This is a genomic window from Micromonospora sp. NPDC000089 (assembly GCF_042899365.1).
Taxonomy (GTDB): Bacteria; Actinomycetota; Actinomycetes; order Mycobacteriales; family Micromonosporaceae; genus Micromonospora.
Map to the genome: position 1 here is coordinate 89,258 of NZ_JBIAZT010000011.1, position 110,426 is coordinate 199,683.

A 110,426-nucleotide genomic window follows, 5' to 3' on the forward strand; every position below is an offset into this window, starting at 1 on the left:
GGGGGGGGGGGGGCCGCGCGGGGGGGGGGGGCCCCCGGGGCCCCCCCCCCCCCCCGGCCCCGGGGGGGCCCGGGGGGCCCCACCCGTCGCCGCCGACGACCGGCCGCGGCGGCGTCAGCCGGCCGTACCGGCGGGTCAGGGGACCGTCTTCTCCACCGCCGCCCGGCCCTGCTCGGCCAGGTCGCGGCGGGCGCGTTCGAGGTTCTCCGGGGTCAGGTCCTGACCGCGGGCCATCACCAGGTCCTCCGGCTCCCAGGGCTGCTCCGCCCCGGTGCGGATGTTGTCCCCGCCGGCCCCGGTGCCCGTGCCGGTGGCCCCGGTGCCGGCCGCGTACGGGTCACCGAGCAGGTCGTCGGTCGACCCGACGCCGTCCGGAGAGCCGTCCGGCTCGGCGAAGGCAGGGTTGTCCCGGTCGGGGCCGCCGCCGCCGGCCAGCTGCGGCACGGTGCTCTCGTCGTCCACCGCGGCGGCCACCTCCGGGGTCTCCTCCAGCGGGCGGTTCGGGTCACGATCCGTCATGGTGCTCCTCCTGTCCCAGACGCGTTCCCTCGTCTCGCGTACCCCGTCCGGGCAGGGCCATGCCGGCGGAGCCTCAGACCTCCCGGGCCTCCTCGGTGGTCGGCGGCTCGACCGGGCGCAGCCACTGCCAGAGCAGCATGAGCAGACCGAAGGCGAGCATCACCAGGCCGGCCCAGAGGTTGATCCGCACCCCCTGCGCCTTGTCGATCTGCGCCGACGAGTCGAACAGCCCGGCCAGCCCGACGATCACTCCGTACGCCACGAACAGCCCACCGATCACCCGGCGGATGTCGAACAGCCTGGCCGCGGCGGACCGCTTCCGCTCGCTCTCGGTCTCCTCCACCGCCGGGTCGTGCGCCCGCTCGTTCTCGTGGTCCATGCGTCAGCCTTCCTCTCGTGACGGGCCGGGCTCAGAAGACCGGGATGTAGAAGAGCACGGCCAGCACCACCGCGATCGCGCCGAGCAGCACCGGCGAGCGCCACCAGACCTGGTCGCCGGCGAGCACGTCGCCCTTCAGGTCGACCCCGCCCATGCCGTAGACCAGCCCCTCCAGCTGCTCGTTGCGCTTGGGCCGGGTCAGCGGGGTGACGATCGCGGCCACCACGGCGACCGTGACGAACGCGATGCCGGCGCCCCAGAAGCTCTCCTCCAGGTCGGAGTTGAAGTCGAACCACCCGAAGAACTTGTAACCCACGTAGGTCAGCACAGCGGCCAGCGTGCCGCTCGCCAGCGACCAGAAGCCGGCCAGCGGGCTCATCCGCTTCCAGAACATGCCGATGATGAAGGTGGCGAAGAGCGGGGCGTTGAACAGCGAGAAGAGCGCCTGGATGTAGTTCATGATGTTGCTGAACCCGGCCGCGATGAACGCGGTGCCGATGCCGATCACCACGCCGCCGACCGTGGCGAGCCGGCCGATCCGCAGGTAGTAGTCGTCGGGGCGCTCCCTGCGGACGTACGCCTGCCAGATGTCGTACGTGAAGACGGTGTTGAAGCCGCTGACGTTGGCGGCCATGCCGGCCATGAACGAGGCGACCAGGCCGGTCACCGCGATGCCGAGCACCCCGTTGGGCAGCAGGTCGCGCATCAGCAGCGGGATCGCGTTGTTGTAGACCAGGTCGCCGTCCTCGGCGCCCAGCCCCTTCACCGTGACCAGGGCGATCAGGCCGGGGATCACGGTCACCACCGGGATGACCAGCTTCGGGTACGCGGCGATGATCGGCGTCCGGCGGGCGGCGCTCATGTTCTTCGCCGACAGCGCCCGCTGCACCTCGGCGAAGTTCGTCGTCCAGTAGCCGAAGGAGAGCACGAAGCCGAGGCCGAAGACGATGCCGAACCATTGCGCGCCGAGCGGGTTGTCGGTGCTGCCGGTGCCCTGCCAGGCGTGCAGGCCGGCCTCGCCGAGCTTGGTGTCCCGCACCGCGTCCATCAGGCCGGACCAGCCGCCCACCTTGACCAGGCCGATCACGGTGATCGGGACCAGGCCGGCGATGATCACGAAGAACTGCAGCACCTCGTTGTAGATCGCGCCGGACAGGCCGCCGATGGTGATGTACGCCAGCACGATGGCCGCGCCGACCACGATCGCCAGCCAGAGCGGCCAGCCCAGCAGCGCCTGCATGATCAGCGCCAGCGCGTAGAGGTTGACGCCGGCGATCAGCACCTGGGCGACGGCGAAGCTGATCGCGTTGAACAGGTGGGTCGGGCGGTTGAAGCGCAGCCGCAGGTACTCCGGGACGCTGCGCACCCGGGAGCCGTAGTAGAAGGGCATCATCACGATGCCGAGGAAGACCATCGCCGGCACGGCGCCGATCCAGTAGTAGTGGACCGTCATGACGCCGTACTGGGCGCCGTTGGCGGCCATGCCGATGATCTCCAGCGCGCCGAGGTTGGCCGAGACGAACGCCAGGCCGGTCACCCAGGCGGGCAGCGACCGCCCGGACAGGAAGAAGTCGACGCTGGTGCGGATCGCCCGGCGGGCGGCGAAGCCGACCCCCAGCACGGTCAGGAAGTAGAGCGCGAGGATCCCGTAGTCCAGCGCGTTCATGTTGAGCCGAAGGCCGCCGCCGTCCATACCCGTCCACCCCTCGTCGCGCGTACGTGCGGCGCGTTATTCCCCCGGAAGCGGGCTTTCATGCCCGTCCGTCCGGTCGGGTTCCGGACGCACGGAAACGCCCCGGCCGCGCGGTGCGGCCGGGGCGTCCCGTCGATGTCTCAGCGACCCAGCACCCGGTCCAGGAAGTCCCGGTACTGCCGGACGGCGACCCGCAGCTGCTCGGTGTCCGCCTCGCCGGCGCCCTGCCAGCCGCCCAGCTTCTCCTTCTGCGCGGCCAGCGCCTCGGAGAGCGCCGAGATGGCCTCCTCGACCAGCGACTGGGCCTCGCCCACGGCGGCCCGGGGGTCGTCCACGAAGTGCAGCTGCACGTCGCGCCAGCGGTCCCGGAAGGCCTGCGCCGCGTCGTCCTCGAAGAGGGTCGCCGCGTCCCGGGGCACCGCCGCGCCGGTCGGCCGAGCCGCCGCCGCCACCCCGGCCGCCACGCCGGTCGCGCCGACGCCCGCCGCGGCGGCGGACGTGCCGCCCTCCGGGGCCTCGGCGTCCGGGTCGACCATGGCCGGCGTGGCGCTGCCGTAGCCGGCCGCGCCGGCCGCCGGAGCGTCGTCGTCGCCCCGCAGCGCCCCGGGCGCCACGCCGTCGACGTCGTCCTCGGGCGAGTGGCCCTCGGCCGTCCACCGGTCCCGGTCGTGGATCCGGTCCGCCGCCGTCGGGTCGGCCCGCTCGTCGTCGAACGGCTCGGTCCGCCCCGGCGCGCCGTCGCCGGGCAGCGCGGTGTCCTCGCCGCGGGCGTCCCGCTCGTCCTCCGGCCGCCCGCCGGCCAGCGCCGACGCGGCGACCGCGTCGCCCACCGAGGTCGCCCCGAACGCGGTCGGCAGCGGGGCCGGCTCGTGGAACTCGGTCCGGCCGTCCCCGTCCGGGTCGGCCGCCAGGTCCCGGTCGGCAGCCTCGTCCCGGTCGGCCACGCCGTCCCGGTCGAGGTCGGCCGCGCCGGCCACCCCGTCGTGGTGGTGCCCGGCGCGGTCGTCGACCCCGTCCCGGTCGGCGTCGTCGGCGTCGAACGGGCGGGTGTCGTCGAGGTCGCCCTCGCGGTCGGTCACCACCGGGTCGGCGAAGGCGCCCCGGTCGTCGAGCGCGCCCTCGGGCAGGTCGGCCCGGCCGTCCGGGTCGGCGTCGGGTCGGTCGGTGTGGTCGGGGTGGTCGGCGTCGTCCCGGTCGGTCGGCGGGGGTACCGCCACCGGCGTGGAGCGGACGACCTCGGGGTGGTCGGTGTCGACCTGCTGGTCTTCGTGGCGCACGGCTGTCTCCTCAGCGGCTGGTGGCGTCGTGGGGGGTGTCCGGGTGGCGCGGCTCCGGCGGGCGGCTTCCGACCGGCTCCTCGCCGAGCAGGTCGGCGAAGAGGGCCCGGTAGTGGACGACGGCCTGGCGGAGCTCCTCGGTGCTGGCCTCGCCCCGCTCGTTGCGCACCCGGATCTCGTGCGCGTCGCGGTAGTGGGTCAGCGTGCGGGCGTGCTCGACGGAGAGATGGGCGATCTGGTCGGAGAAGTCACCGGTCGGGTAGCCCCGCTCGGCGATCAGCCGGCTGACCAGTTCGTCCGCGTCGCCGACCGTCTCGGCGGGAGAGTCGACGAAACGCACCTGGAGCTCCTCCCAGGCCGCGGCGTACCGGGCCCGGGCCTCCGGGGCGAGGGGGGTGAGTTCGAGCTCGGCGTGCCGGCGTTCCCGGTCGCGCAGCTCACGCTCGGCGGCCGAGCGGCTGTCCTGCTCGGCGACGACCCGGTCGTACTCCGGGCCGAAGCGTTGCCGGAGCGACCGGCGCCGGCCGGCCACCACGGCCGCGGCGATCGCCGCGGCCAGCACGAGTACGACGAGAACCAGAATGACTACCTGCGTGGGCGACATGGCTCCTCCTTCGCCACCGGTATTCCCTCCGGTCGGTGATCGCCAATCCCGATCGCGGCCACTTTCCTGACCGATACCGCTGGCCCGGCCCGCTGGTTCCGCCGGCCGTCGGGCGGTAGACCTGATCCGTTCCAGAAAGCCGCCCGCACCCCGCCGGGCCCCGGGCCCCGCCCGGCCACCGCCGGCCACCGGGCCGCGGGCCGCCGCGGGCCGCCGCCCGCCTGCTCCTCCGCCGGTACGCGGGCAGCCTTCCCACCCCCCGCCGGGCGAGCGGACCGGGGCGGCCAGGACGGCGCCGGAGATCGACGCCCGGTCCACAGTGCCGGGTGCCGGAACGGATAGTGCTCCGGGCGGGGATTACGTATCCTGCCCGAGGTGCCCGCGCCGGTGCCCGGGCGCCGTCGCCCGGACGCAGCCCGGCCGGTGCCGGCGCCCCCGCTGACACCCCTTCCGGGCGAGGACTCATGGATACCCGCGACTGGCCGATCCGGGCCAAGCTGACCGCCCTGGTCGTCACCCCGGTGGCCGCCCTGCTGGCCCTGTGGATCTTCGCCACCACGTTGACCTTCGGCCCGGCGCTCGACCTGCTGTCGACGCGTACCCTCCTCTACGACCTCGGCCGGCCCGGCGAGCAGGTGGTGGCCGAGCTCCAGCGGGAGCGGCGGGTGTCGGTCGTGCAGCTGTCCGTCCGGCAGGCGCTGCCCGACCTGGCCGCGCAGCGCGCCCGCACCGACCGGGCGGTCGCCGAGCTGCGCCGCCTGGTCGGCGGCGAACGGCTGCGGGACGCCGCCGACGACCGGCTGACCGGGCGGCTCGACGCGCTGACCGCGGCCCTCGACGCGCTGCCGGCCGGCCGCGGCTTCATCGACCGCCGGCAGGTCGACCGGGTCGGCGCGATCGGTCTCTACAGTGGCATGATCTCCGCCGCCTTCCAGACCTTCTCGGCGGCGGCCACCCTGCCCGACCAGCAGCTCAACCGGGAGGCGCTCGCGCTCACCGCGCTCGGCCGGGCCCGGGAGCTGCTCGGCCAGACCGACGCGCTGCTGGCCGGGGCGCTCGCCGACGGTCGGTACGGCGACGGCGAGTACCAGCGGCTGGTGCAGACCATCGGCAACGAACGCCTGGTGGCCGAGCTGGCCGTGGCCGACCTGCCCGCCCGCGACCGCACCGCCTACCAGCGGCTGACCGAGGGGGAGGACTTCGTCCGGCTGCGTGGCATGCAGGAGTCGCTGCTGCGGGCCGCGCCGTCCGCCCGTCCGCCGGTCGACGCCCGCGCCTGGCAGGCCAGTCACGAGGCCGTGCAGCAGCGGCTGCGCGACTTCGAGCTGTCCGAGGCCGACGGGCTGGCCGGCCGGTCGGTGCCGGTGGCGGTCGGCATCCTGGTCCGGCTGGGCGTCGCCGGCGTGCTGGGCCTGGCGGCGGTGGTCGTCTCGGTCCTGGTCGCGGTGCGGGTAGGCCGGACGCTGGCCCGTCGGCTCTCCGCCGTCCGCACCTCGGCGCTCGAGATGGCCGAGCACCGACTGCCCGACGTGGTGGCCCGGCTGCGCCGGGGCGAGCAGGTCGACGTCGCCCGGGAGGCCCCGCCGCTGGACCACGGCGGCGACGAGATCGGCGAGGTCGGGCACGCCTTCAACGAGGTCCGCAAGACCGCCGTGCAGGCGGCGGTCGACGAGGTCACCCTCCGGCGCGGCCTCAACGAGGTGTTCCTCAACCTGGCCCGGCGCAGCCAGGGCCTGGTCCACCGGCAGCTGGCCGTGCTGGACCGGATGGAGCGCCGCACCGAGGACCCGGACGAGCTGGCCGAGCTGTTCCGGGTCGACCACCTGGCCACCCGGCTGCGGCGGCACGCCGAGGACCTGGTGATCCTGGCCGGCGCGGCGCCCGGCCGGGGTTGGCGCCGGCCGGTGGCGATGCTGGACGTGGTGCGCGGCGCGGTCTCCGAGGTGGAGGCGTACGAGCGGGTGGACGTGGGCGCGGTCGTGCCGGCCGGTGTCCTCGGCCGGGCCGTCGCGGACGTCATCCACCTCCTCGCCGAGCTGCTGGAGAACGCCGCCGCCTTCTCCCCGCCGCGCACCCGGGTGGAGGTGACCGGGGAGTCCGGGCCGCAGGGGTACCTGCTGCGGATCGTCGACCACGGCCTGGGCATGTCGCCGCGGGTGCTCGAGGCGGCCAACGCGCGGCTGGCCACGCCCCCGGAGTTCGACCCGGCGGACAGTGCCCGGCTCGGCCTTTTCGTGGTCGCCCGGCTCGCCGCCCGGCACGGCGTCGGGGTGACCCTGCGCGCCGGCGACGGCGGCGGAACGACCGCCGAGGTGCGGGTGCCGGCCGAGCTGGTCACCGCGGAGCCGCCGGCCGGCCCGCCGGTCACCGAGCCGGCCGTTGCCGGGGTCACCCGGCTGCCCGCCGCGCCCCGGGCCCGCGCCACCCGGCCGGCCAACCGGCCCGACCAGGGCGTCCTGCCGTTCGCGCCGGCCCGGTCCTCGGCCGTGGAGGCGGACCCGGACGGCGACGGCCTGCCCCGCCGGGTCCGTCGGCGCGGCACGCCCGGCCGGCCCCGGCCGCAGGTCGCCGCCGGCCCCCCGGCCGCCCGCTCGCCCGAGGAGGTACGCCGGCAGATGTCCGCGCTGCAGGCCGGCACCGCCCGCGGCCGGCGGGAGGGCGCGACCGTGAGCGCGCTGCCTCCGGCCGACGCCCCGGCCGGCACCGGCCGGGTGGAGCCGCCGCCCGCCGACGAGCCGCGCCCGGCACCCCCGGCCGGCGAGCCGGTGGCCGGCGGGCCTTCCGCCCCCGACCCGGGCGCACCGGAGCGGGCCGCCGCCCAGCGGAGCGCCGGCGCCGAGCCGGGCACCGCTTCCGACCCCGCGACCGTGACGGAGAGGGACGCCTAGTGGTGGACACGACGAGGCAGCGCACCGATCTCGGCTGGTTGCTCGACGACCTGGTGGAGCGGGTGCCGGCCGCCCGGGAGGCGGTGGTGCTCTCCGCCGACGGGCTGCTGCTCGGCGCCTCGGCCCAGCTGGACCGGGACGACGCCGAGCACCTCTGCGCCCTGGCGTCCGGCTTCGCCAGCCTGGCCCGGGGGGCCAGCCGGCACCTCGGGGCCGGCGGGGTGCGGCAGACCGTGGTGGAGCTGGAGTCCGCGTACCTGTTCGTCACGGCGGCCGGCCGGGGCGCCTGCCTGGCCGTGGTCGCCGAGGCCGACGCGGACATCGGCCTGGTCGCGTACGAGATGGCGATGCTGGTGGTGCGGGTGGGCGAGAGCCTGACCGCACCGGCCCGGGCGGCCGGGGAGCCGGAGTGACCCGGGCCGAGCCGCCGGGCACCCGGCACGAGTGGTTGGACGCGGCCGCCGGGCCGGTGGTCCGGCCGTACACCCTCACCGGCGGCCGGGTCCGCCCGGTCGGGGACGGATTCGACCTGGTCGCCTTCGTGCGGGCGACCCCCGGCGCCGACCCGTACGGCGAGCCGGGCCTGCAGCCGGAGCACCGGCGCCTGGTCGAGCTGGCCGGGCGACCGGTCGCGGTGGTGGACCTCGCCGCCGACCTGGACCTCGCGCTGGGCGTGGTCCGGGTCCTGCTCGGTGACCTGCTCGCCCGGGGCCTGGTCTCGGTGCAGGAGCCGCCGGCGGCCGCCGGCATTCCCGACAACGACATCCTCAAGGCGGTGGTCAGTGGACTACGTGCGCTCTGAGCGGGGGACGGTAGCCACCCGTGCGCCGCTGGCCCTCAAGATCCTCGTCGCCGGTGGATTCGGCGCGGGCAAGACGACGCTGGTGAGCGCGCTCAGCGAGGTCCGGCCGCTGCAGACCGAGGAGGTGCTGACCGATGCCGGCGTGGGCACCGACGACCTCTCCGGGGTGGAGGGGAAGACCACCACCACGGTGGCCATGGACTTCGGCCGGATCACCATCAACGAGGACCTGCAGCTCTACCTCTTCGGCACCCCCGGTCAGGACCGGTTCTGGTTCCTCTGGGACGAGCTGGCCTTCGGCGCGCTCGGCGCGGTGGTGCTCGCCGACACCCGGCGGCTGGCCGACTGCTTCCCCTCGATCGACTACTTCGAGCAGCGCGGGCTGCCCTTCGTGGTCGGGGTGAACTGCTTCGACGACGCCCGCCGGTTCGGCCCGGAGGCCGTCCGGCAGGCCCTCGACCTGGACCCGGACGTGCCGGTGGTGCTCTGCGACGCGCGGGACCGGCAGTCCGGGAAGCTGGTGCTGATCTCGCTGGTCGAGCACGTGGCCCGGCACCGGGGCGAGCCGGTCCCGGTGGGCTGAGGCCGGCGCCCGAGCCGGGCCGAGCGCTCTGCCGGCCGTTCTCCCGGCGGGCCGAGCGCTCCCCGGCGGGTGGTCGCCTGGCGGCGGGAAATCCGGGAAAACAGGCCTAACCGCGCCCTCCAGCGGGAAGCCTCAGACGGGATCAGAACAGTATTCGGCGAAGGGTGGCGCGGTGACCGGCACGATGGTCCACATCGGCGGCTACACGGCGGAGGGCGGCGGCCGCGGCGACGGCATCGTCGCCGCCCGCCGCGACCCCGCTTCCGGGGAGCTGACCCCGCTCGGCACGGTCGCGGTCACCGCGAACCCGTCGTTCCTCGTCCGGCACCCCACCCTGCCGGTGCTGTACGCGGTCAACGAGCTCCCCGAGGGGCTGGTGAGCGCCTTCGCCGTCGGCGCCGAGGGCGAGCTGGCGCCGCTGGGCGTGCGACCCACCGGCGGCGCCGAGCCGGCCCACCTGGCGGTCGCGCCGGACGGCCGGCACCTCTTCGTCGCCAACTACGGCGGCGGCAGCGTGGCGGTCTTCCCGCTGGACGAGCGGGGCGCACCCGGCGAGCGCAGCGACCTGGTGGTGCACCAGGGCCACGGGCCGGACCCGCAACGTCAGGAGAAGGCGCACGCCCACATGGTGTCGCCGGATCCGGGCCGCGGGCCGTTGCTCGCCGTCGACCTGGGCACCGACTCGATCTACCGGTACGACGTGGACGCCGCCTCGGGCCGGCTGGTGCCCCGGGCGCCCCGGGTGCGTACCGCCCCGGGAACCGGGCCGCGGCACCTGGCCCGGCACCCGGACGGGCGGCGCTTCTGGGTCGCCGGTGAGCTGGACGGGACGGTCACCGCGTACGACCTGACCGCGGACGGCGGACTGCACCAGCGGGGCCGGGTGAACGCCAGCGGCCGGGCCGGGCACGTCCAGCCCTCGGAGATCACCGTGGGCCCGGACGGCCGGTTCCTCTACGTCGGCAACCGTGGCGTGGGCACGGTCTCGGTCTTCGCGCTCGACGGTGAGCTGCCCCGGCTGGTCCACGAGGTGGACACCGGTGGCGAGTGGCCCCGGCACTTCGTGCTCGGCGACGGGTTCCTCCACGTCGCCGACGAGCGGGCGGACATGGTGCGGACGTTCCGGGTGGAGCCGTCCTCGGGGGTGCCGGAGCCCGTGGGGGAGCCGGTGCCGGTGCCCAGCCCGACGTGTGTGCTGACCTGACCGAGCCGGTCAGAACTGGACGCCGGGGGACCGGGTGACACTGACTGACTACTCACCGTGCGAAAATGGTGGTCAACTGTTTCTCCTGCGTAACTTTCGTCCGAACGGTTGTGGCACCGGCCGGACCGGATACGCAAGATGGTCACCGTGTCTGGCCGCCATCGCATGCGTTCGAGTATCCGGGGAGCAGGAGCCGCCGCGGCGGCGACCGCTCTGGTCGTCGTGGTCGCCGGAAGCTGGTTCGGTTACCAACAGCTCGCTGGTCCGTCCTGCTCCGGTCAGGTCGCGCTCTCCGTGGCGGCGGCCCCGGAGCTCGCCCCGGCCGTCCAGGCCGCCGCGGCGCAGTGGGTCGACGACGGGGCCGCGGTCGGTGGCACCTGCATCGCGGTGAACGTCACGGCGTCCGAGCCGGTGGACGTGGCGGCGGCGGTCGCCAGCAAGCACGGCGCGATCCTGGCCGGCGTCGGTCAGGCCAGCGGCACGGCCGTCACCCCGGACGTCTGGATCCCGGACTCCTCCACCTGGCTGCTGCGGCTCAAGAGTGGCGGCGCCACCGCGTTCGCCCCGGCCAACGGCGCCTCGGTGGCCCGCAGCCCGGTGGTGGTGGCGATGCCGGAGCCGGTGGCGTCCCGGCTCGGCTGGCCGGACCGGAAGCTCAGCTGGACCGACATGCTGGCCGCGGTGAACAACGCGGACAAGCCGCTGCGCGCGGGCATCGTCGAGCCGACCCAGGACGCGGCCGGGCTGTCCGGTCTGCTCTCCCTGGCCGCCGCGGCGAGCGGCGCCGGCGGGGACGCGCAGAAGGCGACCACCGGGGCGCTGCGGGCGCTGGCCACCGGCCGCTCCGCGCTGCGGCAGGACCTGCTCGCCCGGTTCCCGCGCTCCAACGACCCCACGGCGATCGCCGCCGGCCTGGGCGCCGCGGCGCTGTCCGAGGAGGACGTGATCGCGTACAACGCGACCAAGCCGCCGATCCCGCTGGCCGCGCTCTACCTGGAGCCGTCCCCGATGCCGCTGGACTACCCGTACGCGGTGCTGCCGGGCATCGAGCCGGCCAAGGCTTCGGCGGCCAAGGTGCTCTTCGAGCTGCTCACCACCCAGAGCTTCCGGGACCGGCTGGCCGCGCGGTCGCTGCGCGCGCCGGACGGCAACTGGGGCGCCGGTTTCCAGGCGCCGCAGGGCGCGCCCAGCCCGGCCGGTGGCGGCGCGACCGTCCCGCCGGCCGGCGGCACCGCCGCGGGTGGCCTGGACCCGGTGGCGATAAGCCGTTCGCTCTCCGGCTGGTCGATCGCCACCCAGTCCGGCCGGATGCTCTGCGTCATCGACGTCTCCGGCTCGATGAAGGAGCAGGTCCCGGCGGCCAACGGCGCGAGCCGGGAGCAGGTCACCGTCGAGGCGGCCCGTCGGGGGCTGGGGCTGTTCGACGACTCCTGGTCGATCGGCCTGTGGACGTTCTCCACCGAGCTGTCCGGCGCCCGGGACTGGCGGCAGCTGGTGCCGATAGGAGCACTGTCGGCCAACCGGGGCAAGCTGGAGCAGGGCCTCGCGAGCATCCGCCCGTCCGAGGGCGACACCGGCCTGTACGACACCATCCTCGACGCGTACAAGCGGGTGCAGGACGGCTGGCAGCCGGGGCGGGTCAACTCGGTGGTGCTGTTCACCGACGGCAAGAACGACGACAAGAACGGCATCTCTCAGGCCGCGCTCCTCGCCCAGCTGAGGAAGCTGGCCGACCCGGAGCGTCCGGTGCAGGTGATCATCATCGGCATCGGCAGCGGGGTGTCCAAGGCCGAGCTGAAGTCGATCACCGACGTGACCGGCGGCGCTCCGTTCGTCACCGAGGATCCGACGAAGATCGGTGACATCTTCCTGAACGCGATCGCGCTGCGCCCGAACGCGCCGCGCTGACCCGCGGCGGCCTCGCCGACCGCCGTACCGGCCGACCCGGTACGGCGGTGGGGCGCCGGTCGGAACGGTCGACGACTGACGGTAATACGTCGGTAGCAATCGGTCGCCATCATTGTCTGGCAGGATGTCGGGAGTGCTCCGGCGCCGGTCCCAGGATCGGGTCGCCGGATCGGCAACGGTTCGCGCGAAGTGGGGAGGCTGGGTGAGCTCGGCGACGCTGTCCACCCCGTCCCGGTCACCGGCCGCCGACGGTGGGCGCCGGCCGTCCGCGCTCAGCCGGGCCGACCAGCGGGCCTACCTGCGTACCCTGGTGGTGCTGGACACCGCGGTCCTCTCCCTCGCCGTCCTCGCCGGCTACGCGGCCCGCTTCGGCGGCGCGGTGCCGGTCGGCTCCCGCATCCCGTACGTCGTCGTGGCGCCGGCCCTGGTGCTCATCTGGCTGGTGTCCCTGAAGGCGATGCGCTGCTACGACGACCGGGTCCTCGGCTACGGCGCCGACGAGTACCGCCGGGTCAGCGCCGCCAGCCTCCGGCTGGCCGGCGGCACCGCGATCGCCGGCTACATCGCCGACGTCGGGGTGTCCCGCGGCTTCCTGGCCATCTCCTTCGCGGTCGGCACGGTCGCCCTCGAGGTGACCCGGTTCGCCGCCCGCAAGCGGCTGCACCGGGCCCGCTGCCGGGGGGCCGGCTGGTCCCGCCGGGTGCTGGTGGTCGGCGACACCGCGCACGTGCTGGAGCTGGTGCACACCCTGCGCCGGGAGCCGTACGCCGGCTACCAGGTGGTCGGCGCCTGCATCCCCGACGCGCTGATCGCCCCGGTGCCGCAGCGGCTCAGCGACGTGCCGGTGGTCGGCTCGCTGCGCGGGGTGCCCGAGGCGGCCGCCGCGATCGGCGCGGACACGGTCGCCGTCACCGCGTCCGGGGAGCTGACCGCGGCGCGGCTGCGCCGGTTGGGCTGGCAGCTGGAGGGCACCGGGGTCGACCTGGTGGTCGCCCCCGCGCTGACCGACGTGGCCGGGCCGCGGATCCACACCCGGCCGGTGGCCGGCCTGCCGCTCATCCACGTCGAGGCGCCGGAGTTCCGGGGCGCCCGCAAGCTGGTCAAGGAGCTGGTGGACCGGACGACCGCCGCGCTCGCGCTGGCGCTGCTGCTGCCGGTGCTGGCGGTGGTCGCGCTGGCGATCCGGCTGGACAGCCCCGGGCCGGTGCTGTTCCGCCAGGTACGGGTGGGGCAGGGCGGGCGCGAGTTCGGGGTGCTGAAGTTCCGCACCATGGTGGTCAACGCCGACGACCTGCTCGCCGAGCTGGCCGCCAGCAACGAGACCGATGGCCTGATGTTCAAGATGCGGGCCGACCCGCGGGTCACCCGGGTCGGCCGGCTGCTGCGCCGCTGGTCGCTGGACGAGCTGCCGCAGCTGGGCAACGTGCTGGTCGGCGAGATGAGCCTGGTCGGCCCCCGCCCGCCGCTGCCGTCCGAGGTGGCCCGCTACGACGGCGACGTGGCCCGCCGCCTGCTGGTGAAGCCGGGCATGACCGGCCTCTGGCAGGTCAGCGGGCGCTCGGACCTGAGCTGGGAGGACGGCATCCGGCTCGACCTCTACTACGTGGAGAACTGGTCGCTCGCCGCCGACCTGACCATCCTGTGGAAGACCTTCGGCGCGGTGCTGCGCAGTCGCGGGGCGTACTGACCGGCGCCGCTCAGCGCTGCGGGCCGGGAGCGCTCAGCGCTGCGGGCCGGTCCAGTCGAAGCAGACCACCACCGCGTCGTCGATCAGGTCGCCGGCCACGAACGCCCGCAGGTCGCCGATCAGTGAGCGGACGGCGTCCAGCGGCTGCATCGGGCCGGTCCGGCGCAGGAACCGGTCCAGCGCGGTCTCGCCGTACCGCACCTCGCCACCGGTCGCGTCGATCACGCCGTCGCTCACCACGAAGAGCCGGTCGCCCCGGCGCAGGGCGAACCGCTGCTCCCGGTAGTCGGTGGCCTCGAACATGCCGAGCGGGAACTGCTTGTCGAGCCGCTGCTCCTCGACCTCACCGTCGCGCAGCAGCACCAGGCGGGGGGAGCCGGCGTCGACCGCGGTCAGCTCGCCCGAGGCCAGGTCGAGCTCGAGCAGCAGGACCGACAGGTGCTGGGTCCCCCGGTGCACGGCGTAGATCGCCTGGTCGGCCAGGGCCGCCTGATCGGCCAGCGGCAGCCCGGCCCGGCGGGCGTTGCGCAGCGCGTGGGTGGCCAGCGCGGTGAGCATGGCGGCGGCCACCCCCTCGCCGTTGCCGTTGATCGTGGACAACCACAGCCGATCCCCGTCGTCGGACCAGTCGAAGCTGTCACCGCGCACCGCGTACGCCGGTTCCAGCTGCCCGGCCAGACTGAACGACGGCCGGATCCGGCTGCGGCCGGGCAGCATCTCCCACTGCATCTCGGCGGCGAGGGTGAGCCGCCGGCTGCGCCGGGCGGCCCGGTAGACGTCGGTGCCGGGGGTGACCGCGTCCAGTTCGTGCCCGAGCGCGTCGGCGACGCCGGCCAGCTCCCCGACCACCGCCGGGTCGGCCGGCGCCGGGCCGACCCGCAGCACGCCGCGCCGCTCGCCGCGCATGCCGACCGGCAGCCAGAGGACGCCGCCGGCCACCACCGGCTCCTGGTGGTCGAAGCAGCGCCAGGCCGGATGGCCCGGCCCGGTGAGCGGTTCCCCGCCGCCCAGCGGGAGCAGCTCGGACATCCGGTAGTCGACCTGAAACAGCTCCACGTCGGTGAGCGCGTAGCCGCGGGCCAGCTCGGCGCCGAGCCGGTCGAGCAGCTGATCGGCCGGGGCGTCGATCAGGGCCCGCCGGGCGCGGTCCGCCGCTGCACTCATCGTCACTCCTTCAGACGAGGCTGATGACCTGGTGGTACGGGTATCCTCAGCCCCACCATGGCCGAACAGAACGGTCCCCAGGGACCTCAGACGAGTATGGCCGCCGAGCTCGACGCCGCGGCGAGCGCCCTGCTGTCGATCTGGGAGGCGGCGCGGGAGAACACCACCAGCCGGCTCTCCGGCGCCCAGCTGCGTGCCGTGATGGTGGTCGAGCGGTACGACGGCATCAACCTGCGCCGGCTCGCCACCCTGCTGGACATGCTGCTCTCCTCCGCCAGCCGGCTCTGCGACCGGCTGGTCGCCGCCGGCATGCTGGAACGGGAGCCGGGCCGGCTGGACCGGCGGGAGATCTCCCTGCACCTGACTCCCGAGGCCCGGCGGTTGCTGACCGAGCTGCGGCAGGACCGCCAGGCGCGGCTGGCCGACGTGCTCGCCGGGATGAGCCCGGACGGCCGCGCGGCGCTGCTGCGGGGGATCGACGAGTTCGACCGGGTGGCCCGCCGGCGGGAGGACGCGGCGCGACCGCGGGCGGAGTGGCCGGCGGGCGTGCTGCCGTCGGCGCGGGGCGCCGCCCGGGACGACCCGTCGGTGGCCCGCTCGGCCTGACCGCCCCACCCGGGCACCGGTTTCACCCCGGCGGGTCGGCCAGGGCAGCCCGGGTCAGCCGCAGGTAGTCGCCGGAGTGCGGGTGCTCGGCCAGCGCGTCGGCGCAGCTGGCCAGCACCGCGTCCAGCACCGGCCGGCCACCACGGGCGGTGAACACCTCCGCCTGCCACCCGGCGTACTCCACCAGCAGGCTCGGGTCGCCGACCCGGATCGCCGCGGCCAGCGCGTCGACCAGGTGCGCGACCGCGCCGGCAAGCTCCTCGGCCCGGTCCTCGGGCGGGTCGACGTCCCGCAGCGCCAGCCGGACGATCTCGGGCCGGCGGCGCAGCACGGCCACGTACTCGTCGGCGTCCGCCCGGGGCGGCGGGCCGGTGTGCGCCGCGGCGTGCAGCGGGCCGTCGAGCAGCCGGGCGGCGTCCCGGGCGGACGCGCCCCAGGCCGCGGCCCCGACCGCCGGCGCCCAGCGGCCGTCCACCCCGAAGCCCGGGCCGCCGGCGACCACCGGCACCCCGGCGGCCCGGCAGGCCTCGATCATCCGCCCGGCGCGGACCAGCCGGCCGGGCTGCACGCAACTGAGCAGCACCGCGTCCGGCCCGGTCTGGTGCAGGTAGGAGACCAGGTGCCGGGCGGGCACGCTGGCGCCCAGGAAGACCACCCGCCACCCCTCGGCGCGGACCACCTCGGTGACGATCCGGGCGGCCAGCGCGTGCCACTCACCCTCGACGCAGGCCACCACCACCTGCCCGCGATCGGCCGGGCGGGTGATCCGTCCGGCCACCGCCCCGGTCACCAGCTCGCCGACGTGCGTGGCGGCGTGCTCCTGGGCGACGCTCCAGCGGCCGGTCAGCCAGCGCTCCCCGACCTCCCGTTGGGCGACCGCGACCAGGTCGACCAGCACGTCGGCGACCGAGCAGCCGGCGTCCAGCAGGCCCAGCGCGAGCCGGATCGCGGCGTCGGCGTCGGCCCGGTCCAGGTGCCCGAGGTACGCCTGAACGGTGGCCGGGTCGATCCGTGGCACGGTGGCGGTGGGCCGCGGCTCGTCCCCGGTCATGCCCGATCCGCCGAGAGCACGAGCATCGCGATGTCGTCGTGCCCCTGCCCGTCCAGCCACTCGTCCACCAGCTGCAGCAGCCGGTCGACCACCGCGCTCGGCGGCAGCCCGGCCACCGAGGCGAGCGCCCGGTGCAGCCGGGCCTCGCCGAACATCTCCGCCGCCGCCGGGCCGCCGCGCGCCTCGGTCACCCCGTCGGTGTACGCCACCAGCAGCTCACCCGGCCCGAGCCGGAGCTCCGCCTCGACGAAGCGGGCGTCGGTGAACGCCCCCACCGGCATCCCGCCGACCGGCACCGGCTCGATGCCGCCGTCCGGGCGGACCAGCAGCGGGGACGGGTGGCCACCGCCGGCGATCCGGACGTGCGCCCCGCCGTCCGGGTGCGGGGACACCGCGCCCAGCAGCAGGGTGGTGAACTGGCTGCGCCGCGCGGCGTCGGGCGCGTCGAACAGCGCCCGGTTCAGCAGCCGGATCAGCTCCAGCGGGCGCTGCTCGACCAGCCGGAGGGTCTGCAACGACTGGCGGACCCGCCCGGTCAGCACGGCCGCGCCGACGCCCTTGCCGCAGACGTCGCCGAGGGCGAACAGGCCACCCGAGTTGGTCGGGAAGACCTCGTAGAAGTCCCCGCCGATGCGCAGGCTGTCGCCGGCCGCGCGGTAGCCGCCGGCCAGCGTGACGTCCGGCAGCGGCGGGAGCTCGGGCGGCAGCAGGCTCTGCTGGAGCACCCGGGCCAGGTGGGCCTGCTCGCCGTAGAGCTCGGCGGTGGCCACGGCGGCGCCGGCCCGGGCGGCGAACTCCCGGGCCAGCTCGATGTCGCGCTGGTCGAAGCCGGCCCGCTCGGCCCGCCGGACGAGGACCAGCGCCCCCGCCGGGCCGCCGGCGCTCACCATCGGGCTGACCAGCACGGTGCCGGGGCGACCGAAGTCGGCCGCCAGCACGGCGCCCAGATCGGCGAGCTCCGCGTCGAGCCAGGGCGTCGGGTCGGTGGGGTCGCCGTCGAGCGCCTCCGCCAGCCCGGGTACGGCGCCGGTCAGGTCCCAGGAGGCGGTGCCGGTGAGCGGGGCGGGGTCGCCGTCGGCGTACCGGATCCAGTGCGGCAGGTCCGGGGCGGGCGGGGGCGGCAGGTGCACGACCAGCGCGGCGTCGGCAAGGTACGGCACCGGCAGGGTGGCGGTCGTGCGCAGCGTCTGCTCGCGGTGCAGGGACAGCCCCAGCCGGCTGCCCGCCTGGGCCAGGAAGGCGGTGCGGGAGCGCTCGGCCAGCAGCGCGTCGGTGCGGGTCCGCTCCTCGGTGACGTCCCGGACGTACCAGGCGCAGCGGCCGGCGGCGAGCCGGCGTCGGACGCCCCGCAGCCGGCGGCCGTGGTGTTCGGCGTCGAAGGTGTCGGCGCCCTCGGCGACCGCGCGGGACAGCGCCGGCACGGCCCCGCCGGACAGCTCGGTGCCCGGGGTCAGCTCGGGGAGCAGCTCCCCGGCCATGGCGTTGACCAGGGTCACCACCCCGCGGTGGTCGGCGGTCACCACGGCCTCGGCCAACCCGTCCAGCAGCTCGCGGGCGAGCCGTGAGTCGGCGGGCAGCGCGGGCGCGACGGCCGGGCGGCGGGACAGCCGTCCGGCGCCGCTGACCGGGCCGGCCTGCCCGCCCCGGCGGGTGGAGGTCACCGCCGGTCGCCGGGTGTGGCGGCCTGTCGACCTGTGGGCATGCTGGTGGCGCACTCCTCGGCTGGGGATCATTGCCTCGGGGAAAGCGTACCGACGCCGACCGACGATCGCCCAGGGAGGAAGTCGGGGGTCACCTCGCCCGGGCCAGCCAACCGGACGGTCGGGCGATGATCCGGCGGACCACCGCGCCGGCGCCGCCGACCGCGGCCGACGCGGGGCCGAGCGCCGCGGCGCGCACCTCCACGGGCGACCAGGCGGCGGTGAGCACTCGGTCGGCGAGCTCCGCGAGCACCGGCGGGCGCAGCCAGTCGGCGAGGGTGGCGTAGCTGCCGCCGAGGACCACGGTGTCCAGATCGAGCAGGTTGACCACGCCGGCGACCGCCACCCCGAGCGCGGTGCCGGCGGAGCGCAGCGCGGCGAGCGTCGCGGGGTCGCCCGCCACGGCCAGGTCGGCCAGCCGCCGGGCCGCGGTGTCCGCCGGCAGGTTCGCGCCGGCCAGCCCGGCCGCCGCCAGGATGGCCTCCTGCCCGGCGTACGTCTCCAGGCAGCCGCGCGCGCCGCAGCGGCAGGTCGGCCCGGCCGGATCCACCGGTACGTGACCGAGCTCGCCGCTCCAGCCCCGGGCACCCCGGAACAGCACCCCGTCGAGCACGATCCCGGCGCCGACCCCGATCTCGCCCGAGACGTGCAGGAAGCTGCGCGGCCGGGTGGGGCCGGCGTGCAGCTCGCCGAGGGCGGCCAGGTTCGCCTCGTTCTCCACCACCAGCGCGGGCACCCCGTCGACCGCGGTGGTGGGCAGCGGGCGACCGGCCAGCAGCGCGGGCACGTCCACGTCCCGCCAGCCGAGGTTGGGCGCGAGCCGGACCAGCCCGCGGGCGTCGACCAGGCCCGGCACCGCCAGGGTGGCGCCGGCCAGGGTGAGGCCGTCCCGGGCCGCCGCGGCGCCGGCCCGGTCGGCCAGGGCGGCCAGCCGGGCGAGCGCGTCGGCGGGGGAGACCGGGCGCAGGTCGGCCCGGGCCACCTCGTGGTGCCTCACCGCGCCGGCCAGGTCGACCACGTAGGCGGCGAGGTAGTCGACGTTGACCTCCAGGCCGAGCCCGGCCGGGCCGTCGGGGGAGAGCAGCAGGCCCCGGGCGGGCCGTCCCGCGCCGGCCCGGGGCGCCGGTTCGGCCTCGGTCACCAGCCGGCCGCCGAGCAGGTCGTCCACGACGGCCGAGACGGTGGCCCGGGTGAGGCCGGTCTGCGCGGCGAGGTCGGCCCGGGAGGGAGCCCTTTGGGCGTCGGCGATCCGGCCCAGCACCACGGCGAGGTTGAGCTCGCGCAGGCTGCCCTGCCGGACCGCGCCGGCGGCCTGGGTGTCGGTCACCTCTTGACACTGCCATACCACCGCCATTTAATTCAATCACTGAACTAATTGCGGACGACACCACCTCCGGAGGTTCGCCATGGCGCCCCGTCCCACCCCCGCCGACAAGTTCTCCTTCGGTCTCTGGACGGTGGGCTGGCAGGCCCGCGACCCGTTCGGCGACGCCACCCGACCCGAGCTGGACGCGGTCGAGGCGGTGCACCGGCTCGCCGAGCTCGGCGCGTACGGGATCACCTTCCACGACGACGACCTGATCCCCTTCGGCGCGGACGCGGCCACCCGGGACGCCCGGCTGACCCGGTTCCGCAAGGCCCTCGACGAGACCGGGCTGGTCGTCCCGATGGTCACCACCAACCTGTTCACCCACCCGGTGTTCAAGGACGGCGGCTTCACCAGCAACGACCGCGACGTCCGGCGGTACGCGCTGCGCAAGGTGCTGCGCAACGTCGACCTCGCCGCAGAGCTGGGCGCGCGCACCTTCGTCATCTGGGGCGGCCGGGAGGGCTCCGAGTACGACCTGGCCAAGGACGTCCAGGCGGCGCTGGAGCGCTACCGGGAGGCCGTGGACCTGCTCTGCCAGTACGTCGTCGATCAGGGGTACGACCTGCGCTTCGCGCTGGAGCCCAAGCCGAACGAGCCGCGCGGCGACATCCTGCTGCCCACGGTCGGGCACGCGCTGGCCTTCATCTCCACCCTGGCCCGGCCCGAGCTGGTCGGCCTCAACCCGGAGGTCGGCCACGAGCAGATGGCCGGTCTCAACTACGCCCACGGCATCGCCCAGGCGCTCTGGCAGGGCAAGCTGTTCCACCTCGACCTCAACGGCCAGCGGGGCATCAAGTACGACCAGGACCTGGTCTTCGGCCACGGTGACCTGATGAACGCGTTCGCCCTGGTCGACCTGCTGGAGCACGGCGGCCCGAACGGCGGCCCGGCGTACGACGGGCCGCGGCACTTCGACTACAAGCCCTCCCGCACCGAGGACATCGCCGGGGTGTGGGCGTCGGCCGAGGCGAACATGGCCACGTACCTGCTGCTCAAGGAGCGGGCCGCGGCGTTCCGGGCCGACCCGGAGGTGGCCGAGGCGCTAGCCGCGAGCAAGGTCGGCGAGCTGGCCACGCCCACCCTGAACCCGGGGGAGGGGCACCCCGAGCTGCTCGCCGACGAGTCCGCGTTCGAGCGGTTCGACCCCGAGGCGGCCGGCGAGCGGGGCTACGGCTTCGTCCGGCTCAACCAGCTCGCCGTCGAGCACCTGCTCGGCGCGCGCTGAGGCGGGGCGCCATGCCGCTGGTCGCCGGGGTGGACTCGTCCACCCAGTCGTGCAAGGTCGTGATCCGGGACGCGCGCACCGGCGCGCTGGTCCGGCAGGGCCGGGCACCGCACCCGGACGGCACCGAGGTGCACCCGGACGCCTGGTGGGACGCCCTGCGTTCGGCGGTCCAGGCGGCCGGCGGGTTGGCCGACGTGGCGGCGGTGTCGGTCGCCGGCCAGCAGCACGGGATGGTCTGCCTGGACGACGAGGGCGCCGTGGTCCGCCCGGCGCTGCTGTGGAACGACACCCGGTCCGCGGGCGCCGCCGCCGAGCTGATCGAGGAGGCCGGCGGCGGCGAGGCCGGCCGGCGGTTCTGGTCGGCCGCGGTCGGGCTGGTGCCGGTGGCCAGCTTCACCGCGACCAAGCTGCGCTGGCTGGCTCGCAACGAGCCGGCGAACGCCGCCCGGGTGGCCGCGGTCTGCCTGCCGCACGACTGGCTGACCTGGCGGCTGGCCGGCGCGCCCGGCCTGGCCGCGCTGCGCACCGACCGCAGCGACGCCAGCGGCACCGGCTACTGGTCGCCGCACACCGACCAGTACCGCCCTGACCTGCTGGAACGGGCGTTCGGCCGGGTGCCGCGGGTGCCCACCGTGCTCGGCCCGGCCGAGCCGGCCGGCGCACTCGACCCCCGCGCGCTGACCGGGGCTGGCGACGCCGGACCCGGCCCCGCGCCGGACGACGCCGGGCCCGGCGTCCCGGCGGGCGGTGGCGGCGTGTTGCTCGGGCCCGGTGCCGGGGACAATGCCGCGGCCGCGTTGGGGGTGGGCGCCGGCCCCGGTGACGTGGTGGTCTCGCTCGGCACCTCCGGCACCGTGTTCGCGGTGGCGGACGCGCCGGCCGCCGACCCGGGTGGCGCGGTCGCCGGTTTCGCCGACGCGAGCGGCCGGTTCCTGCCGCTGGTCTGCACCCTGAACGCGGCCCGGGTGCTGGACGCCGCGGCGGCGCTGCTCGGCGTGGACCTGGACCGGCTCTCCGAGCTGGCGCTCGCCGCCCCGCCCGGTGCGGACGGGCTGGTGATGGTCCCCTACCTGGAGGGGGAGCGCACCCCGGACCGGCCACTGGCCACCGGCGCGCTGCACGGGCTGACGCTCGGCACCTCGACCCCGGCGCACCTGGCCCGGGCCGCCGTGGAGGGGATGCTCTGCGCGCTCGCCGACGGGCTGGACGCGCTCGTCGCGCAGGGGGCCGAGGTGCGGCGGGTGATCCTGGTCGGCGGTGGGGCCCGGTCGGCCGCGGTGCGTCGGATCGCGCCGCAGGTCTTCGGCCGCCCGGTGGTCGTGCCGCCGACGGGGGAGTACGTCGCCGACGGCGCCGCCCGCCAGGCCGCCTGGGTCGCCCTGGGCGGCGCGACGCCGCCGGACTGGGCGGTCACCGACACCGAGGAGTACGCCGCGGAGCCCGTCCCCGCGATCCGGGACCGGTACGCCGCCGCCCGCGACCACACCGTCGACCGACTCCGGTAGCCGGTGGTGCGGGCGGCCGGTCCCGCCGAGGGGTGGGCCGGTCACCGCCGCGTCACGGGCGCCTGATTGGCTGCCGGCATGACCAGCACCCGGACCTTCCGGCGCGGGAACGCGGCGCACCGGTTCTACAGCGTCGTGGTCTTCGTCGTGCTCGCCTCGCTGGACAACGTGGCGATCGGCCTGGTCCCACCGCTGTACGGGCCGATCTCCGGTGCGCTGGGCGTGTCCCAGCGGTTGCTGGGCCTGGTCACCGCGGTCAGCTTCCTGGTCAGCGCGGTGGCCGCGGTGGCCTGGGCGTACGTCGGCGACCGGACCGACCGCAAGCCGCTGCTGATGGTCGGCACGCTGATCTGGGCGGCGGGCACCGGCGGCAGCGCGCTGGCCGACGGGTATGCGACGTTCCTGGCCGCGCAGCTGGTCGCCGCGATCGGGCTCGGCGCGGTCGGGTCGGTGGGCTTCTCGGTGGTCACCGACCTGATCTCGCCCCGCCGCCGGGGTCTGGTGATGAGCTTCTGGGGGCTGTCCCAGGGGGTGGGCACGCTCGCCGGCACGCTGACCGGTGGCATCCTCGGCGCCACCGACTGGCGGCGGCCGTTCCTGCTGCTCAGCGTGGTCGGGCTGGCCGCGACGGTGGCCTACCTGTTCACGTACGACATCCCGCGCGGGCGCAGCGAGCCGGAGCTGGCCCGGGCGCTGGACGCCGGCGCCGAGTACGACTACCGGATCAGCCGCGCGGACCTGCCCCGGATCCTGGCCCGGCGGACCAATTTGTGGCTGATCCTGCAGGGGCTCACCGCGCAGGCGGCGTTCGGCTCGCTGGTCTGGCTGCCGGTGCTCTTCTCCGAGCGGGCCCGGGCGCAGGGCTACTCGCCGGCCACCGCCGTGGTGGTGGGCAGCGTCTTCGCCACCCTGTTCCAGCTCGGCGGGGTGCTGTCCATCGTGGGCGGGCTGGCCGGCGACGCGCTGCAGCGGCGTACCCCGCGGGGGCGGGCGCTGGTAGCGGCGGTGGGCATCCTCGCGGCCGTGCCGTTCTACCTGGTGCTGTTCCTGGTCCCGGTGCGGATCACGGTGCCGGACGGTGCCGGGTCGGCGGCGGTGATCCGGGCCGTGCTGGCCAGCGTGCTGACCGAGCCGACGGTCGGGCTGAGCCTGCTCGCCGCCGTCGTCGCGCTGGCGTTGACCTCGGCGAACTCGCCGAACTGGTTCGCCCTGCTCGCCGACGTCAACCCACCCGAGCACCGGGGCACCGTGTACAGCCTGGGCAACCTGGTCAACGGGGTGGGCCGGGCCACCGGGAACGGGCTGGTCGGGGTGGCCTTCCACGGGTTGCGGGCGGCCTTCCCGCCGCCGCTGAACTTCGCGGTGGGGCTGGCCGCGTTCCAGCTCTTCTTCATCCCGACCGGGCTGATGTACTGGTTGGCGTCGCGCACCTCACCGGGCGACATCGAGGCGGTGCACGACCTGCTGCACGCCCGCGCCGACCGCCTCTGACCCGGGCCGGTCGGTGGCGAGCGTCGACTCGGGGAGCCGGGTGGCCCGTTGGCGTGGTGCCTCCGGCCGGCGGCGCGCGGGGTGGGCGGGTCCCGGCGGAATCGCGGCCGAGTCCGGCCCAACTGGTGCGCGTCCTTTGGACCTGATGACGTAAACGACTCGGACACCGCCTTGGCAACAGCTGACGACGATGCTCGGGGCGCCGGCGGCCACCGGCGGGACGGGCTACGAGCTGATTCGTTTACGACATCAGCTCCAAAGGCAGTCCGCGAGGTGGTCCGCTTTGCGTGCCCGGGGCACGGTGGGGTCGTCGCAGAGCAGTCGACGGACCGGGCCGGCCCTGCGGCGACGCAGCAGGGCCGGCCCGGTGTCCGTCGTCGGTCAGCCGCGGACCCAGACCGTCACGTCGGTCGGCACCCGGCCGTCGGCGTCCAGCGGGGCGCTGCTGTGCACCACCTCGCCCGTCGGCGCCGGCACCGCCGCTGTGCCGAAGTTGGTCAGCACGGTCAGCCCGGCGTTGCGGAACGCCAGCACCTCGTCGCCGGTGGAGAGCCACTCCAGGGTGCCCCGGCCCAGGCCGTGCTCGCGGCGCAGGCCGAGCGCGGTCCGGTACATCTCGTACGTCGAGCCGGCCACCCCGCGCTGGCGGTCGAGGGCGTACTCGGCCCACAGCGGCGGCTGCGGCAGCCAGCTGGCGTCGGTCGGGCCGAAGCCGTACGACGGGGCGTCGGCCTCCCACGGGATGGGGACCCGGCAGCCGTCCCGGCCGCGCTCGGTGTGCCCGCTGCGCTCCCAGGTCGGGTCCTGCCGGGCCTCGTCCGGCAGCGAGGTGTGCTCCGGCAGGCCCAGCTCCTCGCCCTGGAAGAGGTAGGCGGAGCCGGGCAGCGCCAGCATCAGCAGGGTGGCGGCCCGGGCCCGGCGCAGGCCGAGCGCGGCGTCCGGCTGCGGGTCGCCGATGCCGATGCCGTTCGGTCGAGGGGTGCCGATCGGCAGCCCCAGCCGGGAGGCGTGCCGCACCACGTCGTGGTTGGACAGCACCCAGGTGGTCGGCGCGCCGACCGCGTCGGTGGCCTCCAGCGAGCGGGTGACCACCGCGTACTGGGCCGGGGCGGTCCACGAGGCGAGCAGGTACTCGAAGTTGAACGCCTGGTGCATCTCGTCGGGCCGGACGTACCGGGCCAGCCGCTCGGCCGGCTCCACCCAGGCCTCGGCGACCAGGATCCGCTGGCCGCCGTACTCCTCGAGCACCCGGCGCCAATCCCGGTAGATCTCGTGCACGCCCTCCTGGTCCCACATCGGCGGGCGGGGTTTGTCCACCTCGTTGCCGGAGAGGATCTCCTGCGGCTCCTGCCAGTTGGCCAGGTCGGCCTGCTTGATCAGGCCGTGCGCCACGTCCACCCGGAAGCCGTCCACGCCGCGGTCCAGCCAGAACCGCAGCACGTCCAGGAACTCCGCGCGGACCTCGGGGTTGTCCCAGTTCAGGTCGGGCTGGCCGGTGTCGAACAGGTGCAGGTACCACTGGCCGTCGGGCACCCGGGTCCAGGCCGGGCCGCCGAAGACGCTCTGCCAGTCGTTCGGCGGCTCGGCGCCGTCCGGGCCGAGACCGTCGCGGAAGACGTACCGGTTGCGCTCCGTGCTGCCGGGGGCCGCGGCGAGCGCCGCGACGAACCAGGCGTGCGCCGACGAGGTGTGGTTCGGCACCAGGTCGACGATCACCTTCAGCCCGCGGTCGTGGGCGTCGGCGATCAGCTTGTCGGCGTCCTCCAGCCGACCGAACAGCGGGTCGACGTCGCGGTAGTCGGCCACGTCGTACCCGGCGTCGGCCTGCGGCGACGGGTAGAACGGCGACAGCCACACCGCGTCGACGCCCAGCTCGGCGAGGTGGCCCAACCGGGCGGTGATGCCGGGCAGGTCGCCGATGCCGTCGCCGTCGGAGTCGGCGAAGGAGCGCGGATAGATCTGGTAGATGACGGCCTCGGTCCACCACCGGGTCGGCACGCCCCCGGCCTGGTCCTGCTGCGTCGCGTCGGTGTTCAGCGTCTTCTCCCTGTGTCGAGCCGGTGCGGGCGGTCGAGTCCGTTCAGTGTGCCCGGGGCGGCGCGGTCGATTCACGCACCACCAGTCGAGTGGGCAGGATCACCGGGTCGTCGGGCGGGTCGCCGTCGCTCCCGCCGCGCGGCCCGGGCACCCCCCGGGGGTACGCTCCGGCGCCGCGCCCGCCCGCGCCCGCCGGCGCGGTCGGCGGCCAGGCCGCGAGCGGGTCGAGCAGCAGCCGGGCGGCGAGTCGCCCCTGCTCGGCGGCCGGCTGGGCGATGGTGCTCAGCCCGAGCACGCCGGCCAGGTCGTGGTCGTCCACGCCGATGACGCTGACGTCCTGCGGCACCCGCAGGCCGGCGTCGCGCAGCGCGGTCATCGCCCCCATCGCCATCTCGTCGCAGGCGGCGAAGATCGCGGTCGGCGGCTCACCCCGGGCCAGCAGCTCCGCGGTGGCCCGGGTGCCGCCGTCGATGCTGAACTGCGACTCCACGTCCAGGCTGGGGTCCAGCCGCAGGCCGGCCGAGCGCAGCGCGTCCTGGTAGCCGCGCCGACGGTCCAGGTGGGTGGTGAAGGCCAGCTCGTCGTCCGGGTCACCCGAGATGTGGGCGATCCGCCGGTGACCCAGGTCGAGCAGGTGCCGGGTGGCCGTGCGAGCGGCCGCCACGTCGTCGATCCGGACGCACGGCCAGCCGGGCACCACCGTGCCCGAGCTGATCGTGATGCCGGGCAGGTCCAGGGTGGCCAGCGCGGTCAGGTCGGCCGGCCGCAGCGGGGTGGCGACCAGCATGATCCCGTCCACCCGCTTGTGCAGGTTCGCGGTGCGCAGCACCCGCTGCCGGACCTGCTCGCGGCCGCCGAGGTTGTACAGCAGCAGGTCGTACCCGGACTGGTGGAGGAAGTCCTCGACCGCCTCGACGACGGTGCCGAAGAACCACCGGGTGATCCGCGGGACCACCACGGCCACCGTGCCGGTCCGCCCGCCGGCCAGCCGGGACGCGCTCGGCGAGACCGCGTACTCCAGTTGCTCGGCGGCGGCGAGCACCCGGCGGCGCGTCGCGGCCGAGACGGTCGGCAGCCCGCGCAGCGCGCGGGAGACCGTGGCGGTGGACACCCCGGCGAGCCGGGCCACGTCGTCGATCCTGGTCACGCCCACCCCCGCTCCGGCGCCGGCGGTACGCCGCCGCCCGGGTGGACCCGGGCGGCGGCGGCACGCGGGTCAGCCCTTGACGCTGCCGGCGAGGAGACCCCGCACGAAGAAGCGCTGCAGGGAGAGGAACACGATAAGCGGTACGACGATCGACACGAACGCCCCGGAGGTCAGTCGCTGCCAGTCGCTGCCCCGGGTGCCGGCCAGCTCGGCCAGCCGGACGGTGAGCGGGGCGGTCTCGTTGCCGCCCCCGGCGAAGATCAGCGCGACCAGCAGGTCGTTCCAGACCCAGAGGAACTGGAAGATGCCGAACGCGGCGAGCGCCGGGGTGATCAGCGGCAGCACGATGGTGCGGAAGATCCGCGGGTGGGTGGCGCCGTCGACCCGGGCCGCCTCCATCAGGTCCCCGGGCAGCTGCGAGATGAAGTTGTGCAGCAGGAACACCGCGAAGGGCAGCGCGAAGCAGGTGTGCGCGAACCACACCTGGGCGAACTTCTGCTCGTCGACCAGGTCCCAGGCGGGCAGCACCTGGATCCCGGCGATGCTGACGCCGGTGGAGAAGAACTTCAGCAGCGGCACCAGGGCCATCTGCAGCGGGACGATCTGCAGCGCGAAGATCGCGATGTAGAGCCAGTCCCGGCCGCGGAAGTTCATCCAGGCCAGCGCGTACGCGGCGAGCGAGGCGAAGGCCAGCGGGAACAGCACCGAGGGGATGGTGATCGCCAGCGAGTTGATGAAGTAGCTGGCCAGCTGCCCCGACGAGGCGGACTGCCCGAAGAGCACGTCCTGGTAGTTCTCCAGGGTGAACTGCGGGTTGGTGAAGAACGTCCACCAGCCGGTCGTCTTGATCTGCTCCGCGGGGCGGATCGAGGAGATCAGCAGGCCGAAGGTGGGTACGGTCCAGAGCACCGCGATGAGGATCGAGACCAGCGTCGCGGTACGGCTGTTCAGCCGCCGGCGTACCCGGCCGGCGGTCGTGGTGGTCCGCCCGGTGGCCTGGGTGCCGGTCGGGACGGTGGGGGTGGCGGTGCTCATCTCAGCCCTCCCGCTGCTGACGCAGGTTGCGGATCTGGTAGATCACGATCGGGATGACCAGCACGAAGAGGAAGACCGCCAGCGCGGAGCCCTGCCCGTTCTGGCCGTACCGGAACGCCTGGTTGTACATCTCGTTGGCGATCACGCTGGTGTCGTAGTTGCCGTTGGTGGCGGTGCGGACGATGTCGAAGACCTTGAGGGTGGCGATCGACAGCGTCACCACGACCACGATCAGCGCCGGTCGGATGCTGGGCAGGGTGATCTGCCGGAACATCTGCCACGGGGTCACCCCGTCGAGCCGGGCGGCCTCGACGATGTCGGCCGGGATGGCCTTGATGGCGGCGGAGAGCACCACCATCGCGAAGCCGGCCTGGATCCACACCATGATCACGATGAGCAGCAGGGTGTTCAGCGGGGATTCCAGCAGCCACTGCTTGGGCTCGCCGCCCAGGCTGACCACGATCTGGTTGAGCAGGCCGATCTGGTCCTGCCCGTCGCCGCGGTAGGCGTAGACGAACTTCCAGATGATGCTGGCGCCGACGAACGAGATCGCCATCGGCAGGAAGATCAGTGACTTGGCGATCGCCTCGAACCGGGCCTTGTCCACCAGGACGGCGTAGAGCAGGCCGAACGAGGTGGCCACCAGCGGGACCAGCAGCACCCAGACCAGCGTGTTGACCAGCACCCGGACGATCGAGTCCTCGGAGAACATCCAGCCGTAGTTGCGCAGCCCGACCCAGTGCGTGCTGTTGCCGTCCATCAGGGACAGCAGCGTGGTGCGGATCGCGGGGACGACCAGGCCGACGAGGAGCAGCAGCACCGCGGGCAGCAGGAAGAAGAACGCGAACACGCCGTCGCGCGACTTGCGGCGCCGGGGCAGCGGGGCCCCGGTGTCCACGGCGGCCACCAGTTGGGCCTCACGGCGGCGGGCGAACCAGGCCGGCACCACGTCGAGGAGGAGGAGCAGACCGCCCACCACCGCGACGAAGGCGATCAGCCCGTACATCAGCATGAGGAACTTGGGCTGTTCCTCGGCGAAGTCGAACTCCATCGACCCTCCTCAAGGGTTCGTTCGTCCTCGGCGGTGTCCGGCCCGCGCCGGCGGGCCGGACACCGCCTCAGCTCACTTCCAGCTACCCTCGATGCCGTTCAGGACGGTCGTGGTGTCCTTGCCGTTGATCCAGTCGACCATGCCCTTCCAGAAGGTGCCCGCGCCGACCGCGGCCGGCATCAGGTCGGAACCGTCGAACCGGAACACGGTCTTCGGGTCCTGCAGGATCTTCACGGAGAGCTGGTCCACCGGGTTCGGCACGTTGGCGATCTCGAGCTTCTTGTTCGCCGACACCCAGTCGCCGATCTTCGCGCGGCTGTTGGCGTACTCGCCGGAGGCCAGGTAGGTCTGCACCGCCTGGACCTCGGGACGGTCGGCGAAGGCCGCGACGAACTCGCCGCCGCCCAGCACCGGCTTGCCCTTGGTCGCGTCGATGGCCGGGAAGTAGAACGCGAAGACGTCGCCGTCCTCGGCCACCTTGGTGCCCTTCGGCCACTGGTTGGCGTAGAAGGACGCCTGGCGGTGCAGGGCGCACTTGCCGTTGAGGATCGGCGTGCCGGCCTCCTGGAAGGAGGTGGTGGCGATGCTCTTCACGCCGCCGAAGCCACCGTTGACGTACTTCTCGTTCTTCAGGATGGTGCCGGCCCGGTTGACCGCGTCGGCGACCTTCGGGTCGTTGAACGGGATGCCGTGGGTGGTCCACTGGTCGTAGACGTCGGGGCCCGCCGTACGCAGCAGCACGTCCTCGATCCAGTCGGTGGCCGGCCAGCCGGTGGCGTCACCGGACTCGATGCCGGCGCACCAGGGCTTGGTGCCGCTGGCCGCGATCTGGTCGGAGAGCTTGATCAGCTCGTCCCAGGTGGTGGGGACCTTCCAGCCCTTCTCCGTGAAGGTCTTGGGCGAGTACCACACGAACGACTTCACGTTCGAGCCCAGCGGGGCGCCGTAGAACTGGCCGTTGACGGTGCTGTACTTCAGCCAGTCGGGCGAGTAGTTCTGATCGGCCATGGCCTTGGTGTCGGCGCCGGCCGGCTTGAGCTTGCCCGAGTCGACGAACCGCTTGAGCAGGCCCGGCTGCGGGATGAAGGCCAGGTCGGGGGCGTTGCCGCCGTCCACCTTGACGCCGAGCTGGGCCTCGAACTCGCCGGAGCCCTCGTGGTCGATCTTGATGCCCGTGCAGTCCTCGAACTGCTTCCAGGACTGCGCGAGGCGGTCGGCCTCGATGTCCCGGATGGACGAGTAGATGGTGACCTTCTTGCCGTCGTGGCCCTGGTACTTCTCGTATGCCGCGCACTCGGGCTTGCTCGCGCTGTCGCTCTTCTTGTCGTTGCCGGTGCCGCAGGCGGTGGCGCCGAGCGCCAGCCCCAGGACGCCGGCGATCGCGAGAGCCTGGCGTGATCTGGCAAACGCCATGCCGATCTCCTTCCTTGCCGGCGCGTCAACGGGTGGGGGCCCGGCGCCGGTCCGATGGTCGTGAGGACATGTAAGCGCTTGCATGTGCCCGGGTCCACCCCTGGGCGGACACGGCCCGGTAACAATCCCGAAACCCGCTCACCGGCCGTGGGCGCGCTCCCACGCTCCGCAGGTCGAACGGCTGCCGACCGGGCGTCGAACGGCGGGCGATCCGCCGCCGAACGGTGGGTCGACCCGCTTCCGGTCGACCGGAATCTCTGCCAGGCTGGGCAGTCGGATCGATCGACATCGCATCGGAGGAAGCAAATGCGTTCCAGGTGGTGGAGGCTGGCCGGCGCCGCCCTGCTCACGGCGGGGGCGCTGGTGGTGCCGGCGACCCCGGCACTGGCGGCGCCGGCGTTCAAGGTGCCGTTCCCGTGCGGCCAGTCCTGGTCCGGGCAGACCCGCGCCGACCACAGCCCGCCGTACGCGATCGACCTGAACCGCACCGACGACCTCGGCGACCCGGTGGTGGCCAGCGCGCCGGGCACCGTCGACCGGGTCACCGACCTCGGCGGCACCAGCTACGGCAGGTACGTCCGGATCGACCACGGCGGCGGCTGGACCACCTACTACGCGCACCTCGACGGCTTCAACGTCAGCGTCGGGCAGAGCGTCGGCTACGGCCAGGTGATCGGCCGGGTGGGCAGCACCGGCGGCTCCACCGGGCCGCACCTGCACTACGAGCAGCGCCTGAACGGCAACGACGTCCAGGCCCGGTTCAACGGCACGCTCGCCCTCTACTGGGGGACCAGGACGTACACCAGCGACAACGGGTGCTCCGGCGCCACCGGCTCGGGGACGGTGAACACCGCCGGGGCCGACCTGACCGTCCGCTCCGGCCCGGGCACCGGGTACGCAGCGGTCGGCTCGGTGGCCGACGGCGCCCGGGTCACCATCTACTGCCAGACCAGCGGCACCACGGTCACCGGCACCTACGGCACCAGCTCGATCTGGGACCGGATCGGCACCGGGCGCTACGTCGCCGACGCGTACGTGCTCACCGGCCACGACGGCTATCTGCCGAACGTGCCGCGCTGCTGAACCGGGGTCGGGGCCCGCCCGCCGGGCCCCGACCCGGGCCGTCAGCTGTTCAGCTGCCAGATCGAGAAGTTCAGCGCGGCGGCGAAGGTGACCCAGGCCCAGTAGGGCAGCATCAGCAGCGTCGCCGGGCGGGAGATCCGCCGGAACAGCGCCACGGTCACCCCGATGGCGAGCCACATCAGCAGGATCTCGGCGAACGCCAGACCGTACCGGCCGGCGCCGAAGAAGAGCGGGGTCCAGATCGCGTTCAACACCAGCTGCGCGCACCAGGCCCAGACGGCGGGGCCGAAGCCCACCCGCCGCCAGACCAGCCAGCCGGCGACCGCGATCAGCGCGTAGAGCAGCGTCCAGACCGGGCCGAACAGCCACGACGGGGGCGCCCAGCCGGGCTGGCGCAGGTCGGCGTACTCGTCGGCGGTGCCGCTGACGCCCAGCCCGCCGAGCGCCGCGGCGGCCGCCACGGCCGCGCCGAAGCCGAGCAGCGCCCACCAGGTACGCGCGCCGCGGGTGCGCCGGGCGCTCCGAGTCGTCTCCATGGTCGAGAGGTTTCCACCGGCGCGGACCGGCAAACCGGTCGGCGGAACGCAGAGCGCCGGGGTCGTCGCATCCGGGGGTCTCCTGTCTGGGAGGACGGAGATCCCGGCTTCGACGACCCCGGCGGGTCCGGTGATCGAACTGGTGTCGGTTAACTGAAGATGCTGACACCACCCGGGCCGACCAACAGGCCGACCACGATGAGGACGATGCCCCACAGGATCTGCCGGCGGAACAGCGCGAGGATGCCGGCGACCACGAGTACGACTGCGAGAATCCAGAGAATCAGCTCCATGGCGGCTGAATACCCGGGTGTCCGATCCCGAAAACCTGCTTCTCAGTCGATTTGATCACCGAGGTGGAAGACGCTGTAGGCCTGCTTGATCACGGGGTGGGCGACGTTGCGGACGCGTACCCCGCCCGGGGTCGTGCCCCGCTCGCTGCCGGCGTGCGCGTGCCCGTGCAGGGCGAGCGCGGTGGGCGCCGAGTCGATCGCCTGACCCAGTTGGTACGACCCGAGGAACGGATAGATCTCCAGCGGCTCGCCGGCCAGCGTGTCGGGCACCGGGGAGTAGTGGGTGAGCGCCACCAACAGGTCGCAGTCGAGCCCGCGCAGCGCCTCGCCCAGCGCGTCCGCGCTGGCCCGGGTGGTGCCGACGAACGCCTTCATCTCCGGCTCGCCGAAGTCGCTGGCGCAGCGGCCGGCGAAGCCACCGCCGAAGCCCTTCACCCCGGCCACGCCGAGCCGGCCGCCGGCGCACTCCAGCACCGTGCCGGTGCCCTCCAGCACGGTGATCCCCGCGTCCTTGAGCACCTTGACCACCTGCGGCACCTGGTCGCACTGGTGGTCGTGGTTGCCCAGCACGGTGATCACCGGCACGCCGAGCCCGCCGAACTCCTGCGCCACGCAGCGCGCCTCGGCCTCGGTGCCGTGCCGGGTCAGGTCGCCGGCGAGCAGCAGCACGTCGGCGCAGTCGGGCAGCTCCTCCAGGGCCGGCCGGAACCGGCCGACCACGTCCTCGTCCAGGTGCACGTCGCCGACGGCGGCGATCCGGATCATCGGGCCCTCCTCACGGCAGCTCCTCCACCTGGGTCGGCGCCTGCGCCCTGATCACCCCGATGTCGCTGGTCACCGGGGTGTCGGGGAAGCGTTCGGCGACCCGACGCAGGATCTCCTCCCGCCGGTGCGGGCTCTCCACCTCGCCGTAGAGGACCAGGCCGCGCTCCTTGCGGACCACCGTGATGCCCTGCTCGGCGACCTCCGGGTCCTCGGCGAGCATCCGGTGGATCTCCGCCTCGACGTACTCGTCGGGCGGGCCGGCGGCGCTCTGCTCCGTCACGGTCTCTCCTCTCCCTCGGGGGTGCGCGCGTACGGCACCGGCATGCCGGCGTACGGGACCACGTCGAGCCGGTCCAGCAGCACCAGGAACGCCTCCGCGTACGGCGAGTGCTCCGTCTCCTTCCGTACCCGTTCCCAGTCGATCTGTTCCCGCAGCGAGCGGGCCAGCGGCAGGCCGCGGGCGAAGTCGCAGTAGTGCTGGGAGAAGCTCAGCAGCTTGTGCACCATCAGCCGGGTGGCGGACAGCACCGGCAACTGGATCGCGTCAACCGAGCGGACCACCGTGTCGTCGAACGTCTCGTGGGTCACCGGGGTCTCGATCGGGCGGTGGATGAGGTCCACCATGCGGCCCTCGTCGTAGACCTTGACCAGCCAGTCCTCCGGCGGCCGCTCGGCGGTGAAGCCCTCGGCCACCAGCGCCTCGAGGGTCCGCTCAACGTCCTCCTCGCGGAGCAGGAAGTCCACGTCGTGCTCGCTGGAGTGGCCGCCGTGCGCGTACACGGCGAAGCTGCCGCCGAGCGCGAAGGGGATGTCGTTCTGCTTGAGCACCGCGGCCACCCGTTTGAGGGTGTGCAGCAGGCTCTCGTCCCCGCGCTCGGCCATCTGGTTCTCCCGTCGGTGAAAGGCGGACAGGCGGTGGGAAATGACGTTGCGTACCCGGCCGGTCCGTGACCCACACCTCGGCCGGCCGGCCGCTTCCCCCAGTCGAGCACGAACGCGGACGAACCGGCCGGGTACCCGGGCGCGGGTCGGATAATCTGTGCAGGGTGGCCAGAGCGGAGCGGGCGACCGGTGACAGGGCCCGACTGCGCCGGGTGGCACTGATCGGCATCGACGGATCGGGCAAGACCACCCAGGCGCACCGGCTCGCCGGGGCGCTCACCGCCGCCGGCCGGCCGGCCACCTACCACCGCAACGCCGGCGGTCGGCGCTGGCTCGGTCGACTGGCCCACCGGCTCGGTCGCCCGGACGCGCAGCGCCTGCTCGGCCGGGACGGCCTGCTGGTGCTGGAGTCGGCGCTGCGCTGGCTGGCCATCGCCGCGGCCCTGCTGAGCTGCCTGGTCACCGGGCGTACCGCGGTGATGGACCGCTACGCCGCCTGCCAGTACGCCAGCATTCGGGCGCACGGCGGGCAGCGCTGGGAGCGGCTGGCCCGGGCCGGCTACCGGATCTTCCCGCGCCCGCAGGTCACCTTCCTGCTCAGCCTGGACCCGGCCGAGGCGTACCGGCGGATCGAGCGGCGCGGCGACGACCACGAGACGATGGGCTGGCTGACCGCCGCCGACGCGGCGTACCGGTCGCTGCCGGAGTATCCGAGCTTCGTGCTGGTCGACGCCGCCGCCGCGCCGGACGAGGTGGCCCGCCTTATCGAGGCCCACCTGGCCGGCTGGCTGCCGGCCACCGCCACCGGGCCGTCCGACGAACCCACGGATCCCCGGCCGTCCACCGACCCCGGCCCGTCCGCCGCGTCCGCGGCCCACACCGGCCCCGGCCCGTCCGCCGCGTCCGCGGCCCACACCGGCCCCGGCCCGTCCGACGGGCCGGCGTCCCCCACCGGCTCCCGGCCGGCGCTTCAGGCCCTGCCGTAGACCGGCACGGCGGCGCCGCTGGTCGGTGCCGACTCGTCCGAGGCGAGGAAGCGCACCACCGGGGCGATCTCCGCGGGGTCGACCCAGCGGTCATGGTCCGCCCCGGGCTGCGCGGCCCGGTTCGCCGGGGTGTCGATCACGCTGGGCAGCACCGTGTTGCAGCGCACCCCGACGCCGCGGTACTCGACCGCGACCGCGTTGGCGAAGGCGAGCACCGCGGCCTTGGCCGTGGCGTAGCCGGCCGAGCCCGGGAAGGGCGCCAGCGCCGCCCGGGCCGACACGCAGACCACCGCGCCGCCGCCGGCCGCGATCAGCCGCGGCAGGGCCGCCTGGGTGACCAGGTAGGTGGGCCGCAGGTTGATCGCCAGCATCCGCTCGAACTCCTCGACCGGGGTCTCGTGCACCTTGCCGCCGCTGGCGTACCCGCCGACCAGGTTGACCACGGCGCGCAGCGGCGCCGCCGGGTCGCCGGCGGCCAGCTCGACCGCGCGGGCCACCCCGGCCGGGTCCATCAGGTCCGCGGTCAGCCGGACCTCGTCCCGACCCGCCGGCCGCGCCCCGGGCCCGCTCTCCCGCCCGGGTACGACCACCCGCCACCCCGCCTGCGTGAAGGCGGCGGTGACCGCCCCGCCGAGCCCGCCGGTGCCGCCGGTTACCAGCACGGTCCGTTCCGCCATGCGGCCCACCGTATCCCGCCCGATCCGAGCTGGCCGGACGAGGCGCGCCGACCCATGCGGTGGCAGTCTGTGCCGGGGGCGCGCGGCGGCGGGGGATACTTCTGTCGGATGGGCGTGGTCATGGTTGACGCTCGGGACTCGTGAAAGTAAGTTTCATCCGTGGCGAAGAGTCCGAAGATTTCTGCGAGTCACGAGGCTGGTGGACTGATCGTCCACATCAGTGGCCTGCTGCCGTCGCTGTCGCCCGCCGAGCAGCGGGTGGCCCGGCTGGTCGTGGCCGACCCGGCCGACGCCGCCCGCCGGACGATCACCGACCTCGCCACCGCCGCCGAGACCTCCGAGGCCACCGTCATCCGGTTCTGCCGCTCGGTCGGCATGACCGGCTACCCCCAGCTGCGGATCCGGCTGGCCGCCGAGGCGGGCCGCCGGGTGGAGCCGCCGGACGCCCGGGTGGTGGGCGGCGACATCCCGCCCGGCGCCGACCTGGCGCAGATCATCGCCACCATCGCGTTCAACGACGCCCGCGCCGTCGAGGAGACCGCCGAGCAGCTCGACCCGGCGGTCTGCGAGCAGGTGGTGGAGGCCCTGGTCGCGGCCGGCCGGATCGACGTCTACGGCGCCGGCGCCAGCGGCTTCGTCGCCTCCGACTTCCAGCAGAAGCTGCACCGCATCGGCCGGATCGCGTTCTACTTCCCGGACGTGCACACCGCGCTCACCTCGGCCGCGCTGCTCGGCCGGGGCGACGTCGCGGTCGGCATCTCGCACACCGGCACCACCTCCGACGTGATCGAGGTGCTCGAGCGGGCCCGGTCCCGGGGCGCGGCGACCGTGGCGCTGACCAACTTCCCGCGCTCGCCGATCACCGAGGTGGCCGACTTCGTGCTCACCACGGCGGCCCGCGAGACGACGTACCGGTCCGGCGCGATGGCCAGCCGGCTGGCCCAGCTCACCGTGATCGACTGCCTCTTCGTCGGGGTGGCGGCCCGCAACCGGGCCCGCGCCCGCCGCGCGCTGGAGGCGACCGCCGAGGCCGTGCAGAGCCGCCGGGTCGGTCCCGGCCGGAGGCGGGGATGACCGGCGGCCGGGCCGGGTCGGAGGAAGCGGTGCGGCAGCGGGCCGCCGGGGAGCCGGCGGAGACCGGGCCCGACCAGCGGCCGACCGTACGGGTGGGGGCGCCAACCGAGCGGCGCAACCCGCACAGCGTTGACCTCGACCTGATGTCGACCCGGGACGTGCTCGGCGTGATCAACGACGCCGACCGGCGGGTGCCGGCCGCGGTCGCCGCCGTGCTCGACGAGATCGCGGCCACCGTCGACCTGGCCGTGACGGCGCTGCGCGGCGGCCACCGGGTGCACTACTTCGGGGCCGGCACCTCCGGCCGGCTGGGCGTGCTGGACGCCGCCGAGCTGGCGCCCACGTTCAACTCCCCGCGGGACTGGTTCTGCGCCCACCTCGCCGGCGGCCCGGACGCGGTGTGGCGCGCCGTCGAGGACGCCGAGGACGACGAGCGCGCCGGCGCCGCCGAGGCCACCGACTGCGTACGCCCCGGCGACCTGGTGGTCGGGCTGGCCGCCAGCGGGCGCACCCCGTACGTCCTGGGGGCACTCGCCGCGGCCCGGGCCCGGGGCGCCTCGACGGCGCTGCTGTGCGCGAACCCGGAGGCACCGGCCGCGGCGGCGGTCGACGTGTTCATCGGGGTGGACACCGGACCCGAGGTGGTCACCGGGTCGACCCGGATGAAGGCGGGCACCGCGCAGAAGCTGGTGCTGAACACCTTCTCCACGGCCGTGATGGTGCGGCTCGGCCGGGTCTACTCCAACCTGATGATCGACATGGTGGCCACCAACGCCAAGCTCCGCGGCCGGATGATCTCGATCCTGGTGGAGGCGACCGGCTGCTCCGAGGAGGTCGCCCGGCGGGCCCTGCACGAGGCCGACGGTGACCTCAAGCCGGCGCTGGTCTCACTGGTCTCCGGCGCCGGGGTCGGCGACGCCCGGGCCGCCCTGCTGCGCTCGGCGCACCAGGTGCGCGGCGCGCTCGCCCTGCTCGCCTCCTGACCCACCCGGCGAGGGTGACGGGAAACACCCCGGGGACGGGACGTCGACCACGCTCGCGGATTGTTGTCGAGGGCGTGGGGTAATCAAATCCCCATGGATGAACCGACCGGCCCGAGGGTGCGTATCCGACAGTGAGCGGGATCGCAGCCAGGCGGTGACGAGGGTCGCTGTGTTCTTGGGGCACGCAGTGGTGCGATGCCCCCGGAGCGGACGACGAATCCTCGCTTCACCAGCTCGTTCGACATTCCGGACGGCGAGGCGCCGACCGGGGTGCTGACAGCAAACATGGACCGGGCGTACAGCTGATACTCAGGCATTCGTGACACTTTCGACTCACCACATGGAATCCCCGACACGTCTCAACTGTTGTGCAGATGTCAGCACCGACGGGGCCGGGCGGAAGTGACCGGGGAGGGCTGATGGACGTGGGGATGGCAAGGAACCGGGCAACCGGCGCGAGCGAGGGGACCGTGGACGTGGACAAGAACATCGGCATGCGTACCGACGAGGTCGCCGAGGAGCGTGACCTGGTCGGCGTCTACCTGCACGAGATCTCCCGGACGCCGCTGCTGGACGCCGCCAAGGAGGTCGACCTCTCCAAGGCGATCGAGGCCGGCCTCTACGCCGAGCACCTGCTCGGCGAGGACAAGGTGCCCGCCGGCGTCGACCGGGAGGACCTGGATCGCCTGGTCGTCGAGGGCGAGCGGGCCAAGGACCTGTTCATCCGGGCGAACCTGCGGCTGGTGGTCTCCATCGCCCGCCGCTACGTGCGCTCCGGGATGCCCATGCTGGACCTGATCCAGGAGGGCAACACCGGGCTGGTCCGCGCCGTGGAGAAGTTCGACTACGAGCGCGGCTACAAGTTCTCCACCTACGCGACCTGGTGGATCCGCCAGGCCATCAGCCGGGCGATCGCCCAGCAGGAGCGGACGGTCCGACTCCCCGTCCACCTGGTCGAGGACGTCAACCGGATGCGCAACGTGGCCCGGCAGCTCACCCGTGAGCTGGGCGGTGACCCGGAGCCGGAGCAGATCGCGGCCTCCCTCGGGGTGACCGTCGAGCGGGTCAACGAGCTGGTCCGCTGGTCGCAGGACACCGTCTCGCTGGACACCCCGGTGGGCGACGACGGCGACACCAACCTCGGCGACCTGGTCGCCGACAGCGACGCCCCCTCGCCGGAGGACATCGTCCTCACCGGCCTGGAGCGGCAGCGCATCGAGGGCCTGCTCAACCACCTCGACGACCGGTCGGCCGGCATCATGCGGGCCCGGTACGGCCTCGAGGACGGGCGGGAGCACTCGCTGACCGAGGTCGCGTCGCGCTTCTCGCTCTCCCGCGAGCGGATCCGCCAGCTGGAGATCCAGGCCCTCGGCCGGCTCCGCGAGCTGGCCCGGGCGGAGGGGCTGCAGGCGGCCTGACCTGGTAGTAATGACGGCGAACGGCCGGCGTCCGATAGGGGGACGCCGGCCGTTCGCTGCTGTGTGGGTAGCTCAGCCTGCGTGGGTCAGCCGACCCGGCCGTAGCCCGCGATCGGCATCATGTTCATGCCGCGCTTGCTGACGTTGCGACCGGCGCTTGGCGCGTCGATCACCTGCCCGCCGCCGACGTACATGGCGACGTGCCCCAGGCCGGAGTAGAACACCAGGTCACCCGGGCGCAGCGCGCTGCGGCTGACCCGGGACGTGGCGTTCCACTGCATGGCCGCGTTGTGCGGCAGCGACTTCCCGGCCGCCCGCCAGGCCGCCAGGGTCAGCCCCGAGCAGTCGTACCCGTTCGGGCCCTCGGCGCCCCAGACGTACGGCGTGCCGATCGCCCCGTACGCGTACCGCACGGCCGTGCCGGCGCTGCCGGAGATGGCCGGCGCGTCGTTCGCGCCGGAGGAGGACTTGGCGGGCGAGGAGGTGGACCTGGCCGGCCGGGGCGCGGGCGCCTCGGTGGCCCGGCCGTACGCCTCCTTACGCATGGCGTACAGCGTCGCCAGATCCTTCTCGATCCTGGTCTTCGTGGCCACGATGGCCTTGGACTGGGCGTTCTGCCGGGCGATCGTGGCGTCCAGCCGGGCCTTCTCGTCCAGCAGCTTGCGCTGGTTCGTGGTGAACCCGGCGATCCGCTCCTGCCGCTGCCGGGTCAGCTGGTCGATGGTGCTCAGCTTCTCGGCCAGCGAGCCGGAACTCGGCTGCAGCAGGGCCTGGGCCCTGCTCAGGTCGCCCGCGCCGGTCTTGTACGCGGTGGCGGCCAGCTCGCCGACGTCGGCGCGGCTCTGCGCCGTCTGTTCCTCCAGCGGCCCGATCCTGGCGTGCAGGGCGGCCGCGGTGCGTTGGTTGTCCTTGATCTCCTCGTTGAGCTTGTTGTAGGACTCGACGACCTTCTCGAGCTCGGTCGAGGACTTCTCGATCCGCGCGGTCAGCTCACCGACGGAGGGCTCTGCCCGAGCCACCGCCGACGGGGCGATCAGCAGGGCGGACAGCCCCGCGATCACGAGCGTGCGCAGCAGCATCCGTGAGGACGACAAGAGCGGAAGGCTCCTCTCCCACCGGTCACCGGAGGATGCTGACGCCTCCGGCGACACCGGCCCGGGGCCGTCCGGGTGGACGGCGACCGACCGTGCCGGCTCGGACAACCTAACCTGTTACGGCCGGCAACCGCAGTGGAAGCAGGTGCGAATGTTGGCAAAGGGGCGCGAATTGCCCCTGTGCGCCGTGACTCCCGGTGAACCCGATGGTGCGGCTGTCGTCGGCGTGTCGAGGCGGATTGACCCCTAGGCGGGCTTCGATGGCTTTCGTCGTTCCGGGCGGATACCGGGGTGGATCGCGGAAGTACCGACCGACATGTCGGGAATGGTGGTCGGTTGTCGGCGAGCGGGCGCGTCGGCGGGTGGGAAACGGCGGGAAAAGCCCCCCGGGTGGGCTGGCCGGCCGGCCGCAGAATGGGGGATTCCCGCCCGTCCGGGCACCCGGACGGGACGCCGCCGGCCCCGGGGAGGACGCCGTGCAGACCCGCCACCCGCCACGCGACACCCGCCAGACCACCCTGCTCTACGCCCGGCCGGGGATCGTGGTGACCACCGAACGGTTCAACGTCGGCCGGAACACCTTCCCGGTCGCCGAGCTGACCCAGCTGCGCACCGAGCGTGGCCCGCATGACCGGTCCGCACTTCGCGCGGTGACGGTCGCCGCCGTGGCGATCGGCGGAACCGGCGTGCTGCTCGGCTTCACCGGCGGCCTGCAGCGGCTCACCGCCGGGGCGTACCTGGCGCTCGGGGTGGTCTCGCTGCTGCCGGTGCTGCTGGTGCTCGCCGGCGACCGGTGGCGGCCGCCCGCGTACGAGCTGTGGGGCCGGTCCGGCGGCACGGAGGTGCTGCTGTTCAGCAGCGACGACCCGGACCACTTCGGCGAGGTCGCCGAGGCGCTCACCCGGGCCCGGCAGCTGGCCCGCGAGCGCGCGGGGGAGCGGCTGGCCGGCGCCGGGCCCTGGCGGCCGCGGCGCTGACCGACCGCGAGCCGGCCGGCTAGGGGGGCGCGGGCCGTCAGATGCGGACCGGCTCCTTGGCGGGCTCCGCCCGGCCGGCCAGCTCGTGGGTGACCTTGCGCTCGGCGACGAACGACACGAACGGGATGGTGCCGGCCAGCATCACCAGCAGCATCCGCTTCAGCGGCCAGTTCACCCGGCGACCGAGGTCGAACGTGGCGGCCAGGTAGAGCATGTAGAGCCAGCCGTGCGCGGTGCCCACCACGGCCACCACCGCCGGCTCGTCGAACGCGTACTTCAGCGGCATGCCGACCAGCACCAGCACGGCCAGCGCCACACCCACGATCCAGGCGATCGCGCGGTACCGCTTGAGGGCTCCGCCCACCGTCGTCCGTCCTTCCCGCACCGGCCTCAGCCGGGGTAGTCACCGGGCCGGGCGCCCGGATTGGCGTTCAACCAGTTCAGATAGTCGTTGTAGGCGGCCAGGTCGGCGTCGTCCGGCGCCTCGGCCGCGGCCGGCACCCGGGCCACCCGCACCGGCCGGCGTACCGTCGCGGTCCGCTCCTCGTTCCCGACCGTGGCCGGCTCGGCCGCCCGCCGGTCCGCCGCCGGCGGGCGCAGCGCGTGCCGCACCTCACGCCACCAGACGAACACCACGAAGCCCGCGAAGATCGGCCACTCCACCGCGTACGCCCAACTGAGCGTGTTGCCCGAGGCGGCCCGGCTGATCTGCCACCAGCCCAGCCCCAGAAAGGCCACCACCAGCACGACCATGGCCACGTGGCGGGCGAGCCACCCCGGGGTCCAGAGCCGTTTCATGGCCACCAGCGTACCGGGACCGGCGGGCGTCTCCGACGGCGTGTCGTAGCAGCCCGCCCGCCGGTGGGTTTGGTGGCATCCCGGCTGGGCATCCGTCTAGGCGCCAGCCCGAACGAGCCCAGGGAGGCGACATGACCGAATCCGTACGCCAGAGCGGTGACGCCAGCCCGGAGCAGCGAATGCCCGAGTGGGACGGCGATCACCTGCACGACACCCCCGCGCCCGGCGCGGACGCCGACGAGGAGCTGGTCGGCGTGGACCCGACCGAGCTGACCGACGAGGACGTCATCCGGGAGCTGCGCAGCCTGCACCGCACCCGGCTGGACACCCTGCGCCACGCGGCCGACTCCGCGCTCGCCAACCACCTGCGGCGCACCGCCGAGCTGGAGACCGAGTACCTCGCCCGGCACCCGGGGCGCGAGGTCGACCCGAGCCGGCTGCGGGACGCCTGATGGGCGTGCACGCCGAGCGCGGCATGTCCGCGCCCCCCGAGGTGGTGTTCAGCACGGCCACCGACCCGGACCGGGTGTCCGCCTGGCTGCCGGACGCGCTGCGCCGCGACGGCGACCGGCCGGCCGAGGTCGACGGCGACGGGATGCGGGCCCGCTGGCGCAGCGACGGCGGCTCCGCCGAGCTGCGGGTCGAGGCCGAGGACACCGGCGGCTCCCGGGTGCACCTGGAGCTGCCCGACGGCGACCCCGGCCTGGCCGACGAGTCGTTGGCCAACCTCTCCCGCGAGGTGGCCGAGAACCTCACCGCCGGGTGAGTCGAGCACGCCAATGACGAGAACTCAAGGAGTACGGGTGACCGAGGGTCGGCTGAAGAACAAGGTGGCGCGCCTGCGCCAGTCGTACGCGCCGCACGAGCACCGACCACTGGACGGTTACCTGAAGGCGATGGGCACGTACGCGGCGGTCGCCGGCTCGTTGGCGGGTGTGATCAAGGCGTCCGGGCGGCCGGTGCCGGAGCGCCCCGCGACGGCCGACGTGGTGCTGCTGTCGATCGCCACGCACAAGCTGAGCCGGCTGCTGTCCAAGGACGCGGTCACCAGCCCGCTGCGCGCGCCGTTCACCCGCTACGACCACCCGATCGGCAGCGGCGAGGTGATGGAGCAGGTCCGGGACTCCGGCAGCCCGACCCGGCACGCCATCGGCGAGCTGCTCAGCTGCCCGTTCTGCCTGGCCGTCTGGGTGGCCACCGGGCTGACCGGCGGCCTGGTGCTGGCGCCCCGGCTGACCCGGCTGGTGGCCACCGCGCTGACCGCGGTGGCCGCGTCCGACTTCCTCCAGATGGGGTACGCCGTGGCGCAGCAGGCGGCCGAGGGCGGCCACCACGACGACGAGTGACCCGTACGCGGAAGGGGGCCGGCGAGATCGCCGGCCCCCTTCCGTCGTGCCGTGCCCCGGTCAGGTCGGGGTGGTGCCGTGGTCCTCGCCCGCCCAGCCGCGGGACGCCTCGGGCTCCCGCTCGTCCTCGTCCTCGCCGGTGACGATGTCCCGGTCGACCGCGGTGCGGTCGTGCTCGTTGGCGAAGTCCGGCTCGGGGAGGGTGTCCACCCCCTCCGGCGGCTGGCCGAGCGCCGGCAGCTTCTCGTGCTCCTCGTGGTGGCTCATGTGCGCGCCGTCCTCTCGTCGGTCCGCCGATGGGCCGGTCAGGCCACCGACCCGCCCAGCAGGTCCGCCACCTCGTCCACCGCGTACTCGCCCTCGGGGAGCGCGGCGATCCGGGTGAGCAGCTCCGCCGGGAGCTCGGCGGCGACCGCCCGGCGGTAGATGTCGGCCTGGGTGATCCGCTCCTGGCCGTGGTAGAGGTCGTCGAGCAGCTCGTCGAGCTGCCGGGTGTCCGGCTGGTCGGTCACGGGTGCGTCGTCGGTCACCCCGGTCAGCTACCCCCGCCCGAAACGGTCAAACCCACCTCAGGCGGGGGCGGGCAGGGTGGCCCGGCGGGCTCGGACGGCCTGGGCGAGCCCGTCCAGCACCTCGGCCGTGGTGTCCCAGTCGATGCAGGCGTCGGTGACCGAGCGGCCGTAGGTCAGCTCCCGGGTCGGGTCCAGGTCCTGCCGGCCGTCGAGCAGGAAGCTCTCCAGCATGATGCCGACGATGCCGGCCTGACCGGCGGCCAGCTGGGCGGCCACGTCCGCGGCCACCCTCGGCTGGTTACGGTGGTCCTTGCCGCTGTTGGCGTGGCTGGCGTCCACCACCAGCCGCTCCGGCAGCCCGGCTGCGCGCAGCAGCTCCAGCGCGCCGGCGACCGAGGCGGCGTCGTAGTTCGGCCGGCCGTTGCCGCCGCGCAGCACCAGGTGCCCGTCCGCGTTGCCCCGGGTGTGCATGATCGCCGGGGTGCCGGAGACGTCGATGCCGGGGAAGACGTGCGGCACGCCGGCCGCCCGGATCGCGTCCACCGCGGTGGCGATGCTGCCGTCCGGGCGGTTCTTCATGCCGATCGGCATGGACAGGCCGGAGGCGAGCTGCCGGTGCACCTGGCTCTCCACCGTCCGGGCGCCGATCGCGCCCCAGGCGACCGTGTCGGCGATGTACTGCGGGGTGATCGGGTCGAGGAACTCGCAGCCCACCGGCAGCCCCAGCCGCAGCACGTCGAGCAGCAGCGTGCGGGCGGTGCGCAGGCCGGTGTTCACGTCGCCGGAGCCGTCCAGCGCCGGGTCCATGATCAGGCCCTTCCAGCCCACCGTCGAGCGCGGCTTCTCGAAGTAGACCCGCATCACCACCAGCAGGTCGTCGGCGTGCCGGTCGGCGGCCGCGCGCAGCTTGTGGGCGTACTCCAGCGCGGCGGCCGGGTCGTGCACCGAGCACGGGCCGACCACCACCAGCAGGCGGTCGTCGCGGCGGTCCAGCACCCGCGCGGCGGCGCGCCGGCCGGCCAGCACGGTCGAGGTGAGCGCGGCGTCCAGCGGCAGCTCGTGCAGGAGCAGGGCCGGGGTGGTCAACGGCACGACGCGGTCGATCCGCTGGTCGATGACCGCGCCGGTCTCCGGGGTCGTCACGGTGGGCTTTCCTTCCGCCGACCGTGCCCCGGGGCCGGTGCCCAGGTCGAGCCGGCTGCTCGAATGCAAAAGGCAGGAGCGTCAGCTCCTGCCCGGCCGGCTCGTAACGCGGTGACGTCAGCTCATGGTGAGGTCACCGGCTGCGCAGCCGGCTGCCTAAACCATCGATACGAACGCGTCACGCCGGCAAGCGTACCCGACCGGACGGGGAAGGCTCACCCGGTCGTCCGGAAAGCCTCGTTCCGTGTTCACCTCCGTCGATGGAATCGCCGGTAACTTCGGCGGCACCGATCGCACCTGGAGGTCATCCATGGACCGTCGTACCGTCCTGCGCGCCACCGTCGCCGGTGGGGCCGCCGCCTTCGCCGGCAGCCTCTGGTCAGGCGCCGCCCTGGCCGCCCCGGCCCAGCCCGGCACCGGCCCGTACGGCCCGCTCGGCGCCGCCGACGCCAACGGCATCCAACTCCCCGCCGGCTTCACCAGCCGGGTGATCGCCCGCTCCCGGCAGGCGGTCGCCGGCACGTCGTACGGCTGGCACGACGCGCCCGACGGCGGCGCCTGCTTCGCCGCCGGCACCGGCTGGATCTACGTCTCGAACTCCGAGATCACCCCGGGCGGCGGGGCGTCGGCGGTCCGGTTCAACGCCGACGGGAGCATCGCCTCGGCGTACCGGATCCTCTCCGGCACCAACCAGAACTGCGCCGGCGGCGCCACCCCGTGGGGCACCTGGCTCTCCTGCGAGGAGGTCAGCCGGGGGTACGTCTACGAGACGTACCCGACCGGCGGCACGGCGGTCCGCCGGCCGGCGCTGGGCCGGTTCAAGCACGAGGCCGCCGCGGCCGACCCGGACCGCAAGGTGATCTACCTGACCGAGGACGAGACCAGCGGCTGCTTCTACCGGTTCCGGCCGACCGTCTGGGGCGACCTGTCCGCCGGCACCCTGGAGGTGCTGGTCGCCGGCACCGCCACCAGCGGCCCGGTGAGCTGGGCCCGGGTGCCGGACGTGGACGGCTCGCCGACCTACACCCGGCAGCAGGTCTCCGGGGCGAAGAAGTTCAACGGCGGCGAGGGCGCCTGGTACGCGAACGGCACCTGCTGGTTCACCACCAAGGGCGACAACCGGGTCTGGGCGTACGACGCGGTCAACCAGCGGATCGACCTGGCGTACGACGACTCGCTGGTGGTGGGCGGCGCGGCGCCGCTGACCGGGGTGGACAACATCACCGGCTCCCGCTACGGCGACCTGTTCGTGGCCGAGGACGGCGGCAACATGGAGATCAACATGATCACCCCGGACGAGATCGTCACGCCGTTCCTGCGGATCACCGGGCAGTCCGCGTCCGAGATCACCGGCCCGGCGTTCTCCCCGGACGGCAGCCGGCTGTACTTCTCGTCCCAGCGGGGCACCTCCGGCTCGTCCTCCGGCGGGATCACCTACGAGGTGCGCGGCCCGTTCCGCTGAGCCCCGCACGGGGTAAGTGACCCGGTATGACCGACGCACAGAGCGACCAGGAACGGGTGGAGTCCCGGGCCCACCTGCTGCCCGAGGAGGCGGCGGTGGGCAGTGACGACCCGCAGGCCCAGGCCGACGCGATCCTCGCCGAGTCCGACGAGCGGGAGGCCGACCGCAACGCCGCCCCCGACACCGTGCTGGAGCACCGCACCTCAGCGGAGACGGTGGTCTCCGTGGAGCCCCCCGACTGACCGGCGACCACGCCCCCGCCCGACCGGAACCGGTGCGGGTCCACTCGTCCGTCGGGCGAACGGACCCGCACCGGCCCGCCCGGCGGCGCGGGCCCTTCCCGCCCGCTAGATCGGATAGCGTCGGGGCATGCCCGACAGCGGTTACCCCTGGCCCATCGAGACCACCCGACTGGACAACGGCCTGCGCGTGGTGGTCAGCGAGGACCGCACCGCCCCGGCGGTCGCGGTCAACCTCTGGTACGACGTGGGCTCCCGGCACGAACCCGCCGGGCAGACCGGCTTCGCGCACCTCTTCGAGCACCTGATGTTCGAGGGCTCGGTGAACGTGGCGAAGACCGAGCACATGAGGCTGATCCAGGGCGCCGGCGGCTCGCTGAACGCCACCACCAACCCGGACCGGACGAACTACTTCGAGACGGTCCCGGCCGAGCACCTGGAGCTGGCGCTCTGGCTGGAGGCCGACCGGATGGGCGGCCTGGTGCCGGCGCTGACCCAGGAGACGCTGGACAACCAGCGCGACGTGGTCAAGAACGAGCGCCGCCAGCGCTACGAGAACGTCCCGTACGGCGACGCCTGGCTGCGGCTGCTGCCGATGCTCTATCCGCCCGGCCACCCGTACCATCACGCCACGATCGGCTCGATGGCCGACCTGAACGCCGCCGACCTGGCCACCTTCCAGGGCTTCCACCGCCGGTACTACGCGCCGAACAACGCGGTGCTCACCGTGGCCGGCGACGCCTCGGCCGCCGAGGTCTTCGCGCTGGCGCAGCGGTACTTCGGCGGCCTGCCGCCGCGCGACGACATCCCGGCCGCGCCGGCCGGCCTGATCGTCCCGGCCACCGGGCCCGTCGTCGAGACGGTACGCGCCGAGGTGCCCGCCCCCCGGGTGTTCGTCACGCACCGCACCCACCCCTTCGGCACCCCCGGGTACGACGTCGCGACGGTGCTCGCCGCCGTGCTGGGCAGCGGTCGGGGCAGCCGGCTCTACCAGCGCCTCGCCGACGGCGAGCGGATCGCCCAGCCGGACCTGGTCGGGGCGTACGGGGTGGACCTGGCGCACGCCCCGGCGCCGTTGATCGCCACCGCCACCGCCCGCCCCGGCGTGACCGGCGAACGACTCGCCGCCGGGGTCGCCGAGGTGCTCGACGAGCTGGCCACCGTGCCGGTGACCGCGACCGAGCTGGAACGCGCCAAGGCGCTGCTGAGCACCGGGTGGTGGCGTCAGATGTCCACCGTCGACGGCCGCGCCGACACCCTCGGCCGGTACGCCACCCAGTTCGGCGACCCGGCGAAGGCCGGCGAGCGGCTGCCCGCCTGGCTGGCGGTCACCGCCGAGCAGATCGCCGAGCTGGCCGCCGAGGTGCTGGGCGCCGACGACCGGGCCACCCTGATCTACCTGCCGGAGGAGACCTCATGACGCTCATCACCGAACGTCCCGGCCCGGGCGCCGCCCGCCCGTACCGGTTCCCGACGGTGGTCCGGCGGGACGTGGCCGGCGGCCGGGTGGTCGCCGCGCACCTGCCCGGGCAGAACCTCGCCGTCGCCCTGCTGCTGCTGGAGGCCGGCGCCGGCCGGGAGCCGGTCGGCAAGGAGGGGCTCGGCGCGGTGCTGGCCAAGGCCCTGGAGGAGGGCACCGCGCACCGGGACGCCACCGCGTTCGCGCTGGCGATCGAGGGGCTCGGCACCGAGCTGGTGGCCGGGCTGGACTGGGACTCCTTCCAGGTCAGCGTGCAGGTGCCGGTGGACCGGCTGGCCGCCGCGGTGGAGCTGCTCGCCGAGGCCGTCCGGACGCCCAAGCTCGACCCGGAGGACGTGCGCCGGGTCCGCGACGACGAGGCGACCGCGCTGCGGATGGACTGGGCCAACCCCGGCCCGCGCGCCGACGCGGTGCTGCGCGCCGAGCTGTTCGGCGCCGACAACCGCTGGGGCCGGCCGATGTACGGCGACCCGGGCTCGGTGGCCGGGCTGGACGTCGAGGACGTCACCGTTTTCCACTCCGAGTGGTTCATCCGCCCCGGCACGCTGATCGTCGCCGGGGACCTGGACCGGATCGACCTGGACGCGCTCGGCGCGGCGGCGTTCGCCGGCACCGGCGGCGGCCCGGTCGAGCGGGGCGGTCCGATCGAGGTGCCGATGCCCGCCGGGCGGCGGATCATCCTGGTGGACCGGCCCGGCTCGGTGCAGTCCACGCTGCGGCTGGGCCACCCGTCGCCGCACCGCGCCCACCCCGACCACGTGCCGATGACGCTGGCCGGCACGGTGCTCGGCGGGGCGTTCACCTCCCGGCTCAACCACCTGATCCGCGAGGTGCGCGGCTACACGTACGGCATCCGCGGCGACTTCGCCTCGTCCCGCCGGTTCGGCCGGTTCGCGGTCAGCTCCGGTGTGCAGACCGCGGTGACCGCACCGGCCCTGGTCGAGGCGGTCGGCGAGATCACCCGTACCCAGGTCGACGGGGTGACCGCCGACGAGCTGGCGGTGGCCAGCTCCTGGCGGGCCGGCCAGCTCTCGGTCGAGCTGCAGAGCCCGCGGGCCATCGCGTCCGCGCTGACCACTCTGGTGGTGCACGACCTGCCGGACGACTACCACGCCCGGCTGCGGGAGGCGCTGCTCGGCGCCGACGTGGCGGAGGTCTCCGCCGCCGCGGCCCGGCACCTGCACCCCGAGGCGCTGACCCTGGTGGTCGAGGGCGACGCGGCGGTGATCCGCGACGAGCTGACCGCGACCGGGCTCGGCGAGGTGACCGACGCCACGCGGTGAACGCCGGTGACCGGCCCGGGTGGTGGGAAAGGTGCTCCGCCCGGGCCGGTGGCGTTCGGTAGCCTCGCGGTCATGAGGATCGGCATTGTGGGAGCCACCGGCCAGGTCGGTGGCGTGGTGCGGCAGGTGCTGGCGGAGCGCGAGTTCCCGGTGGAGCAGCTGAGGTTGTTCGCCTCCGCGCGCTCGGCGGGGCGGGCCCTGCCCTGGCGGGACGGCGAGGTGACGGTCGAGGACGCGGCCACCGCCGACTACGCGGGCCTGGACGTGGTGATCTTCTCCGCCGGCAAGGGCACCGCGAAGGAGCTCGCCCCACGGGTGGCCGCCGCCGGCGCCGTGGTGATCGACAACTCGTCGGCGTACCGGATGGACCCGCAGGTGCCGCTGGTCGTCGCCGAGGTCAACCCGCACGCGATCACCGACCGCCCGAAGGGCATCATCGCCAACCCCAACTGCACCACCATGGCCGCGATGCCGGTGCTGCGTCCGCTGCACGCCGAGGCGCAGCTGGTCGGGCTGGTCGTCTCGACGTACCAGGCGGTCTCCGGCGCCGGCCTGGCCGGCGTGGCCGAGCTGGACGAGCAGGTCCGCAAGGTCGCCGAGGACGCGAGCGCGCTGACCTTCGACGGCTCGGCCGTGCAGTTCCCCGCGCCACGCAACTTCGCCCGGCCGATCGCGTTCAACGTGCTCCCGCTGGCCGGCTCGATCGTCGACGACGGCTCCGACGAGACCGACGAGGAGCAGAAGCTGCGCAACGAGAGCCGCAAGATCCTGGAGATCCCGGGTCTGAAGGTCTCCGGCACCTGCGTCCGGGTGCCCGTCTTCACCGGCCACTCGCTCCAGATCAACGCCCGCTTCGCCCGGCCGATCACCCCGCAGCGCGCCCGCGAGCTGCTCGACGGGGCGCCCGGCGTGGCGCTGTCCGAGGTGCCGACCCCGCTGGAGGCCGCCGGTGCCGACCCGACGTACGTCGGTCGGATCCGCGCCGACGAGACCGTTGAGCACGGGCTGTCGTTCTTCTGCGCCAACGACAACCTGCGCAAGGGGGCGGCGCTCAACGCCGTGCAGCTGGCCGAGCTGGTGGCGGCCGAGCGCCGCTGAACCGCGCGGCGGCGATGCCCCGGACCTGGCGTGCGAGCGTCCCCGGCGGGTCGACTCCGCGGCGCGTCGTCCCGGCCGCGGCGTCGCGGAGAGTAGCGCCACGGTCACCGGTGCGGTGGGATGGAGTCACCGGGACTGACCAGTTGGAGGACGACATGCCCGATGACGACACCACCCAGGCCCTGACCGACCTGATCGCCGACCGCAGCCTCGGCGTGCTGGTCACCATCAAACGGGACGGTCGTCCCCAGTTGTCCAACGTGATCTATTCCTTCGACCGGGAGCGCGGGCTGATCCGGGTCGCGGTGCCCAACGGCCGGGCCAAGACGGCCAACCTGCGCCGCGACCCCCGGGCCAGCTTCCACGTCAGCAGCGACGACGGCGGGGCGTACGCGGTGGCGGAGGCGCGGGCGGAGCTGACCCCGACCGCGCAGCGCCCGGACGATCCGACGGTGGAGGAGCTCGTCGGGCTGTACCGGGAGGCCCAGGGCGAGCACCCCGACTGGGATGCATTCCGGGCCGCGATAGTCGCCGAGGGTCCGCTGGTGCTGCGGCTGCACGTCGAGCGGGTCTACGGCGTACCACCGCGTGGCTGAGCGTGCGGGGTCCGCGCCGTCGACTACACCGCCGGGTGGTGCGGCGTTACCTGCTCGGGGGCGGCGGGTAGACCGGGCGTGCCGACACCGAGAGGGGAGCACCATGACAACGGTCGGAGAGTTCATGACGACCCGGTTGGTGACGATGGACGGCAACGACACGCTCACCGCGGCGGCGCAGGAGATGCGCGACAGCGCGATCGGCGACGTGGTGGTGACCGACGCCGACAACGTGGTCGGCATCGTGACGGACCGGGACATCGCGGTCCGGGGCGTCGCCGAGGACATGGATCCGAACACCACCCGGCTCAACCAGATCACCAGCAAGGACGTGATCACGGTCAGCCAGTACGACGACGCGGTCGCCGCGGCCGACCTGATGCGCACGTACGCCGTACGCCGGCTGCCGGTGATCGACGACGGCCGGTTGGTGGGTCTGGTGTCGATGGGCGACCTCGCGGTGGAGCGCGAGCCGCAGTCGGTGCTCGCGGACATCAGCGCCGACGAACCCAACAACTGACGTCCGCCGCGGACCTGACGCCGGCTCCCGCGCTCGCGGGGGCCGGCGTCGCCGTCCCCGGGGCGGCCCCGCGCCGCCCGGTCGCACCGCCGCCACCCGCCGGGCTCACCCGATCCGGGCGAGGTTGACGCCGTACCGGACGGGCACCCCCGTCCGGTACGCCGCCAGGCCGCGGATTCGACAGGGGGAGAGGACCCGATGGTGGACGCGACCACGAGATTCTTCGAGGACCTCGACCGGCGGGGCTACGAGCCGCTGCTCGACAAGACGTCCGGGACGTTGCGGTTCGACCTGCACGAGGGGGCGCAGACCACCCACTGGCTGCTGCAGATCGACCGGGGGCGGCTGCACGTCAGCCAGGAGGACCGGGAGGCGGACACCGTCGTGGGTACCAGCCCGGCGCTGTTCGAGGACCTCGCCGCCGGGCGGGAGCACGGCCTCGCGGCGCTGCTGCGCGGAGACATGACCGTGATGGGTGACGCCCGGCTGGTGGTTCAGGTGGAGCGGGTCTTTCCGGGCTCTCCCGACGACCAGGGGCCGCGCCGTTACTACCGCCGGGAGGTGGCCTGATGGGCCAGAGCAACACGATCCGGATCCTCGACGGCAACACCTTCGTCGTCTCCGAGGACACCGGCGACATCGAGGCGACGCCGAGCGAGCCGACCGGGCTGTTCTCCATCGACACCCGGTTCCTGTCCCGGTGGGTGCTCACCGTCAACGGCGAGCGCCTCAACGCGCTGTCCTACGACGATTTGCAGTACTACGAGGCGCGGTTCTTCCTGGTGCCCGGGATGGCCACGCACTACATCGACGCGAAGTTGTCGATCATCCGGGAGCGAGCGGTGGGTGGGAGCTTCCGGGAGCAGGTGACCGTGCTCAACCACGACGAGCGCCCGGTCGACCTGGAGATCCGAATGGACGCGGGCTCGGATTTCGCCGACCTGTTCCAGGTCAAGGACGAGATCCTCAACAAGAAGGGCGAGATCTACACCGAGGTCGAGTCCGACCGGCTGCGGCTGGGCTACCGGCGCGGCAACTTCAAGCGGGAGACGGTGATCTCGGCGTCCCTGCCCGCCCGGTACGACAAGAACGGGTTCGCGTTCACCGTGCACCTGGAGCCGAACGAGCAGTGGAGCACCGACATCCACGTGGAGACCCAGGCGGTCGGCCCGGGCGGCCGCGACCTGCGGATGGGCCTGCGGGCGCACGGCACCGAACGGCTCGCGCTCGCGCACGACCTGAAGGAGTGGGTCGCCCAGGCTCCCAAGGTCAACAGCGAGTTCGGCCGGGTGGCCGCGACCTACCGCCGCAGCATGGTGGACCTCGCCGCGCTGCGCTTCTCGCCGCTGTCGCTCGGCGGCCAGACCCTGCCGGCGGCCGGGCTGCCCTGGTTCATGACCATGTTCGGCCGGGACAGCATCCTGACCTGCCTGCAGGCGCTGCCGTTCGCGCCCGGACTGTCGAAGACCACGCTGCGCATCCTGGCCGCCCTGCAGGGCAGCCGGTTCGACGACTTCCGGGACGAGGACCCGGGCCGGATCCTGCACGAGATTCGGTACGGCGAGACGGCCGCGTTCGAGGAGCAGCCGCACTCGCCGTACTACGGATCGGTGGACGCCACCCCGCTGTTCGTGGTGCTGCTCGACGAGTACGAGAAGTGGAGCGGCGACGTCGCGCTGGTGATGGAGCTGGAGCGGGAGTGCCGGGCCGCGTTGAAGTGGATCGACGACTACGCGGACCTGGTCGGCAACGGCTACATCTGGTACGAGCGGCGCAACACCGAAACCGGCCTGGAGAACCAGTGCTGGAAGGACTCCTGGGACTCCATCTCGTACGCCGACGGCACCCTGCCGCCGTTCCCCCGGGCCACCTGCGAGGTGCAGGGGTACGCGTACGACGCGAAGGTGCGGGCCGCCCGCCTGGCCCGGGAGTTCTGGGGCGACCCGACGTACGCCGATCAGTTGGAGCGGGAGGCCGCGCAGCTCAAGGAGCGGTTCAACCGGGACTGGTGGGTGGCGGACGGCGAGTACTACGCGCTCGCCCTCGACCCGGACGGCCGGCAGTGCGACGTGCTCAGCTCCAACATCGGCCACCTGTTGTGGAGCGGCATCGTGGACCCGGACCGGGCCGAGAAGATCGCCCGGCACCTTATCGGGCCGCGGCTGTTCACCGGCTGGGGAGTGCGCACCCTGGCCGAGGGGGAGGTCCGCTACAACCCGATCGGCTACCACAACGGCACGATCTGGCCGTTCGACAACTCGTTCATCGCCTGGGGGCTGCGCCGGTACGGCTTCGCCGACGAGGCCGCCACCATCGCCTCCGGCATCCTGGACGCCGCGACCTACTTCGACGGCCGACTACCGGAGGCGTTCGGCGGCTATCCCCGGGAGCTGACCAAGTTCCCGGTGGAGTACCCGACCGCGTGCAGCCCGCAGGCCTGGTCGACCGGCGCCCCGCTGCTGCTGCTGCGCACCATGCTCGGCTTGGAGCCGCACGAGGGGCACCTGGCGGTCGAGCCGGTGCTGCCGGTGGGGATGGGCCGGATCGAGGTGCTCGACATCCCGGGCCGCTGGGGCCGGGTGGACGCCTTCGCCCGGGGCCGGCTGGACCTGAACAAGCTGGCCGACTGACGACCGGGCCGGCCGCCTCAGGGGCGGTGCGGGAGCAGGCAGAACTCGTTGCCCTCCGGGTCGGCCAGGACGGTCCAGCCGGGCAGCTCGCGGACCACGGTGGCGCCGGCCTCCAGCACGGCGGCGCGCTCCTCGGCGTCGCCCACCAGGTCCAGGTGGATCCGGCCGGGGGCCGGCAGGTCATGCGCCGGGGTGATCCACAGGTCGGGGCGGTGCCGGTGCGGGTCGCGCAGCAGCACCGCCTCGCCGGCCACGAGCGCCCGGTCGGCCAGCTTCGCCTCGTCCTCCGGCGCCACCGGCAGGCCGGTGACCACGCTCCAGAACGGCGCCAGCAGGTACGGGTCCCGGCAGTGGATCACCACGGCGTGCAGCTCCGGCATGCCCTGACGGTAACCGCCGCCCGACCCGCGGGACGGTCGATCAGCCGCCCGATCGCCGGGACGGTGACCCCCGCGTACCCGGGCGGAGCCGGCCCGGCGCGCGGCGGTGGCCGCCGCCCGCTCGCCCTACGGGCCCGTAACCTACGCGGGGTAAAGTCGGCGGATGCCGGAACTCGTGTACCCGCCCGTGATCACCGCCGCCAAGACCATGTTCCGGGTCCTCGACCTGCGGCTGACCGTCGAGGGCAGCCACCACGTCCCCCGTACGGGCGGCGCGGTGCTGGCCAGCAACCACGTCAGCTACCTCGACTTCATCTTCTGCGGCTACGGCGCGCACGAGTCCCGTCGGCTGGTCCGGTTCATGGCGAAGGACTCGGTCTTCCGGCACAGCGTCTCCGGCCCGCTGATGCGCGGCATGAAGCACATCCCGGTGAACCGGGCCGCCGGCGCCGGCTCCTACAGCGCCGCGGTGGGCGCCCTCCGGCGCGGCGAGGTGGTCGGCGTCTTCCCCGAGGCCACGATCAGCCGGTCGTTCACGGTCAAGGAGCTCAAGAGCGGCGCCGCCCGGATGGCCCAGGAGGCCGCGGTGCCGCTGCTGCCGGTGGCGATCTGGGGCACCCAGCGGCTCTGGACCAAGGGCCGGCCGAAGACCCTGACTCGCCGGCACACCCCGATCACCATCCTCATCGGCGAGCCGATCGACCCGGCCGCCTTCCCGGACACCACGGCGATGACCGCCGAGCTGAAGACCCGGCTGACCGCGCTGGTCGACCGGGCGCAGCAGGAGTACCCGGACAAGCCGGCCGGCCCGGATGACTCCTGGTGGCTGCCGGCCCACCTGGGCGGCACCGCGCCGACTCTGCAGGAGGCGGCCGAGCTGGACCGCCGCCCCCGCCGGCCCGCCACCCCCTGACCGACGGTGGTGCTTACGGAACTCGCCGGCTCAGCCGCCGACCACGTCCCGGGCGGCGGCCTCGGCGGTGCGGTAGTAGTCCTCCCGGGAGAGGAACTCCACCGGCAGTGAACCGGGCAGCGTGACCCGGGCCTCGCCGGTCAGCGGCGCTCCGGTCGCCCGCCGGACCAGCACCTCCCGCTCCGACGGGGCGAGCTCCACCAGCTCCGGACGGTCCAGCCGGAACCGGGCCACCGACCGGCGGACCAGCCGGGCCAGCTCGGTCAGCGTCGAGGCCGGCCCGCCGAGGGCCAGGGTCGGCTGCTGAATGGTGCGCAGCGCGTCGCAGACGATCAGCAGCTCCGCGTCGGGCTCCCGGTGCGGGCCGCCGACCGTGTCCGGCGCCAGCGCCCGGGACAGCTCCAGCCGGGACGGCCACTGCCAGCGGATCTGGCCGCTGACCAGGCGGGAGAGCCGGGCCGGGCGCCGGTGCCGGGCGCCCGGCCCGGTGACCAGGGTGAGCTCCGCGCCGGGGCACGCGTAGGTGAGCCGCCGGTCGGTGACGGTCACCGCCGCGGGCTCGGGCAGCGCCCAGTGCCGGCGGGCCCCGGTGGGGCTCAGCAGGCAACCGGCCAGCGCCGTGCGGAACCGGCCGAGCACCTGCTCCTCCGGCTCGGGGACCAGCTCGTGGCGCTGGTCCAGCAGCGGGCGGCCCTCGTCCTCCGGGTCGTCGAACCGGTGCGGGGCGATGAAGAACGGGGACGTGTCCTGCCGCATCGGCGCGACCTCCCGGGCCCGGCGGTTACCTGCACGACAAGCCTCGTGCAGTGGCCCCGATCATGTCATGACACCCGTTAGGGGGTCGTCCCTTCGGCGGCCGCCTGCGACCGGTAGATGCCGATCTCCTCCGGGCGGACGAGCCCGTCCTCGATCGCCCGCGCCAGCAGCGCCGCCTTCGTCGCCGCCGGGCGCCCGGCCCGGGTGTACTTGATCCGGGCCCGGTCCACGTACTGCTTCACGGTGTGTTCGCTGATCCGCATCCGGCGGGCCACCGACGCCTTGGACATCGACTGGAACCACAGCAGCAGCGCCTCCCGTTCCTTGTCCGACAGCGCCGGCCGGCCCGGCCGCGGGTCGCCCACCATCGCCCCGGCCAGCGCCGGCGGCACGTACGGCCGGTCGCTGGCCGCCGCCAGCACGGTGGCCACGCAGTGCTCCCGGCCCTCGTGCTTGGCCAGGAACGCCGCCGCCCCGGCGTCCAGCGCGGCCAGCATCGTGGCCGGGTCGGTGTGCTCGGAGTAGACCACCACCCGCCGCCCGCCGGCGCTCAGCTCGGCGAGCTTGTCCAGCACCATCCGGCCGTGCAGCCGCAGGTCCAGCAGGATCACGTCGGCGTGCGGCGCGGCGCGCAGCACCGCGTCCGGATCGTCGCCGGTGGCCAGCACCCGCAGTCGGGGCTCGGTGGCCAGCCAGGCGCGGACCCCGTCCACCACCACCGGATGGTCGTCCACGATGGACACGCCGACGGGACGGTGCCCGCTCACGTCCTGCGCCACCGGGTCTGCGTCCATCTGATCTCCCCGTCCCGTTCGTGCACGTGTTCCACCGGACCGTCCGACCCGCCGCCGGCCGGGGCGTCGGGCGAAGGCGGGTCGTCGGGCTCCGGGGTGACCAGGCTGACCGCCACCTCGTCCGGGCCGGCCAGCACGGTCAGCCGGGCCCAGCCCACCGCGTCGACCAGGGCCGCGGTGAGCGGGTCGGCGAGCCGCCGCCGGATCTGCGCCGGCAGTGGCGGGGGAGTGCCGATCGCGACCAGCTCGATCGGCAGGCCGTCGCGTTCGGCCAGGTCGACCGCGGCGCGCAGCTCGTGCAGCAGCGGGTCCGGCACGTCGTCCGACTCGGCGATCAGCCGGCGCAGCCGGGCCGCGGCCAGCGCGCAGCGCCGCTGCACCGCCGGATCCGCCGGGTCGGCCCGCCCGTCGGCCAGCTCCGCCAGCACCTCCTCGGCGGCGGATCCGACCACGGCCAGCCGGTCTCTGCGCTCCCGCCGGGCCCGCTCGGCCGCGTCCCGTTCCGCGGCCACCGCCCCGGCGGCCGCCGCGGTGGCGGCCCGCTGCCGGGCCAGCGCCGCGATCACCGCGGCGCCGGTGAACACCGCCACCGGCAGCGACGAGACGCCGTAGGCGTACATCGCGTACCGGGTCAGGTCGGCCGGCGCGGTGGCGCCGTGACCGACCAGCGCGGCCAGGGCGATCGACGAGTGGACGCCGAGCAGGGCGACCAGCCAGCCGATCCGCCGCCCCCAGAGCACCACCACGAAGAACCAGCCCAGCCCGCCCCACACCCAGTTCGCCGCGGTGAACAGCCGGCCGTGCCCGGCCGCCGCGAAGACCGCCGCGTCCACCAGCAGCAGCACGGCGACCAGCGGGCCGACCGGGGGCCGGGTGCCGCGCAGCAGTCGGGCCCCGGCGTACCCGCCGACGCCGGTCGCGATCAGCCAGCCGGCGCCGACCACCACCGCCGGCGCGGCCAGCGCGGCGCGCGCGCCGAGCCACGCGGGCAGGCTGATGCCGACGTGCCAGGTCAGCGCGATGGCGACGGCCGCGATCCGGGCGCCCCGGTCGGAGACCCGGGCCACGTCGACGGGCGCGCCGGGTGGCGCACCGTCCACGGTGGCGTCCCCCGCCCCGGGCCCGACGACCGGCGCGGCGGCCCGAAGGTCAGCCGTCATGCGGCCATTCCATCCGGACCCGGGTGCCTCGGGAAGGGGCGGAAGTCACCACCGCCCGGCCGCCGATCTCGGCGAGCCGGCCCCGCACGGACTCGCGCAGCCCGTACCGGTGGATCGGGACCGTGGCCGGGTCGAAGCCGGGACCGTCGTCGACCACCTCGACCACGACGGCGCCCGCCTCGCCGGTGAGGCGCACCGTGACGGTCGACCCGGGCGCGTGCCGGGCCACGTTGGACAGCGCCTCGGCGGTGGCGTCGACCACCGCCGCGGCCACCCCGGCCGGTGCCGCGCAGGGCGCCAGGTCCGCGGTGACCGGCAGCCGCGGGTACGCCTCGAGCAGCGCGCGCAGCCGTTCGTCGAGCGCGACCGGGCCGGCCGGCGCCGCCGACCGCGCATCGGCCAGCCCGACGAGGGTACGCAGATCCGCCCCGGCCCGGCGCCGCAGCTCCGGCGACCCCTCGGGGACGGCGCCCAGCCCCACCATGGTGAGCGTCGCCAGCACGGTGTCGTGCAGGTCGCGGTTCTGCCGGCGCTCCGCCTCCCGGGCGGCCCGGGCGACCAACGCCTCCCGGCGCAGCCGCTGGTAGTCGGCGAAGGACCGGTCGGCGCGGGCGATCCAGCGGCGCATCACGACCGTCATCATCGCGGCGAGCGCGGTCTGCCCGAGCAGGGTCGCCGCGTGCGCGGTCGCCTCGGCGGGCTGACCCGCCGCGCGGGCCCCGACGACGTAACCGGCGGTCACCGCCAGCCCGGCCGGCACCGACCACCGGGCCGGCGCGGTCGCCTGGGCGTTGATCACCGTGGTGCTGGCCAGCACCGCCACCCAGCTGCCTTCGCCCGGCAGCACCTCCGGCGCGACCAGCCAGGGGATGAGCAGGCAGGTGCCGGTGGTGAGCGCGACGTCCCCGGCGACCAGCGCGCCGCCGATTCCGCCGCCGCGCAGCGCCCGCACCGCGTACCAGCCCGACCAGGCGGTGAGGGTGGCGACCGCCGTCAACAGCAGCGCGGTACGCACCGGCGGGGTGCGGACGGCCAGGGCGGTCACCGCGCCGACCAGCCCGCAGGTCAGCCGCAGCAGCGCCGGCAGGGTGGTGAAGATGGTATGGAACGCGCCGCCGGCGGGGCGGTCCAGCGGCGCCGGCGGCGAGGTCGGGGCGGATACGGCCGACATCGGGGGAGGAGTGTCCTTCAGGGCAACGGAACCGCACGGCGGTGCATCGACGCCGGAGAATAGCACGACGGTGGCCGGCCGGTCACCGTCGGTGCGCGGGACGTCGCTGAGCGGTCCGGCGCACCGGATGCCGACCGATCAGGCATACGCCACGGCGAGCAGGTGGGAGCTGGCCCCGAGCACCGCGGGGTCGGTCTCGAAGGCCCGCGCGCAGCCGACGGACTCCCGGAACATCGCGCTCTCCTCATCGACGCCCACCGCGTTCAGCACCGGCCACATCGGCCCCTCGATGCCGTACACCACCGGCTCGGCCAGCCCCGCCGCGGTGAACTCGTCCGCCAGCTCCTCCGGGCGGTGGAAGTAGGCGGTGGTGAAGCCGTTCACCGAGTCGTTCAGCCCGGTGCGCAGGGACGCCATCAGCGCCGGACGGGTCAGGTCGTCCACCCGGCCCTTGCCGATCAGGTCGATCAGCGGGGCGTGCCGGCTGATCGCCGCGGCGAGCACCGGGCCGCCCGGGCGGGTGACCCGCCGCGCCTCGCGCAGCGCGGCGACCCGGTCGGCGCGGGCGGTCAGGTGGTAGAGCGGCCCGAGCAGCACCGCGGCGTCCACGCTGGCGTCGGCGAACGGCAGCCACCGGGCGTCCCCGACGCTCGCGCTGACCACCGGGTGGTCGCGGCGGGCCGCGGCGGCGTGCGCCGGCACCAGATCCACCAGGTGCACCGGATGGCCTGCGTCGGCCAGCCACCCGGCGTACGCGCCGGGGCCACCGCCGAGGTCGAGCACCGAGGCCGGCGGCGGGGGAAGCAGCCGGGACAGCAGTTCCCGGGTACGGATCGCCTCCAGCCGCCCCTGCGGCGACCGCTCCAACCGGCCGGCCTCGTCGTACACCTCGGTGTAGTAGCGCCGGACGTCCGGCTCGGGGCGGGTGCTCGTCATCCGTCGATCATGACGGGACGGGCGTCGTGCGGCCATCGATATCCCGTCTGGCTCCCGCCGTGCTCCGCGGCTGTGGGGGCTGGATGGGCTCCGCGATCGTGTGCTGGATCCGCTCCGCGGATGTGTGGCTGGATCCGCTCCGCGACCGTGTGGGCTGGATCCGCTCCGCAGATGTGACATCCGGGGAGGTGGCGGCGCTGAGGGACACGGAAGACGGGGACCGGTTGCTTCGCTCCTCGACGCCGGGCGGAACCTCCCCCACTCCGGCCCGGTGTCGCACCGGCCGCGTCGCCCGGACGGCCTTCACCCCCGCGGCCGTCCGGGCGGCGCGAGCCACGTCAGCGGGACCGCCGGGACAGCCAGTCGAGCGCGTCCTCGGCGCCGGCCAGCACCGAGATGTGCCCGTCCTCCGGGCTGAGCCGCAGCTGCGCGGTGGGGCAGCGGTCGGCGAGCCAGCGGCTGTGGGTGGCGGGGACCATCCGGTCCCGTCCACCGTGCAGCAGCAGCACCGGGGCGGTCACCCGGGCCGGGTCGAACCCCCACGGCCCGACGTACGCCAGGTCGTCGTCGACGTGACCGCCCGGCCCGCCACGCACCGCGGCGCCCACCACGTCCCCGAACCAGGCCCACGGCCCGGTCAACGCGGCCAGGTCGGCGGGGATGAAACCCGGCTCGCCCTCGGCGCCGGACGCCTCGTACCGCTCCTTGGCCTCGCGGCCGGCGACGGCGGCCCGCAGCGAGGCCTCCGCGGAGGGGGCCATGCCGTCGAACCAGTCCAGCCCGGCCGCACCGTACGGCGCCAGCCCGGCCCCGGCCACCACGGCCGACACCCGGTCGGCCAGCAGCGCGGCGCAGGCCAGGGCGTGCGGCGCGCCCCCGGAGTGACCCATCGTGGCGAAGCGGTCGATGCCCAGCGCGTCGGCGACCCGGGCGGCGTACCCGGCTGCCGAGGCGACGTCGCGACCCGGGCGACGGGTGGAACCGCCGTAACCCGGCCGGTCGTAGGAGAACCAGCGCACGCCGAGCCGGTCCGCGGCCGCGAAGAGCGGGGCCGGCGGGGCTCCGACGTTCGGCGTGCCGTGGTGCCAGAGGACGGGAAGGCGGTCATCGCCGCCGGTGTCGTAGGCGTGCAGCCTGCCACCGTCGGGCAGGTCGAGATCGAGCTCGGTGACCATGGTCCGAGCCTAGGCCGCGTCGGCCGGCGCGGTGGCCCAGCCGGCCTCGTTCCCGCCGGTCTCCCGGCTGATGCCGGAGCCGGTCTCCGGCCACTCGCCGAACGACTCCTCGTGCAGGTGGGCGAAGAGGTAGCACATCTCCTCGCACTCGGCGTCGGGCACCGCCAAAGCCGGGTCGGCCGCCACCGCCTCGTGGTACTCCCGGCCGAGGGCGACGATCCAGCCGCGGGCGTAGAGGAAACCGTCGTCCGAACCGTCGGTGACCTCCTGCACGTCGGCGCGGTCGAGGTCGAACAGCTTGCGCTCCAGCACCCGGTCGAGGTCGGTCAGCTCGCGGGCGGACAGCCCGGCGCAGAGCTCGCGCAGCTCGGCCAGGAACGGATCCAGCCAGGCGTCGACCTCGTACTCCTCGCCGTCGTCCAGCTCCGGGTCGCGGGACCGCAGCGCCCGCCGCAACGCGGTCGCCGCCGGAGGCAGGCGCGCCCAGGCGGCCTCGACCAACTCCCAGAACCGGGCCTCGTCCTCAACCGTCGGCACCCGGGCCGTCCCGCTCGTCGCGCTCATGTCGGCGAAGCTAACCGCCGGGTACGACACGATCGGCCGGTGCGGGTTACCGTCCGGCCGTGACCGAGATCCCGCTGACCGGCGGCCACATCGCCGGCGAGGTCGTCCGGATCGGGGACGCCGTGCACCGCCGCGGCGTCGGAGACCCGGGGTACGTCGCCCGGTGTGCTGTCCTTTCTGGAGGCGGCCGGCTACCCGTACGCGCCGCGTCACCTCGGCGTCGACGAGCGCGGCCGGCAGGTGTTGAGCTACGTGCCCGGGGAGACCACCGACCATCCGAGCCAGCGGGCCGCCGGGGCGTACGCGGCGGGTGGCCGGATGCTGCGCGCCCTGCACGACGCGACCGCGCACTCGGCGCTGGCCGAGGGACGGGAGTGCGTGATCCACGGCGACCCGGGCCCGTTCAACACGATCTTCCGGGACGGCCTGCCGGTCGCGTTCATCGACTGGGACTCGTGCCGGCCGGGGGAGCGGCTCGACGACCTCGGCTACCTGGCCTGGACGTGGTGCGTGCAGGCGGTCGGCCGGGTGCCCGTCCCGCAGCAGGCGTGGCACCTGCGGGAGCTGCGCGACGGGTACGGCGACGTGGACGGCGACACGCTGATCCGGGCGGTGCTGCGCCGGCAGGGCGAGCTGATCCGGACGGAGGAGGCGAACCGGATCGACCCCCGGCAGAACGCCGAGCGGCGGCGACACGCCGAGTGGGCGGTCGCCTGGGCCACGGCGGACCGGGAACTGGTCTTACGACACGAGCGCCTGCTGCTGGCGGCCCTGGAGTGACGCACGCCGGAACGCGGCCACCGGGACGACCGGTGCCGCGGTCCCGCCGGACGCTAGCCTGCGAGACGTGCGGGAAGCGGGTAGTCGGAGGCGGAACCAGCCGGCGCCGCCGGGGATCATCTTTGAGGCGCTCACCGCCCCGCACCGTGACCCGACCCGTCCCTGGCTGCTGCTGCTCGACGACGAGGACCCGCCGCGCATCGTCCGGGCGGAGAAGCCGCACCTCGTGGTCTGGTCGTCGATCTGGCGGAAGCGTCCGGACGCGCTGGTGCGCTTCGATCTCACGCCGGCCGGCCGGGGCGGCACCGATCTGCGCTGGACGCTCCTGGTCGAAGAGCCGCTGCCGAACGCCGCGCTGCTCGGGCACCTTCGCAAGCGCATCAACCAGCTGATCAACGCGAACCTGCGTTACTCGTTCGGCCAGTAGTGGAATGCGGCCGGAGCATCCACTACCGTGCCCGTGCGGATCTGCTGGCGGTCAACACCGCGTTCGAGGGCTGCCCGCTGGAGCTTCTGACGGTCGTGGACGGCCTGGCCGAGTTCTGCGCTGCGCACCTGTCGCGCATGCCGCACCAGTACTGGCAGGACCCGCGCCCGCGGGCTCGCGCTTACCTCAGCCGGTACGCCCCACCATGGACGTAGCGTCCGACGTGGAGGACGAGTCCGCTTCGCCGACGGTGGCAGGCTCGGTGCCGGTAGACCCTCAAACCCGGTCGCCTCCAAGCCGCGTCGACCGACACACTGGGTCGGTGCTGCTGACAGTCGCCGGGTCCAGCTGCTCCGGCAAGACGACCGCCGCCGCGGCCTGTCGGGACGTGGAGCGGCTGGTCGTGCACGATTTCGATGAGATCGGCGTGCCCAGTGACGCGAACCCGGCCTGGCGGCAGCGGGCCATGCAGCGGTGGCTGGAGCGCGCGCTCGAGTTGCAGGACCAGGGTGTGGACCTGCTCCTCGTGGGACAGTCGCCGCTGGGGGAGGTGTTGGCGGCCCCGTCGGCGGTACACCTCGACGGCATCGCGGCCTGCCTGCTCGACGTCGCCGACCACGAGCGGCTGCGTCGGCTCGCACATCGTGACCCCGGCAGGTGGTCACCGGACGCGGCGCAGGCCTTCGTCGGGTGGGCCCACTGGCACCGCCGGCACGCCGTTGACCCCGCTCACCGTCACGAGGTCATCACCTCCGCCGGTTGGCCCGAGATGGTGTGGCGGCGGTGGCTCCACTGGACGAGTGGTGACCCTCGCTGGCGCGTACGCGTCATCGACACCACCGGCAGACCGACCAGCGAGACGGGAGCCACGCTGCGGCAGTGGGTCACCGACTCCCGGAACGAACAGACCCTCGGTCGGCCGCCGCTACGCTCGGGTTGGAGCGATCGGTAGGACCGGGGCTCCCGTACTGTCCGGCCCCGGGATCAGTCGTCGATCGCCTGGTAGACGGCGGTCCAGAAGTCGTGCCACATCGGCAGCGTCTGGTCGCCCGCGTGCGCCCGCTGCAGGAGGCAGATCGCCGTGAGGTCCTCGGCGGGATCGTTGTACCAGGCCGTGCCGTAGAAGCCGGACCATCCGTAGCTGCCGACCGAGGGGCCGAGGTGGGTGCGGCGGGTACGCACCGACATCCCGAAGCCCCAGCCCATGGCGTCGAAGTACCCGGGCCAGAACCCGGAGACCGCCTTCTGCGCCGGGGTGAGGTGGTCGCTGGTCATCAGCGTCACCGATGGTCGGGAGAGCACCCGCTCGCCCCGGTGGGCGCCGCCCGCGAGCAGGGCCGAGGCGAAGGTCAGGTAGTCGTCGGCGGTCGAGACGAGCCCGCCGCCACCCGACTCGAAGACCCGCGGCCGGCTGAACCGCCCGTCCGGGGCGTCCTCCACCACCGGCTCGCCGGTGGCGGCGTCGTCCCGCTCGTACGCCGTGGCAAGCCGGTCGAGGCTGTCGGCGCCGACGCTGAAGGCGGTGTTCTTCATGCCGAGCGGATCGCAGATCCGCTCGCGCACGGCGTCCCCGAACGACATGCCGGTGGCCCGGGCGATGAGCACGCCGGTCACGTTGGCCCCGGTGTCGTACATCCAGCGCGCACCGGGCTGGTGGACGAGCGGCAACGCGCCGAGCCGGCGGATCCACTCGTCCGGCGGCTGCGGGCCGAGGGCGTCCAGCGCGTCGGCGATCGGGATCGTGCCGGGCTCGGCCGGGACCATGCCGGTGCCGAGGGTGTTGGCCAGCAGATCCCGCAGCGTGATCGGGCGGTCCGCCGGCACGGTGTCGTCCAGCGGCCCGGCGGGGTCGGCGAGCACGGTCAGGTCCGCCAGCTCGGGGAGCAGGTCGTCTACCGGGTCGTCGAGGCGCAGGGTCAGATCCTCGACGAGCGTCATCGCGCAGGCGGCGACGATCGGCTTGGTCATCGAGCCCAGCCGGCAGATGGTGTCGCTCGCCATCGGGGTGGTCGACCCCGCGCCCTCGAACGCGAGCCGGCCCGTGGCCTCGACGTGCACCTCCCCGTGCCGCGCGAGGACGGCCACCGCACCGGGGACGAAGCCGGAGTCGACCTGGTGATCGAGCCACGCCCGCACCCGAGCCAGCCGTTTCGCCGAGAAGCCCCCAGTGGTCACCTGTCTCCTCCTCACCCCGTTGGTTCGGAAGTTACCCGTCGGGCGACGAGCCCGCGGCCCGCGAGTGGTGCTACACCCCCCCGGCCTCGAGCCGGTGTCCTCGCGCCGTCGGTTTTGGAAGAGCGTGCTCAGCCGACCGTCATGCCCGAAACGCCTGCAGTTGGTGGCCGTTGCCGCCGCTCGTGCCCCTGTGCGTCGCCGCTACTGCCCCACGGATTGCCCGCATCGCGCATTCGGGGTAGAAGAAGATCATGGGAATACGTCTCGGCAGTGTCGTGATCAATTGTTCCGATCTTGAGGTCATGACGAAGTTCTGGGCCGCTGCGCTTGATCTCACTCCTGGCCCTCGCGTCGATGACGGCCGCTTCCGGGTACTGCGTGGGTCTCGACTCAACGTCTCGTTGCAGGTCGCGGCCAGTCCGGTCAGTGCCCGCGATCAGATGCACCTCGACCTCTACAGCGACGACCAGGAGGGTGAGGTGCAACGCCTCGTCGGACTCGGTGCCAGTTACGTACGGCGCGACGACGATCCGAGGGACCCCTACGTCGTGCTTACCGACCCCGAAGGCAACGAATTCTGCGTGTGCGCCGTACCGACGATCGATTGAGTGGCCCGTCGTGGGCGCTCGGTGGCCGAGCCGCGGCCGATCTCCGAGGGATCAAGACCGGGAAGCCGCTGAGCTGCGGTGGGGAGAGTTATTCGTTTGTCGCCTAGGGTGGCACACCCTACGGTCCGACCATGTTTCTTCGGGAAGAACAGATCCGCGACCGTGAACTGATCGGCTCCATCCACCGGCGTGCCTTCGGCGGCGAACACGGCGAGGTCGTGGCGGAACTGGTGAAGGCCCTGCGGCGCGACGATCCCACCGCACTGTCCTTCGTGTCCGAGGAGGCGGACGAGGTCGTGGGGCACGTGATGTTCAGCCGGTGTCTGCTGGACGCCGCGCGGCGAACCGTTGCCGTCGCGTCACTGAGCCCGCTCGCCGTCGCCCCGGAGTGGCAGCGCCGCGGCATCGGCTCCGCGCTCATCCACCGTGGTCTCCAGGAGCTTGATGAACGTGGGGTGCCGCTGGTGTTCCTGGAGGGTGACCCACGGTACTACTCCCGTGTCGGCTTCGGCCCTGCGGTGGAACAGGGCTTCCGTAAGCCGTCCTTGCGTATTCCCGACTGGGCCTTCCAGGTGATCAAGCTGTCGGCATACGAGCCCTGGATGACCGGCACGTTCGTCTATTCGGAGACGTTCTGGCGGCACGACTGCGTCGGTGGGCGTGACGAGAACGCCTGAGCGATTCGCGAGTCGAGCGGCGCACGGCAACCACGAGCCGCAGGCTTGGGCTGTCACGTTGAGCGTGGAGATCACCGGCGCCCACGTCCTGCCGGAGATCGAACGGGCCGCCGTGGACGAGGCCGCGGAGCACCTCTTCGGCTCACGCGGCTGTACGAATGGCCGTACGGGAGTCGTGGTGATCGTCCCGACCGGCACCGACAAGCGGCTGACCTGCGGTGGGAGAGGTGCGCCCGGCAGGATTCGAACCTGCGGCCTTGGGATTAGAAGTCCCCTGCTCTATCCGCTGAGCTACGGGCGCGCGGCGTACGTCGTCGCGCCAAGAGGGTACCGCCGACCCCGCCCGGCGCGGGGGAACGGGTCGCCGTCCGATGATCGAACACTGCCGGCGGATCGCCGGGCGCGGGACGTACCCTCGGGTTCGTGTTGCTGGAACCGGACGTCGAGAACGAGGTCGCCTTCGAGCTGTGCCAGCTCCTGGGCCGGTCGATCGTGCCGGTCGGCGCGGCCGGCACGGCGTTCTTCCTGCGGCACCAGGCGGGCGAGTACCTGGTCACCGCCGGCGGCGTCGCCCGTGCCGAAGCCGGCGAGCTGGGGTTGCGGCCGAGCCTGACCGAGCCGGCGGGGGTGGCCCCGCAGGTCGTACCCCTGCCGCGGGAGTGGGCCCACCCGCGCGGGACCGGCGCGGCGATCATGACGACGGACAGCCTGCACGCGTACGCGGCGCAGCGGGGTTGGTCGTGGCGCGTCCAGCCGGTGCCGGACGCGGTCGCCCTCCGGATGGACGAGGTCGACGCGCTCGGTGACGGGCCGATGTCGGCGATCGTGCTGGCGCTCGGCGTCCGCCCGGACGGCGAGCGGCCGCTGGAGGTCGCCGTCGAGCGCGCGGTCCGCGCCGACGCCGGCCTGCGCGTCACCGCCGATCTTCCCGCCGGGTACGTCGGGGCTCCGGTCTTCGGGGTACGCCCCGACGCCGCCGGCGAGGTCGGCCTGCGCTGCCTCGGCCTGCTGCTCCCGCCCGACGACCAGGGTGGTCACCCGCTGGCCACCCTCGACCGGATCCTGGCGGACCTTCCCAAGGTCGACTGACGGCTCGGGCCGGCCGACGGGCTGTCAGGCGCCCTGCGGCGCCGGCTCGTCGGCGTCGGCCGGGGTGCGCTGCTCGGGCAGCTGCGCGTCGTCCGGGGGCAGGTCGGCGGGGGCGGTGGGCCCGGCGCCGAGGAAAGCGTCCGCCCACCGGCCGGTCTCGTCCAGCACCTTCTCGCGTACGGCGGGGCCGGAGAGCACCAGGTCGTGCATGCCGCCGTCGAACCGGGCCACGGTGACGTGCCGGCCGAGCCGGGGCGCCCAGCGGACGATGTGCTCCACGTCCAGCACCGCGTCGGCCGTGGTCGCCGAGTCGTGCCACTTCGCGCCCCGGAAGTTCCGGGTCGAGCAGGCGACCAGCACCGGCACCGGGATGTCCAGGCCGGCGCGCAGCTGCCGCTGCCCGTCGCGGATGGCGGCCAGCCAGCCGGCCCGGACGGGGAACCCGGCGAGCGGCTTCCAGGCCAGGTCGTACGTCCACTCGCCGCGATGGTCGGCGTGCAGGCTCTCGCCGTACACGGTGCCCAGGCCGAACGGGATGATCCGGTGCGGCGTCCGGCGGCCCAGCCGGGAGACGGCGGCCGCGAGGGGTCGACGGACCGGCCAGGGAGCGTTGATGTCGAAGAAGGGGCTGTTCAGCACGAGCCCGTCGACCGCTCCGGCGTCGCGGCGGGCGTGCGCCCAGAGCGAGATGATCAGGCCGCCGGTGGAGTGGCCCATGCCGAGCACGGTGTCGTGCCCGTCGTCGGAGCGGATGATCTTCGCGGCGGCGTCCAGCTCGGGGAAGTAGTCGCTCAGGTCGCGGCAGAAGTTCGGGGTCTGGTGCGGCAGAAGGCTGCGACCGTACTTGCGCAGGTCGAGCGCGTAGAAGTCCCAGCCCCGCTCGGCGAAGTGGTCGGCCAGGTGGGTCTGGAAGAAGTAGTCGACGAAGCCGTGCACGTAGAGCACGGCCCGGCCGGTGGGCCGCTCGGCACGCCGCCGGACCAGGGTGGCGACCACCGGTCCCTCGTCGTCGGTGCCCAGGTCGATCGTCTGCCGCTCGTACGGCGGCCCCAGCACGTCGGAGTCCACGACCGCGACGGTACGCCCGGACGCCTACCCGGCGGTAGCCCCCGGCCCGTCCCCGTCCGGCCGCTCGGGTCGGACGGGGACGAACCGGACGTGCGTCAGGCGGTCTCGGCGTCCGCCCGGTCGAGGGTCAGGTCGGCGTCGGCCACCTGGTCGGGGGTGGGCTGGCCCATCTCCCGGACGTGCTTGTTGTGCCGGGGCTCCTGCTTGGTCTTCGCGTCGTTGAGCTTGCGCCGCAGGTCGTCGCGGCAGTCGTTGAGCGCGGCCCGCAGATCCTCCTCGGTCGACGTGGTGACGATCTTCTGGCGGCCGGCGATCCAGCACTCCAGGGTCACCTTCTGCCCGCGCGCCTCGCGGTCCTTGACCGACACCTCCAGCTCGGTGGCGTCGGCGTGGAACGCGGCCAGCCGCGCGTCCAGCGTCGCGTACTGCTCGACGATCCAGTTCCGGTCGCCCTGGGAGAAGCCGGCGCCGACGCGCAGGCACTCGGCCACCGTCGCCGGGTTGGTCACCGCGCTCATCGCCGCACCTCCCGCTCGGTGCGGGCGGAGCCGGTCGTACGGAGCGAGCTGAGAGTCATCAGCGCTGACCTTTCTCGTCGGACGTTGGTGCCGTGGTGGTTGATCAAGTCCATACCCAGCCGGGGTCGTGCTCACTCCCGGTGACCCCGGCCTCCCGATCCTGCGGGTGCTCGCGCTCGGTCGCCCAGGGCCGGCCGGCCTAGCACACCGGGACCTTGATCAGGCGGTTGTCCACAGCCGGCCCGGTCGTCCACAGGCCGGCGTCCGGTGGTCGCGGGGCCTGGTCGTCCGCGACCAGTCTCGGGTTCGAGCCGGCTCGCCACGGCCGGCCCTGGACCCCTGGGAGGGGACGATGTTCGACACGTACGTCACGATCGTGGGCAACGTGCTGACCGCGCCGGAATGGCGGCGCACCACGTCCAGCGGCACCCTGGTCGCCAACTTCAAGGTCGCCTCGACCGCACGCCGGCTCGACCGGGACAGCGGCCGCTGGGTGGACGGCAACAGCCTGCGGGTGCGGGTGAACTGCTGGCGGAAGCTGGCCGAGGGGGTGGCCTCCTCGGTGATGGTCGGCGACCCGGTGGTCGTCGCCGGCCGGCTCTACACCCGCGACTGGACGGATGACGCCGGCAACCACCGCACCCTCTACGAGCTGGAGGCGGTCGCGGTCGGGCACGACCTGTCCCGGGGGCGGGCCCGGTTCCTGCGCAACAAGCCGAGCGCCCCCACCAGCGTGGTCGAGGACGCCGAGGCGGCCGCCCGGGTGCACGGCGAGCCGACCGAGCCGGTGCCGGACGAGCAGGCCCCGGCCACCGCCGACGACCGGCCCTTCGACGAGGACTTCGAGTTCGCCGGCTTCACCGACCCGCGGGCGGGCCACGGCCTGCCCGGCGCGGACGAGCCGGCGACCGACCCGTTCGACGAGGAGACCGACGACGACGAGCTCTCCCCGCTGCCCGGCGACGACATCGGGTCGGAGCAGACCGATGAGTTGAGCCCGGCAACGGAGTCGACCGTACCGACGCCGGGGAAGGGGCGTCGCGGCCGCGGTCGGGTGCCCGTGCCGGCCTGACCCGGGCCGGTCCGCGGGCCGGCCCGTCAGCGGTGCGAACGGGGGGCGGGGTGGCCACGGCACGCGGTGGCCACCCCGCCGTACGGCTAGGCTGGCCGGCCGGAGGTGGTGAGCGGTGCGGCACTCGACCGCCGTGGCGGACGCGACCGGTCTGGTGGCGGGTTACGCCCTGGACGCCCTGTTCGGCGACCCGGCCCGCTGGCACCCGGTGGCCGGGTTCGGCCGGGCGGCCGGCGCTCTGGAACGCCGGGTCCACCGGCCCGACCGGCGGGCCGGCGCGCTCTTCGCCACGATCGCGGTCGGCGCGCCCGTGCTGCTCGGCGCGGCGGCCGGCGCCGCCACCCGCCGGAACCCGGTGGCCCGCGCCGCGCTGGTCGCCGCCGGCACCTGGACGGTGCTCGGCGGGCGCACCCTGCGGCACGAGGCCGCGGTGATGGGCAAGGCGTTGCGGCGCGGCGACCTGCCCGCCGCGCGCGCCCGGCTCGGTCACCTCTGCGGGCGGGACCCGTCCGCGCTGGACGAGCCGGAGCTGGCCCGGGCGACCGTGGAGTCGGTCGCCGAGAACACCTCCGACGCCGTGGTGGCGCCGCTGGTCTGGGGCGCGCTGGCCGGGCTACCCGGCCTGCTCGGCTACCGGGCGGCGAACACGCTGGACGCGATGGTCGGCCACCGCTCGCCCCGTTACGCCCGCTTCGGCACCCCGGCCGCCCGCCTCGACGACCTGCTCAACCTGGCGCCCGCGCGGCTGACCGGGCTGCTCACCATCGCCGTCGCCCCGGTCGCCCATGGTGACCGGGCGCGCGCCTGGCGGGTGTGGCGGCGGGACCGCAACGACCATCCCAGCCCCAACGCGGGGCAGTGCGAGGCGGCGATGGCCGGTGTGCTGGGCGTGCGGCTCGGCGGTCGGAACGTCTACTTCGGACGCTCCGAGGTGCGCCCGCTCCTCGGTGACGGCCCTCGGCCGGAGGCCCGCCACCTCAAGCGGGCCGCCCGGGTCTCCGGCGCGGTCGGCGTGGCCGCCCTCGGGCTGGCCGCGGCGTGGCCGCTGACCGGCCGGCCGCTGCTCGCCGCCACCGGCCGCCACGGGTACGCCGTAGGCCGCCACGGATACGCCGCCGTGGCCCGGGCCGCCGCCCGGATCGGTGCGGCGCGCCGGAGCGGTGCGGCGCGCCGGTGAGCGGCGGGCTGCTGGTCGCCGGCACCACCTCCGACGCCGGCAAGAGCGTGCTCACCGCCGGCATCTGCCGGTGGCTGCACCGGCGCGGGGTCAAGGTCGCCCCGTTCAAGGCGCAGAACATGTCCAACAACTCGGCCGTGGTGGTCGGCCCGGACGGGCGCGGCGGCGAGATCGGTCGCGCCCAGGCGATGCAGGCCGCCGCCTGCGGCGTCGCCCCGGACCTGCGCTTCAACCCGGTGCTGCTCAAGCCCGGCAGTGACCTGGACAGCCAGGTGGTGCTGCTCGGCCAGGCGGTCGACACGGTCACCGCCGGCAACTACCGCACGCTGCGGCCCCGGCTCGCGGAGACCGCCTTCGCCGCGCTGGCCGAGCTGCGCGCGGCGTACGACGTGGTGATCTGCGAGGGTGCCGGCAGCCCCGCCGAGATCAACCTGCGGGCCGGCGACTACGTCAACATGGGGCTGGCCCGGCACGCCGGCCTGCCCACCATCGTGGTCGGTGACATCGACCGGGGCGGCGTGTTCGCCTCGATGTTCGGCACGCTCGCCCTGCTCGACCCGGCCGACCAGGCGCTGCTGGCCGGCTTCGTGATCAACAAGTTCCGCGGCGACCTCGGGCTGCTCCGGCCGGGGCTGGACATGCTGCACCGGGTCACCGGCCGGCCCACCTACGGCGTGCTGCCCTGGCACCTCGACCTCTGGCTGGACGCCGAGGACTCGCTGGCGTACGGCCGGGTGCTGGGTCGGCCCGCCGGGCCGCACGGCACCGACTGGCTCGACGTCGCGGTCGTCCGGCTGCCCCGGATCAGCAACGCCACCGACGCCGAGGCCCTGGCCACCGAGCCGGGCGTGCGGGTGCGGCTCACCGTCGAGCCGGCCGAGGTGGCCGCCGCCGACCTGGTGGTGCTGCCCGGCTCCAAGTCCACCGTCGCCGACCTCGCCTGGCTGCGGGAGACCGGCCTGGCCGAGGTGGTGACCGCGCACGCCGCCGCCGGCCGGCCGCTGCTGGGCATCTGCGGTGGCTTCCAGATGCTGGGCCGGGCGATCCACGACCCGGTGGAGAGCCGCCGGGGCAGCGTGCCCGGGCTCGACCTGCTACCCGTCGAGATCACCTTCGCGCCGGGCAAGACCGTCCGGCCGGCGGCGGGCACGGCCTACGGCGGGGTGCCGGTGCGCGGGTACGAGATCCACCACGGGTACGTCTCGACCACCGACCCGGCCCTGCCACCGATGTTCACCCGGGCCGACGGCGGTGGCGAGGGCGCCCGGCTCGGCGCGGTGCACGGCACCCACTGGCACGGCGCGTTCGAGTCCGACGGGTTCCGCCGCCGGTTCCTCACCGAGGTGGCCCGGTCGGCCGGCCGGCACGGCTTCACGGTCGCCCCGGACACCGTCTTCGCGGCCGCCCGCGAGCGCTCCCTCGATCTGCTCGGCGACCTGGTCGAGGAGCACCTGGACACCGACGCGCTGTGGCGGCTGATCGAGCGTGGGGTGGCTGCCGACCTGCCGTTCGTCCCACCCGGCGCGCCGGCCGCGGGCTGACCGGAGCGGTTCAGGGGCGGACGTCGGCGGGCTCCTCGGAGAGCGGCAGCCCGGCGGCGATCCAGCCCTCCACCCCGTCGACCAGGTCGGTGGCGTTGCGCAGCCCCAGCGCCTGCAGGCTGGCCGCCGCGAGGCTGGAGCTGTAGCCGTGCCGGCACACCACCACGATCTCCCGGTCGTACCCGGTGGCCTCGGGGATCCGCCATTCGCTGGCCGGATCGAGCCGCCACTCGAGCACCGTCCGGTCGATGACGATCGCGCCGGGCAGCTCGCCCTGCTCCCGGCGCTGCGCCTCGGTACGGGTGTCGACCAGCAGCGCACCGGCCCGTACCGCCTCCACCGTCGCCTGTGCGCTCAACCGGCGCAAACCGGCCCGCGCCTGTTCCAGCAGGGCGTCCACACCCGGACTCATCACGTCATTGAGCACGTCCAGATCATGCCGGGCGGGGCGACCGGTCGCGCACCGAACGCCTGCTCCCGCACCGGAACCAGGCTGACGGGGGACACCCGATAGCGTCGCTGCCGTGGCGGTGGCGGTGGCGGTGGTCGAGGCGTACCCGGCGCTGGCCCGGCGGGTGCTGGCCGGGCCGGCGCGGTTGGGGCGTACCCGACTGGTGGCGGTGGACGGGCCGAGCGGCGCGGGCAAGAGCGTGTTCGCCGCGCGCCTCGCGGACGCGCTGGCCGGCCTGCCGGGCGGCGCGCGACCGCCGCTGGTGCACACCGATGACCTGCTCGACGGCTGGGCGGACCAGCTCACCTTCTGGGACCGGCTCCAGGAGTGCGTGCTCGCCCCGGCGCGGGCCGGCCGGCCGGGGGCGTACCGCCGCTACAGCTGGGTCCGGCGGGCCTTCCTGCCCCGCGCGGTGCCGGTGCCGGTGGCGCCGGTGCTGCTGGTCGAGGGGGTGAGCGCGGCGCGCGCGGCGATCCGGCCCGAGCTGACCCTGGCCGTCTACGTCGACGCGCCGGCGGACCTGCGACTGCGCCGGGCGGTCCGGCGGGACGGCCCGGCGATCCTGCCGGAGCTGCGCCGCTGGCACGCGGGGGAGGCGGCGCACTTCGCCGCGGACCGCACCGAGGCGCACGCCGACCTGGTGGTCGACGGCGCGCCGACGCTGCCGCACGACGCGGGCCGGTACTTCGTCCGGCACGGCCGAGCGGAACGCCGACCGGCCTGACCCGGCCACCGGCCGGGCGGTGCCGCCGGCGCGGGCGGTGGCCGAACCCGCACCCCCGGCCTCGGCGGGTACGCCCGGGGTAAGGCCGGCATACGATGCCGGTCATGACCTCACCGATCATGTCCGAGTCCGAGGTACGGGCCGCCGTCGAGCGGGAACTGCCCGGCGTCCGTGCCGACCTGGAAGCCCTCGTCCGGATCCCCGGCATCGCCTTCGAGGGCTTCGACCACTCGCACGTGGAGCGCTCCGCCGAGGCGGTCGCCGAGCTGCTGCGCGGCTGCGGCCTGGACACCCGGATCGTGCGCTCCGGCGGCCAGCCCGCGGTGATCGGGACCAGGCCCGCCCCGCCCGGCGCCCCGACCGTGCTGCTCTACGCCCACCACGACGTGCAGCCGATCGGCGACCGGGCGCTGTGGGAGTCCGACCCGTTCGAGCCGGTCGAGCGGGACGGCCGCCTCTACGGCCGGGGCGCCGCGGACGACAAGGCCGGCATCATGGCGCACGTCGCCGCGCTGCGCGCCTTCGGCGACCGGCTACCGGTGGGCGTGGTGCTCTTCATCGAGGGCGAGGAGGAGTACGGCTCCGACTCGCTGGAGCGGCTGCTCGCCGAGCACCGCGACGAGATCGCCTCGGACGTGATCGTGATCGCCGACTCGGCCAACTGGGACGTCGGCGTGCCGGCGCTGACCACCTCGCTGCGCGGCATCGTGAACTGCTTCGTCGAGGTGCGCACCCTGGACCACGCGGTGCACAGCGGGATGTTCGGCGGCGCCGTCCCGGACGCGCTGACCACGCTGGTCCGGCTGCTCGCCACGCTGCACGACGACGCCGGCGACGTGGCCGTCGAGGGCCTGGTCGGCCGGGCGGACGCCACCGTCGACTACCCGGAGGACCGGTTCCGCGCCGAGGCCGGCCTGGTCGACGGGGTCACCCTGATCGGCAGCGGGCGGATCACCGACCGGCTCTGGACCAAGCCCGCGCTGGCGGTGCTCGGCGTGGACGCGCCGGCCACCGGCGAGGCGCCGAACGCGCTGGTCCCGGCGGCCAAGGCCAAGCTCAGCGTACGGCTGGCGCCGGGCGACGACCCGAAGCGGGCGTACGAGGCGCTGCGCACCCACCTGGAGAAGCACGCGCCGTGGGGCGCCCGGGTGACGGTCACCTTCGAGCACGACGGGAACCCGTGCGTGATCGACGCGACCGGGCCGATGTTCGACGCCGCCCGGGCCGCCTTCCGGGGGGCCTGGGACGGCACCGACCCGGTGGACATCGGTGTCGGTGGCTCGATCCCGTTCATCGCCACCTTCCAGGAGATGTTCCCGGCCGCGGCGATCCTGGTGACCGGCGTGGAGGACCCGCACGCCCGGGCGCACGGCCCGAACGAGAGCCTGCACCTGGCGGAGTTCGCCCGGGTCTGCCTGGCCGAGGCGTTGCTGCTGGCCAACGTCGCCGAGGCTGGTCGCCGGGCCGGTTAGGTGTCGGAACCGTAACTTCGGGGCGGATGTCGGAGTTTGCGGTGTGTCGGGCGGCGGGGTGTTATAGCCTTTCGAACATGCGTACCAATGACGTGGTGTCGCGGCTCGAGGCCGCCGTCAGTGCTCTGGGGGACGTCGACGTCTCCGCGTGGCCCGAGGACACGCTCAAGAACCAGCTCGGCGAGCTGTCGGCGGCGCTGGTCGCCCTCGACGGCGTGCTCTCCCGGGTCGCCGACGGGGTGCGCGCCCGCGGCCTGCGCATCGAGGAGCCGGTCTCGGCCTGACCCGGCGCGCTCACCGGCCGGCGGCAATGCTCCGGCGCTGTCGGTGGTGGCTGGCAGGATGAGGCCCGTGCGGTTCCTCGACCTGGCAGCCACCTCCGCGGCGGTCGGCGCCACCAGCGGCCGGCGGGCCAAGGTGGAGCTGCTCGCCGCCGCCCTGCGCTCGCTCGACCCGGCCGAGGTGCCGGCCGGCTCCGGCTACCTCGCCGGTGAGCTGCGCCAGCGACAGACCGGCGTGGGCTGGGCCGGCCTGCGTGACCTGCCCGCCCCGGCCGCCGAGCCGACGCTGACCGTGGCCGCCGTCGACGCGGCGGTCGACGCGATCGCCGCCGTGCACGGCCCGGGGTCGCAGGCCCGCCGCCGGGAGCTGGTGGGCGCGCTCTTCGCCGCGGCCACCACCGACGAGCAGCGGCTGCTGGTCGGGCTGTTCAGCGGCGAGCTGCGCCAGGGCGCTCAGGCCGGGCTGCTCGCCGACGCGATCGCCCGGGCGGCCGAGGTGCCGGTCCCGGCCGTCCGCCGGGCGCTGCTGCTCGCCGGCGACCTGCGGGCGGTGGCGGTGGCCGCGCTCTCCGGCGGCGCCGCCGCGCTGGCCGGCTTCGGCCTCCAGGTCGGGCGGCCGCTCGCGCCGATGCTGGCGCAGAGCGCGCCCACGGTCGACGCCGCGCTCGAAGCCACCGGCGCGCCCGCGGTGGTCGACGTCAAGCTCGACGGCATCCGCATCCAGGTGCACCGCTCCGGTGCCGACATCGCCGTGTTCACCCGCAGCCTCGACGAGATCACCGGCCGGCTGCCCGAGGTGGTCGCCGCGGTGCGCGCGCTGCCGGCCCGGGAGCTGGTGCTCGACGGCGAGGCGATCGGGCTGGACGCCACCGGCCGGCCGCTGCCGTTCCAGCAGACCTCCAGCCGGGCCGCCCGGCGCACCACGCCCAGCAGTGCCGGGCGCTCACCGGTGGCCCCGGCGGTGCTCGCCGCGGCGGAGACCACCGGCACCTCGGTGCTCACGCCGTACTTCTTCGACCTGCTGCACCTGGACGGCGACGACCTGATCGACCGGCCCGGCCGCGAGCGGTGGGCCGCCCTGGCCGGTGCGGTCGACGAGTCGCTGCTGGTCGGCCGGGTGGAGGTCGACGACGCCGAGGCGGCGGGCGCCGCCTTCGCCGCCGCGGTCGACGCCGGCCAGGAGGGCGTCGTGGTCAAGGCGCCGGACGCGCCGTACGACGCGGGCCGGCGCGGCGCCGCCTGGGTCAAGGTCAAGCCCCGGCACACCCTCGACCTGGTGGTGCTCGCCGTCGAGTGGGGCAGCGGCCGGCGCAAGGGGTGGCTGTCCAACCTGCATCTCGGCGCGCGCGACCCGGGCACCGGCGGGTTCGTGATGCTCGGCAAGACGTTCAAGGGGCTCACCGACGAGCTGCTGCGCTGGCAGACCGAGCGCTTCCTCGGCCTCGCCGTCGAGCGCGGCGACTGGGTGGTCCGGGTCCGGCCCGAGCAGGTGGTCGAGATCGCGTTCGACGGGGTGCAGACCAGCTCGCGCTACCCGGGCGGGATGGCGCTGCGGTTCGCCCGGGTGATCCGCTACCGCGACGACAAGAGCGCGGCCGAGGCGGACACCATCGAGATGGTCCGGGCGATCCACGCCGGCCGGGTCACCGGCTGAACCACCACGACGCGGGCCGCTACGGCGGCGGGGCGGGGTCGGTCAGCTCGGAGTCACCGGCTCGGCGGCCCGGTCGGTCGACGGCTTCGGCCCATCCAGGCCGGCGGCGCGGCGGGCCTCCTTCCGGGCCACCCAGCCGTACCCGAACAGCGACATGGCGGCGAACAGCCACCACTGCACCACGTAGCCGAAGTTCTGCCAGTTGTTGGTGTGACCGATCGGGATGGCCTGGAAGGCCGGATCGTTGGCCGGGGTCTGCTCGTTCAGCAGCAGGTAGCCGTTGTGCACCGGGTAGGGCAGCTCACGGGCCAGCTTGGCCACCGTGATCCGGCGGGACTCCAGCCGGCCGGCCCGCCGGTCCACCGCACCGCCGCCGGTCTCGGTGGCGTGCACCCGGCCCACCACGGTCACCGGACCGCCCGGGATGGCCGGCACCTCGGGCTGCGCCGTCGCCCCGCCCGCCGCCGCCGGGATCCAGCCCCGGTCGACCAGGACGGCCGAGCCGTCGGTCAGCACCAACGGGACGAGCACCTCGAAACCCACCTGGCTGTCGACCGTCCGGCCGCGGACCAGCACCACGTTCGCCGGGTCGTACCGGCCGGTGGCGGTGACCCGGCTCCACTCGGCCTGCTTGGCGGGGGCCGGCCCGACCGAGCCGGCGCCGCCGGTGGGCGCCGGCAGCCGGTCGCGCAGCGGCGCGGGGGTGCCCTGGCCGCCGGCGTCGATGCGCTCGTTGACCGCCGTGCGTTCGTGGTAGCGGGCCAGCTGCCAGTTGCCGAGCAGCACCATCACCGCGGCGGCCACCAGGGTCAGCGCGAGATAGCCCAGCCAGCGGGGAGTCAGCAGGAACCGGTACACGGCAACGAGGCTACCCGTATGACCGGGGCCACCGACCCCGGGCGGCCGCGCGGCGACCGTACGGCGTCCGTCCGGTGGCCGCCGGGCGTCGGCGCGGGCGGGTATGGTCACGCGAGCGGATCACCGTCCGGTTCGCCGCCGGCGGCCGGTCCGCCCCCGACAGCCGCCCCGCGAGGAGTCGATGATGACCGCCGTGCCGCGTCTCGTGCTCAGCGCACCCTCGTCCGGCCAGGGCACGAACGCGCTGGCCATCGGCCTGCTCGCCGCGCTGGCCGAGCGTGGACTGGAGGTCGCCGGCTTCAAGATCGGCCCTGATCGGGCGGACGCCGCGTACCTCGGCCTGGCCGCCGGCCGGCCCGGTCGCAACCTGGACCCGCGACTGGTCGGCCCGCAACGGCTCGGGCCGCTGTTCCGGCACGGGGCGGACGGCGCCGGGCTCGCCGTGGTCCAGGGCACCATGGGCCTGTACGACTCGGTCGGCGGCCGGCCCGAGGCGGAGTCCACCGCCGCCGTGGCGACCGCGCTGCGCAGCCCGGTCGTGCTGGTGGTCGACGTGGCGGCGATGGGGCAGTCGGTCGCCGCCCTGGTGCACGGCTTCCGCTCGTACGACGAGCAGCTCTGGCTCGGCGGCGTGATCCTCACCCAGGTCGCCTCGCAGCGGCACGAGGAGACGCTGCGGGAGGCGCTCGACGACATCGCCGTCCCGGTCTACGGCGCGCTGCGCCGGCACGAGCTGCCCGCGGTGCTGCCCGCCCGCCGGCACGGGGCGGTGCCGGCGCTGCACGGCGACCCCGAGGCGATCCGGGCGGTGCGCCGGCTGGGCGAGGCGGTCGCCGGCACCGTCGACGTGGACCGGCTGCTCGGCCTGGCCCGCTCCGCGCCGGAGCTGACGGTCGAGCCGTGGTCCCCGTCGGCCGGGCTCGAGCCGGCGGCCGGGGAAGCCCTGCCGGCCGGGGGCGGGGCGCCGGGTGGGGGAGCGCCGGGTGGCCCGGCGCCGCTGGTGGCGGTCGCGGGCGGCCCGGGCGGCGGGTACGGCTACCCGGAGACCGCGGAGCTGCTGCGGGCGGCCGGCGCCGAGCTGGTCACCGTCGACCCGCTGCGCGACGAGGCGCTGCCGGCCGGCACCCGCGCGCTGGTCGTCGGCGCCGGCCTGACCGAGTCGTACGCCCGGGAGCTGTCCGCCAACCGCCGGCTCTGCATCGCGGTGGCCGAGCTGGCCCGCACCGGCCGGCCGGTGGTCGCCGAGGGCACCGGCCTGCTCTGGCTGGCCCGTGAGCTGGACGGCCTGCCGATGTGCGGGGTGCTGGACGTCATCGGAGCCAGCCGGGACGGCGTGGTGGTCGGCTACCGGGAGGCCACCGCGCTCAGCGACAGCGTGGTCGCCACCACCGGCGAGGTGGCGGTGGGCTACAAGCAGCACGGCGCGGTGCTGACCCCGCGGGCCGGGCAGCGGGCGGCGTGGAGCTGGGACGGCGGCCTGCCCGAGGGTTTCGTCTGGCGCGGCGTGCACGCCTCCCAGCTGGGCCTGCACTGGGCCGGTCATCCGCGGCTCGCGCCCCGGCTGGTGGCCGCGGCCGCGGCGACCGTCGGCGCCGAGGGCGTGAGCACCCTCGCCTGAGCGGGCGAGCCGGACGAGGCCCCGGGTGGGAGACCGCACCGCCCCCCACCCGGAGCCTCGTGATCCGCCGGTGGCCACCGGCCACCGCCTGGGCGGCTCACCCCACGATCTGGTCCGAGGGCGGGGTGAACTGGCGGGGTGGGGTGCCCTTCAGGCCGTCGCGCAGCGTCTGGGCCACCGCGTTGACCGGCACCTGGGACTGCCCGTCACCCACCGCGTTGAACGGGTTGTCCGGGTCGGCGATGAAGCTGGCCGCGGCCAGTTCCGGGGTGTAGCCGACGAACCAGGCCGACCGGGTGCTGTCGGTGGTACCGGTCTTGCCGGCCACCGGGCGGCCCACCGTGCCGCGGACGCTGTCCGCCGTCGACCAGCCGCCGCAGCTGCCCTTGGCCGGGGTGTCACCGGTCGGGCAGCGCGCCGCGTCGGTGGCCGCCCGGGCGGCGTCCTCGCTGACCACCTGCCGGCAGCGCGGCTTGGCCACCTCCCGTTCGATCCCGGACGCGGTCTTGTAGGTGGCCGGGGTGCCGTCCCGGTTGGTGATCGACATGACCGGCATCGCCTCGCAGTAGCGGCCGTCGGCGGCGACCGCGGCGTACGCGTTGGCCATCTCCAGCGGGGTGGCGTCGGAGACGCCCAGGGTGAACGCACCCCACTTCTTCGCGTCCGTGGGTGACGCCTGCCTGCGGTCCACGTCGGTGCGCCAGCGCAGCCCGAGCTGCTCGGCCAGCCGGACCGCCCGGTCCGCCCCGACCTTCTCCTCCAGCTGCACGAAGTACGTGTTGACCGACTTGCCGAAGCCGGACCACATGGTCTGCCGGCCGGTCATCGCCGCGCTGGCGTTGGACGGCGCCCACCCGTCGTAGACGGCCGACTGGTAGCGGTACGGCGAGTCGTACGCGGTGGACAACGGCATCCCGGAGTCCAGCGCGGCGAGCATGGGGAACATCTTGAACGTCGATCCGGCCTGGTAGCCGGGCAGGCTGCCGCCGCCGAGCAGGGGCGCCACCGTGTTCGGATAGTTGGCCTTGATGGTCGGTCCGGCCTCCGGGTTGGAGCTCTGCGGGTTCTCGCTGAGGTCCAGCGAGTACGTCCGGTTCACCGCCATCGCCTTGATCCGTCCGGTGCCCGGCTCGGCGACGACGATGCCGTTGGCGAACGGGCTGCCCACCGCGTCCTTGGCCCCGACGTTGTTCTCGGCCGCGCCCTGGATCTTCGGGTCCAGGGCGAGCACGATCCGGTAGCCGCCCCGGCGCAGCTTGTCCATCCGCTCGGCCGGGTTGTCGCCGAACGCGGGTTGCGCGCTCCACCAGTTCTTCACATAGTCGCAGTAGAAGCCCCAGGTGGTGTACTTGTCGGGGATCGACGCGCAGTCGTTGGCCGGGGTGGTCACCCGGGTGCGGATGGGTTCGGTCTTGGCCACCGCCACCGCGTCCGGGGACATGTAGCCGAGCAGGGCCATCTTGTCCAACACATAGTTGCGCCGACCGGTGGCGTCCTTCTGGTCGGAGCTGATCGGGTCGTACTCGGACGGGGACTTGACCAGCCCGGCCAGGGTGGCCGCCTCGACCGGGGTGAGGGTGGCCGGGGTCTTGGAGAAGAAGATCTGCGAGGCGGCGTAGATGCCGTACGCCCGGTGGCCGAAGTACGCGGAGTTGAGGTAGCGCTCGAGGATCTCGTCCTTGCTGAGCGTCTTCTCCACGTCCAGCGCCATCCGCATCTCCTTGAGCTTGCGCAGGCTGGTCTGCTGGGTGGCCTCCTGCACCTCCTTGGGCGTCTTCGCGCTGTCCCGCAGGGCCATCCGGACGTACTGCATGGTCAGCGTGGAGGCGCCCTGGGAGACGCCGCTGGAGCGGGCGTTGGCCACGAAGGCCCGGGCCACGCCCTTCGGGTCGACGCCGTGGTGCTGGTAGAAGCGGTTGTCCTCGGCGGCGACGATCGCCTGCTGGATGTTCGGCGACATGTCCGACAGCTTGGTGTACTGCCGGTACTCCTCGTAGAACATGGTCAGCACGGTCCTGCCGTCCGGCGCGTAGAGGTAGGACGTCTCGGCCGGCATCGCGCCCTTCAGGATGTCCGTCTTCTGCTCGACGGCGTGCGCGGTGGCCTTGGCGCCGATGCCGGTGATGGCGGCCGTCGGATAGGCCGCGGCGGCGACCACGAGGCCGGCGATCAGACCGATGCGCAGGAGAGGAACGGAACGACCAGCGGAGGCAAGGGGTCGGTTGCTCACCAGGTCAAGTTATGACATTTCCGATTCGGAAATGAGAAGAATTCATAAACGGGCGGAGAGGTTGCCGGGCGGTGACGCGCCCCACGTCGGGATCCGCTGTCCCGCACGCCGGCTTCCCGGCAGGATCACGGACATGCGTGGTCAGCTGATCGAGGTGCCGCCGGGCGCCGGGGACGAGCCCGATCTCGGGCACCACGGGGACGCCGAGGCCACTCCGGGCCTGGTCGACCTGGCCGTCAACGTCCGCCGCGACCCGATGCCGGAGTGGCTGGCCGACCCGCTCACCGCCTCGCTGGCCGAGCTGGCCGGGTATCCCGACCCCGGTCCGGCCCGGGCCGCGGTGGCCGCCCGGCACGGTCGCCCGCCGGAGGAGGTGCTGCTCACCGCCGGCGCCGCCGAGGGCTTCGTGCTGCTCGCCCGGGCGCTGGGCGGGGCGCGCCACCCGGTGGTGGTGCACCCGCAGTTCACCGAGCCGGAGGCGGCCCTGCGGGCGGCCGGGCACCGGGTGGATCGGGTGCTGCTGGAGCCGGCGGACGGCTTCCGGCTGGATCCGGCCCGGGTGCCGGCCGACGCCGACCTGGTGATGGTCGGTAACCCCACCAACCCCACCTCGGTGCTGCACCCCGCCGCCGACCTGGCCGCGCTGGCCCGGCCGGGCCGGGTGCTGGTGGTCGACGAGGCGTTCGCCGACACCACGATCACCCCCGGTGTGACCGGCGAGCCGGAGTCGCTGGCCGCCCGGCGGGACCTGCCCGGTCTGGTGGTGGTGCGCAGCCTCACCAAGACCTGGGGGCTGGCCGGCCTGCGGATCGGCTACCTGCTCGGCGAGCCCGCGCTGCTGGAGCGGCTGGCCGCCGTCCAGCCGCTCTGGGCGGTCTCCACCCCGGCGCTGGCCGCCGCCACCGCCATCGCCACGCCGACCGCCGTCGCGGCCGAGCGCGCGATCGCCGCGCGGCTCACCGCCGACCGCGACCACCTGGTCGCCGCCCTGTCCGCCCTGCCCGGGGTACGCGTCGCGGGCCGCCCGGCCAGTGCGTTCGTCCTGGTCCACCTGGCCGGCGCCGACCGGGTACGGATGCTGCTGCGCGAGCGCGGCTGGGCCGTCCGCCGCGGCGACACCTTCCCCGGCCTCGGCGCGGACTGGCTGCGGATCGCGGTCCGCGAACCGGCCACCACCGACGCGTTCGTGCGCGTGCTGGCAGAGATTCTGGAGGCATGATGCTGGAGACCACCCTCGCCGCGATCCGGCCGCTCGACGAGCCGGCGATGGCCGCCGCCCGCGACCTGCAGACCCGGCTGACCAAGCCGGCCGGCTCGCTGGGCGCCCTGGAGGACCTTTCGGTACGCCTCGCCGGCCTGGCCGGGGCCTGCCCGCCGCCGCTGCCCGAGCCAGCCGCGGTAGCGATCTTCGCGGGCGACCACGGCGTGCACGCCCAGCGCGTCACCCCGTGGCCGCAGGAGGTCACCGCGCAGATGATCGGCAACTTCCTGGCCGGCGGCGCGGTGGTCAACGCGTTCGCCCGGCAGGCCGGCGCCTCGGTCACCGTGGTCGACGTCGGCGTGGCCACCCCGCTGCCCGTCGACCCGTCCGCCGACGGGCTCGGCTCCGGCGGCGACAGGCTCGGCTCGGCCGCCGCGTCCGGCGACGGGCTCGGCTCCGGCGGCGCGTCCGCCGGCCCGCTCGGCTCGGCCGGCGACCGGCTCGGAGCGGGTGCGGCCGTGGCCGGCGGGGCCGCTCTGGCCGCCCGGCCCCGCCTGGTCGACGCGAACGTCCGGCACGGCACCCGGGACATGACGGTGACCGGGGCGCTCACCCGGGACGAGGCCCGGGCGGCGGTGGAGACCGGCATCCGGATCGCCGGCGAGCTGATCGACGCCGGGGCGGGCATCCTGCTCACCGGCGACATGGGCATCGGCAACACCACTCCGGCGGCGGCCCTGATCGCCGCCCTCACCGGCGCCGACGCCGACGAGGTGACCGGGCGGGGCACCGGCGTCGACGACGAGACGTACCGGCGGAAGGTCGGCGTGGTGCGGGCGGCGCTCGACCGGCACCGGCCCGACCCGGCCGACCCGCTGGGCGTGCTGGCCGCGGTCGGCGGCCTGGAGCACGCGGCGCTGGCCGGGCTGATCCTCGGCGCCGCGGCGCGTCGGACCCCGGTGCTGCTGGACGGGGTGATCGCGGCGAGCGCCGCGCTCGTCGCGGCGGCGTTCGCGCCGGACGCGGTCGGCGCGATGGTCGCCGGCCACCGCTCGGCCGAGCCGGGCGCCACCGTGGCGCTGCGCCGGCTCGGCCTGTACCCGCTGATCGACCTGGGACTGCGCCTCGGCGAGGGCACCGGCGCGCTGCTGGCGCTGCCGGTGGTCACCGGCGCGGTGCGGGTGCTGCACGAGGTCGCCACCTTCGACTCGGCCGGGGTCAGCGAGAAGTGAGCACCGCCAACCCGTACCCCCTCGGCCTGCGCCTGGCCGGCCGGCGGATGGTCGTGGTGGGCGGCGGAGCGGTGGCCACCCGGCGGGTGCCGGCGCTGCTCGACGCGGGCGCGCTGGTCCTGCTGGTCGCGCCGGAGGTGACCCCGGCGCTGCGGGCGCATGTCGACGCCGGCCGGCTGGACTGGGCGGCGCGCCGGTTCGCCCCGGCCGACCTGGACGGGGCCTGGCTGGTCCAGGTGGCGGTCGACGACCCGGTCGCCGCCGAGTCGGTCAGCGTGGCCGCCGCCGAGCGCCGGATCTTCTGCGTACGCGCCGACGACCGCGCCGCCGCGACCGCCTGGACGCCCGCGGTGACCCGGCACGGGCCGGTCACCGTGGCGGTGCTCGGCGGTGGCGACCCCCGCCGGGCGATGACCGTCCGGGACGCGGTCCGTGACCTGCTGGCCACGCGGGTGGGCGTGCCGGCCGAGCCGGACCTGCCGCCACCCGGCGGGGCGGGGGACGCGGCGGCGCCCGGCCGGGTGGCGCTGGTCGGCGCCGGCCCGGGCGACCCCGAGCTGATCACCGTGAAGGGCTGGCGGCTGCTCACCGAGGCGGACGTGGTGGTCGCCGACCGGCTGGTGCCCGGCCTGCTGCTGGACGAGCTACGCCCCGACGTCGAGCTGGTCGACGCGTCCAAGATCCCGTACGGCCCGTCGCGCGGGCAGGAGGAGATCAACCGGATCCTGGTCGACCGGGCGCTGGCCGGTCGCTTCGTGGTCCGGCTCAAGGGCGGCGACCCGTACGTCTTCGGTCGTGGCGGCGAGGAGCTGCTGGCCTGCGCGGCGGCCGGCGTACCGGTCACCGTGGTGCCCGGGGTGACCAGCGCGGTCGCGGTGCCCGCGGTGGCCGGCATCCCGGTCACCCACCGGGCGGTGGCGCACGAGTTCACCGTCGTGTCCGGGCACGTGGCCCCGGACTCCCCGGCCTCGCTGGTCAGCTGGGAGCGGCTCGCCGGGCTGCGCGGCACCCTGGTGGTGCTGATGGGCCTGAAGAACCTCGCGGCGATCACCGCCACCCTGACCGGGCACGGCAAGGACCCGGCCACCCCGGTCGCGGTGATCCAGGAGGGCACCACCGGCGCCCAGCGCACCCTGCACACCACCCTCGACGCGGTGGCGGCGGACGTGGCGGCGGCCGCCCTACGCCCGCCCGCCATCGTGGTGATCGGCGACGTGGTCACCGCCCTGCACCCCTGACCGCCCGCCACTCCGCGCCTCGCGCCTCGCGCCTCGCGCCTCGCGCCTCGCGCCTCGCGCCTCGCGCCCCGCGCCCCGCGCCCCGCGCCCCGCGCCCCGCGCCATGATCGTGCTCGATCCTGGAAATAGGGGTATCCGCTACGAGACGAAGCCACTACATCCAGGATCGAGCACGATCATGGGGCGGCGGCCATGTGACGGTCGCGGCGGGCCGGCGGCCCACCTCGCCGCGATCGCGGCGGGGCGGGGTGGACGGCGACGGCCGGAGACACCTGTCTCCGGCCGTCGTGAATGCTGGTCGGGTCAGTGCTTGAGCATGTTGTCCAGGAGGAGGGCGCAGCGGATCAGGCCGAGGTGGCTGTAGGCCTGGGGGTGGTTGCCCAGGCCGCGCTCGGCGAGCGGGTCGTACTGCTCGGGGAGCAACCCGGTCGGGCCCGCCGTGTCGATCATCTGGGTGAACAGCTCCTCGGCGTCGGTGCGGCGGCCGGTGCGCAGGTACGCCTCGATCAGCCACGCCGTGCAGATGTGGAAGCCGCCCTCCCGGCCGGGCAGGCCGTCGTCCCAGTGGTACCGGTAGACGACCGGGCCGCTGCGCAGATCGGCCTCGATCTTCAGCACCGTGGACAGGAAGCGCGGGTCGTCGCCGGGCAGCAGCCCGGACAGGCCGATCCAGAGCGACGAGGCGTCCATCTCCTCGTGCCCGTACGCGACGCTGTACGCCTCGACCTCCTCGTGCCAGCCGAACTCCAGCACGTTGGCGCCGATCCGGTCGCGCAGCTCCACCCACTCCGGCCGGTCCTCGCCGCCGTGTTGCCGCACCACGTGCAGCGCCCGGTCGACGGTCATCCAGAGCATCACCTTGGAGAAGACGTGGTGCCGCGGCGGGAGGCGGGCCTCCCAGATGCCGTGGTCGGGCTCGTGCCAGCGGCGGCGGACCGCCTCGACCATGTTCTCCAGCACCCGCCACTCGTCGTCCCGGACCGAGCCCCGGGCGTCGGCGACCGCGGCGATCAGATCCGCCACCGGGCCGAAGACGTCCAGCTGGAGCTGGTGGTTGGCGAGGTTGCCGACCCGGACCGGCCGGGAGCCGGCGTAGCCGGGCAGGGTGTCGATGACCGCCTCGGCGCCCAGCTCGTAGCCGTCCACGGTGTAGAGCGGGTGCAGCCGCTCCGGGTGCCCCCCGGTGCGCTCGACCACCCCGTCGACCCAGCGCAGCAGGCCCTCGGCCTCCTCCGTCGAGCCGAGGTCGACCAGCGCCCGGGCGGTCATCGCCGCGTCCCGCAGCCAGCAGTAGCGGTAGTCCCAGTTGCGTACCCCGCCCAACTCCTCCGGCAGCGAGGTGGTGGCGGCGGCCAGGATCGAGCCGGTCGCCTCGTGGCAGAGCCCGCGCAGGGTCAGCGCGCTGCGGGCGACCAGGTCCCGCGCGGTGGAGGGCAGCTTCAGCGAGGCCACCCAGTCCTTCCACGGCTGCTCGGCGGCGGCCTGCCGCTCGTGGATCGGCACCGCGTGGTGCTCCAGGCTGTGGGTGGCGAAGCGCAGCTCCAGCACCACCTGACCGCCGGCGGCGGAGAGGTCCACCACCGCCTGGGCCGTCTCGTAGCCGCCGTCGTTGCGCACCTCCCACTGCACGCCGGGGGAGTAGAGCGCGACCGGTTCGTTGGAGCCGAGCACCAGCAGGCCGTCGTCGAGCGGCTGGAGCTGGACCTGCACCTGGCCGAACTCGGGCCGCGGGGCGAACTCCACCCGGACCCGGCCGCGACCGCTGAGCACCCGGACCAGCGTGGAGTCGCCGGTGACCACCGCCGGGCCGTCCGGGGTGGTCTCCTTCGCCGGCAGGTCCAGCCAGTCGGTGACGGTGAGCCCGGACCAGCGGGTCTCCACGGTCATCGTGCCGTTGCGGTAGCGCTGCCCGAGCGGGATGCCGCCGCGCTCCGGGGTGACGCTGAAGTGGCCGGCCGGGCTGCCGCCGACCAGGTCGGCGAAGATCGCCGCCGAGTCGGGCTTGGGGTGGCAGAGCCAGGTGACCTTGGCTTCGGGGGTGAGCAGGGCGACCGTGCGGCCGTTGGCCAGCATGGAGTGCCGTTCGATCGGCACCGCCCGCTCACCGAACAGCCAGTGCCGCCGGGTCTCCAGCAGCAGGCCGAGCGCGCGAGCTGCCTCGATCGGCTCGGCCACCCGGTAGTCGGCCCTGGTGTCGCCGGGGCCGATCTTGATGCCGACGTCCGGCCCGTGCAGGTTGCCGAAGGCGTTCTCGTCGGTGACGTCGTCCCCGATGAACAGCACCGCGCTGGCCGACAGCTGGGTACGCAGCTGGTCGACCGCGGTGCCCTTGTGGGTGGCGACCACCGACAGCTCGATGACCTCCTTGCCCTGGGTGACGGTGACGTCCTCCCAGGTGGCGGGGCCGCTGCGGACGGCCTCGATGGCCGCGGCGGCGATCTGCGGGTCGACACCGCGGGTGTGCACCGCGACGCTGGCCGGCTTGCGCTCCAGCCGTACGCCGGGGTGGGCGGCGGCGATCTCACGCAGCGCGTCGCGCAGCCGGGTGCGGACGGCGACCAGCTCGGGGGAGAGCCGCTCGACGAAGCCGATGTCGAACTCCGAGCCGTGGCTGCCCACCAGGTGGACCTCGCTGGGCAGCCGGGAGAGCGCGGCCAGGTCGCGCAGGGCCCGCCCGGAGACGACCGCGACGGTGGTCTGCGGCAGCGCGGCGAGCGCCCGGACGGCGGCCACCGACTCGGGCAGCGGGACGGCCTTGCTCGGGTCCTCGACGATGGGCGCGAGGGTGCCGTCGTAGTCGCAGGCGACCAGCAGCTGCGGGACCCGGGCGATCCGCCCGATCGCGGCGCGCAGCTCCGGGTCCAGCGGACCGGCGGCGGGGGCGACGGTGTCGGTGGTGGCGCCGATGCTCACAGGGAAACCTCAGTTCGCGACTGCGGGGCTCGCAGGACCGGCTCACTCCTCGCGCTCACTCGGACGACTCCGTTCCGGGCGTGCCGAGCTCGCTGAGGAAGGACTTCGCCCAGTGCCCCACGTCGTGGGTGCGCAGGTGACGTTGCATTATCCGCATGCGGCGGCGGGCCTCCGGCTTCTCCACGTGGACGGCCCGCAGCAGGGCGTCCTTGACCGCGTCGGGGTCGTGCGGGTTACACAAAAACGCCTGGCGCAGCTCGGTGGCGGCGCCGGCGAACTCACTGAGCACGAGCGCGCCGCCCTGGTCGGCGCGCGATGCCACGTACTCCTTGGCCACCAGATTCATTCCGTCTCGCAGGGGGGTCACCATCATCACGTCGGCCGCGACGTACATCGCGGCGAGTTCCGAGCGACTGTACGACTGATGCAGATAATGCACCGCCGGCACGCCGACCCGTCCGAATTCGCCATTAATCCGACCAACCTCGCGCTCCACCTTGACGCGAAGTGCCTGGTAGTGCTCCACGCGCTCGCGGCTCGGGGTGGCGACCTGCACCATAACCGCGTCCGGAACTGTCAACTTTCCGTCAGCGAGCAGTTCGCGGAAGGCCTTGAGCCGGAGCTCGATGCCCTTGGTGTAGTCCAGCCGGTCCACGCCCAGGATGATCGTCTTCGGGTTGCCCAGCTCCTCGCGGATCTGCTTGGCCCGGGCCAGGATCGACGGATCCTCGGCCAGCCGCTCCATCTCCTTGGTGTCGATCGAGATCGGGAAGGCGCCCGCCTTCACCTGGCGACCGTCCACCTGGATCATCTGGCCCTCGTAGCGCAGGCCGAGCAGGTGCCGGGCAAGCCGGACGAAGTTCTGCGCGGCCAGCCGCTGCTGGAAGCCGACCAGGTCGGCGCCGAGCAGCCCGCGCAGCAGTTCGGTGCGGAACGGCATCTGCATGAACAGCTCGATCGGCGGGAACGGGATGTGCAGGAAGAAGCCGATCTTCAGATCCGGCCGCAGCTCACGCAGCATCGCCGGCACCAGCTGCAGCTGGTAGTCCTGCACCCAGACTGTCGCGCCCTCGGCCGCGACGTCCGCCGCGGCCTCCGCGAACCGGGCGTTGACCAGCCGGTACGCCTCGCGCCAGCGGCGCTTGTAGGCCGGGGTCTCCACCGCGTCGTGGTAGAGCGGCCAGATCGTCGCGTTGGACTGGCCCTCGTAGTAGCGCTCCAGCTCCTCGGCGCTCAACGGCACCGGGTGCAGGCGGATGCCCTCCAGGTCGAACGGCTCGGGCGCCGGCCCGGTGCCGCCGGCCCAGCCGACCCAGGTGCCCCGGTGCTCGGCGAGGACGGGGTGCAGCGCGGTGACCAGCCCGCCTGGGCTGCGTCGCCACTGCCGTCCCTCGGGTGTGCTCACCTCGTCGACCGGCAATCGGTTCGCCACAACGACAAAGGAGCTACGGACGGTCACGATCGGCCACCTCCGGGTGCTGACGGGTCCACCGCGATGAGCGTACTGAGCGTAGCTGCGGCGTCTGATGCCCCGTGCCGCAGTTCCCTACCCGTCCCACGGCGACCGGAACCTCGTCGGTGACCTTGTCGACATCGCCTGCTCTACAGGTCGATGATCGGCCACTCCTTGGGCAGCACCTCACCCAGCAACTCCCGCCGATCCGTCATGAGTGGGGTGGTCGCACGCGCCGCCTCCAGCGCTGCCTGCGCCAGATCCATACTTGCCAGTCCCCGCGACCAGCCGCCGAGGAACATGCACATGTCGTGCTCCACCGGCCTGACGACCACATGTTCCAGATCGCCGAGGATGTCCAGGAGCGGCCAGCCGTCGGTGCTCACCTGGCGGTATGCCGTAGCCAGGCACAGCGCCGGGATGATCACCGACTGCCCCTTGTCCGCCACCTTGGCGATCTGCTCCCCGACCGCCTCGGTGCCGTTCGAGTAGGCCAGTAGGCAACCGGTGTCCAGTATCAGGCCCGCCTCAGCCACCGATCGCCAGCCGTCCGCGGGAGGACTCGCTCAGCAGGGCTGCCGCCTCGGCGCGCAGCTCCGGTGTGATCCGGGCCTGTGCCTCGTCGAGCTTGCGGCCCGCCTCGGCCAGGCCGGCGTCGGTGAGGGCGAAGCCGACACTCCGCAGCGTCTGCCTGGTGGTCTCGCCCGCCATGACTCGACGCACGCTTTCGGCGATGAAGGCAGAGACATTCGGTTCCCTGGCCAGTCGCTCCGCAACATCATCGGGAAGGCTGATCGCGATCTTCTTGGTCATACCGATCAAACTAAGCGGTGATACCGTTGTTCGCAACGAGGCGCGCCGGGCGTACTGCTGGGGCGGGGTGATGCGGGCGGAGCCGGCCGTACCTGTCAGGATTGACGGCGGCGTGCGCGCGGCCGGCTCCCGGCCGGCGGCGGCCGGCCGGACTCGCGGCCCGCGCCCACCAGCTCGCGACAGCAACCCGACGGAGGTAGCCCGCACCGTGGCCCAGTACATCTACGTCCTGGAAAAGGCGCGCAAGGCGCACGGCGACAAGGTCGTGCTCGACAACGTGACGCTGAGCTTCCTGCCGGGGGCAAAGATCGGTGTGGTCGGCCCGAACGGCGCCGGCAAGTCCAGCCTCCTCAAGATCATGGCAGGGTGGGACCAGCCGAGCAACGGCGAGGCCCGGCTGATGCCCGGCTTCACCGTCGGCATGCTCGCCCAGGAGCCCCCGCTCAACGACAGCAAGACCGTCCTCGGCAACGTCGAGGAGGCGGTCGCGGAGATCAAGACGAAGCTGGACCGCTTCAACGCCATCGCCGAGCAGATGGCGACCGACTACTCCGACGAGCTGATGGAGGAGATGGGCCGGCTGCAGGAGGAGCTGGACAACGCCGACGCCTGGGACATCGACTCCAAGCTCGAGCTGGCCATGGACGCGCTGCGCTGCCCCCCGCCGGACGCCGACGTCACCAAGCTCTCCGGTGGCGAGCGGCGCCGGGTGGCGCTGTGCAAGCTGCTGCTGGAGGCGCCCGACCTGCTGCTGCTCGACGAGCCCACCAACCACCTGGACGCGGAGAGCGTGCAGTGGCTGGAGCAGCACCTGGCCAAGTACGCCGGCACCGTCATGGCGATCACCCACGACCGGTACTTCCTGGACAACGTGGCGAACTGGATCCTCGAGCTGGACCGCGGCCGGGCCTACCCGTACGAGGGCAACTACTCCACCTACCTGGAGAAGAAGGCCGCCCGGCTCTCCGTCGAGGGTCGCCGCGACGCCAAGATGAAGAAGCGCCTCTCCGACGAGCTGGAGTGGGTCCGCTCCAACGCCAAGGCCCGGCAGACCAAGTCCAAGGCCCGGCTGGACCGGTACGACGAGATGGCCGCCGAGGCGGAGAAGACCCGCAAGCTGGACTTCGAGGAGATCCAGATCCCGCCGGGCCCGCGCCTGGGCAGCACCGTCATCGAGGCGCACGACCTGACCAAGGGCTTCGGCGAGCGGATCCTGATCGACGACCTGTCCTTCTCGCTGCCGCGCAACGGCATCGTCGGCATCATCGGCCCGAACGGCGTCGGCAAGACCACCCTGTTCAAGACCATCGTCGGGCTGGAGCAGCCGACCGGCGGCGACGTGAAGGTCGGCCCGACGGTCTCCCTGTCGTACGTCGACCAGAACCGGCAGGGCCTGGACGGCGACAAGACCGTCTGGGAGGTCGTCTCGGACGGGCTGGACCACCTCATGGTGGGCAAGGTCGAGATGCCGTCCCGGGCGTACATCGCCGCGTTCGGCTTCAAGGGGCCGGACCAGCAGAAGCCGACCAAGGTGCTCTCCGGCGGCGAGCGCAACCGGCTCAACCTGGCGCTGACCCTGAAGCTCGGCGGCAACGTCATCCTGCTCGACGAGCCGACCAACGACCTGGACGTGGAGACCCTCTCCAGCCTGGAGAACGCGCTGCTGGAGTTCCCGGGCTGCGCCGTGGTCATCTCCCACGACCGGATGTTCCTCGACCGGGTGGCCACGCACATCCTGGCCTGGGAGGGCACCGAGGAGGAGCCGTCGAAGTGGTTCTGGTTCGAGGGCAACTTCGAGGCGTACGAGAAGAACAAGATCGACCGGCTCGGCGCCGAGGCGGCCCGTCCGCACCGGGTGACGTACCGCAAGCTCACCCGTGACTGATCGCTTCGTCTACCACTGCGCGCTGCGCTGGTCCGACCTGGACGCGTACGGCCACGTCAACAACGCCCGCTTCCTCACGCTGTACGAGGAGGCCCGGGTGGCGTTGATGTTCGCCGGCGGCCGGGCGTGGGGAGTGGGCTCGTTCGCCGACGGGGTGGTCATCCGCCGGCACGAGGTCGACTACCTGCGCCCGGTCGACTACGCGCTCGGTCGGGCCACCGCCGAGGCGGCCCCGACCGTGCGCATCGAGCTGTGGATCTCCGAGATCCGGGCCGCCTCGTTCACCGTCGACTACGAGCTGTACGACGGCGACGTGCTGGCCAGCCGGGCCCGCTCGGTGCTGGTGCCGTTCGACCTGACCCGCCAGGCGCCCCGCCGGTTGAGCGACGATGAGCGTGCCTTCCTGCGCACCTGGGCGCCGGGCGCGGCGGCGTGAGCGGGGTGCCGCCCGTGACCGGGCACGGGCTGACCGGGCTCGCCGACGCGGGCGCCTTCCTGGCCCGGGTGGCCCGGTTCGACCCGGGCGCCGTGGTCCGGCTGCGGCCGGTCGACGGTGCCGGCCGTACCGCCCTCTGGGCCCGGCTGCCGTGGGACGTGCTGGTGGTCCGCACGGTGACCGGCCTCGCCCCGGTCGACGTCACGGTCGGCGCGGCCGACCTGCTGGCGCGGCTGGCGCCGGCCGGCGGGGCGCTGCCGCCCCGCCGGGACGCGGACTGGCGCTGGCCGCTGCCGCCCATGGCGAGCCGGCGGCTGGAGCTGATCCCGGCGGCGCAGCTGTGGCAGGTCGCCGAGGCGGCGGCCGGCACCCTGCGCACCGCGGCCGCCGAGGGGGTCGCCGGCCGGGCGGTGGGGCAGCGGGTGCTCCGCGACGCGCTGCTGGACCACGTGGCGGTCACGGTCAGGCCGGACGACCCGCCCGGCGAGCCGGTCGAGGTGACCCAGCGGCTGGTCCAGGCGATCGTCCGGATGGGCTTCGCCGGCCCGCCGCCCACGCGACCGGCGGCTGCCGGCCCGGGGGCTGCCGGATCGGCGCCGGCCGGCCCGGCGGTCGGCGGGGACGGGTCAGGGAGCGGCGCGGCCGGAGGCGACGTGCAGGTGCGGTCGGCCGGACGGTGGGTCGGGCTGGTCGGACCTTATGGAGCGGCATGGTCGCGCACCGTCTCGGAACTCGCGATCCGGCCGACCAAGGATCACCCGAAAGGATGACCCGAGGTCGTTCTTCTGGCCCGGGGCTGCCGTTGGGGGGGTGCTTCAACCCGGCTGTCCGGGTACCGTCCATCCTCGGATCCAACACACCGTAGGCGGCTGGATCCGCTGGGGAGTGAGGTGCGCGAGCGATGCCGTGGTGGTCATGGCGCCCTGGTCCCGCCGCAGGCGGCGACCCGGAAACCCGAAGCGGGATCACAGTGGACACCGTCCGGGTCGGACCACCGGCCCCGCGGCAGCCGGGGGACGACGCCCCGGCCGGCGACCGGCCCGCGATAGCGGACATGCCGGTCGCCGTCGAGCCGGTCACCCTGCGTCGGGTCTGTGACGCGTTGGACCTGCTCGACGTGCGGTACCTGGCCGACGGCGACGGCAACCTGCTGGCCATGTGGGAGCGGCACGCGGTGCTGGTCACCCTGGAGGGTCCGGAGGACGAGATCCTGGTGATGCGGGCACGTCCACACGCGACGGTCCCGCCGGACTGGGCGGACCGCGCCTATCGCGTGGTCAACGAGTGGAACCACACCCGCCGGTTCTGCAAGGCCTACATCGGCGACCCGACCGAGCGCGGCCAGCTGCCCATCTACGCCGAGCTGCAGGTGCCGCTCGGCGCCGGCACGCACGATGCGCTGCTGGTCGAGATGCTCGACTGCGGCGCCGCGGTGGCCACCACGTTCGTCGACTGGCTGCACGACGAGGGCGCGCTGCTGTAGCGCGCGTCGGTGCCCGGCCCCCGCGGGGCCGGGCCCGCCCTCACCCTTCGCCGGGCTCGTCCATCGCGTTGACCATGAAGTACGCCGCCCGCTCGAGGTAGTCCCAGAGCGGGTCGGCGATCTCCGGCGGCAGGCCCAGCCGGTCGACGGCCCGGCGCATGTGGTGCAGCCAGGCGTCCCGCTCGGCCGGGCCGATCCGGAACGGCGCGTGGCGCATCCGCAGGCGGGGGTGCCCGCGGCTGGCGGAGTAGGTGTTCGGGCCGCCCCAGTACTGCATCAGGAAGAGCGTCAGCCGGTCGGCGGCCGGGCCGAGATCCTCCTCCGGGTACATCGGTCGCAGCAGCGGATCGGTGGCGACGCCGGAGTAGAACTCGTCGACCAGCTTGCGGAAGGTCGGCTCACCACCGACCGCCTCGAAGAGGGTGGTCGACGCACCGGGCCGGTCGGACTCAGCTGCGGGATTCACCGTTCCATCCTGCCAGGTGCCCCCACGGGCCGGCCGGTACGCGCCTGCGGCTCACGTCACAGCGTGGCTGTGCCGGCCCGGCTGGCCGGAGCGGGCCCGCGCTCCGCCGGCGAGGTGCCCGCGGTCCTGCGCCGGCACCGTCGCGTTGGCCCGTTCGGCCGCGTCCACCGCCGCGTCGACGGTGGCGCGGTCCGGCCAGGGCAGGGCCGTGGCCAGCATCAACAGCACGCCCGCGGCGCTCCACACCCCGACCACCACGGGCACCGAGAACCGGTCGGCGAGCAACCCGGTGATCAGCACCGCGCCGCCCTGGATCACCTGCATGCCGGTGGCCATCACCCCGAACGCCCGAGCCCGGTACGCGTTCGGTAGGGCCCGCACGAACAGGCCGTTGGCGGTGGGCAGCATCCCGGCGACGGTGAACCCGCAGGCCGCCCCGAGCAGCGCCACCACCACCGGCGGCGGGTCCAGCAGCGCCGGGACCAGGACCAGCGGCGCCAGCACGGCCAGCGGTCGCATCAGCGTGAGCCGGCGGGTCGGGCCGAACACCCGACCGATCAGCAGCCCGCCGAGGATGAAGCCGGCCGGATTGGCCGCCATGATCAGCGCCTGGGCGACCCCGGCGTCGGCGCCCGCGCCGGAGCTCTCCTTCGCCCAGGCGGCGGCGAGCCCCTCGGGCACGATCGAGAAGAGCATCACGCTGAACACCAGCACGGCGATCGCGCGCAGCACCGGGGTGCCGAAGACGATCCGGAAGCCCTCTCCGGTCTCCCGCAGCAGGTGGCTGCGGTGCGCCGCGGTCATCGCCGGCTCCCGGTCCCGGACGCCGAACCGGATCAGCAACGCCGACAGGCCGAAGGTCACCGCGTTGAGCAGCAGGGCCAGGGCCGGGTCGTAGACCGCCATCATCGCGCCGGCCAGGTAGCCGACGACCTGCGCGACCTGGCTGACGCTGGCGCTGAGCGACAGCCCCAGCACCAGCCGGTCGCCGGTGAGGATGGTCGCCTGCAGCGCCGACCGGGCGGCCTGACTGGGCGGGTTGGCCAGGGTGCTGGCGAAGAGCAGGGCGAGGATGGCCCAGACCGGGATGCCGGGAATGGCGATCACCGCCATCAACGCCATCCGGGCCAGGTCGCACAGCACCATGACCCGCCGGTAGCGGTGCCGCTCGGCGAGCGCCGCGAGCACCGGGCCGCCGACCAGCCAGGGCAGGTAGCTCACCGCGAAGGCCGCGGCGGAGAGCGCGACCGATCCCTCGGTCTCCTGGTAGACGAGCACGGTGACCGCGGCCCGGGCGACGTAGTCACCGACCCAGGAGAACGCGTTCGCCGTCAGGACGGCGCTGAACTCCCGCTCGCCCAGCACCTCACGGAAGGTCGCCTGTCGCTCCGGGGAGGTCCGCTCGGACACCGTCGCCTCCATCGCGCCCCCGCGCCGGCCGCTCGTGACGGCCCGGCGGGGCACCCATCGTCAGATCCACGGACCAGCGAGGACTCGATCACGCTCCGGCTTGTGCACCGTGCACCGGATTCTGCCCGATAGTCTGAGAACTGGCTAGGGCGAACGGATCGATGGTCGCATCTCCGACTGAACGAACGGACGATACCCGAGGGGTCGTGCGGCCCGCGACCCCCGGATTTCGGGTTGTCGTGGCCGGGACGTCACCCGCCGGTCAGCCGGCCGAGCCCGGGCCGGGGCGGGACTCCGGACCGGTCGGCGGCAGCCCGGGATAGAGCCGGCCGGCGGCGATCCGGGCGGTGATGCCGGAATTCTCCAGCGCCTCGGCGAGCCGCCGGCGCAGTTCCCGGCCGACCGCGAACTGGCCGTCGGCGGTGGTCTTGACGATCGTGCGGATCACCGCGCCGTCGACGGTCATCTGCTCCACGCCGAGCACCTCGGGCGGTTCGACGATCTCGGCGGCCAGGTCCGGGTCCATCGCCACCGAGGCCGCAGCGGTCCGCAGGACGGCGTTCGCCTCCTCGGTGCCGGCGAAGCCGATCGGCAGATCCACCACGACCAGGGCCCAGCCCTGGCTCTTGTTTCCCACCCGGATGATCTCGCCGTTGCGGATGTACCAGAGCACCCCGCGCCCGTCCCGGACGGTGGTGACCCGCAGCCCGACCGCCTCCACCACCCCGGTCGCCTCGCCCAGGTCCACCGTGTCGCCGACCCCGTACTGGTCCTCGATCAGCATGAACAGGCCGGCGATCAGGTCCTTGACCAGGCTCTGCGCGCCGAAGCCGAGCGCCACGCCGACGATCCCGGCGCTGGCCAGCAGCGGCGCCAGGTCGAAGCTGAACTCGCGCAGGATCATCAGCAGCGCGATGCCGAAGACGAAGGCGGTGACCACGCTGCGCAGCACCGAGCCGATCGCCTCGGCCCGCTGCCGCCGCCGCTCCGGTACGAACCCCTCCGCGTCCAGGGTGGCCGACGGGATCCGTTCGCGCAGCGGGCGCAGCAGGGTGGGCACCGCGCCGCGGGAGGTGGTGCGCACCAGCCGGTTGATCGTCCGGTGCAGCGCCCAGCGGGCGACCACCGCCAGCAGCAGGATCAGCAGCACCCGCAGCGGCTTGAGCAGGATCCAGTAGCTGCCCTCGGCGAACCAGACCGAACCGGTGGCGTCCAGCATCGTCTTGCAGAGCGAGTCGTCCAGGCAACCCTGCGACGGGGTGGGGTCGGTGATCGGCTCGGCGAGGGGCAGCAGGCTGGCGACGCTCATCCTGCCTTCGTACCGCACCGGGCGGGGCCCGCCGGCGGCGACCCTCCGTACGCCCGGTCGGCCCGACGTCCCATGATCACCGACTGGTAACCGGACATCTTCCCCCGGCCGGAGAAAGCTTCACGAGGGACCCCCCGATTAGTACGTGCAATCCGGGGCCTTATCAGGGACGATGGGCCCAACGGACGTCGGTGGTCCCGCCGGCGTCGGTCGTGCTTCCCGCTGGGCGGGTCCGGCCGACGTTGCCAGCGGTGGGAGCGGCTGGACCGGGAGGGTGAGCACGATGCCTGACATACGACCCACGGTGGGCTCCAGCGCGCTGGTTCTCAACGCCACCTACGAGCCGCTGTGTGTCGTGTCGGTGCGCCGCGCCGCCATCCTCGTGCTCTCCGCCAAGGCCGTCTGCGTGGCCGACGGCGACGGCATCCTGCACAGCGCCCGCAACGCGCTCGCGGTCCCCTCGGTGGTCCGGCTGACCCGGTTCGTCCGGGTGCCCTACCGCACCCACGTCGGTCTGTCCCGCCGGGCGATCTTCGCCCGGGACGGTTGGCGCTGCGCCTACTGCCGCGGCCCGGCCGAGACCATCGACCACGTCTTCCCGCGCAGCCGGGGCGGCCGGCACGCCTGGGAGAACGTGGTCGCCGCCTGCGCCCGGTGCAACCACACCAAGGGCGACAAGACCCCGGCCGAGCTGGGCTGGCGGCTACACAGCCCGCCTGCCGCACCGAAGGGCAATGCCTGGCGGGTGCTCGGCCACCGGGCCCCCGACCCGCGCTGGGCGGACTGGCTCGACCTGCGGGAGCCCGAGGCGGCGGCCTGACGGAGGCCGCCCGGCCGGGGCGATCGGGGGTGCCGGTCGCATCCTCACCCGTCGCGCGCCCGCACCAGCGACGCGTACACCACGACGTTGTCGGCGTAGCCGGTCCGGCCGCCCACCCACCGCCCGCCGCAGGTGATCAGCCGCAGGTTCGGGCGGCTGAAGTCGCCGAAGATCTCGTCGGCCGGCAGCCGCTCCTTGCCGTACCGCTCGACCTGGTCCACCTGGAAGACGGCCACCCGGTGGTCCTCCCGGGTCACCTCGACCGTGTCCCCGACGCGCAGCTCCTTGAGCCCGTGGAAGACCGCCGGGCCGGTGCTGGTGTCCACGTGCCCGACGATCACCGCCGGGCCGTACTGGCCGGGGGTGGGGCCCTGGTCGTACCAGCCGGCCTCCTGGGCGTGGCCGAGGTCCGGGACGGCGATGCTGCCGTCCGGGGCGATGCCGACGTGGTGCACCGGAGCCTGCAGGTCGATCGAGGAGATCGCGATCCGGGTCGGTGGGCTGCCCGGCAGCACCGGAAACTTCTTCGGCGGCGGCCGCAGCCCGGCGACGAACCGGTCGGGCAGGACACTCAGGCCGGTTACCCGCTGCACCCCGAGCATCGCCACGATCAGCACCATCAGGGTGCCGATCACCAGCACCGCCCCGCCCGGGTTCCGGAACCGGCCGCCGGCCAGTGCCCGGGGCGGCACCGGGCGGACCGGACGGGCGTGCGCGACCGGATCGGTGGTGACCACGCTGGCGGTGACGGCCTGGGCGGCCACCCGGCGGAAGCGGCCGGCGGCGCGGGCCGCGAGCCGGGCCACGGCCCGGACCCGGTCCCGACCCGAGCGCGTACGGGCGCGTCGGCGGGTCATGTCGGGACGGTCGGTCAGGAGCCGGCGGCCCGACGGCGTCCTGGGCCGAAGACGCCGAGCCCGGCCACCACGGCCACCACGGCCAGCCCGCCGACCAGCAGCAGCGAGCCGACCCCCCGGCCACCGGCGGTGCCGCCGCCACCGGTCGCCGGGCCCTTGCTGGGCTGCGCCATGTTGAGCACGGTCAGCATGGTGGACGCCGTGTTGCCGTTGGAGCAGCGCAGGTCGACGGTGTAGTCCCCGGGTTCCTTGTTGCCGGGCACGGTCACCGCCCCGGTCAGGAAGCCGTTGTTCGGCCGCAGCATCACCCGCCCGAAGGCGTCGGAGTGCACCTCGGCCTGCTTGTTGTTGGCGCCGTCGCAGCTGGCCCGGACGGTCACCCGGCTGCCTGCCTGCACGCTGTTCGGCGTGACCTCGACGAAGACGTTGTCGCCGGCCCGGGCGGGTGTCGCCGCCGCCAGGACCATCGCCCCGACCAGTGCGAACATCGCCAGAGCGGCGGAAAAGGCACGATGGTACGCGTGGAGCCCCCGCATGATTCCCCCCTCCCGGCGACGATTCGCCGGAATCCTGCGCCGGGTGTGCGGGCCTGCATTCCCGTTGGTCCGGGGGCAAACCGGCTGCGGCGGGCCGCGGGGGAGTGCCCCGCTCAGCGCCGGCGGGCGTCCGGGCCGGCCGGCAGGCTGGTGAGCTGCCCGACCGGGTGCCAGTCCAGCGGGGTGGAGAGCACCATCGTGCTGGACGGCTGGCCGTACGGGGCGAGCCGGTCGATGACCGCCTCGAACTCGCCGATCGACCCGGCCGCGACCTTGAGCATGCTGCACGCGTCGCCGGTGATCCGGTGGATCTCCATGATCTCCGGCCAGCCGGCCACCTCGGGGTCGTTGAGGATGCAGCGCGCGCCGTAACAGGACATCCGGATCAACGCGACCACGGTGCGGCCGGCCCGGGTCAGGTCGACGTGCGCGTGGTACCCGGTGATCACGCCGGCCTCCTCCAGCCGGCGGACCCGCTCGGCGACCGCCGGCGGGGACAGGTGCACCCGGCGGGACAGCTCGCTGAACGACAGCCGGGCGTCGTCCTGCAGTTCGCGCAGCAGCGCCCAGTCCATGTCGTCCACGCGTCGACCTTATCCGCGAAAGGTCGGTTGCCCTCAGCGGGTTTCGTGTGGAAGGTCCTCGCCTGCCGACGCCGTCGGATCGGCATTCCGGGTCGCCCCTCCGGCGAGAGATCATGTGGTCAACGTGATCGGAGGGGGACGAGACGGTGGACCAGACCGACCTGCGGGTGCCCGCGCCCACCCCGGCGGTGCGCCCGGTGACCCCGCGGCAGCGGGCCGCCCGGGCCGCCCGCAACGGCGGCGAACCGACGCTGGAGTTCGCCGAGCGGGTGCCGTACGACGCGTACGTGCACGCCAGCACCCTGCACTCGCTGCAGCAGCCGGTCAGCTCCGATCCGGGCGAGATGTCCTTCCTGATGGTCAGCCAGATCATGGAGCTGTACTTCGGGCTGACCTGCCACGAGCTGCGGCAGGCCCAGCGGGACCTGCGGGCCGACCGGGTCTGGGCGGCGCTCGCGCCGCTGCGCCGGGCGGCCCTGCACCTGGAGGGCCTGAACGCCGCCTGGCACGGGCTGCGCTGGATGACGCCGGCCGACTTCAACCGGTTCCGCAACCTGCTCGGCGAGGGCTCCGGCTTCCAGTCGGCGATGTACCGGCACCTGGAATTCCTGCTCGGGCTGCGGGAGCCGTCCCTGATCCGTCCGTTCCGCCGCGACGGCCAGGTTTACGACGACCTGCGCGCGACGTTGGCAGCGCCGAGCCTGTGGGACGACGTGATCGCCCTGCTCGCCCGGCAGGGCCACGACGTTCCGGCCGACCTGCTGGCCCGGGACGTGTCGGTCGAGCACACCTCGCACCCGCTGGTCGAGGCGGCCTGGCTGGAGGTCTACGGCGACGACGGGCCGGACAACCACCTCCGGCTGCTCGGCGAGGCGCTGACCGAGGTGGCCGAGCGGTTCGGCGACTGGCGGTGGAACCACGTGAAGGCGGTCCAGCGCACCATGGGCGCCAAGGTGGGCAGCGGTGGCTCCGCCGGGCTGGCCTGGCTGCAGCGCAGCATGGCCCGGGTGGTCTTCCCCGAGCTCTGGTCGGCCCGCACCGCGATGTGACCGTCGTCGGCGCGGGTATATAAAGAGGCGGCGCGGTTATATACTCGGCCGGTGAAGACCGTCATCGACCTGGACGACGAGCTGCTCGAGCGCGCCCGTCGAGAGCTGGGCACCACGACCAAGAAGGACACCATCCACGCGGCGCTGCGGCTGGTCGCCGAGCGCAGCGAACGAATGGAGGCCGTCCGCGAGCTGCTCTCCGTCGACCGCGACTGGACCGGCCTGCTGGAGGACGACAAGACGCCACGCGGCGAGCAGGACGCCGCATGACTCCTCCGGTCGGCCTCTACCTGATCGACACGTCGGCCTGGGGACGGCTGCGGCTGCCGGTCGTCCGCAAGCGTGTCGCGGCGATCCTCGAGGAACGGCTCGCCGCGACGTGCCTTCCGCTCGATCTGGAGGACGGGCGCAGCGCCCGGGACTTCCGGGACGCGATGACCGTCCGGGCCCGGCGGGCGGAGCTCATGGTCGACCTGCCGATCAGCCCCGCCGTCGCCACCCGGGCCCGTGATCTGCAGCTGGCGTTGACCGCCAGGGGGCACCATCGGGCCGCCAGTCCGGTCGACGTCCTCGTCGCCGCGGCCGCCGCCGAGTACTCCGCCACCGTGCTGCACTACGACCGCGACTTCGACCTGCTCGCGGAGGTGGGCGGTCCGCGCTCCGAGTGGGCGGCCCCGCCCGGCACCCTGATCTGACCCGGCGCGCCCGTGTCGCGGGCGGTGGGAGCCCGCCGGGCACGGCAGGATGGCGGGCATGGCCGAGCCGCACGACCTGACCGCGCTGGAGCAGGCCGCCGCGATTGCCCGCGGCGAGCTGTCCAGTGTGGAGCTGGTCGCGCACCACCTGCGCCGGGTCGACGCGCTCGGCGACACCGTCGGCGCATTCGTCACGGTCACCCCCGAGCGGGCGCTGGCCGCCGCCCGGGCCGCCGACGCCACCCCGGCCGATGGTCGCGGCCCGCTGCACGGCGTGCCGACCGCGATCAAGGACCTGACGCTCACCGCCGGGGTGCGCACCACCTTCGGTTCGGCGGCGTTCGCCGACTTCGTGCCGCCGGTCGACGCCGACGTGGTCCGGCTGATGACCGCCGCCGGGCTGGTCAGCCTGGGCAAGACCACCACCTCCGAGCTGGGCTGCTCGCTCTACTCCGAGGGGCTGGTCGCGCCGCCCGCCCGCAACCCGTGGGACCTGGCGTACACCGCGGACGGTTCCAGCGGCGGCGCGGCCGCCGCGGTCGCCACCGGCCTGGTGCCGGTCGCCCAGGGCTCCGACGGCGGCGGCTCGCTGCGCATCCCCGCATCGCTCTGCGGCCTGGTCGGCTACAAGCCGAGCCGGGGGGTGGTCTCCGGCGGGCCGCTCGGCTCCGGCGCGTTCGGGCTGCCCACCCACGGCCCGATCGGGCGTACGGTCGCCGACGTCGCCGCGCTGCTCGACGCGATGGCCGTCCCGGTGCCGGGCGAGCCGTACCTGCCGCCACCCGCTCCGGACGGCGGCTACCTGGCCGCCGCCCGGCGGGCCGACCCCGGGCGGCTGCGGATCGGTCGGTTCACCGCGCCGATGCTCGCCGACGAGCCGGTCCACCCCGACTGCGTGGCCGCCGTGGACCGGGCCGCCGCGCTGCTCACCGCCGCCGGTCACGAGGTGGTCGAGGTCGACCCGCCGCTCGGCCCGGCGGCGTGGCCGCTATTCGAGACCATCTGGTACGTCCTCGCGCTCGCCCCGATGCCGGCCGAGCGGGAGACCCGACTGCTGCCGCTGACCCGGCTGCTGCGGGACCGGGGCGCGGCCGTCTCGGCCGGCGCCCTGCTGACCACGCTCGGCGAGCTGCAGGCCCAGGTACGCCTCGGCGCCCGCCGCACGGCCCACTGCGACCTGCTGCTGTGCCCCACCCTCGCCGCCCCGCAGGCGCCGGTCGGCTGGTTCACCGCCGACGGCGACCCGGCGGCCGACTTCGACCGGCAGCGGCGGTTCTCGCCGTACTGCGCCATCTTCAACGTCACGGGAGAGCCGTCCGTCTCGTTACCGGTCGGGCGGACCGCGACGGACCTGCCCGTCGGGGTGCTGCTGACCGGTCGGTACGGCGCGGACGCCCGGCTGCTGGCCACGGCGGCGCAGCTGGAAGACTGCGGTGACGGGTGGGATCGGCACCCCGCGATCTGGCGGGGCGTCGACTCCGCTAACGTGAATGGTAGTGGGGGCGGGGGGTCGACGTCATGATCCGTCCACCCGCACCGGATGCTCTGATCTCTCTTTCCGCCTGGGGGCGTTGGGATTGTCTGTCACCGAGACTGTGCTGATCTACGTCGGCATCCCGGCGGCCGTGCTGCTGGTGATCACCGGTCTGGTGTTCGCCGGCAACCGCGGCAGCGGCGGCGGCGCGAAGCGCTACCGGCCGGGCCGGTCCTTCGACTTCACTCCGGTCTGGTTCCTGGGCCGCCCGGAGCAGCTGGCCGACTCGGCCGGCACCGCCCTGGCCGCGGGCGCGCAGGCGCCGGCGCTGACCAGCCACAAGCTCGAGCAGGCCGGCATCGAGGCGCCGGCCGGTGGAACCGGAGGCGCAAGTGACCGTTGGTGAGAAGCGGGCCGAGGCCGGGACGGGCACCCCGCCCGACGTGCTCGACGGGCCGTTCTCGACCCGTCAGCTGCTGCGCATCGACGAGGCCCTGCGCCTGGCCGACCAGGGCACCGGCCTGGTCTTCTCGGTCTACGTGGGTGGCCTCGACGAGCCGATCCGGGAGCACGCCGAGCGGCTGCACCGCCAGCTCGCCGAGCCCGACAAGTCCGTCCTGATCGCGGTGTCGCCCAACCAGCGCCAGCTGGAGGTGGTCACCGGCCGCTACGCCCGCAAGCGCATCCCGGACACCTACGCCAAGCTGGCCGCGCTCAGCATGGTGGCGTCCTTCGGCGGCGGCGACCTGGCCGGCGGCATCATCCAGGGCCTCGACCAGCTCGCCAGCCACGCCGGCAAGGGCTGACCCTTTCCCGTACGACGAAGCCCGGCCCGCGGATCCGCGGGCCGGGCTTTCTCGTGCGCTGCGGTCAGCGGGGCCAGGCGCTCGGATCGAGGCGCATCGGCCACGGCTCGTCGAGCTGCACCGGGTCGTCCGGCCCCACCGTGCCGACCAGGTTGTAGTGGACGCCCTTGGTGAGGGTGTAGCGGTAGACCACCGGACCGAAGTCGCCCTGCTCGACCCGCCAGTAGTGCGGGATACCCGCCTCGGCGTAGAGCGGTGGCTTGGTCAGCCTGTCGTGCCGGCGACTGTTCGGCGACTCCACTTCCACGACGAGGGCGACGTTGGCGGGTTCGGCCCACATCTGCCTTCGAGGGGTGCCAGGCCTCAGTACGGTCACGTCAGGAATCAGGTTGCAGCTCGGAACGCGTACCCCTGTCTCGCGGATCACCCGCCAACCGTCCGGTGCGTGCTGGCGAAGCGCCATCCGGATGTCATCCGCCAGCTCGTGGTGCTCCGGCCCGGCGGGTGGGGTCACGTGCAGGCTCCCGTCGATGATCTCGTAGCGGTTTCCGTCCTCCGGCAGGTCGAGCAGATCCTGCTCACGCCACGGCCGCGCCGGTGGCGGCCAGTCAAACGCCGGTTGTGCCATCACGTCCACCTCCTGCGCCCACGATAACGGCCCGGGGCCGGCGCGGGCTCCCACCCACGCCGGCCCCGGGCCGGGTACCGCGCCGCTCAGGCGCTCTGCGCGTCCCGCTCGCGGGCCTTCAAGGCCCGCACCACGCCGTCGCGGCCCTCGGCCACCAGCCGGCGCAGCGACGCCGGCTGCCCGCCACCGGCCAGCCACGCGTCGGTCGCCGCCACGGTCTCCTGCTCGACCAGGTACGCCGGGTACGCCAGCTGGACGAACTCCTGCGCCGGCTCGCTGTCGCGCTGCGCCCAGACCTGGGACACCGTGCCGAAGTACTGCTCCCGGTACGGCGCGGTGAGCTCCACCTGCGCCGGGTGGGTGAGGCCCTGCAGCAGCGCCCGGTTGCGCCAGTTCGGCAGCGCCTGCGGGCCGGTCAGCTCGGCCCAGACGGCGGCCTTGTTCTCCGCGGTGGGCACCAGCGCGCGCGCGTACGCTGCTTCCCGCTCGCCGCTGGCGGTGCGGTCGCCGGCCAGCTCCGCCTCGACCTCGGCGGCGCCGGCCGCCCCGTTCGCGACCAGCGACTGCAGGATCGCCCAGCGCAGCTCGGTGTCGACGGTCAGCCCGGTCGGCACGTCGGCGCCGTCCAGCCAGCCGCGCAGCGTCGCCAGGTCCTCGTCCGAGCGCGCCGCGGAGCTGAACGCCCGTGCCCAGGCGAGCTGGAAACCGCTGCCCGGCTCGGCCGCCGCCAGCGCGTCCCTGGCGGTACGGGCCAACTCGGCCCAGCCGGTCGGCGCCCAGGACGGGTCGACGTAGAAGGTGAGCGCGGTGGTGGCCTGTCGGAGGGTGGCGGTGACCAGGTTGATGTCGGTCTCGGCGGGCAGCCCGGCGAGCACCAGCGCCACGTAGTCACGGGCCGGCAGCTCGGCATCCCGGGTCATGTCCCAGGCGGCGGTCCAGCACAGCGCCCGGGCCAGCGACGAGTCGAAGCCGGCGATGTGCTGCACCACGGTGGCCATCGACCGCTCGTCCAGGCGGAGCTTGGTGTACGTCAGGTCGTCGTCGTTGAGCAGCAGCACGTCGGCGGCGCGCTTGCCGTGCAGCGCGGACAGCTCGGTCAGCTCGCCGGCCACGTCCACCTCGATCCGCTCGCGCCGGGTCAGCCGGCCGTCGGCGAGGTCGTACAGGCCCCCGCCGATCCGGTGGGTGCGCAGCGTCGGGTGGCCGCTCGGCGCCTCCTGCCGGACCAGCACCCGCTGGTACGCGCCGTCGTCGCCGATGGTCACCTCGGGGCGCAGCGTGTTGACCTGCGCGGTCTCCAGCCACTGGGCGGCGAACTTGCGCAGCTCCCGCCCGGAGGCCGCCTCCAGCTCGGAGAGCAGGTCGTCGAAGGTGGCGTTGCCCCACGCGTGCTTGCCGAAGTACGCCCGCAGCCCGGCCAGGAACGGCTCCTCGCCGACGTACGCCACCAGCTGCTTGAGCACGCTGGCGCCCTTGGCGTACGTGATGCCGTCGAAGTTGACCTCGACCGCCTCCAGGTCCGGCATCTCGCAGTAGACCGGGTGGGTGGAGGAGAGCTGGTCCTGCCGGTAGCCCCAGTTCTTCCGGATCGACAGGAAGGTCGTCCAGGCCTCGGAGAACCGGGTGGCGTGGGTGTTGCACCAGTGGCTGGCCCACTCGGCGAACGACTCGTTCAGCCACAGGTCGTTCCACCAGCGCATGGTGACCAGGTCACCGAACCACATGTGGGCCAGCTCGTGCAGGATCGTGTTGGCCCGCTGCTCGTACTCGAAGTCGGTGACCTGCGAGCGGAAGATGTAGTGCGACTCGGCGTGCGTGACGCAGCCGAAGTTCTCCATCGCGCCGGCGTTGAAGTCCGGCACCCAGAGCTGGTCGTACTTGGGCAGCGGGTAGCGGACGCCGAACTGCTCGTGGAAGAAGTCGAAGCCCTGCTTGGTGACCAGGTTGAGATCCTCGGCGTCGAGATGGGCGGCCATGCTCGCGCGGCAGAAGTATCCGAGGTCGATGCCGTCGTGCTCGTACCGCACCTCGTGGTACGGCCCGGCGCAGAGCGCGGTGATGTAGGTGCTCATCCGCTCCGAGCGGACGAAGTGGATGGTCTTGCGGTCCTCGCCGGAAGGCTCCTCGCGCTGCACCGGCATGTTGGACACCACCCGCCAGTGCGCGGGGACGGTGGCGTGCCAGGTGTAGACGCTCTTCAGGTCGGGCTGGTCGAAGCAGGCGAAGACCCGCTGCGCGTCGGCCGTCTCGAACTGGCTGTAGAGGTACGTCTCCCCGTCGACCGGGTCCACCGTGCGGTGCAGCCCCTGCCCGCTGTTGGAGTAGCCGAAGTCGGCGTCCACCACCAGGGTGTTCTCCGCGGCGAGGCCGGTCAGGGTGAGGCCCTTCTCGGCCGACCAGTCGGCCAGGTCGACCTCGGCGCCGTTGAGCGTCGCCGAGCGCACCGACTCGGCGGCGGCCTCGATGAAGGTGGTGGCGCCCGGCTCGGAGCAGCGGAACCGGACCTCGGTCACCGACCGGAACGTGCGGCCCTCGGCCTGCACCGCGGTGGACAGGTCAAGGCTGATGTCGTACCCGGTGACCTCGAGCAGGCGCGCCCGCTCGGTGGCCTCGACCTGGGTCAGGTTGCGCACTCCCGGCACTGTTCGTCTCCATCCCACTCTCGCCGCCTGGCGGCGGCTGCGGCCCCGCCGGCCGCTCGTGGCGGTCGACCGAACCGAGTCTTCCATGCACCACGACACCGCGGTGGCCGACGTCACGCTCTCATTCCGCTGCCGGTCGATGCCGTTCGGGGTGAGGATCGCAGGTAGTCGCGCCGGGTCACCGGCGCGCACCCGTCGCGAAGGGATCCCACTGTGAGCGAGCGTGTCACCGTCGACATGTGGTTCGACCCGTTGTGCCCGTGGGCCTGGATCACCTCCCGCTGGCTGCTGGAGGTGGAGCGGGTCCGCGAACTGGACATCGCCTTCCACGTGATGAGCCTGTCGGTGCTCAACGAGGGCCGGGACCTGCCCGAGGAGTACCAGGACATGATGAAGAAGGGCTGGGGCCCGGTGCGGGTGTGCATCGCCGTCGAGCAGGCGCACGGCGCCGAGACGCTGGCGAAGCTCTACACCGCCATGGGCACCCGGATCCACCTCGGCAAGGAGCCGCTGGGCCGGGAGATGATCACCGCCGCCCTCGCCGACGTCGGGCTGGACGCGTCGCTCGCCGACGCCGCCGAGTCCACCGCGTACGACGAGGCGCTGCGGGCCAGCCACGAGGCGGGCATGCGCCCGGTCGGCACCGACGTGGGCACCCCGGTGATCCACGCCCCGGGCCCGGACGGCGGCAAGGTCGCCTTCTTCGGCCCGGTCATCACGCCGGCCCCCAAGGGCGAGGCCGCCGGCAAGCTCTGGGACGGCGTCCTGCTGGTCGCCGGCACCCCGGGCTTCTACGAGCTGAAGCGCAGCCGGGAGCTCGGCCCGATCTTCGACTGAGGCTCCCGCGACGTCGGGCCCGGCGCGAGGCGGGCCCGACGTCGCGTTCCGCCCCGGCGGGGCGTCGCACACCGCGTCCGGTGCGCGTCACCCTCTCGCCCGCGGGGTCGTTTCACCCGGTGTCCAGCGCAGCGGCCGGCAGCGGCCGCACCCGGCTGCCCCGGAGGCTCCCCCGATGGCCAAGCACCGCCGCCCGTCCGCTGACGATCCGTCGACCGGGCCGGCGACCGCCGAACCGCCCGAGTCCACGTACTGGTCGGTGCAGGACTGCCCCTGGCCCGCGGTCAGCCCGTCCCTGCCGGCCGAGATGGTCGAGCTGCTCGCCCCGCCGATCGTGGTCGGCGTGGCCCGGGTCCCGGTGACCTCCCGCGCCACCCCGCCCGCCGGCCGGGTGCCGGCCCGCCGCCCGGCCCCCGGGGCCGGCCCGTCCGGTCGGCACCGGCGACGGGGCCGGGGGCCGAACGAGCGCGGCTGAACGGTTCATCTGATGGACCCGCGCGGGGTCGGCACCGGCCGGGCGCCCGCCGCCGGTAGCGTGCCCGGCATGACGGTCGTGCATCCGATCGCCCGGGCCTGGATCACCACTGGCGGCACCGGCGCGCAGAACTACGACGAGTTCGCCGACGACGCGGAGATCACCGCGATCGTCGAGGCGAACCCGCACAGTGCCCTCGGCATCGAGATGCCGCACCGGGCGCCGGAGAGCGTGGGGAAGTCCTTCCTCGACGCGCTGCCCGACGCGGCGGCGCGGCTGGCCGAGGCGAAGGCCGACGGCAGCTACACCCCGGCCGAGCAGGTCGTGGTGCTCTACCGGATCAGCGCGCCGGGGGAGGAGTCGGCGTACGGGCTGTGGGCGATGGTCGACACCGACCAGATCTCCACCAAGGCCGACGAGCCGGGCCTGGTGATCCGCAACGAGGACGTGTTCATCGCCAAGGTGCGCGAGCGGGTCGCCCTGGCCGAGGCGTTGGGTCACCTGCTCTCGCCCGTGCTGCTGCTGCAGACCGGGCGCGGCGACGAGCTGCACGCCGCGCTCGCGGCGGCGACCGAGTCGGCCGGCGCCCCCGCCGCCACCGACACCGACCAGGCCGGCCGGACGCACGCCATCTGGCTGCTCGGCCCCGGCCCGCGGCAGGACGAGCTGACCACCCTGGCCGGCGGCGGTGAGCTGGTGGTC

111 protein-coding genes, 1 tRNA gene and 2 pseudogenes (1 of these 114 cut by a window edge) are annotated in these 110,426 nt (G+C 74.2%); 61 read left to right on the plus strand and 53 right to left on the minus strand.

The genetic code is table 11. The features are described from left to right. Window positions 1-135 precede the first annotated feature (135 nt). The 5 genes from ACFY3U_RS20615 to ACFY3U_RS20635 form a co-directional block, all read right to left on the minus strand. Window positions 136-519 carry a hypothetical protein gene (locus ACFY3U_RS20615; RefSeq protein ID WP_387203897.1) on the minus strand — a complete coding sequence of 128 codons (384 nt, stop codon included), beginning with the start codon at window positions 517-519 and terminating at the stop codon, window positions 136-138. A gap of 73 nt (window positions 520-592) precedes the next feature. After that, window positions 593-898: a hypothetical protein gene (locus tag ACFY3U_RS20620; protein ID WP_387203900.1), complete on the minus strand. Its 306-nt coding sequence runs from the start codon at window positions 896-898 to the stop codon at window positions 593-595. Between the two features lie 31 nt (window positions 899-929). Then, window positions 930-2,591 carry a sodium:solute symporter family protein gene (locus ACFY3U_RS20625; RefSeq protein ID WP_387203903.1) on the minus strand — a complete coding sequence of 554 codons (1,662 nt, stop codon included), beginning with the start codon at window positions 2,589-2,591 and terminating at the stop codon, window positions 930-932. 140 nt (window positions 2,592-2,731) lie between these two features. Continuing rightward, the gene (locus ACFY3U_RS20630; protein WP_387203906.1) at window positions 2,732-3,868 is read right to left on the minus strand and encodes a hypothetical protein; all 1,137 of its coding nucleotides are present in this window, start codon (window positions 3,866-3,868) and stop codon (window positions 2,732-2,734) included. A 10-nt stretch (window positions 3,869-3,878) separates the two neighbouring features. Further along, window positions 3,879-4,472, minus strand: coding sequence for a hypothetical protein (locus ACFY3U_RS20635; RefSeq protein ID WP_387203908.1), 594 nt, complete (start codon window positions 4,470-4,472; stop codon window positions 3,879-3,881). 464 nt (window positions 4,473-4,936) lie between these two features. Here ACFY3U_RS20635 and ACFY3U_RS20640 point away from each other — a divergent pair, with 464 nt between their 5' ends. From ACFY3U_RS20640 to ACFY3U_RS20670, 7 genes are all read left to right on the plus strand, one after another. After that, entirely contained in the window at window positions 4,937-7,360 is a 2,424-nt protein-coding gene (locus ACFY3U_RS20640) for a nitrate- and nitrite sensing domain-containing protein (RefSeq protein WP_387203911.1), read from the plus strand. Continuing rightward, window positions 7,360-7,773, plus strand: a complete 414-nt coding sequence (locus ACFY3U_RS20645; RefSeq protein WP_387203914.1) for a roadblock/LC7 domain-containing protein — start codon at window positions 7,360-7,362, stop codon at window positions 7,771-7,773. The genes ACFY3U_RS20640 and ACFY3U_RS20645 overlap by 1 nt, the downstream gene beginning before the upstream one ends. After that, window positions 7,770-8,162, plus strand: coding sequence for a DUF742 domain-containing protein (locus ACFY3U_RS20650; protein ID WP_387203917.1), 393 nt, complete (start codon window positions 7,770-7,772; stop codon window positions 8,160-8,162). Before ACFY3U_RS20645 ends, ACFY3U_RS20650 begins: the two co-directional genes overlap by 4 nt. Continuing rightward, window positions 8,143-8,745, plus strand: coding sequence for an ATP/GTP-binding protein (locus ACFY3U_RS20655; RefSeq protein ID WP_387203920.1), 603 nt, complete (start codon window positions 8,143-8,145; stop codon window positions 8,743-8,745). The genes ACFY3U_RS20650 and ACFY3U_RS20655 overlap by 20 nt, the downstream gene beginning before the upstream one ends. Before the next feature lie 184 nt (window positions 8,746-8,929). Then, a complete protein-coding gene (locus ACFY3U_RS20660) occupies window positions 8,930-9,949 on the plus strand; it encodes a lactonase family protein (protein ID WP_387204238.1) in 1,020 nt (339 codons plus the stop codon). Window positions 9,950-10,114: 165 nt separating this feature from the next. Then, a complete protein-coding gene (locus ACFY3U_RS20665) occupies window positions 10,115-11,857 on the plus strand; it encodes a VWA domain-containing protein (protein ID WP_387203923.1) in 1,743 nt (580 codons plus the stop codon). A gap of 202 nt (window positions 11,858-12,059) precedes the next feature. Then, a complete protein-coding gene (locus ACFY3U_RS20670; protein ID WP_387203926.1) occupies window positions 12,060-13,544 on the plus strand; it encodes a sugar transferase in 1,485 nt (494 codons plus the stop codon). 33 nt (window positions 13,545-13,577) lie between these two features. Here ACFY3U_RS20670 and ACFY3U_RS20675 read toward each other — a convergent pair whose 3' ends face one another. Continuing rightward, on the minus strand, window positions 13,578-14,708 hold the full coding sequence (locus tag ACFY3U_RS20675; protein WP_387203928.1) for a PP2C family protein-serine/threonine phosphatase: 1,131 nt from the start codon (window positions 14,706-14,708) through the stop codon (window positions 13,578-13,580). Between the two features lie 96 nt (window positions 14,709-14,804). Between ACFY3U_RS20675 and ACFY3U_RS20680 the strand changes: the two genes are divergently transcribed. Then, window positions 14,805-15,314, plus strand: a complete 510-nt coding sequence (locus tag ACFY3U_RS20680) for a MarR family winged helix-turn-helix transcriptional regulator (protein ID WP_387203931.1) — start codon at window positions 14,805-14,807, stop codon at window positions 15,312-15,314. Between the two features lie 22 nt (window positions 15,315-15,336). On the opposite strand, the gene ACFY3U_RS20685 is transcribed toward ACFY3U_RS20680, so the two are convergent. The 3 genes from ACFY3U_RS20685 to ACFY3U_RS20695 all read right to left on the minus strand — a co-directional run bounded on the left by ACFY3U_RS20685 (window position 15,337) and on the right by ACFY3U_RS20695 (window position 19,419). Beyond that, window positions 15,337-16,365 carry a B12-binding domain-containing protein gene (locus tag ACFY3U_RS20685; protein WP_387203934.1) on the minus strand — a complete coding sequence of 343 codons (1,029 nt, stop codon included), beginning with the start codon at window positions 16,363-16,365 and terminating at the stop codon, window positions 15,337-15,339. Continuing rightward, complete coding sequence (locus ACFY3U_RS20690) at window positions 16,362-18,026, minus strand: PP2C family protein-serine/threonine phosphatase (RefSeq protein WP_387203937.1); 1,665 nt, start codon at window positions 18,024-18,026, stop codon at window positions 16,362-16,364. Before ACFY3U_RS20690 ends, ACFY3U_RS20685 begins: the two co-directional genes overlap by 4 nt. A 130-nt stretch (window positions 18,027-18,156) precedes the next feature. Further along, complete coding sequence (locus ACFY3U_RS20695; RefSeq protein ID WP_387203939.1) at window positions 18,157-19,419, minus strand: ROK family protein; 1,263 nt, start codon at window positions 19,417-19,419, stop codon at window positions 18,157-18,159. A gap of 52 nt (window positions 19,420-19,471) precedes the next feature. On the opposite strand from ACFY3U_RS20695, the gene xylA reads away from it, so the two are divergent. From xylA to ACFY3U_RS20710, 3 genes are all read left to right on the plus strand, one after another. Continuing rightward, window positions 19,472-20,659, plus strand: a complete 1,188-nt coding sequence (gene xylA / locus ACFY3U_RS20700) for a xylose isomerase (protein WP_387203942.1) — start codon at window positions 19,472-19,474, stop codon at window positions 20,657-20,659. Between the two features lie 11 nt (window positions 20,660-20,670). Next, window positions 20,671-22,164, plus strand: a complete 1,494-nt coding sequence (gene xylB, locus ACFY3U_RS20705) for a xylulokinase (RefSeq protein ID WP_387203945.1) — start codon at window positions 20,671-20,673, stop codon at window positions 22,162-22,164. Window positions 22,165-22,242: 78 nt separating this feature from the next. Next, window positions 22,243-23,655, plus strand: a complete 1,413-nt coding sequence (locus ACFY3U_RS20710; RefSeq protein ID WP_387203948.1) for an MFS transporter — start codon at window positions 22,243-22,245, stop codon at window positions 23,653-23,655. 381 nt (window positions 23,656-24,036) lie between these two features. On the opposite strand, the gene ACFY3U_RS20715 is transcribed toward ACFY3U_RS20710, so the two are convergent. The 5 genes from ACFY3U_RS20715 to ACFY3U_RS20735 all read right to left on the minus strand — a co-directional run bounded on the left by ACFY3U_RS20715 (window position 24,037) and on the right by ACFY3U_RS20735 (window position 30,338). After that, entirely contained in the window at window positions 24,037-25,692 is a 1,656-nt protein-coding gene (locus ACFY3U_RS20715; RefSeq protein WP_387204241.1) for an alpha-amylase family glycosyl hydrolase, read from the minus strand. A gap of 43 nt (window positions 25,693-25,735) precedes the next feature. Continuing rightward, window positions 25,736-26,839, minus strand: a complete 1,104-nt coding sequence (locus ACFY3U_RS20720; protein WP_387203951.1) for a LacI family DNA-binding transcriptional regulator — start codon at window positions 26,837-26,839, stop codon at window positions 25,736-25,738. Window positions 26,840-26,908: 69 nt separating this feature from the next. After that, the gene (locus tag ACFY3U_RS20725) at window positions 26,909-27,874 is read right to left on the minus strand and encodes a carbohydrate ABC transporter permease (RefSeq protein ID WP_387203953.1); all 966 of its coding nucleotides are present in this window, start codon (window positions 27,872-27,874) and stop codon (window positions 26,909-26,911) included. A 1-nt stretch (window position 27,875) separates the two neighbouring features. Next, window positions 27,876-28,925, minus strand: coding sequence for a carbohydrate ABC transporter permease (locus ACFY3U_RS20730; protein WP_387203956.1), 1,050 nt, complete (start codon window positions 28,923-28,925; stop codon window positions 27,876-27,878). Window positions 28,926-28,997: 72 nt separating this feature from the next. After that, the gene (locus ACFY3U_RS20735) at window positions 28,998-30,338 is read right to left on the minus strand and encodes an ABC transporter substrate-binding protein (RefSeq protein WP_387203959.1); all 1,341 of its coding nucleotides are present in this window, start codon (window positions 30,336-30,338) and stop codon (window positions 28,998-29,000) included. A 306-nt stretch (window positions 30,339-30,644) separates the two neighbouring features. Here ACFY3U_RS20735 and ACFY3U_RS20740 point away from each other — a divergent pair, with 306 nt between their 5' ends. Next, on the plus strand, window positions 30,645-31,421 hold the full coding sequence (locus ACFY3U_RS20740) for a peptidoglycan DD-metalloendopeptidase family protein (protein WP_387203962.1): 777 nt from the start codon (window positions 30,645-30,647) through the stop codon (window positions 31,419-31,421). Between the two features lie 41 nt (window positions 31,422-31,462). On the opposite strand, the gene ACFY3U_RS20745 is transcribed toward ACFY3U_RS20740, so the two are convergent. From ACFY3U_RS20745 to ACFY3U_RS20765, 5 genes and pseudogenes are all read right to left on the minus strand, one after another. Continuing rightward, entirely contained in the window at window positions 31,463-31,957 is a 495-nt protein-coding gene (locus ACFY3U_RS20745) for a TspO/MBR family protein (protein ID WP_387203964.1), read from the minus strand. 149 nt (window positions 31,958-32,106) lie between these two features. Continuing rightward, complete coding sequence (locus tag ACFY3U_RS20750) at window positions 32,107-32,250, minus strand: GPGG-motif small membrane protein (RefSeq protein ID WP_018786997.1); 144 nt, start codon at window positions 32,248-32,250, stop codon at window positions 32,107-32,109. Then, a pseudogene (locus tag ACFY3U_RS20755) lies at window positions 32,241-33,015 on the minus strand (metallophosphoesterase). The gene ACFY3U_RS20750 and the pseudogene ACFY3U_RS20755 overlap by 10 nt, the downstream one beginning before the upstream one ends. Before the next feature lie 10 nt (window positions 33,016-33,025). Then, window positions 33,026-33,235, minus strand: coding sequence for a hypothetical protein (locus tag ACFY3U_RS20760; RefSeq protein WP_387204244.1), 210 nt, complete (start codon window positions 33,233-33,235; stop codon window positions 33,026-33,028). Between the two features lie 56 nt (window positions 33,236-33,291). Continuing rightward, window positions 33,292-33,927, minus strand: a complete 636-nt coding sequence (locus ACFY3U_RS20765) for a nucleotidyltransferase (RefSeq protein WP_387204247.1) — start codon at window positions 33,925-33,927, stop codon at window positions 33,292-33,294. 134 nt (window positions 33,928-34,061) lie between these two features. Here ACFY3U_RS20765 and ACFY3U_RS20770 point away from each other — a divergent pair, with 134 nt between their 5' ends. Next, window positions 34,062-34,883: a dTMP kinase gene (locus ACFY3U_RS20770; protein WP_387203967.1), complete on the plus strand. Its 822-nt coding sequence runs from the start codon at window positions 34,062-34,064 to the stop codon at window positions 34,881-34,883. Here the strand turns inward: ACFY3U_RS20770 and ACFY3U_RS20775 are convergent. Then, a complete protein-coding gene (locus tag ACFY3U_RS20775; RefSeq protein WP_387203969.1) occupies window positions 34,868-35,560 on the minus strand; it encodes an SDR family NAD(P)-dependent oxidoreductase in 693 nt (230 codons plus the stop codon). The genes ACFY3U_RS20770 and ACFY3U_RS20775 overlap by 16 nt on opposite strands. Before the next feature lie 159 nt (window positions 35,561-35,719). Between ACFY3U_RS20775 and ACFY3U_RS20780 the strand changes: the two genes are divergently transcribed. The 3 genes from ACFY3U_RS20780 (at window position 35,720) to ACFY3U_RS20790 (ending at window position 39,035) form a co-directional block, all read left to right on the plus strand. Then, entirely contained in the window at window positions 35,720-36,634 is a 915-nt protein-coding gene (locus ACFY3U_RS20780; protein ID WP_387203971.1) for a MurR/RpiR family transcriptional regulator, read from the plus strand. Beyond that, window positions 36,631-37,617, plus strand: coding sequence for an N-acetylmuramic acid 6-phosphate etherase (gene murQ, locus ACFY3U_RS20785; RefSeq protein ID WP_387203974.1), 987 nt, complete (start codon window positions 36,631-36,633; stop codon window positions 37,615-37,617). Before ACFY3U_RS20780 ends, murQ begins: the two co-directional genes overlap by 4 nt. A 431-nt stretch (window positions 37,618-38,048) precedes the next feature. Beyond that, entirely contained in the window at window positions 38,049-39,035 is a 987-nt protein-coding gene (locus ACFY3U_RS20790; RefSeq protein ID WP_387204250.1) for an RNA polymerase sigma factor RpoD/SigA, read from the plus strand. Window positions 39,036-39,121: 86 nt separating this feature from the next. On the opposite strand, the gene ACFY3U_RS20795 is transcribed toward ACFY3U_RS20790, so the two are convergent. Continuing rightward, entirely contained in the window at window positions 39,122-40,129 is a 1,008-nt protein-coding gene (locus ACFY3U_RS20795) for an NlpC/P60 family protein (protein ID WP_387203977.1), read from the minus strand. A 476-nt stretch (window positions 40,130-40,605) separates the two neighbouring features. Here ACFY3U_RS20795 and ACFY3U_RS20800 point away from each other — a divergent pair, with 476 nt between their 5' ends. Further along, window positions 40,606-41,106: a DUF6232 family protein gene (locus tag ACFY3U_RS20800; RefSeq protein ID WP_387203980.1), complete on the plus strand. Its 501-nt coding sequence runs from the start codon at window positions 40,606-40,608 to the stop codon at window positions 41,104-41,106. A gap of 37 nt (window positions 41,107-41,143) precedes the next feature. Here the strand turns inward: ACFY3U_RS20800 and ACFY3U_RS20805 are convergent, their stop codons facing one another. Both ACFY3U_RS20805 and ACFY3U_RS20810 read right to left on the minus strand, forming a co-directional pair. Next, the gene (locus ACFY3U_RS20805) at window positions 41,144-41,470 is read right to left on the minus strand and encodes a DUF3817 domain-containing protein (RefSeq protein ID WP_387203983.1); all 327 of its coding nucleotides are present in this window, start codon (window positions 41,468-41,470) and stop codon (window positions 41,144-41,146) included. 26 nt (window positions 41,471-41,496) lie between these two features. Continuing rightward, window positions 41,497-41,904 carry a hypothetical protein gene (locus ACFY3U_RS20810; RefSeq protein WP_387203986.1) on the minus strand — a complete coding sequence of 136 codons (408 nt, stop codon included), beginning with the start codon at window positions 41,902-41,904 and terminating at the stop codon, window positions 41,497-41,499. Window positions 41,905-42,035: 131 nt separating this feature from the next. Here ACFY3U_RS20810 and ACFY3U_RS20815 point away from each other — a divergent pair, with 131 nt between their 5' ends. Genes ACFY3U_RS20815 through ACFY3U_RS20825 form a run of 3 tightly spaced genes read left to right on the plus strand, consistent with a single transcriptional unit; the run spans window position 42,036 to window position 43,250 of the window. Continuing rightward, on the plus strand, window positions 42,036-42,356 hold the full coding sequence (locus tag ACFY3U_RS20815) for a DUF6158 family protein (protein WP_387203989.1): 321 nt from the start codon (window positions 42,036-42,038) through the stop codon (window positions 42,354-42,356). Continuing rightward, window positions 42,356-42,670 carry a hypothetical protein gene (locus ACFY3U_RS20820; protein WP_387203992.1) on the plus strand — a complete coding sequence of 105 codons (315 nt, stop codon included), beginning with the start codon at window positions 42,356-42,358 and terminating at the stop codon, window positions 42,668-42,670. The genes ACFY3U_RS20815 and ACFY3U_RS20820 overlap by 1 nt, the downstream gene beginning before the upstream one ends. A 37-nt stretch (window positions 42,671-42,707) precedes the next feature. Then, window positions 42,708-43,250 (plus strand): DUF1360 domain-containing protein, encoded by a 543-nt coding sequence (locus ACFY3U_RS20825; RefSeq protein WP_387203994.1) that lies wholly within the window; start codon window positions 42,708-42,710, stop codon window positions 43,248-43,250. 60 nt (window positions 43,251-43,310) lie between these two features. Here the strand turns inward: ACFY3U_RS20825 and ACFY3U_RS20830 are convergent, their stop codons facing one another. The 3 genes from ACFY3U_RS20830 to ACFY3U_RS20840 are packed head-to-tail and all read right to left on the minus strand — an operon-like array spanning window position 43,311 to window position 44,905. After that, window positions 43,311-43,517, minus strand: a complete 207-nt coding sequence (locus tag ACFY3U_RS20830; protein WP_387203997.1) for a hypothetical protein — start codon at window positions 43,515-43,517, stop codon at window positions 43,311-43,313. Window positions 43,518-43,555: 38 nt separating this feature from the next. Further along, on the minus strand, window positions 43,556-43,789 hold the full coding sequence (locus ACFY3U_RS20835; RefSeq protein WP_387204253.1) for a hypothetical protein: 234 nt from the start codon (window positions 43,787-43,789) through the stop codon (window positions 43,556-43,558). Window positions 43,790-43,819: 30 nt separating this feature from the next. Further along, window positions 43,820-44,905, minus strand: coding sequence for a 3-deoxy-7-phosphoheptulonate synthase (locus ACFY3U_RS20840; protein WP_387204000.1), 1,086 nt, complete (start codon window positions 44,903-44,905; stop codon window positions 43,820-43,822). A 310-nt stretch (window positions 44,906-45,215) separates the two neighbouring features. Here ACFY3U_RS20840 and ACFY3U_RS20845 point away from each other — a divergent pair, with 310 nt between their 5' ends. The 9 genes from ACFY3U_RS20845 to ACFY3U_RS20885 all read left to right on the plus strand — a co-directional run bounded on the left by ACFY3U_RS20845 (window position 45,216) and on the right by ACFY3U_RS20885 (window position 54,213). Then, window positions 45,216-46,367, plus strand: coding sequence for an alkaline phosphatase PhoX (locus tag ACFY3U_RS20845; protein WP_387204003.1), 1,152 nt, complete (start codon window positions 45,216-45,218; stop codon window positions 46,365-46,367). 26 nt (window positions 46,368-46,393) lie between these two features. Continuing rightward, window positions 46,394-46,609, plus strand: a complete 216-nt coding sequence (locus tag ACFY3U_RS20850; protein ID WP_387204006.1) for a hypothetical protein — start codon at window positions 46,394-46,396, stop codon at window positions 46,607-46,609. A gap of 127 nt (window positions 46,610-46,736) precedes the next feature. After that, window positions 46,737-48,026: a M16 family metallopeptidase gene (locus tag ACFY3U_RS20855; protein WP_387204009.1), complete on the plus strand. Its 1,290-nt coding sequence runs from the start codon at window positions 46,737-46,739 to the stop codon at window positions 48,024-48,026. After that, the gene (locus ACFY3U_RS20860) at window positions 48,023-49,369 is read left to right on the plus strand and encodes a M16 family metallopeptidase (RefSeq protein ID WP_387204012.1); all 1,347 of its coding nucleotides are present in this window, start codon (window positions 48,023-48,025) and stop codon (window positions 49,367-49,369) included. The genes ACFY3U_RS20855 and ACFY3U_RS20860 overlap by 4 nt, the downstream gene beginning before the upstream one ends. 72 nt (window positions 49,370-49,441) lie before the next feature. After that, the gene (locus ACFY3U_RS20865) at window positions 49,442-50,467 is read left to right on the plus strand and encodes an aspartate-semialdehyde dehydrogenase (RefSeq protein ID WP_387204015.1); all 1,026 of its coding nucleotides are present in this window, start codon (window positions 49,442-49,444) and stop codon (window positions 50,465-50,467) included. A 155-nt stretch (window positions 50,468-50,622) separates the two neighbouring features. Next, a complete protein-coding gene (locus tag ACFY3U_RS20870; protein ID WP_387204018.1) occupies window positions 50,623-51,063 on the plus strand; it encodes a PPOX class F420-dependent oxidoreductase in 441 nt (146 codons plus the stop codon). Window positions 51,064-51,166: 103 nt separating this feature from the next. Then, window positions 51,167-51,583, plus strand: a complete 417-nt coding sequence (locus ACFY3U_RS20875; RefSeq protein ID WP_387204021.1) for a CBS domain-containing protein — start codon at window positions 51,167-51,169, stop codon at window positions 51,581-51,583. 198 nt (window positions 51,584-51,781) lie between these two features. Beyond that, entirely contained in the window at window positions 51,782-52,153 is a 372-nt protein-coding gene (locus ACFY3U_RS20880) for an SCP2 sterol-binding domain-containing protein (protein WP_387204024.1), read from the plus strand. Beyond that, window positions 52,153-54,213 (plus strand): glycogen debranching N-terminal domain-containing protein, encoded by a 2,061-nt coding sequence (locus ACFY3U_RS20885; RefSeq protein ID WP_387204027.1) that lies wholly within the window; start codon window positions 52,153-52,155, stop codon window positions 54,211-54,213. Before ACFY3U_RS20880 ends, ACFY3U_RS20885 begins: the two co-directional genes overlap by 1 nt. Window positions 54,214-54,230: 17 nt before the next feature. Here the strand turns inward: ACFY3U_RS20885 and ACFY3U_RS20890 are convergent, their stop codons facing one another. Then, window positions 54,231-54,593 (minus strand): VOC family protein, encoded by a 363-nt coding sequence (locus ACFY3U_RS20890; RefSeq protein ID WP_387204030.1) that lies wholly within the window; start codon window positions 54,591-54,593, stop codon window positions 54,231-54,233. A gap of 163 nt (window positions 54,594-54,756) precedes the next feature. Between ACFY3U_RS20890 and ACFY3U_RS20895 the strand changes: the two genes are divergently transcribed. Continuing rightward, window positions 54,757-55,506 carry a lysophospholipid acyltransferase family protein gene (locus tag ACFY3U_RS20895; protein WP_387204032.1) on the plus strand — a complete coding sequence of 250 codons (750 nt, stop codon included), beginning with the start codon at window positions 54,757-54,759 and terminating at the stop codon, window positions 55,504-55,506. Between the two features lie 30 nt (window positions 55,507-55,536). Here ACFY3U_RS20895 and ACFY3U_RS20900 read toward each other — a convergent pair whose 3' ends face one another. The 7 genes from ACFY3U_RS20900 to ACFY3U_RS20930 form a co-directional block, all read right to left on the minus strand. After that, window positions 55,537-56,262, minus strand: coding sequence for a hypothetical protein (locus tag ACFY3U_RS20900; RefSeq protein WP_387204035.1), 726 nt, complete (start codon window positions 56,260-56,262; stop codon window positions 55,537-55,539). Window positions 56,263-56,339: 77 nt separating this feature from the next. Beyond that, on the minus strand, window positions 56,340-57,056 hold the full coding sequence (locus tag ACFY3U_RS20905; protein WP_387204038.1) for a response regulator: 717 nt from the start codon (window positions 57,054-57,056) through the stop codon (window positions 56,340-56,342). After that, window positions 57,026-58,216 carry a hypothetical protein gene (locus ACFY3U_RS20910; protein WP_387204040.1) on the minus strand — a complete coding sequence of 397 codons (1,191 nt, stop codon included), beginning with the start codon at window positions 58,214-58,216 and terminating at the stop codon, window positions 57,026-57,028. Before ACFY3U_RS20910 ends, ACFY3U_RS20905 begins: the two co-directional genes overlap by 31 nt. Further along, the gene (locus tag ACFY3U_RS20915; protein WP_387204043.1) at window positions 58,206-59,387 is read right to left on the minus strand and encodes an ATP-binding protein; all 1,182 of its coding nucleotides are present in this window, start codon (window positions 59,385-59,387) and stop codon (window positions 58,206-58,208) included. Before ACFY3U_RS20915 ends, ACFY3U_RS20910 begins: the two co-directional genes overlap by 11 nt. A gap of 138 nt (window positions 59,388-59,525) precedes the next feature. Then, window positions 59,526-60,323 carry a class I SAM-dependent methyltransferase gene (locus ACFY3U_RS20920; RefSeq protein ID WP_387204046.1) on the minus strand — a complete coding sequence of 266 codons (798 nt, stop codon included), beginning with the start codon at window positions 60,321-60,323 and terminating at the stop codon, window positions 59,526-59,528. A gap of 338 nt (window positions 60,324-60,661) precedes the next feature. Beyond that, on the minus strand, window positions 60,662-61,498 hold the full coding sequence (locus ACFY3U_RS20925; protein ID WP_387204049.1) for an alpha/beta fold hydrolase: 837 nt from the start codon (window positions 61,496-61,498) through the stop codon (window positions 60,662-60,664). Window positions 61,499-61,507: 9 nt separating this feature from the next. Continuing rightward, window positions 61,508-62,062 carry a DUF4240 domain-containing protein gene (locus ACFY3U_RS20930; protein WP_387204052.1) on the minus strand — a complete coding sequence of 185 codons (555 nt, stop codon included), beginning with the start codon at window positions 62,060-62,062 and terminating at the stop codon, window positions 61,508-61,510. 165 nt (window positions 62,063-62,227) lie between these two features. On the opposite strand from ACFY3U_RS20930, the gene ACFY3U_RS20935 reads away from it, so the two are divergent. From ACFY3U_RS20935 to ACFY3U_RS20945, 3 genes are all read left to right on the plus strand, one after another. Next, on the plus strand, window positions 62,228-62,842 hold the full coding sequence (locus ACFY3U_RS20935) for a phosphotransferase (RefSeq protein WP_387204055.1): 615 nt from the start codon (window positions 62,228-62,230) through the stop codon (window positions 62,840-62,842). Between the two features lie 67 nt (window positions 62,843-62,909). Continuing rightward, window positions 62,910-63,269 carry a hypothetical protein gene (locus ACFY3U_RS20940; RefSeq protein ID WP_387204058.1) on the plus strand — a complete coding sequence of 120 codons (360 nt, stop codon included), beginning with the start codon at window positions 62,910-62,912 and terminating at the stop codon, window positions 63,267-63,269. Window positions 63,270-63,591: 322 nt separating this feature from the next. Then, window positions 63,592-64,221: a hypothetical protein gene (locus ACFY3U_RS20945; RefSeq protein WP_387204061.1), complete on the plus strand. Its 630-nt coding sequence runs from the start codon at window positions 63,592-63,594 to the stop codon at window positions 64,219-64,221. Between the two features lie 32 nt (window positions 64,222-64,253). Here the strand turns inward: ACFY3U_RS20945 and ACFY3U_RS20950 are convergent, their stop codons facing one another. Beyond that, a complete protein-coding gene (locus tag ACFY3U_RS20950; protein ID WP_387204064.1) occupies window positions 64,254-65,444 on the minus strand; it encodes a serine hydrolase domain-containing protein in 1,191 nt (396 codons plus the stop codon). Between the two features lie 251 nt (window positions 65,445-65,695). On the opposite strand from ACFY3U_RS20950, the gene ACFY3U_RS20955 reads away from it, so the two are divergent. Further along, window positions 65,696-66,052, plus strand: coding sequence for a VOC family protein (locus ACFY3U_RS20955; protein ID WP_387204067.1), 357 nt, complete (start codon window positions 65,696-65,698; stop codon window positions 66,050-66,052). A 131-nt stretch (window positions 66,053-66,183) separates the two neighbouring features. After that, a complete protein-coding gene (locus ACFY3U_RS20960) occupies window positions 66,184-66,729 on the plus strand; it encodes a GNAT family N-acetyltransferase (protein ID WP_387204070.1) in 546 nt (181 codons plus the stop codon). Window positions 66,730-66,957: 228 nt separating this feature from the next. Here the strand turns inward: ACFY3U_RS20960 and ACFY3U_RS20965 are convergent. Continuing rightward, window positions 66,958-67,030: transfer RNA gene (locus tag ACFY3U_RS20965), tRNA-Arg, on the minus strand. A gap of 122 nt (window positions 67,031-67,152) precedes the next feature. Between ACFY3U_RS20965 and ACFY3U_RS20970 the strand changes: the two genes are divergently transcribed. Beyond that, window positions 67,153-67,818, plus strand: coding sequence for a hypothetical protein (locus tag ACFY3U_RS20970; protein WP_387204073.1), 666 nt, complete (start codon window positions 67,153-67,155; stop codon window positions 67,816-67,818). Between the two features lie 24 nt (window positions 67,819-67,842). On the opposite strand, the gene ACFY3U_RS20975 is transcribed toward ACFY3U_RS20970, so the two are convergent. Both ACFY3U_RS20975 and ACFY3U_RS20980 read right to left on the minus strand, forming a co-directional pair. Continuing rightward, the gene (locus tag ACFY3U_RS20975; protein WP_387204076.1) at window positions 67,843-68,886 is read right to left on the minus strand and encodes an alpha/beta hydrolase; all 1,044 of its coding nucleotides are present in this window, start codon (window positions 68,884-68,886) and stop codon (window positions 67,843-67,845) included. Between the two features lie 95 nt (window positions 68,887-68,981). Next, complete coding sequence (locus ACFY3U_RS20980; RefSeq protein ID WP_387204079.1) at window positions 68,982-69,404, minus strand: HPF/RaiA family ribosome-associated protein; 423 nt, start codon at window positions 69,402-69,404, stop codon at window positions 68,982-68,984. A gap of 352 nt (window positions 69,405-69,756) precedes the next feature. Between ACFY3U_RS20980 and ssb the strand changes: the two genes are divergently transcribed. From ssb to ACFY3U_RS20995, 3 genes are all read left to right on the plus strand, one after another. Continuing rightward, complete coding sequence (ssb, locus tag ACFY3U_RS20985; protein WP_387204082.1) at window positions 69,757-70,476, plus strand: single-stranded DNA-binding protein; 720 nt, start codon at window positions 69,757-69,759, stop codon at window positions 70,474-70,476. Between the two features lie 115 nt (window positions 70,477-70,591). Beyond that, window positions 70,592-71,653: a cobalamin biosynthesis protein gene (locus tag ACFY3U_RS20990; RefSeq protein ID WP_387204085.1), complete on the plus strand. Its 1,062-nt coding sequence runs from the start codon at window positions 70,592-70,594 to the stop codon at window positions 71,651-71,653. After that, window positions 71,650-73,194: a cobyric acid synthase gene (locus ACFY3U_RS20995; RefSeq protein ID WP_387204088.1), complete on the plus strand. Its 1,545-nt coding sequence runs from the start codon at window positions 71,650-71,652 to the stop codon at window positions 73,192-73,194. The genes ACFY3U_RS20990 and ACFY3U_RS20995 overlap by 4 nt, the downstream gene beginning before the upstream one ends. Window positions 73,195-73,204: 10 nt before the next feature. Here ACFY3U_RS20995 and ACFY3U_RS21000 read toward each other — a convergent pair whose 3' ends face one another. Next, complete coding sequence (locus ACFY3U_RS21000; RefSeq protein WP_387204256.1) at window positions 73,205-73,606, minus strand: rhodanese-like domain-containing protein; 402 nt, start codon at window positions 73,604-73,606, stop codon at window positions 73,205-73,207. Between ACFY3U_RS21000 and ACFY3U_RS21005 the strand changes: the two are divergent. The 4 genes and pseudogenes from ACFY3U_RS21005 to ACFY3U_RS21020 all read left to right on the plus strand — a co-directional run. Next, a pseudogene (locus ACFY3U_RS21005) lies at window positions 73,541-74,496 on the plus strand (uridine kinase); the annotation flags it as partial. The gene ACFY3U_RS21000 and the pseudogene ACFY3U_RS21005 overlap by 66 nt on opposite strands. Next, window positions 74,489-75,841: a dipeptidase gene (locus tag ACFY3U_RS21010; protein ID WP_387204258.1), complete on the plus strand. Its 1,353-nt coding sequence runs from the start codon at window positions 74,489-74,491 to the stop codon at window positions 75,839-75,841. The pseudogene ACFY3U_RS21005 and the gene ACFY3U_RS21010, both read left to right, overlap by 8 nt. A gap of 77 nt (window positions 75,842-75,918) precedes the next feature. Next, entirely contained in the window at window positions 75,919-76,125 is a 207-nt protein-coding gene (locus ACFY3U_RS21015; protein WP_387204261.1) for a hypothetical protein, read from the plus strand. Between the two features lie 67 nt (window positions 76,126-76,192). After that, the gene (locus tag ACFY3U_RS21020) at window positions 76,193-77,776 is read left to right on the plus strand and encodes an ATP-dependent DNA ligase (protein WP_387204091.1); all 1,584 of its coding nucleotides are present in this window, start codon (window positions 76,193-76,195) and stop codon (window positions 77,774-77,776) included. A 42-nt stretch (window positions 77,777-77,818) separates the two neighbouring features. Here the strand turns inward: ACFY3U_RS21020 and ACFY3U_RS21025 are convergent, their stop codons facing one another. Beyond that, window positions 77,819-78,634 carry an SURF1 family protein gene (locus tag ACFY3U_RS21025; protein ID WP_387204094.1) on the minus strand — a complete coding sequence of 272 codons (816 nt, stop codon included), beginning with the start codon at window positions 78,632-78,634 and terminating at the stop codon, window positions 77,819-77,821. A 184-nt stretch (window positions 78,635-78,818) separates the two neighbouring features. On the opposite strand from ACFY3U_RS21025, the gene ACFY3U_RS21030 reads away from it, so the two are divergent. Beyond that, a complete protein-coding gene (locus tag ACFY3U_RS21030) occupies window positions 78,819-80,252 on the plus strand; it encodes a cobyrinate a,c-diamide synthase (protein WP_387204097.1) in 1,434 nt (477 codons plus the stop codon). Between the two features lie 97 nt (window positions 80,253-80,349). On the opposite strand, the gene ACFY3U_RS21035 is transcribed toward ACFY3U_RS21030, so the two are convergent. Beyond that, a complete protein-coding gene (locus ACFY3U_RS21035; protein ID WP_387204100.1) occupies window positions 80,350-82,482 on the minus strand; it encodes a transglycosylase domain-containing protein in 2,133 nt (710 codons plus the stop codon). A gap of 133 nt (window positions 82,483-82,615) precedes the next feature. Between ACFY3U_RS21035 and cobC the strand changes: the two genes are divergently transcribed. From cobC to cobA, 3 genes are read left to right on the plus strand one after another with little or no spacing between them, the layout of a single operon-like run. Further along, window positions 82,616-83,701 carry an Rv2231c family pyridoxal phosphate-dependent protein CobC gene (gene cobC / locus ACFY3U_RS21040; RefSeq protein ID WP_387204102.1) on the plus strand — a complete coding sequence of 362 codons (1,086 nt, stop codon included), beginning with the start codon at window positions 82,616-82,618 and terminating at the stop codon, window positions 83,699-83,701. Continuing rightward, entirely contained in the window at window positions 83,701-84,915 is a 1,215-nt protein-coding gene (locus tag ACFY3U_RS21045) for a nicotinate-nucleotide--dimethylbenzimidazole phosphoribosyltransferase (protein WP_387204264.1), read from the plus strand. Before cobC ends, ACFY3U_RS21045 begins: the two co-directional genes overlap by 1 nt. Before the next feature lie 47 nt (window positions 84,916-84,962). Continuing rightward, window positions 84,963-86,153 (plus strand): uroporphyrinogen-III C-methyltransferase, encoded by a 1,191-nt coding sequence (gene cobA / locus ACFY3U_RS21050; protein WP_387204267.1) that lies wholly within the window; start codon window positions 84,963-84,965, stop codon window positions 86,151-86,153. 303 nt (window positions 86,154-86,456) lie between these two features. Here the strand turns inward: cobA and otsB are convergent, their stop codons facing one another. From otsB to ACFY3U_RS21070, 4 genes are all read right to left on the minus strand, one after another. After that, entirely contained in the window at window positions 86,457-89,060 is a 2,604-nt protein-coding gene (gene otsB / locus ACFY3U_RS21055) for a trehalose-phosphatase (protein WP_387204269.1), read from the minus strand. Window positions 89,061-89,121: 61 nt separating this feature from the next. Then, complete coding sequence (locus tag ACFY3U_RS21060; protein ID WP_387204105.1) at window positions 89,122-90,525, minus strand: trehalose-6-phosphate synthase; 1,404 nt, start codon at window positions 90,523-90,525, stop codon at window positions 89,122-89,124. Window positions 90,526-90,668: 143 nt separating this feature from the next. Beyond that, window positions 90,669-91,055, minus strand: coding sequence for a hypothetical protein (locus ACFY3U_RS21065; RefSeq protein WP_387204108.1), 387 nt, complete (start codon window positions 91,053-91,055; stop codon window positions 90,669-90,671). Then, complete coding sequence (locus tag ACFY3U_RS21070) at window positions 91,048-91,332, minus strand: hypothetical protein (RefSeq protein WP_387204111.1); 285 nt, start codon at window positions 91,330-91,332, stop codon at window positions 91,048-91,050. Before ACFY3U_RS21070 ends, ACFY3U_RS21065 begins: the two co-directional genes overlap by 8 nt. Window positions 91,333-91,540: 208 nt before the next feature. On the opposite strand from ACFY3U_RS21070, the gene ettA reads away from it, so the two are divergent. The 4 genes from ettA to ACFY3U_RS21090 all read left to right on the plus strand — a co-directional run bounded on the left by ettA (window position 91,541) and on the right by ACFY3U_RS21090 (window position 95,136). Next, window positions 91,541-93,217, plus strand: coding sequence for an energy-dependent translational throttle protein EttA (gene ettA, locus ACFY3U_RS21075; protein ID WP_387204114.1), 1,677 nt, complete (start codon window positions 91,541-91,543; stop codon window positions 93,215-93,217). Beyond that, on the plus strand, window positions 93,210-93,653 hold the full coding sequence (locus tag ACFY3U_RS21080; protein WP_387204117.1) for an acyl-CoA thioesterase: 444 nt from the start codon (window positions 93,210-93,212) through the stop codon (window positions 93,651-93,653). The genes ettA and ACFY3U_RS21080 overlap by 8 nt, the downstream gene beginning before the upstream one ends. Window positions 93,654-93,667: 14 nt before the next feature. Continuing rightward, the gene (locus ACFY3U_RS21085; protein ID WP_387204120.1) at window positions 93,668-94,423 is read left to right on the plus strand and encodes a hypothetical protein; all 756 of its coding nucleotides are present in this window, start codon (window positions 93,668-93,670) and stop codon (window positions 94,421-94,423) included. Window positions 94,424-94,554: 131 nt separating this feature from the next. Further along, window positions 94,555-95,136 (plus strand): YbjN domain-containing protein, encoded by a 582-nt coding sequence (locus ACFY3U_RS21090; RefSeq protein ID WP_387204123.1) that lies wholly within the window; start codon window positions 94,555-94,557, stop codon window positions 95,134-95,136. Window positions 95,137-95,176: 40 nt separating this feature from the next. Here ACFY3U_RS21090 and ACFY3U_RS21095 read toward each other — a convergent pair whose 3' ends face one another. The 3 genes from ACFY3U_RS21095 to ACFY3U_RS21105 all read right to left on the minus strand — a co-directional run bounded on the left by ACFY3U_RS21095 (window position 95,177) and on the right by ACFY3U_RS21105 (window position 98,321). After that, complete coding sequence (locus tag ACFY3U_RS21095; protein WP_387204126.1) at window positions 95,177-95,602, minus strand: globin; 426 nt, start codon at window positions 95,600-95,602, stop codon at window positions 95,177-95,179. Window positions 95,603-95,653: 51 nt separating this feature from the next. Then, on the minus strand, window positions 95,654-97,024 hold the full coding sequence (locus ACFY3U_RS21100; protein WP_387204129.1) for an MFS transporter: 1,371 nt from the start codon (window positions 97,022-97,024) through the stop codon (window positions 95,654-95,656). Window positions 97,025-97,274: 250 nt separating this feature from the next. After that, a complete protein-coding gene (locus ACFY3U_RS21105) occupies window positions 97,275-98,321 on the minus strand; it encodes a mechanosensitive ion channel family protein (protein WP_387204132.1) in 1,047 nt (348 codons plus the stop codon). 283 nt (window positions 98,322-98,604) lie between these two features. Between ACFY3U_RS21105 and ACFY3U_RS21110 the strand changes: the two genes are divergently transcribed. Continuing rightward, the gene (locus ACFY3U_RS21110; protein WP_387204135.1) at window positions 98,605-99,141 is read left to right on the plus strand and encodes an HNH endonuclease; all 537 of its coding nucleotides are present in this window, start codon (window positions 98,605-98,607) and stop codon (window positions 99,139-99,141) included. A 44-nt stretch (window positions 99,142-99,185) separates the two neighbouring features. Here ACFY3U_RS21110 and ACFY3U_RS21115 read toward each other — a convergent pair whose 3' ends face one another. The 3 genes from ACFY3U_RS21115 to ACFY3U_RS21125 form a co-directional block, all read right to left on the minus strand. Then, window positions 99,186-99,998 (minus strand): class F sortase, encoded by an 813-nt coding sequence (locus ACFY3U_RS21115; protein WP_387204138.1) that lies wholly within the window; start codon window positions 99,996-99,998, stop codon window positions 99,186-99,188. Window positions 99,999-100,012: 14 nt separating this feature from the next. Next, window positions 100,013-100,486, minus strand: a complete 474-nt coding sequence (locus ACFY3U_RS21120) for a hypothetical protein (protein ID WP_387204141.1) — start codon at window positions 100,484-100,486, stop codon at window positions 100,013-100,015. A gap of 161 nt (window positions 100,487-100,647) precedes the next feature. Continuing rightward, on the minus strand, window positions 100,648-101,118 hold the full coding sequence (locus tag ACFY3U_RS21125) for an Lrp/AsnC family transcriptional regulator (protein WP_387204144.1): 471 nt from the start codon (window positions 101,116-101,118) through the stop codon (window positions 100,648-100,650). Between the two features lie 146 nt (window positions 101,119-101,264). Here ACFY3U_RS21125 and ACFY3U_RS21130 point away from each other — a divergent pair, with 146 nt between their 5' ends. The 6 genes from ACFY3U_RS21130 (at window position 101,265) to ACFY3U_RS21155 (ending at window position 105,142) form a co-directional block, all read left to right on the plus strand. Beyond that, entirely contained in the window at window positions 101,265-102,167 is a 903-nt protein-coding gene (locus tag ACFY3U_RS21130) for a tryptophan 2,3-dioxygenase (RefSeq protein WP_387204147.1), read from the plus strand. A gap of 51 nt (window positions 102,168-102,218) precedes the next feature. Then, the gene (locus ACFY3U_RS21135) at window positions 102,219-102,437 is read left to right on the plus strand and encodes a type II toxin-antitoxin system VapB family antitoxin (RefSeq protein ID WP_387204149.1); all 219 of its coding nucleotides are present in this window, start codon (window positions 102,219-102,221) and stop codon (window positions 102,435-102,437) included. Then, complete coding sequence (locus ACFY3U_RS21140; protein WP_387204152.1) at window positions 102,434-102,862, plus strand: PIN domain-containing protein; 429 nt, start codon at window positions 102,434-102,436, stop codon at window positions 102,860-102,862. Before ACFY3U_RS21135 ends, ACFY3U_RS21140 begins: the two co-directional genes overlap by 4 nt. Before the next feature lie 58 nt (window positions 102,863-102,920). Then, a complete protein-coding gene (locus tag ACFY3U_RS21145; RefSeq protein WP_387204155.1) occupies window positions 102,921-104,384 on the plus strand; it encodes an amidase in 1,464 nt (487 codons plus the stop codon). A gap of 73 nt (window positions 104,385-104,457) precedes the next feature. After that, entirely contained in the window at window positions 104,458-104,742 is a 285-nt protein-coding gene (locus ACFY3U_RS21150; protein WP_387204272.1) for a hypothetical protein, read from the plus strand. Further along, complete coding sequence (locus ACFY3U_RS21155; RefSeq protein ID WP_387204158.1) at window positions 104,729-105,142, plus strand: DUF5130 family protein; 414 nt, start codon at window positions 104,729-104,731, stop codon at window positions 105,140-105,142. The genes ACFY3U_RS21150 and ACFY3U_RS21155 overlap by 14 nt, the downstream gene beginning before the upstream one ends. Window positions 105,143-105,206: 64 nt before the next feature. Here ACFY3U_RS21155 and ACFY3U_RS21160 read toward each other — a convergent pair whose 3' ends face one another. Together ACFY3U_RS21160 and pepN are read right to left on the minus strand one after the other, a co-directional pair. Next, window positions 105,207-105,770 carry a Uma2 family endonuclease gene (locus tag ACFY3U_RS21160; RefSeq protein WP_387204161.1) on the minus strand — a complete coding sequence of 188 codons (564 nt, stop codon included), beginning with the start codon at window positions 105,768-105,770 and terminating at the stop codon, window positions 105,207-105,209. A gap of 86 nt (window positions 105,771-105,856) precedes the next feature. Further along, a complete protein-coding gene (pepN, locus tag ACFY3U_RS21165) occupies window positions 105,857-108,403 on the minus strand; it encodes an aminopeptidase N (protein ID WP_387204164.1) in 2,547 nt (848 codons plus the stop codon). Between the two features lie 222 nt (window positions 108,404-108,625). Between pepN and ACFY3U_RS21170 the strand changes: the two genes are divergently transcribed. From ACFY3U_RS21170 to ACFY3U_RS21180, 3 genes are all read left to right on the plus strand, one after another. Then, entirely contained in the window at window positions 108,626-109,249 is a 624-nt protein-coding gene (locus ACFY3U_RS21170) for a disulfide bond formation protein DsbA (protein ID WP_387204167.1), read from the plus strand. Between the two features lie 175 nt (window positions 109,250-109,424). Further along, window positions 109,425-109,724 carry a hypothetical protein gene (locus tag ACFY3U_RS21175; RefSeq protein ID WP_387204170.1) on the plus strand — a complete coding sequence of 100 codons (300 nt, stop codon included), beginning with the start codon at window positions 109,425-109,427 and terminating at the stop codon, window positions 109,722-109,724. A gap of 69 nt (window positions 109,725-109,793) precedes the next feature. Then, on the plus strand, window positions 109,794-110,426 hold the 5' portion of the coding sequence (locus ACFY3U_RS21180; protein ID WP_387204173.1) for a DUF1015 family protein. Its footprint extends 570 nt past the window's final position; the window shows 633 of its 1,203 coding nt (coding positions 1-633); it begins with the start codon at window positions 109,794-109,796; its stop codon lies beyond the right edge, outside the window.

Coding starts and splice junctions, on each gene's coding strand:
- ACFY3U_RS21030 (WP_387204097.1), top strand. CDS start 78,819: ATGACCGCCGTGCCGCGTCTCGTGCTCAGCGCACCCTCGTCCGGCCAG.
- ACFY3U_RS20745 (WP_387203964.1), bottom strand. CDS start 31,957: ATGGAGACGACTCGGAGCGCCCGGCGCACCCGCGGCGCGCGTACCTGG.
- ACFY3U_RS20635 (WP_387203908.1), bottom strand. CDS start 4,472: ATGTCGCCCACGCAGGTAGTCATTCTGGTTCTCGTCGTACTCGTGCTG.
- ACFY3U_RS20810 (WP_387203986.1), bottom strand. CDS start 41,904: ATGAAACGGCTCTGGACCCCGGGGTGGCTCGCCCGCCACGTGGCCATG.
- ACFY3U_RS20960 (WP_387204070.1), top strand. CDS start 66,184: ATGTTTCTTCGGGAAGAACAGATCCGCGACCGTGAACTGATCGGCTCC.
- ACFY3U_RS20905 (WP_387204038.1), bottom strand. CDS start 57,056: ATGGACGCAGACCCGGTGGCGCAGGACGTGAGCGGGCACCGTCCCGTC.
- ACFY3U_RS20860 (WP_387204012.1), top strand. CDS start 48,023: ATGACGCTCATCACCGAACGTCCCGGCCCGGGCGCCGCCCGCCCGTAC.
- ACFY3U_RS20775 (WP_387203969.1), bottom strand. CDS start 35,560: ATGGCGGAACGGACCGTGCTGGTAACCGGCGGCACCGGCGGGCTCGGC.
- xylA (WP_387203942.1), top strand. CDS start 19,472: ATGGCGCCCCGTCCCACCCCCGCCGACAAGTTCTCCTTCGGTCTCTGG.
- ACFY3U_RS20790 (WP_387204250.1), top strand. CDS start 38,049: ATGGCAAGGAACCGGGCAACCGGCGCGAGCGAGGGGACCGTGGACGTG.
- ACFY3U_RS21070 (WP_387204111.1), bottom strand. CDS start 91,332: ATGACCAAGAAGATCGCGATCAGCCTTCCCGATGATGTTGCGGAGCGA.
- ACFY3U_RS21175 (WP_387204170.1), top strand. CDS start 109,425: ATGGCCAAGCACCGCCGCCCGTCCGCTGACGATCCGTCGACCGGGCCG.
- ACFY3U_RS21090 (WP_387204123.1), top strand. CDS start 94,555: ATGCCGTGGTGGTCATGGCGCCCTGGTCCCGCCGCAGGCGGCGACCCG.
- ACFY3U_RS20870 (WP_387204018.1), top strand. CDS start 50,623: ATGCCCGATGACGACACCACCCAGGCCCTGACCGACCTGATCGCCGAC.
- ACFY3U_RS20955 (WP_387204067.1), top strand. CDS start 65,696: ATGGGAATACGTCTCGGCAGTGTCGTGATCAATTGTTCCGATCTTGAG.
- ACFY3U_RS21110 (WP_387204135.1), top strand. CDS start 98,605: ATGCCTGACATACGACCCACGGTGGGCTCCAGCGCGCTGGTTCTCAAC.
- ACFY3U_RS20760 (WP_387204244.1), bottom strand. CDS start 33,235: ATGCTCGCCGAGGACCCGGAGGTCGCCGAGCAGGGCATCACGGTGGTC.
- ACFY3U_RS20625 (WP_387203903.1), bottom strand. CDS start 2,591: ATGGACGGCGGCGGCCTTCGGCTCAACATGAACGCGCTGGACTACGGG.
- ACFY3U_RS20820 (WP_387203992.1), top strand. CDS start 42,356: ATGGGCGTGCACGCCGAGCGCGGCATGTCCGCGCCCCCCGAGGTGGTG.
- ACFY3U_RS21115 (WP_387204138.1), bottom strand. CDS start 99,998: ATGACCCGCCGACGCGCCCGTACGCGCTCGGGTCGGGACCGGGTCCGG.
- ACFY3U_RS20980 (WP_387204079.1), bottom strand. CDS start 69,404: ATGAGCGCGGTGACCAACCCGGCGACGGTGGCCGAGTGCCTGCGCGTC.
- cobC (WP_387204102.1), top strand. CDS start 82,616: ATGCGTGGTCAGCTGATCGAGGTGCCGCCGGGCGCCGGGGACGAGCCC.
- ACFY3U_RS21160 (WP_387204161.1), bottom strand. CDS start 105,770: ATGGCACAACCGGCGTTTGACTGGCCGCCACCGGCGCGGCCGTGGCGT.
- ACFY3U_RS20815 (WP_387203989.1), top strand. CDS start 42,036: ATGACCGAATCCGTACGCCAGAGCGGTGACGCCAGCCCGGAGCAGCGA.
- murQ (WP_387203974.1), top strand. CDS start 36,631: ATGACCGGCGGCCGGGCCGGGTCGGAGGAAGCGGTGCGGCAGCGGGCC.
- ACFY3U_RS20730 (WP_387203956.1), bottom strand. CDS start 28,925: ATGGAGTTCGACTTCGCCGAGGAACAGCCCAAGTTCCTCATGCTGATG.
- ACFY3U_RS21100 (WP_387204129.1), bottom strand. CDS start 97,024: ATGGAGGCGACGGTGTCCGAGCGGACCTCCCCGGAGCGACAGGCGACC.
- ACFY3U_RS20740 (WP_387203962.1), top strand. CDS start 30,645: ATGCGTTCCAGGTGGTGGAGGCTGGCCGGCGCCGCCCTGCTCACGGCG.
- ACFY3U_RS20890 (WP_387204030.1), bottom strand. CDS start 54,593: ATGCCGGAGCTGCACGCCGTGGTGATCCACTGCCGGGACCCGTACCTG.
- ACFY3U_RS20680 (WP_387203931.1), top strand. CDS start 14,805: ATGGCCGCCGAGCTCGACGCCGCGGCGAGCGCCCTGCTGTCGATCTGG.
- ACFY3U_RS20710 (WP_387203948.1), top strand. CDS start 22,243: ATGACCAGCACCCGGACCTTCCGGCGCGGGAACGCGGCGCACCGGTTC.
- ACFY3U_RS20855 (WP_387204009.1), top strand. CDS start 46,737: ATGCCCGACAGCGGTTACCCCTGGCCCATCGAGACCACCCGACTGGAC.
- cobA (WP_387204267.1), top strand. CDS start 84,963: ATGGTCGTGGTGGGCGGCGGAGCGGTGGCCACCCGGCGGGTGCCGGCG.
- ACFY3U_RS20910 (WP_387204040.1), bottom strand. CDS start 58,216: ATGACGGCTGACCTTCGGGCCGCCGCGCCGGTCGTCGGGCCCGGGGCG.
- ACFY3U_RS20695 (WP_387203939.1), bottom strand. CDS start 19,419: ATGGCGGTGGTATGGCAGTGTCAAGAGGTGACCGACACCCAGGCCGCC.
- ACFY3U_RS20925 (WP_387204049.1), bottom strand. CDS start 61,498: ATGGTCACCGAGCTCGATCTCGACCTGCCCGACGGTGGCAGGCTGCAC.
- ACFY3U_RS20725 (WP_387203953.1), bottom strand. CDS start 27,874: ATGAGCACCGCCACCCCCACCGTCCCGACCGGCACCCAGGCCACCGGG.
- ACFY3U_RS20880 (WP_387204024.1), top strand. CDS start 51,782: ATGGTGGACGCGACCACGAGATTCTTCGAGGACCTCGACCGGCGGGGC.
- ACFY3U_RS21000 (WP_387204256.1), bottom strand. CDS start 73,606: ATGAGTCCGGGTGTGGACGCCCTGCTGGAACAGGCGCGGGCCGGTTTG.
- ACFY3U_RS20900 (WP_387204035.1), bottom strand. CDS start 56,262: ATGCGGCAGGACACGTCCCCGTTCTTCATCGCCCCGCACCGGTTCGAC.
- ACFY3U_RS20875 (WP_387204021.1), top strand. CDS start 51,167: ATGACAACGGTCGGAGAGTTCATGACGACCCGGTTGGTGACGATGGAC.
- ACFY3U_RS20640 (WP_387203911.1), top strand. CDS start 4,937: ATGGATACCCGCGACTGGCCGATCCGGGCCAAGCTGACCGCCCTGGTC.
- ACFY3U_RS20620 (WP_387203900.1), bottom strand. CDS start 898: ATGGACCACGAGAACGAGCGGGCGCACGACCCGGCGGTGGAGGAGACC.
- ACFY3U_RS20865 (WP_387204015.1), top strand. CDS start 49,442: ATGAGGATCGGCATTGTGGGAGCCACCGGCCAGGTCGGTGGCGTGGTG.
- ACFY3U_RS20845 (WP_387204003.1), top strand. CDS start 45,216: ATGGACCGTCGTACCGTCCTGCGCGCCACCGTCGCCGGTGGGGCCGCC.
- ACFY3U_RS21105 (WP_387204132.1), bottom strand. CDS start 98,321: ATGAGCGTCGCCAGCCTGCTGCCCCTCGCCGAGCCGATCACCGACCCC.
- ACFY3U_RS21140 (WP_387204152.1), top strand. CDS start 102,434: ATGACTCCTCCGGTCGGCCTCTACCTGATCGACACGTCGGCCTGGGGA.
- ACFY3U_RS20930 (WP_387204052.1), bottom strand. CDS start 62,062: ATGAGCGCGACGAGCGGGACGGCCCGGGTGCCGACGGTTGAGGACGAG.
- ACFY3U_RS20885 (WP_387204027.1), top strand. CDS start 52,153: ATGGGCCAGAGCAACACGATCCGGATCCTCGACGGCAACACCTTCGTC.
- ACFY3U_RS20665 (WP_387203923.1), top strand. CDS start 10,115: ATGCGTTCGAGTATCCGGGGAGCAGGAGCCGCCGCGGCGGCGACCGCT.
- ACFY3U_RS20915 (WP_387204043.1), bottom strand. CDS start 59,387: ATGTCGGCCGTATCCGCCCCGACCTCGCCGCCGGCGCCGCTGGACCGC.
- ACFY3U_RS20830 (WP_387203997.1), bottom strand. CDS start 43,517: ATGAGCCACCACGAGGAGCACGAGAAGCTGCCGGCGCTCGGCCAGCCG.
- ACFY3U_RS20735 (WP_387203959.1), bottom strand. CDS start 30,338: ATGGCGTTTGCCAGATCACGCCAGGCTCTCGCGATCGCCGGCGTCCTG.
- ACFY3U_RS20615 (WP_387203897.1), bottom strand. CDS start 519: ATGACGGATCGTGACCCGAACCGCCCGCTGGAGGAGACCCCGGAGGTG.
- ACFY3U_RS20685 (WP_387203934.1), bottom strand. CDS start 16,365: ATGACCGGGGACGAGCCGCGGCCCACCGCCACCGTGCCACGGATCGAC.
- ACFY3U_RS20895 (WP_387204032.1), top strand. CDS start 54,757: ATGCCGGAACTCGTGTACCCGCCCGTGATCACCGCCGCCAAGACCATG.
- ACFY3U_RS20750 (WP_018786997.1), bottom strand. CDS start 32,250: ATGGAGCTGATTCTCTGGATTCTCGCAGTCGTACTCGTGGTCGCCGGC.
- ACFY3U_RS21120 (WP_387204141.1), bottom strand. CDS start 100,486: ATGTTCGCACTGGTCGGGGCGATGGTCCTGGCGGCGGCGACACCCGCC.
- ACFY3U_RS20850 (WP_387204006.1), top strand. CDS start 46,394: ATGACCGACGCACAGAGCGACCAGGAACGGGTGGAGTCCCGGGCCCAC.
- ACFY3U_RS21010 (WP_387204258.1), top strand. CDS start 74,489: ATGTCCGAGTCCGAGGTACGGGCCGCCGTCGAGCGGGAACTGCCCGGC.
- ACFY3U_RS20920 (WP_387204046.1), bottom strand. CDS start 60,323: ATGACGAGCACCCGCCCCGAGCCGGACGTCCGGCGCTACTACACCGAG.
- ACFY3U_RS21015 (WP_387204261.1), top strand. CDS start 75,919: ATGCGTACCAATGACGTGGTGTCGCGGCTCGAGGCCGCCGTCAGTGCT.
- ACFY3U_RS20660 (WP_387204238.1), top strand. CDS start 8,930: ATGGTCCACATCGGCGGCTACACGGCGGAGGGCGGCGGCCGCGGCGAC.
- ACFY3U_RS21045 (WP_387204264.1), top strand. CDS start 83,701: ATGCTGGAGACCACCCTCGCCGCGATCCGGCCGCTCGACGAGCCGGCG.
- ssb (WP_387204082.1), top strand. CDS start 69,757: ATGTTCGACACGTACGTCACGATCGTGGGCAACGTGCTGACCGCGCCG.
- xylB (WP_387203945.1), top strand. CDS start 20,671: ATGCCGCTGGTCGCCGGGGTGGACTCGTCCACCCAGTCGTGCAAGGTC.
- ACFY3U_RS21145 (WP_387204155.1), top strand. CDS start 102,921: ATGGCCGAGCCGCACGACCTGACCGCGCTGGAGCAGGCCGCCGCGATT.
- ACFY3U_RS20675 (WP_387203928.1), bottom strand. CDS start 14,708: ATGAGTGCAGCGGCGGACCGCGCCCGGCGGGCCCTGATCGACGCCCCG.